Source organism: Burkholderia torrens (assembly GCF_984668525.1).
The window spans coordinates 1,354,125-1,466,511 of record NZ_OZ480211.1; the positions used below are offsets into that span (position 1 = coordinate 1,354,125).

Below are 112,387 nucleotides of genomic sequence, written 5' to 3' on the forward strand. Positions count from 1 at the left end.
CGGCTTCGAACGAGTAGCTCGACAACCCGGCCGACAGCATGCGCGTATCGACGTACAGCGGCACCGACGTCGCGACCGTGCGCCCGAGCGCGTCGCGCGTGATGACGGTCGCCTGGCCGGCGCCGGTGATGCCGGGCACGTCGTGGATGATGAACGGGCCGCTCGGCACGTTGCCGGTGTACTGCCGCACGTTGTTGATGTACAGGTCGACCGCCGACGGCACCGCCGCGGAGCCCGCGAGCGACGGAATCGGGAACGTCACGAGGTCTGGCCGCAGTGCGAAGTTGCTGCGCCACTGGAAGCCGCCGAAGCGCACCGAGCGCGTCCACGCGAGCGATCCCGAGATCGCGTCGCCGATCTGCGTCGTGCTCGGCCGCGCCGGGTCCGAGCGGCTCCACGACGTGTCGAAGCGCGTGTAGCGCCGCTGGCCGTTGTAGAAATACGCGGTGCCGGTGGTATTGAACACGCCGTTCGGATCGAAGTAGCGCACGTCGGTATAGAGCGAGAACTGCCGGTCGCCGATCATCTGCGCATAGGCCTCGTAGTTGATCGCGAGCCCGCGCGACGCGGTGGCCGCTTGCGTGGCCGGCAATGCGCGGCTGTCGAGCGCGTAAGGGCGGCGCAGCGCGTCGGTCATCTCCAGGTCGACGCTCTGGCGTGCGGCGTCGTAGCGGTAGTGCAGGCCGGGAAGCGAGTCGAGCTCGACCGTCGCCGCGTCGGCGATGCCGAGCCGGTCGGTCGCGACGCCGATCGTGCGCAGGTCGGCGCCGCTCGCGGACAGGTGGCCGTCGCGTTCGCGGAAGTGCGCGAGCAGCGCCGTGTTTTCGCCGTTGACGCTGACTTCGAGGATCACGTCGTGGGTGCTGTCGGTCATCACGAGCGCCGCCGGTTCGTCCGCGCGAGCGCCGCCGGGCACGAGCAGGCGGCCCGCCACGACGGCCGCGAGCACGATGCGCCGGGTGCGTCGCGACGTTCCGCGTCCGTTGGCCGGGCGCGTGCCGGCGCGTGGCGAGGGGGAAGAGGCCGGGCGGCGCACCGGCGATCTAGCCCGGCGGCTCTACCGCCACGACCGCGCTGGCCGGCTGGGAATTGACGGCCGCCCGGACCGTGACCTTGCCGCCGAGCGTGACGCCGGCCGGCAGCGGCACGCTCCACTGGCCCGTGCGGCCGGCGAGCGCATAGCCGAGCAGGCCGCGCGTGAGCGGGTACGCATGGCCGTCGCCGGTCACGAGCTCGACCGACGCCAGTTGCGCACGCCGCGCGCCGCCGTTGCGCACGCGCAGCACCCAGCCGCCGTTGCTGCGCGCGAGCGCCCAGTCGAGCTGCGGTGCGCCGTTGGTCGGCGGTTCGACGAATACCGGAATGGAATAGCGGAGCCGGATCGACACGCCGTTGGTCGGTGTCTCGCCGGGCGGCGGCAGTTCGTCGATCAGCAGCCGGTAGCTCTGCTCGATACCGGACGGCGCACGCGAGGCGCGGACGACGCGGATCAGCTGCTCGGACTGCGTGCCGACCTCGATCAGCGGCGGGCTCGCGACGAGATCCTGCGTGGGCGTCAGCGTGTCCTGGCCGTCGGCCTGGTCCCAGCGGAACACGCGCACCTGTCCGTAGACGGGCCGCTCGCCCGGATTGCGCAGCGTGATGCCGGTGGCCGTGTCGTCGGTGCCGAATTCGATCGTGACGGGGGAGATCTGCAGCGACGCGGCGTGCGCGGCGCCGGCCGCGCACAGCAGCGCGGCGAGCGTTCGACGTAATGCGGTCATGCGAGGCGGCGCCGGTCAGAAGTAGACGGTTGCGGTGACGGTCGTCTGATAGGTGTCCGGCTTCGGCGTTGCTTGCGCGGGCACCTGGCCGTAGACGGTCAGCGCCTGCGCGGCGCCAGTGCCGGTGCCGGCCACCGTGTTCGTGCCTTGCGTGTTGCCCCAGATCGTCGTGCGCCCGGCGTCCTGGTACAGCTGGAAGTCGATGGTCGTCGTCGTGTTGCCGGTCGACGTGCCGGCCATCAGGCGGCTGGCGACGCTCGATCCCGTGACCGAACCGGCATCGAGGCCGACGTTGTACGGTGTCGTGTTGGTACAAGTGACGCTGACGGTCGTCTGCTGGTTGATCGCGGTCGCCAGTACGCCGTTGGTGCCGAAGGCCAGCGGGTTCGCGGCGATCGTGCAGTTCGGCTGCAGGGTCAGCGTGACGTTGAAGGTGGCGGTCGCGGTGCCGTTCGTATAGACGGCTGCGTCGGCGGTGGGTGTCGAAAGGCCGATTGACAGCGCGAGCGACAATGTCGTGGATGCGATGGCGACTTTCACACTGATCCCCTCATCGAGCGGTTTTTCGTTGGATTTATGCCGCGTTCCGCATGCCACGGCGTAGTAAATGCTGATACGAATCGATGAGTCTTTCAATCTTAAAATCTGGTCAGTTTCATTTTGTTACAATTAATGGATTATTAATTGAATGAATCTGGAGAATATTGCGCTTTTTGATTTTATTCTTGTCCCGCTGGATGAAAGCTTTTTTCGCGACATGGAATCGGACGTGCAGGTCGGACAAGGCGGCACGCTTTTCGACCGACGCAGCGCGCGGTGTCGACTGTCGCTGGATTGAGAATTAATCTCAGTGCTGAAGCGAAGAACTGGATGCGAATCATTCGAATGGATCGAATCGATTTTTTTGCTTGTGAATCGATCCGATTTGAATGGCGCCATAAAAGGAAGGCTTCGGGATTTCTCCGGATTGAAAAGCGGAGAATCTCGACTAAGTGCTGAAAATAAAAGCGGCCGCATTGCGCGGCCGTAAAAATGCGTGCGGAACGGGCCCCCGCAGTCCGGGCCTTGCCCGCGCTTACGAGTTCGCGGCGGCCGGCGAGCGGCGGCGCTGCGTGACCTGCAGCATGACGAGCGCAAGTCCGGCCGCGGCGATCAGCCCGCCGACGAGCGGCACCGCCGCGTAGCCGAACCCGGCCGAGAGCGCCGCACCGCCGGCAGCCGCGCCCACTGCATTGCCGAGGTTGAACGCACCGATGTTGACGGCGGACGCGAGGCCCGGCGCTTCATGGGCGGCGCGCATCACGCGCATCTGCAGCGGCGGTACGACCGCGAACGTCGCGACACCCCAGACGAGCAGCGTGACGGCGGCGCCGACATGCGTGCTGGCGAGCAGCGGGAACGCAGCCATCGTCGCGATCAGCAACAGCAGGAAGCCGATCAGCGTGCCGTCGAGCGAACGGTCGGCGAGGCGGCCGCCCGCGATGTTGCCGATCGAGAAGCCGACGCCGATCAGCACGAGCATCGCGGTCACGAAGCCGGGCGTCGCGCCGGTCACGTGTGCGAGCGTCGGCGCGACATAGGTGTAGAGCGTGAACATCGCGCCGGCGCCGAGCACCGTCGTCGCGAGCGCGCCGAGCACGACAGGGCGCGTCAGCACCGAGAGTTCGGCACGCAGGTTGGGCATCTCGCCGGCTTCGCCCTTCGGCAGCGCGGCGAACAGGCCGGCGATCGCGATCAGGCCGAGGCCCGCGGTTGCCGCGAACGACATGCGCCAGCCGATGATCTGGCCGAGCCAGGTCGCGGCCGGCACGCCGCCGACGTTCGCGATCGTGAGGCCCATGAACATCGTCGCCACCGCGCTCGCCTGCTTCTCGCGCGGCACGAGGCTGGCCGCGACCACCGAGCCGAGCCCGAAGAACGCGCCGTGGTTGAGGCTCGTCACGAGGCGGGCGAGCAGCAGCGTCGTGTAGCCCGGCGCGACGGCCGACAGCAGGTTGCCGATCGTGAAGATCGACATCAGCGCGATCAGCGCCGAGCGGCGCGACCAGCGTGCGAGCAGCAGCGTCATCAGCGGCGCGCCGACCATCACGCCGATCGCATACGCGCTGATCAGCATGCCGGCCTGCGGAATCGACACGTGCACGCCGTCGGCGATCACGGGCAGCAAGCCCATCGGCGAGAATTCGGTCGTGCCGATGCCGAACGCACCGGCGGCGAGCGCCAGCAGCGGCAGCGCGGCGCTGCCGCCCGGGCGGGAAGGAGAAGATGTCGTGGCGTTCACGCGATGGGCTCCTGTAGTCGAGGGGCAACGGCACGGGACCGTTGCGGACAGGGCGAAGTGTGCCTGCATTACTTTTGCGGAAAAAGCCGCGCGCGGACGAAATTATCTTGATTTCATGTCAACAATGCGGACGGTGAGCCGTGCGCTCGAGAGGCCCGTGGGCGTTGTGCCGGCGCGGTTGGCGAGCGACGGTGTCTTTTGTGAAAGGCATTGGTAATGCGGGCGCCGGATCCGTCGGCCACGCGGTTGCGATTCGGAGGCGGTTTCCGGCCGGTGAAGGACCATCCGGCATGGCACGCCGGACGTTGCCCCGGCGACGTGCCGCCAGGCGGCCCGGGCCCGTCGCCCCGGCGCTTTCCATCACCTGGAGCCGGAATCGCGCGACGGCCGGAAACCCTTTTCAGGCAAGGCACCAAAGCAAAAAAGCCCCGACCACAGGGGGACCGTGACCGGGGCGGAAACGCATCCTCTCTTTGGCACGAGGGTTGGATGCGGGCGCAGTATATTTCGGCCCGTGGCAATTCGAATGGGCGTTAAACGACCGTTTTTGGTGTCAATTTGAATATTCCGGTGCCGCGGTATGGGTCGTCGGGCTTTTGCAAGATTTTTTGTCAGCACGGCAGGCTTGCCCGACCCGAAGCCGGGCGGATCCGGCATTCGGCTCATGGCTCACGATCAACCCGTCTCGCCGGCCGCGTCGCGCACGGCCGCGAGAAACCGCGCGACGATCGGCGACGGTGCCGCCGCCGCGCCGTCGAACACGAATTCGATATCGAAGCGGCTCGCCAGCTCGTCGAGCGCGACGAGCCGGACCGTGTGCGGGCAGGTCGGCGACGCGCTTTCCGGCACGAACGCGCAGCCCATCCCCGCCGCGACGAGGCCGATCAGCGTCGGGATGTCGCTGCCGACCTGCGCAATGCGCGGCGTGAAGCCGGCTTGTTGGCACTGCGCCATCAGGAACCGGTGGTGCGCGGCCGAGCGCTGCGCATCGAACCAGACGAACGGTTCGCCCGCGACGTCGGCCAGCGTGCGCGGCGCCTCGAAGCGCCCGCCCGGCGGCGCGGGCATCGCGAGCACGAAGCGGTCGCTCAGCAGCCGCACGCCCGACAGGTGCGGCGCCTCGTCGCGACGCCACGCCATGATCCCGGCGTCGAGCTGGCCGCGCATCAGCGCGCTCGCCTGTTCGGCAGACAGCATCGGCGCGATCGACAGCTTCACGTCCGGGCACGCGTCGCGAAACGCCTTGAGCACGTTCGCGACGATCGGTAGCGGCAGGCAGTTCGGCAGCGCGCCCAGCCGCAGTTCGCCGAGCTGGCCGGCCGCGCTGCGCAACGCGCGTTCGCGGCTGTCCTGCAGCGTCGCGAGCAGGCCGGTCGCGTCCTTCAGGAAGCTCGCGCCGGCGGCCGTGAGCGTGACGCCCGTCGCGCGGCGGACCAGCAGCGGCGTGCCGATCGCGTCCTCGAGTTCGCGGATCTGCCGCGACAGCGCGGGCTGGACGATGCCGGCCGCGCGGGCGCCGGCCATCACGCTGCCGGCTTGCGCGACGGCCACGAAGTAGCGCAAGTGACGCAGTTCGATCTGGCGCATGCGGTGTTCGCTCCGGTTTGTCGATATACCTGACAAGCATAGCAAACGCTATTGGATGGTATTGGAAAGCATGACTGGCCTACCGTACGATGATCGTCATTGCCGCACGCGCTTGCTCGCGAGTCGCGTGCGCTTCGTCCGTTCCCACTGCGCCCCGTCCCATGCCGCTTCATATCCCGACCCCTTATATCCGCTCGCAAATCGTGTCCCGCCGGCTCGGCCGGACCATCCGGCTGAAGCTCGATGCGCTGCAGCCGTCGGGCTCGTTCAAGCTGCGCGGCATCGGTGCCGTGTGCGAAGCGCGGCACGCGGCCGGCGCGCGGCGGTTCGTGTCGTCGTCGGGCGGTAACGCGGGTATCGCGGTCGCGTATTGCGGCCGCGAACTCGGCGTGCCGGTGCTCGTCGTCGTGCCGGAAAGCGCGTCCGCCCGTGCGCGCGAACGGATTCGCGTCGAAGGCGCGGAAGTGGTCGTGCATGGCGCGAGCTGGGCCGAGGCGAACGCGTTTGCGCAGTCGGCGCTCGGCGAGCACGACGCGTTCGTCCATCCGTTCGACGATCCCGTGCTGTGGCAGGGCCACGCGACGATGATCGACGAGATGGCGGCGGCCGGACCGAAGCCCGCTGCGGTTGTGGTCGCGGTCGGCGGCGGCGGGCTGCTGTGCGGCGTGCTCGAAGGGCTGGCGCGCAACGGCTGGCACGACGTGCCGGTCGTCGCGGCCGAAACGGACGGCGCCGACTGCTATGCGCGGTCGCTTGCGCAGGGGCGCCCGGTCGAACTGGCCGCGATCGCGAGCATCGCGACGTCGCTCGGCGCGAAGCGGCCGTGCGATGCGGCGGTCGAATGGGCGACACGGCACGAGATCCATCCCGTCGTCGTGTCCGATGCGGACGCGGTGGCCGCATCGCTGCGGTTTCTCGACGAACACGGGATCGTCGTCGAACCCGCATGCGGCGCCGCGCTGGCCGCGCTCGAGCTGCCGGTGCCCGTGCTCGAGAAGGCGTCGGACATCGCGGTGATCGTCTGCGGTGGCGTGACGGCGTCCGTCGAGCATCTGCAGACGCTGCGCGCGACGTTGCGGTAAAACGCCGCGCAAGCGAGCAGGGCGGTCGGGAAAGCGCGGGCGGTCAGTAACGCTCGGGTTGCGGCGGCCGCGGGCATCGGCTGCGCAGGGTATGTCGCGTTGCGTCGGCGTGATTGCGCCGTCGGCATCGCGCGGCCCGGCCGGAAGTGCGGAAATCGCGTTGGAGAATGGTGCGCAGGGAGCGCGTATCGTCGCGCTGCACCGCGTGCGGCCGGACGCGACGATACGGGACGGCGGAGCCGGTCAGTTCGCGGCCGGAGCGCTCGCGCCGGACGGTGCCGACGATGCGACCGGGTTGGCGGCGGCAGGCGCGGGCGATGTGCCCGACGGGGCAGACGCCGAGGCGGGTGCGGAGGTTGCGGACGCAGGCGCGGGCACGGACGAGGCCGGCTTGGCAGCGGTCGGTGCCGAAACGGCAGGCGTCGATGCCGCGGCGGCAGGCGCCGCCGTCGGGCTGGAAGCCGATGCAGGTGCGGAAGCAGAAGCAGGCGCGGACCCGGAAGCTGCAACCGGTGAAGCCGCCGACTGCGAACCGGACGCCGCTGCCGGTGCGACAGCACGCATTGCAGCCGGTACAGCGACAGCCGACGCCGCGGCCGGCACGGCATTCGCACCTGATTCGGGCGCCACGCCCGGCACGGAAAGCGGGACCGGCGCCGCGGGCGGCGTCGGCACGACCGGCGTCGTCATCTTCATCGGTTCGCCTTGCGGCGTCGGCGCGGGTTCGGGCAGCGGCGCGACGGGCTCCTTCTCGGCAGCCTTCACGGTGGCGCGATCGCGGCGCGCCGGGTCGATCTTCAGGAAATGGTCGACGAGATTGAAGAAGCGCTCGTAGAACACGCCGGCCGGAATCGTCTCGCTCGCGGTCTTGACGAGCGCATCGTCGCTCGACCCGATCGGCAGCGACAGCGAGCCGAACACGCTCAAGCCGACGCTGGCCGACGTATTCGACTTCTTCAGCGTGTAGCGGTCCTGCACCGCGTTCACGTACGCGATGCTCGACGTGCCGTCGGCATTCGCATCCGCGCACACGACGTGAAATTCGATCACGACGTGCATGTCGTTGCTCGGCTGGAAATTCTTGCTGCCGTCGACCGCGTCGTTGCGCGACGACGACACCACATAGCCCTGGCTCAGCAGCGCGCGCCGCGCGGCCTCGCAGGCCGCGTCGGATTTCGAGTGGAACGTATGCGCATACGGGCTGCTGGTCGCGTCGAACTGTTCCTGCTGGTAGATCGGCTTGGGCGGCGACGAGCACGCCGCCAGCACGGCCGCGGCCGCGAGCGCGCACGAAACGGAAAACAGGCGAAGTCGGTTGTGCATGGCGTCTTTCAGAAGGCTTGGCGAGAGGTCGCGCAATGGCGGTGCCCGCGATGATGCGCGTGCACATCTCGTAAGGCCGGGGCGCCATTATAGTTTCGTTTGATGTCGCGCTCGCTTCAGTCGGCCGGCGCAACGCGCGCCGCGGCCAGCAATTGCGACGTCAGCGGGTGATGTTCGCCGCGCCGCGAGCGGATCGCGTGGATCTCCTCGGTCACGTCGCCCGCGCGCCCGAGCCGCCGCAATCCGCGCAGCAGCGACGCATCGTTCGCGCCCAGTTCGCTCAGCGGAAACACGCCGAGGCCGCGCGCCGCGAACACGGCCATCAGCGCGCTGTCCTCGAATTCGCCGGCCACGCGCGGCACGATCCGTTCGCCTTCCAGCCACAGGTCGAGTCGGGCGCGCAGCGCCGAATGCGCGGTCGGCAGCAGCACGGGCAGGTCGGCCAGGCACTGCGGAAAGTGCTGCCGCGCGGCCGGCGTGACGAGCGCCGCGGGGCCGTACCAGTCGACCGGCGACGCGACGAGCCGCTCGCTCGTCACGCGTAGGTTCGACCCCGACGGCGCACCCTGGCCGGCGAGCACGAGATCGAGATGATGCAGCGCGAGTTCCGCGAGCAGCGCATCGTGTTCGCCCTCGTGGCACAACAGCCGCAGCGTGGGCGTGTCGAGCACGGGAGCCAGGATCGCGTGCGCGGCGAGCTTGGAGATGCCGTCCGCGAGCCCGACCGCGAGCCGCACGGTCGGCCGGCTGGCTGCCGCGCGCACTTCGTCGGGAATCAGCCGCCCCATCTCGAAGATGGCCTCCGCACGCGCAAACGCGGCCTGGCCCGCGTCCGTCATCGTGACGCCGCGCCCGGCCGGGCGCAGTAATTGGTGCCCGAGCGATTTCTCCAGCTCGCGCACCTGCGCGCTGATCGTCTGCACGGCCATGTCGAGCCGGCCGGCCGCGCGCGCGAAGCCGCCTTCCTTCACGACGACCCAAAAATAGTACAGATGTCGAAAATTGAGCATCGGATCGATATATCGTAAAAACCGAACCTAAAATCAGATTCTCTCTGATTTTTTCGAAGTTCGGGGCGGCCTATCATCAGGCTTTCCACTTTCGTATCGGCCCACTCCATGGACTACCTGCTGACGCTTGCCGTCGACCCCGCCGTCTGGGCTGCGCTCCTGACGCTCGTCGTGATGGAAGTCGTGCTCGGCATCGACAACCTGATCTTCATCTCGATCCTCAGCAACAAGCTGCCTGAAGCGCAGCGCGCCCGCACGCAGCGCCTCGGCATCGCGCTCGCGCTGGTGATGCGCCTTGCGCTGCTCGGCAGCGTCGCGTGGATCGCGAGCCTCACCGAACCCGTGTTCACGCTGTTCGACCATGCGTTCTCGTGGCGCGACATGATCCTGCTGTCCGGCGGCCTGTTCCTCGTGTGGAAGGCGACCACCGAGATCCATCACCACGTGTCGCACGACGGCGGCGGCGAGGGCGGGGCCGGCGGCGCGGCCGGCCTGACGGTGTGGGCAGCGATCGGCCAGATCGTGATGCTCGACATCGTGTTCTCGATCGACAGCATCGTGACCGCGATCGGCATGACCGAGCACATCCCGATCATGTTCGTCGCCGTGATCGTCGCGGTGACCGTGATGCTGTTCGCTGCGCAGCCGCTCGCACGCTTCATCGACCGCAACCCGACCATCGTGATGCTGGCGCTGTCGTTCCTGGTCGTGATCGGCATGACGCTGATCGCCGAAGGTTTCGGCTCGCACGTGCCGAAGGGTTACATCTACGCGGCCATGGCGTTCTCGGCATTCGTCGAGGGCATGAACATGCTGGCACGGCGCGCGAAGGCGAAGCGCGCGGCGCAAGTGGAACGCGACTGAGCCGGCTCGCGTGCCTCGTACGGAATCCAGATGAAATTCGCACCGAAAGGAGAAACGCGATGAAATGCCCTGTCTGCAAGACGCCCGACCTGCTGATGGCCGAGCGCCAGTCGATCGAGATCGACTACTGTCCGACGTGCCGCGGCGTGTGGCTCGATCGCGGCGAGCTCGATAAGCTGATCGCCAGCGAGACCGGCGATGCGCCGGCCCGCCGCGACGCCGCACCGACGCAGCACACGGCGCCGGCGCAGCGCGGCCGCGACGATGGCTGGGGGCGCGACGGCCGCGTGCACGACGAGCGTTACCGGCACGACGGGCAGCGTCGCAAGAAGTCGGTGTTCGACCTGTTCGATTTCGATTGAATCTGTAGCCCGCGTGTCTGAACGCGCGCGGCACAATGCAAAAAATCCCCGCCCGGCATCGCGCCGGGCGGGGATTTTTCATGTGCGTCGCGTTAGGACACGTGTCAACACTTACGCGTTGCCGGCCGTCACGTCGATGCGGCGCGGCCTTGTTTCCTCGCGGCGCGGAATCGTCAGCGTCAGCACGCCGTCGCGCAGGTTCGCGTCGATCCGCGACGTGTCGAGGTCGGGACTCAGCACGAACGTGCGTGCATAGCGTGTCGAGCGAACTTCGGCGTGTCGCACGCGCAGGTCTTCCGGCGTATCGATGTGCGTGCCGGCTTCGATCGTCAGCGTGTTGTCGTACACCTTCACGTCGAGGTTCTCGCGCGGCACGCCGGGCAGGTCGGCCCGCAGCGTGACGCCGCGATCGTTTTCGACGATGTCGACGGCCGGCGTGATCGCGGGCCGGCGCGCGGCCTCGGCGGCGACGGCAGGATGAACGGTGTTCGTTTGGCGCTCGGCCAGGGTCGGGTTCGTATTCATGTCGGTATCCTGAAGGTTACTGAACGGTGATCGCACGCGGCTTCGAGGCTTCGCGCCGGCCGACGCGAATCAGCAGGCAGCCGTTCTCGTAGCGCGCGCTGACCTGGTCGGGATCCGCGTCGCGCGGCAGTTCGACGACACGGCGGAACGCGCCGTGAAAGCGCTCCTGCGCATAGGTACGCACGTCTTCGCCTTCGGCACGCGGCGCCGGTTTGCGCTCGCCGCTGATCGTCAGCAGGTCCTTGTCGATCGACACGTCGAAGTCGCCCGCGGCCATGCCGGGTGCGAACGCAACGATCTCGATGGCTTCGTCGGTGGCGCCGACGTTGAGTGCGGGAAACGCGCCCGGACGCACCGCGCGGATGCCGGACGGGCGCTCGCCGAGCAGGTTCGCCACTTGCCGCTGCATGCGGGTGAATTCGTCGAACAGGTCGTAGCCGTGATGGATACCGCTCATGTTGGTCCTCCTGAACAGGGAACACGGGAGACGTGACGGCGCGACGCCTGCGGCGGGCGCGACGGGTGGCTCCACTGGATCGAAACGGGGGCCGTGCAAGCGATGAAGCACGGCCCGACGACGGTTAATTAGTGGCCGCTGCCGCGCATTTCAAGAGGGCATCCGCAATCTGCGTCAACACATGCGCAGAGGATTCGATGCGACAATCGCCGCGAGCGATCTGCAGACCAACCACACGGGACAATCATGGACATTCGACGTATCGCGATCGTCGGCGCCGGCGTGATCGGCGCGAGCTGGGCGGCTTTCTATCTGACGCAGGGTTTCGACGTCGTCGCGACCGATCCGGCGCCGCAAGCCGACGCGCGGCTGCGTGACGCGCTGGCCGCATTTCTCGGCGAGCGGGTCGCCGAACTTTCCGCGCGGCTGTCGTTCGACGCCGATCTCGTGCGCGCGCTCGACGGCGTCGACTTCGTGCAGGAAAACGGCCCGGAACGGCTCGACCTGAAGCGTGCGCTGTACCGGCAGATGGACGACGTGTTGCCCGCGCATGTGCCGATCGCGTCGAGTTCGTCGGGCCTGAAGATGTCGGACATCCAGTCCGCGTGCGCGAAGCATCCGGAGCGCTGCCTGATCGCGCATCCGTTCAATCCGCCGCACCTGATCCCGCTCGTCGAGCTGGTCGGCGGCGACGCGACCGGCCAGGACGTGATCGCGCGCGTGAAGCAGTTCTACGATGCGCTCGGCAAGCAGACGATCGTCCTCAACAAGGAGATGACCGGCCACGTCGCGAACCGGCTCGCGGCCGCGCTGTTCCGCGAGGTGTATCACCTCGTCGGCGAAGGCGTCGTGAGTGTCGCCGACGCGGACAAGGCCGTCGCGTGGGGGCCCGGCCTGCGCTGGGGGCTGATGGGGCAGTGCCTGACCTATCACCTCGGCGGCGGCGCGGGCGGGATCGCGCACTTCCTCGAACACCTGTCGGGGCCGATCACGAGCTGGTGGGACGATCTCGGTACGCCGTCGTTCGATCCGGAAGTCGACCGCAAGCTGACCGACGAACTGCGCGCGATCCAGGGCGAGCGTTCGATGCAGGAACTGGCGGCCGAGCGCGACCGCTTGCTCGTCGAGCTGATCGACGCACGGCGCCGCAGCTTCCTGCCCTGATCCTGATCCGGTCGTGCCGGCGCGGCGGCGCCGGTCATTGCTGCGACGTCGCCTGGCCGGCCGGCGGCACGTGAGCCAGCCAGGCCGGGCTCGCGGCCTGCACGAGTTCGCGATTGCGTGCGCGGGTCGCGGCGTTCGGCGGATAGTTGCTGTCGTTCGTCGGCAGTTCGCCGTCGAGATAGGCCTGCTTGAGCTGGTCGATGACTTCCGCGCGCGTCAAGCCCTGTTGTGCGGGCGCCGACGCGTCGGTCTGGGCAAAGGCGGGGGACAGCAGCGCGGCTGCAGCGGTCGCGACGGCGAATCGCAAAACGTTCATGGCGGGCTCCGATCAAGGGGACGGGGAACCGGACGTGCACGGCGACCTGCCGTGCGTTCCGATGGGTCCCATTGTCGCGAGCGGGTGCTGCGCGGACGATGACGCGTTCCGGGCAAAGCTGTCAGGTGCGGGCGCGGCCGTGCCCGCGTGCGGCGCGCCCGGCGCGGTTACAGCTCGGCCGCGGCGGTGATCAGCGTCGCTTCGAGCGCGAGCGTCGAACGCGACGCGGCCGCCGGCCGGTCGATCACGTATTCGAGTTCGCCGAGTTCGGGCAGCCCGGCGTCGAGCCGTGCGAGCCCGGCCGGGATCACGTAGCCGGCGAACGCGCTGACGCCGAGCCCCGCGCTCGCGGCCGCCCGCAACACCGCGACGCTGCTGCTGACCACCGCGATCCGGTACGGCCGCCCGACGGCCTCGAGCGATTCGAGCACGCGGCGGCGCGAGACGCTCGGCTCCGGGTGCATCGCGAGCGGCAGCACGGTTTCATGGCCGGTGAGTCGCGATTCGGGGCCGGTGCACCAGTACAGCGGTTCGCTGCGGATCACGCGGCCGCGCCGGCTGCCCGCGATGCGCTTCGCGAACACGAGATCGTGCCGGCCTTCGTCGAGCGCGTCGAAGAGGTCGCCCGACAGCCCGGTCGAGATCGCGAGCTCGACGTCCGGGTTGCGCTGCACGAAGCTCGCGAGCGCGGCCGTCAGGTGCGCCGACGCGAAATCCTCCGACATCGCGAGCCGCACCTTGCCCGACAGCGGCGGCCCGCAGACCGACGTGACGGCCTCGTCCATCAGCTCGAGAATGCGCACCGCGTAACGGAACAGCGCGTCGCCGTGCTGCGACAGGTGCACGTTGCGCGTGTCGCGCTCGAACAGCGGCCGGTCGAGCAGTTCCTCGAGGCGGCGGATGTGCTGGCTGACGGTCGATTGCGACAGGCTCACGCGCTCGGACGCGGCGGTGAAACTGCCGGACTGGGCGACGGCGACGAAGCTGCGCAGCAGCTCGGGCGGTAACGGACGCATTGCTAAATCCACTGAATCGGTTTCGACAACTTCATAAATGGCCGGATTTTGCGGCGCTAGTATCGGATCACGCGCCAGTGCGGCCTCCGCGAACGGGGCGTATCGGACGCGTAGCCCGTGTCGCGCCGCCGGCTGCTTCGGTCAGTCTAAGCCATCCGGCGTCCGGCCCGAAACCGCATCATCCCATCGACCCCGAGAACGTGCTCGCACGACGAGCCGCCGGGCCGCGGCGCCCCCGCCGCAGGAGACACAAGTCCGCGCCCGGGATCGGCGTGCGGGCCCGGTTCCTGCGTGCGTCCGGCGCCCGTCACGAAGAGACTGGAGACGACTCATGATCATCTACGGAACCGCGCTGCTGGCGTTCTGCCACCTGGCCGGACTGTTTCTCGGCGACCTGCTCGGCAGCGCGATCGGCGTGAAGACCAACGTCGGCGGCGTCGGCATCGCGATGCTGCTGCTGATCTACCTGCGCCTGTGGCTGCACCGGCGCGGCTGGCTGCCGAAGGAGACCGAGGCCGGCGTCGGCTTCTGGGGCGCGATGTACATCCCGGTCGTCGTCGCGATGGCCGCGAACCAGAACGTCGTCGCCGCGCTGAAGGGCGGCCCCGTCGCGCTGCTGGCCGCCGTCGGCGCGGTCGCGATCTGCGCATGCTGCATCGCGGTACTCGTGCGCACCGGGCGCGACGACACGGCCTTCGCGGGCGTGCCGCAATTCGAAGAACAGTAACGGAGGCCGCCATGCTGCAGATGCTCGAAAAAACCGTCGCCCACAACGGGCTCGTCGCGTCGTTCGCGCTGGTCGGCCTGATCATGTGGCTGTCGTCGATCGCGTCGCGCAAGCTCACATTCGGCCGCGTGCACGGCTCCGCGATCGCGATCGTGATCGGTCTCGTGCTCGCCTACGTCGGCGGCGCATTCACCGGCGGCGAGAAGGGGCTGGCCGACGTCAAGCTGTTCGCCGGCATCGGCCTGATGGGCGGCGCGATGCTGCGCGATTTCGCGATCGTCGCGACCGCGTTCGAAGTGCAGCCGACCGAGGCGCGCAAGGCCGGGCTCGTCGGCGTCGTGTCGCTGCTGCTCGGCACCGTGCTGCCGTTCATCGTCGGCGCGTGCATCGCGCGCGCGTTCGGCTATACCGACGCGGTCAGCATGACGACGATCGGCGCGGGTGCCGTCACTTACATCGTCGGGCCCGTTACCGGCGCGGCGATCGGCGCGAGTTCCGACGTGATCGCGCTCAGTATCGCGACCGGGCTCGTGAAGGCGATCATCGTGATGGTCGGCACGCCGGTCGCGGCCAACTTCATGGGGCTGAAGACGCCGCGTTCCGCGATGATCTTCGGCGGGCTGGCCGGCACCGTCAGCGGCGTGAGCGCGGGGCTCGCCGCGACCGACCGCCGGCTCGTCCCGTACGGTGCGCTGGTCGCGACGTTCCATACGGGCATCGGCTGCCTGCTCGGGCCGTCGCTGCTGTTCTTCACGACGCGCGCGCTGGTCGGCGCGTAGCGCGTTGCGGTGCGGCCCGCGCGCGGGCCGCACCCATCGCGGCGTCCTCTGAGTCGCATTCGTCAACATCATCAATCGGCGGCGGCGCGAGGCTTAGAATGCCGCTGAACCATCGAAGCGGGAGAACTGTTCATGACGGGATGGAATCACGCGCGGCAGGCGCGCGATGCACGGCTCGCGGCCGGCGCGGCTTACGCGCAGGGCAAGCGGGTCGATGCGCGCGACACCGTCGCGTTGCTCGAAGCGGTGCTGCGGCCCGGCGACCGCGTCTGCCTCGAAGGCGACAACCAGAAGCAGGCCGACCTGCTCGCGACGGCGCTCGCCGACGTCGACAGCGCGAAGATCCACGACCTGCACATGGTGCAGTCGGGCGTCGTGCTGCCCGAGCATCTCGACGTGTTCGAGCGCGGCATCGCGAAGCGTCTCGATTTCGCGTACTCGGGCCCGCAATCCCAGCGCATCGCGAAGCTGCTGTTCGGCGGCAAGATCGCGCTCGGCGCGGTGCATACCTATCTCGAGCTGTTCGCGCGCTACTTCATCGATCTCACGCCGCAGGTCGCGCTGATCGCAGCGGTCAGCGCCGATCGCGACGGCAACCTGTACACGGGCCCGAACACCGAGGACACGCCGACCGTCGTCGAGGCCACCGCCTTCAAGGACGGCATCGTGATCGCGCAGGTCGACCGCATCGTCGACAAGGTGCCGCGCGTCGACATTCCCGGCGACCGCGTGCATTTCGTCGTCGAGGCCGGCCGGCCGTTCTACGTCGAGCCGCTGTTCACGCGCGATCCGGCCGCGATCACCGAAACGCAGATCCTCACCGCGATGCTCGCGATCAAGGGCATCTACGAGCCGTACGGCATCAAGCGCCTGAACCACGGGATCGGCTTCAACACGGCCGCGATCGAGCTGTTGCTGCCGACCTACGGTGAAAAGCTCGGGCTGAAGGGCAAGGTCTGCACGCACTGGGCGCTCAATCCGCACCCGACATTGATTCCCGCGATCGAGTCGGGCTGGGTCGAGCAGATCCACTGCTTCGGCTCCGAGGTCGGGATGGATGACTACATCCGCGCGCGCTCCGACGTGTGGTTCACGGGCCCCGACGGGTCGCTGCGCTCGAACCGCGCGTTCTGCCAGACGGCCGGCCTCTATGCGTGCGACATGTTCATCGGCTCGACGCTGCAGATCGACCTGTCCGGCCATTCGTCGACGGTCACGGCCGAGCGCATCGCAGGCTTCGGCGGCGCGCCGAACATGGGCAGCGACGCGCGCGGCCGGCGCCATCCGAGCGAGCCGTGGCTGAAGGCCGGCGCGGAAGCCGATCCCGACACGCCGGCGGCGCTCAGGCGCGGCCGCAAGCTCGTCGTGCAGATCGGCGAGACGTTCGGCGACAAGAACGTGCCGATGTTCGTCGAGAAGCTCGATGCGCTGAAGCTTGCCGACAAGCTGCAGCTCGACCTCGCGCCGATCATGGTCTACGGCGACGACGTCACGCACATCGTCACCGAGGAAGGGATCGCGAACCTGCTGATGTGCCGCGACAAGGACGAACGCGAACACGCGATCCGCGGCGTTGCCGGCTATACGGAAATCGGCCGCGGCCGCGACCGGAAGATGGTCGAGCGGTTGCGCGAGCGCGGCGTGATCCGCCGCCCGGAGGATCTCGGCATCGATCCGCTCGACGCCGACCGCCGCTGGCTCGCCGCGCGTTCGATCAAGGATCTCGTGCACTGGTCGGGCGGGCTCTATGCGCCGCCGGCCCGGTTCCGCAACTGGTGAGGAAAAGGGCATGGAACAGTTGAACTATCGCTTCACCGCGCGTGAACGCGCGAAGGGCGAGCAGGCCGCGGTGCTGGTCGGCGTGGTCGCGTCCGGCAATCTCGAGGTGCTCGTCGAGCGTGTGCTGCCGGGCAACGAGTGCGAGATCGACATCCGCACCGCGGCGGTTGGCTTCGGCGCGGTATGGCAGGCCGTCGTGTCGGATTTCGTCGAACGGCGCACGCCGGGCGGCCTGAAGCTGTCGATCAACGACGGCGGCGCACGGCCCGACATGGTGTCGTTGCGGCTCGCGCAGGCCGTGCGCGCGATCGAGGGGGACGCATGATGAGCGACGCGATCCACGACGCACCGGCGTTCGTCGCGAACGGCGCGAGCTGGTACGAAGCCTCGGCGCGGCAGCGTATCGACGGGCTGCTCGACGCGGGCAGCTTCGACGAATTCCTCGGGCCGGCCGAACGCGTGACGAGCCCGCACCTGCCGCTGTTCGGCCTGCCGCAGCAGTTCGACGACGGGATGGTGGTCGGCCACGGCCGGCTCGACGGCCGGCCGGTGTTCGTCGCCGCGCAGGAGGGCCGCTTCATGGGCGGCGCGTTCGGCGAGGTGCACGGCGCGAAGCTCACGGGGCTGCTGCGCGCCGCGCGCGAAGTCGGCAAGCCGGTGCTGATCCTGTTCGATACGGGCGGCGTGCGGCTGCAGGAAGCGAACGCGGGCGAGCTCGCGATCGCCGAGATCATGCGGGCGCTCGTCGACGCGCGTGCGGCCGGCGTGCCGGTGATCGGGCTGATCGGCGGGCGCGCGGGCTGCTACGGCGGCGGCGGCTTGCTCGCCGCGTGCTGTTCGGCGCTCGCGGTTTCGGAGCAGGGGCGCATCAGCGTGTCGGGCCCCGAAGTGATCGAGACCAATCGCGGTGTCGAGGAATTCGATTCGAAGGATCGCGCGCTGATCTGGCGCACGATGGGCGGCAAGCACCGGCGGCTGATCGGCGGCGCCGATCGTTACGTGGCCGATACGCCGGACGCGTTCCGCGCGGCGGCACTCGACCTGATCGGCCGTGCGCCTGAATTCGATACGGCGATGCTGCGCGCGGAGCAGGCGCGTCTCGAAGCGCGTGTCGAACGGTTCGGCGCGTGCAAGGATGCGCTCGACGTGTGGCGCTCGCTCGGGGCCGACAAGCCGGAAGCGATTCCGGGGATGCCCGACGAAGCATTCGCCAAGCTCGCCGACCAGTTACAGGAGCCGCAGCATGACGCTCGATGAAGTTTTGTACTCGCTGTTTCCCCGAGGCCGTTCGATTGCGCGTAATGGCGGCCTGCTGACGGGCCACGCGGAACTGGCCGGCACGCGCGTCGACGTGATCGGCGTCACCGACCGCTTGCCGTTCGGCATCGACGAGGCGCTGACGCTTGCGTCGCATGTGCTCGACACGATCGCGCGCGGCGGCGACACGCCGATCGTCGTGCTCGTCGACAGCGACAGCCAGCGGATGAGCAAGCGCGACGAACTGCTCGGCCTGAACGAAGGGCTGTCGCATCTCGCGAAGTGCCTGATGCAGGCCGATCTCGCCGGGCACCGGACGATCGGCGTGCTGTATGGCCACACGGCCGCCGGCGCGTTCATCGCGACCGCGCTCGCGACGCGCACGCTGCTCGCGGTGCCGGGCGCCGAGCCGGAAGTGATGGACCTGCCGTCGATGTCGCGCGTGACCAAGCTGCCGATCGACGTGCTGAAGGAAATGTCGCGCTCGACGCCGGTGTTCGCGCCGGGGCTCGACAATCTCGTGAAGATGGGCGCCGTCGATGGCGTGCTCGATCCGTCTCGTGCGCTCGACGCACAGGTCGGCGAATGGCTCGGCAAGCCGACCGACCGTATCGACCGGCGGGCGTCGCGCGGCCGGCCGGTTGCGACCGACGTCGCGCTGCGCGTCGAGGCACTCGCGCGTGCCGCACGCTGAGCTGCCGCTGCGCCGCCACACGCTCGTCACGCTGACGGCGGCCGGGTGGAGTGCGGCCTTCGCGCGCGACCCTGCGCTCGCGGGCGAGCCGCTCGTGCGCGCATGGGCCGAGCGCGGCTGGCCGCTGATCGTGCGCCGTGCGTCGCCGGATGAAGCCGATGCCCGCCGCGTGCCGCTCGGCCTGCCGCTGCCGCCCGCGGCAGGCAAGCGGCGCATTGCACTGAACGTCGCCGCCGACGTGCTCGCGACGGTCGGCCCGCTGCCCGCGCTGGCCGACGTGCTCGCCGCCGCACCCGACGCATGGCACGTGCCGCTGCGCGAGCTCGACGCGCTCGGCGCGCGCTGCGGCGTGCAGGGTCGCGTGTTCGGCAGTCTTGCCTGGCAGGCGCTGACGGGCGAGCGGTACCTGACCGCATCGTCCGATCTCGATATCGTGTTTCCGCTGCCGGCGGCCGAGCCGCTCGCCGCGCTGCTCGACGGCCTCGCCGCAATCGACGCGCACGCGCCGATGCGCATCGACGGCGAACTGCTGCGCGCGGACGGCGCGGGCGTCAACTGGCGCGAACTGCACGCGCGGCGGCCCGAAATCGCGGTGAAGACCGCGATTGCCGTCGAATTGATGGCGGCCGACGCCTTCACCGGAGGCACGCGATGAGCGCCTGGGCTGCCTGCCGCGTACCGGCGTTGTCCGATGCCGAGCGCATCGCCGCGCTGGCCGAGCGCAGCCTCGTGCTGGAGATCGAGACCTATCCGAAGCCGGGTCTCGTCAGTCACGTCGACACCGGCAGTCACACCGACATGGATGCCGCGACGTTCGCGCGCAGCGCCGCCGTGCTGCGGCCTTACTTCGCGGAACTGGCCGCCGCGGGTGCGCGCGATGCGGATATGGCCGTGCTGCGCAAGATCGGCCTGCGCGCCGAGCACGCGATGCTGGCCGCGACCGGCGGCGTCAATACGCATCGCGGCGCAATTTTCGGGCTTGGGCTGCTGTGCGCGGCCGCGGGCCGGCGCGCGGTGCCGGGCGCCGTGCCGGACGGGACGACGCTCGGCGCGTTCGTCTCCGGCCGCTGGGGCGTCGATATCCTCGGCGGCCCGCGTTTGCCCGACAGTCACGGCGAACGTGCGAGCCGCCGCTACGGCGTCGGCGGCGCGCGTCGCGAAGCGGCCGACGGCTTCGCGACCGTGTACGCGGTCGGGTTGCCTGCGCTGCGCGCGGCGCAGCGCGATCTGCCCGGCGATCCGGAAGCCGCACGCGTCGACGCGTGCTTTGCGCTGATCGCCGCGCTCGACGACACGAATCTGTTGCACCGGGGCGGGCAGGGCGGCCTCGATTTCGCGCGGGCGACCGCCCGTGCATTCGTCGCACGCGGCGGCGTGCGGGCGCGCGACTGGCGGCTGCGCGCGGCCGCCGCGCACCGTGCGTTCGTCGCGCGCCGGCTGAGCCCCGGCGGCGCGGCCGACCTGCTTGCGATGAGCGTATTCGTCGATGCGCTCGAAGCCGACGGGGAGGCGCGATGACGCTGGCCATCCTCTGTTCGGGGCAAGGCGCGCAACGCGCCGACATGTTCGATCTGACAGGCGCGGCGCCGCAGGCCGATGCGTTGTTCGCGCACGCCGGCCGGCTCCTCGGCGACGATCCGCGCACCTGGGTCCGGCAGGCCGGCCCCGACGCGCTGCGCGAGAACCGTGCGGCGCAGATCCTCTGTACGCTCCAGGCGCTCGCAGCGACCGCGCTGCTCGACGCGGCGTGGCCGCGCCGGCGCTGCGTCGCCGGCTACAGCGTCGGCGAGGTCGGCTCGTGGAGCGTCGCGGGGATGATCGAGCCGCATGACGCGCTGGACCTCGCCGACGCTCGCGCCCGTGCGATGGATGCGGCGAGCGGCGGCGACGAGCGGATGGTGTTCGTGCGCGGCCTCACGCGCGCGCAGCTCGCGCGGCTGTGCGACGGCCGGGAGGCGGCCATCGCGATTGCGAATCCCGGCGACGCGTTCGTCGTCGCTGGGCGGCAGGCCGACGTCGATGCGGTGGCCGACGCCGCCGCTCGCGCCGGCGCATCGCGCGTCGCGCCCGTCTGCGTGCGCATCGCGTCGCACACGCGCCGGCTCGCGGCGGCCGTACCGGTGTTTCGCGCGTCGCTCGCCGCGCCGCGCGTGCGGCGGCCGTTGCCCGGCACGCGGCTGTTTTCGGGGATCGACGGCGCGTCGGTGCTCGACGTCGACACGGGCCTCGACAAGCTCGCGCGGCAGATCGCGGAGCCGGTCGAGTGGGCGGCCTGTCTCGCCGCCTGCGTGGAGGCCGGTGCAACGGCGTTTCTCGAACTCGGACCCGGGCGCGCGCTGGCCGAGATGGCCAGTGGCGCGTATCCGGCGCTGCCGGCGCGCAGCCTCACGGATTTCCGTTCCGTCGACGGCGTGACGAGCTGGCTCGCGCGCGTCGCGGCCGGTTGATCAATGGCCCCGAAAACGGCCTGAAACACAGCCGCGCGACACGCGTTCCACACTGTGTGTTGCGCCGGCGCAGCAGCGTCGCAGCCGGTGCTTGCCACGCGAATTGGCGTCGCTACAATGGCGCCCGCCATGAGACCAGCCGCCATTCTTCTCGCCGCGCTTTGCTGCGCGACGAGCGCCCACGCCAGCCTGATTCCGTCCGACGCCGCATCGGTCGGCACATACTTTTCGTATGACAATGCGGCGGCCGACGCGACCGTCGACCTGATCGAACAGGCACAGCGTCGCGTGCTGCTGGCCGGCTATGTGCACGTGCCGCCGGCCGTCGCGAGCGCGTTGCGCGCGGCCCGCGCGCGCGGAGTCGAGGTTCGTGTCGTGCTCGTGCGCTCGCCGCACGCGGGCCGGTACAGCGGCGCCGGTTACCTGAAGTCCGCGGGCATTGACGTCGCGATCGATTCGCGGCATGGCGGCTCGCCGCCGCGCTTCGTGATCGTCGACGACAGCGTCGCGCTGACGACGCTGTCCGACGGCGCGGCCGCGCATGCCGAAACGGTGAATGTGTTCCAGCGTGCGCCCGAGCTCGCGCAATCCTACGCGCAGTCGTTCTGGCGGCTGTACCGGCAGGCCGGCGGCCTCTGATCCTTTCCCCGGCGCCGCGCACGCCGGTGTGACCCCGCTTGCATCGGCGCGGCCGATGAACCATGCTCGTTGACAGGCGCCGGCGCGGGTTTCGCGCATCCGGCGCAACGGCAGGGAGCCGATCGTGACCGAGTGTTTTGCCGATCGCGCCGATGCAGGCCGCCAGCTGGCCGACGCATTGTGCGATTACGCGGGGCGGAGCGACGTCGTCGTGCTCGCGTTGCCGCGCGGCGGCGTGCCCGTCGCGCATCCGGTCGCCTGCGCGCTGCGCGCGCCGCTCGACGTGCTGGTCGTGCGCAAGCTCGGCGTCCCGTTCGATCCCGAACTTGCAATGGGGGCGATCGCCACCGGCGGCGCGATGCATCTGCAGCGTTCGGTGATCCGTTCGATGGACGTGTCGGACGTGCAGCTCGCCGACGTGATCGTGCGCGAGACGGCCGAGCTCCATCGCCGCGAAGCGCTGTATCGCGGCGCGATGCCGCCGCTGCCGGTCGACGGACTCACCGCGATCGTCGTCGACGACGGCGTCGCGACCGGCGCATCGATGCGCGTCGCGCTGCAGGCGTTGCGCGAGCGCCGCCCCGCGCGCATCGTCGCGGCGGCGCCGGTCGCGCCGGCTAATGCGCGGCATGTATTCGACGATCTGGCCGACGCATTCGTCACGGTATCGCAGCCGCTGCGGTTCTTCGGGATCAGCCAGTTCTACGCGCGCTTCGAGCAGACGAGCGACGACGAGGTGCGCAGGCTGCTCGAAGCAGCGCGGCCCTGACGCCGGATCACGGCCGCCGGGTGCGGCGCGTGCGCGGGCGCGCCGCTTCCGCCAGCGCGAACACGCGCTGCAGCGCCGGGTGGACGTTGCCGCGCCAGCGCGGCCCCGTGAACAGCCCGTAGTGATCGCAATCGTCGATATCGACGCGATGGCGTTCGCCGGCCGCGAGGCCGCGACAGAGGTCGAGCGCCGCATGCGTCTGGCCGGCGCCCGTGACGGCATCGCATGCGCCTTCGACCGTCAGCAGCGTGACGCCGCGCAGCGCGGCCGGCTCGACGCGCGTGCCGCCCACGTCCCACGTGCCGGTCGCGAGGCTCATGCGCTGGAACACGATGTCGACCGTATCGAGAAAATAGTCGGCCGGCATGTCGAGCAGCGCGGTGTATTCGAGCAGCGCACGCCGCGCGCCGGCGAGCCCGGCCATGTCGAAGCGCGACGCGGCCAGCGCGTAAGCCTCGATCAGCGTCAGGAACCGCTGCGGATACAGCAGCGCGATCTCGCCCTGCTGCAGATAGGTCGGGAACACATGGCGGCCGTGCCCCGCGAAGCCGGGCGGCACGATGTCGATCAGGTGGCGGCGGCACCAGTCGAGCGAGCGCGCGGCGGCGGCCGTGCCGAGCGCGCTCGGATTCAGGCGCGCGTCGAGCGGGCCGCCGATCAGCGTGACGCTCGCGGGCGGTGCGAGGCCGCGGGCGGCGCGCAGCGCCAGCGCGCCGAGCGCCGGCACGGTCGCCTGGCATACGGCGACGACGTGCAGCGGCCGGTCGTCGTGCGCGAGCCCGCCAACGAAGCCATCGAGCAGCGCGACGTATTCGTCGAGCCCGAAGCGGCCTGCTTCGAGTGGCACGTCGCGCGCATTGCGCCAGTCGGTCACGCAGACGTCGCCGTCGGCGAGCAGCGTCTCGACGGTTTCCCGCATCATCACGGCCGCGTGCCCGGCGAGCGGCGCGCACAGCAGCACCGTGCGCCGCGCGTCGGCACGCGCGAAGCGCCGCAGGTCGCAGAACGGCGTGCGGGCGGCGACCTGCTCGTCGACGGCCGGCCGCCCGATGTCGAAGCGCGGCGGCCCGGCCGACGGCCCGAGCAGCGGTTCGAACAGGTCGTCGTAGCATGACGACGCGGCGTGCGGCAGCGTGGCCGCGGGCCACGCATCGAACGCGTGCCGCGTCGCCGCGCGCCAGGCGCGCATCCATTCCCGCTGCTGCTCGACGAGGGCATACCACATGGCGAACCTTGGGGCGGAAGGGGCGTGAATCTGCATTATGGTCACTGTCGCCGCGCAGCGGGAGCCGGAAAGCACGACCGTCTGCTGCGCATCAAGCGCGCGGGTACGCTAGCCGATGCCGCGCGACGCTGCTACAGTCGTCGATCCCATCCCCAGAAGCGGAGCGTTTGCGATGAAGCTGATCGGCATGCTGGATTCCCCGTTCGTGCGCCGCGTCGCCATTTCGGCGAAGCTGCTCGACCTGCCGTTCGAACACGAGTCGATCTCGGTGTTTCGTCATTTCGAGCAGTTCAGTACGTTCAACCCGGTCGTCAAGGCGCCAACGCTCGTGACCGACGACGGCGCGACGCTGATCGATTCGTCGCTGATCGTCGACTATCTCGATCACCGCGTTGCGCCCGAGCGGCGCCTGCTGCCGGAGGCCGCCGATGCGCGGCTGCGCGTGCTCGTGCCGGTCGGCTTTGCGCTGGCGGCGGCCGAGAAGTCCGTGCAGGTCGTCTACGAACAGGCGCTGCGCCCGTCCGACAAGCAGCACGCGCCGTGGCTCGAGCGTGTACTGGGGCAGGTCGAGGCCGCGTACGGCCAGCTGGAGCCGCTCGTCGCGGCCGCCAACGGCTGGCTCGGCGGCGCGCGCCTGCTGCAATCCGACGTGACGGTCGCGGTCGCGTGGCGCTTCACGCAGTTCATGGCGGCCGACTACCCGGCGCTCGCGCGGATCGATCCGGCCCGTTACCCGGCGCTGGCCGCACATTCGGCGCGGGCGGAACAGCTTCCGGCATTCGTCGAAACGCCGCTCGTCTAGGCCGCGCGGGGCGGCGCGAGGCGGTGCCACGCCGCTGTCGGTTGCCCGCCCGGCCTTGCCCGGCAAGCCGCTGCCGATTGTTCTCTGCGGCTGACAAGTGACTTCGCATTCGCGCTGTTTATCCGGAAGCGGCCGGTCCCTAGAATCCACTCCATCGAATCACGCATTGCCAGATGGAGCAGATGATGAAAGCCCTGATCGAATCGAGCCTGTACCACCCGTCCGTCGTGTTGCCGCTTGCCGCGCTGACGCAGTTGATGGTCGAGCGCGATTTCAATCTCGGCCAGGTCGGGTTGATCATGGCCACGCGCGGTGCCCAGGCGGCCGTGTCGCGTTCGCGCGCACTGATCTTCTGCCGTCACTGCGAAGCGCGCGCGTGAAGGCGTCTGCATCGAGAGCATGAAAAAAAGCCCGGCCGACGCAAGCCGGTCGGGCGGATCGGGTTCGATCGGGCCCCGGCTTCGGCCGGGGCTTTTGCATTGTGCGACGCTTACGCGCGGGCAGGAGTCACAACGCCGTAGATCTCCGACTCGTCGTCCTCCTCGCGCAGCTGGCGCGCGAGCTGGTGCGCTTCGCGGCGCGTCGCGACGGCCGGCGGCGAGCCCTTCAGCGGCTGGCGCGCGGTTTCGGCGAGCGCGACCACCGACACGATGCCGATCACGGCGGCGCCCATCATGTAGTACGCGGGCATCATCAGGTTGTGCGTCACGTCGACGAGCCACGCGGTCACCAGCGGCGTCGTGCCGCCGAACAGCGATACCGACACGTTGAAGCCGATCGCGAGCGCGCCGTAGCGGATCTCGGTCGGGAACAGCGCCGGCAGTGCCGACGGCATCACACCGGTGAAGCACGACAGCAGCACGCCGAGGATCAGCAGGCCGCCGAACACCGACGCGGTGGTGCCGGCGTGAATCAGCATCATCGACGGGATCGACAGCACGAGCAGGCCGACACAGCCGGCAAGCATCACGGGCTTGCGGCCGACCTTGTCCGACAGGCGGCCGGCGTACAGCGTCATCGGCATCATCAGCACCATCACGATCAGCACGAGCACGAGGCTGTGCGATTCGTCGAAGTGCAGCGTCGACGACATGAAGCTCGGCAGGTACGACAGCACCATGTAGTCGGTCACGTTGAAGATCAGCACGAGGCCGACGCACAGCAGCAGCGCACGCCAGTTGCGCATCAGCGTTTCGCGGAAACGCGCCTTCGGCACGGCCTTGTCCTGCGCTTCGCGCTCTTCCGCCTGGCGCTTGAACGCGGGTGTTTCCTCGAGCTTCATCCGGATGTAGAGACCGATCAGGCCGAGCGGGCCGGCGATCAGGAACGGCACGCGCCAGCCCCACGACAGCAGCGCTTCATGCGACAGCGACGCGGTGAGCAGCGCGACGACGCCGGCGCCCATCACGTAGCCGATCAGCGTGCCGAACTCGAGGAAGCTGCCCATGAAGCCGCGGCGCTTGTCGGTCGAGAATTCGGCGATGAAGGTGGCGGCGCCGCCGTATTCGCCGCCGGTCGAGAAGCCCTGCACGAGACGCGCGACGAGCAGCAGCACGGGCGCCATGATGCCGATCGACGCGTAGCTCGGGATCAGGCCGATCGCGAACGTGCCGACGGCCATCATGATCATCGTCGCGGCGAGCACGCGCTGGCGGCCGATGCGGTCGCCGAGCGGGCCGAACACCATGCCGCCGAGCGGACGCACGAGGAACGCGGCCGCGAACGTGCCGAAGGTCGCGAGCAGCTGCGCGGACGGGCTGCTGGACGGGAAGAACACCTTGCCGAGCGTGACGGCGATGTAGCTGTAGACGCCGAAGTCGAACCATTCCATCGCATTGCCGATGGCCATCGCGCTGACGGCGCGCTTGAGCAGGCTCTGATCGACGACGGTGATGTCGTCCGCGGCGAGCGGGGCCTCGCCGGACGGCGAAGCGGTGGAAGAAGCAGCGGTCGGGCTGACGTGTGTTGCGGTCAAGGTCATGCACTCCTTTGACTGCGCCGGAACGGGCGGGCCGTCCGACACGGTTTGCCGGCGAGCGCGGTGTCGGATGCGGCGCGTCGGGGCAGGCCATTAAGCACTTACTGCACACAAGGCGGCAAGAAGCCATAAGGGGCTGCTTCGACGCGGGCCCGATGGGCCGTCGCGACAGTGCGCTCATGAAGAATGGGCCGCGTGATGCTGGCGGCAGATGCCGGTGCGGACGATGTGTCCGGCGTTCCGGCAATGCCCCGAAGGGGCAACGAAACGAGAAAAGCGGGCCTGTCGGGCGGGCTTTCCTGTGGGTGCAATTTCGGTCGAAAGGCCGGCCCGCCATGCGCGGACGGACTTCTCTCGAAATTGAATAGACAGAGATTGAATGTCGAAACAGGCGACATGATAGCACGATGACGGATGATCGTGCAAATTGCCGGGCGACGCCCGCCCGGCGGGGCATTCGGCGCGGCCTGCTCGGGTATGATCGGCGGCGCGCGGCGGGGCCGTGCGGCACCCGGCGACGGGGCCGAATTCACGAGGAACCGGATGACCGAACTGATCAGGATCGCGGCGCTGTTCGCCGCTACCGCGCTCGCCGAAATCGTCGGCTGCTACCTGCCGTGGCTCGTGCTGAAGGGCGGGCGCCCGGGCTGGCTGCTGGTGCCGGCTGCACTGTCGCTCGCGCTGTTCGCGTGGCTGCTGACGCTGCACCCGAGCGCGGCCGGGCGTACCTATGCCGCGTACGGCGGCGTCTACATCGCGGTGGCGCTGGTCTGGTTGCGGGTGGTCGACGGCGTCGCGCTGACCCGCTGGGACGTGGCCGGCGCGGTGCTCGCGCTCGGCGGGATGGCCGTCATCGCGCTGCAGCCGCGCGTGTAGGCGCGGCCGCAGCGCGTGCCGTGGGCGTCAGGCCGCTTCCGCGCCGACCGCGTCGCCTGACGCGCGCCACACGCAGGTGCCCTTGACCGACTTGTCGAGCTCGTCGAGCTGCGCCTGGTGCGCGGCAAGCTCGTCGTCGCTCGCGGCCAGCACGGCCAGGTCGAGCGCGGCGAGCGACACGCGCTGGCCGTTCGCCGCGCCGCCGTCGGCGCCCCCGTCGTCGAGCATGTCGATCACGAGGCTGTCCTGGCCGCGCGTCATCGCGAGATACACCTCGGCGAGCAGTTCCGAGTCGAGCAGTGCGCCGTGCAGCGTCCGGTGCGCGTTGCTGATGCCGAAGCGGTCGCACAGCGCGTCGAGCGAATTGCGCTTGCCGGGGAACATCTGCTTGGCCTGCACGAGCGTGTCGATCACGCCGCCGCAATGTTCGGTGAACGGCGGCAGGCCGAGCCGCGCGAATTCGGCGTCGAGGAAGCCCAGGTCGAACGGCGCGTTGTGGATGATCAGCTCGGCTTCTTTCACGAAGTCGAGGATCTGGTGGGCGACTTCCGCGAATTTCGGCTTGTCGCTGAGGAATTCGGTCGTGAGGCCGTGCACCGCCAGCGCGCCCGGATCGCTGTCGCGCTCGGGGTTCACGTAGAAGTGCAGGTTGTTGCCGGTGAGCCGCCGGTTCAGCAGCTCGACGCAGCCGATTTCGATGAGGCGGTCGCCCGTGCGGGCGTTCAGGCCGGTGGTTTCGGTATCGAGAATGATCTGGCGCATGTCGGGAAAAACGAAGAAAACAGGGGAGCGGCCGGTGTTCAGGCCGTGAGCGATTCGACGCCGCGATTCGCGAGCGCGTCCGCGCGCTCGTTTTCGGGATGGCCCGCGTGCCCCTTGACCCAGCGCCACTCGACTTCATGCTGCGCGACGAGCGCGTCGAGCCGCTTCCAGAGGTCGGCGTTCTTCACGGGGGTCTTCGCCGCGGTGACCCAGCCTTTCTTCTTCCAGCCGTGGATCCACTCGCTGATGCCTTTCTGCACGTATTGCGAATCGGTATGCACGACCACCTGGCACGGCCGCTTCAGCGCTTCGAGCGCGGCAATCACGCCCATCAGCTCCATGCGGTTGTTGGTCGTGTTCGGCTCGCCGCCGAACAGCTCCTTCTCCTTGTCGCCGTAGCGCATCAGTGCGCCCCAGCCGCCGGGGCCGGGGTTGCCCTTGCAGGCGCCGTCGGTATAGATGTCGATCGTATCGATTGTCATGAATGTTCTTGATGGGTAGTCGGGGAGGCCGCCGGCGTCAGGCCCGGTGCGAGCACGGGCTTCTTCATCTTGATCTGGCCGACGAGACGCATGCCGCGCACGCGCTTGACGGCCGTCACCATGTAGACGGCGCCGAAGATCGGCCACCAGCGGTCGCCGGCGGCCTCCATGAAGCCGTAGCGCGCCAGCCACTTGTCGGTGGCAAGCGGCGGCCGGTAGCAGCCGAAGCGGCCGCGTTCGAGGTCGAAGCCGAGCAGCTTGATCCAGTCCTTGAGCCGGATGAACGCGATCTGGTCGCGCGTGGCCGGCACGAACGGGTGGTTCGCCATGCGCCCGAACGACTGGCGCATGCCCCACAGGCTGAGCGAATTGAAGCCGGTGATCACGAGCTGGCCTTCCGGCATCAGCACGCGCTCGGCCTCGCGCAGCAGGCGGTGCGGGTCGGACGTGAATTCGAGCGTGTGCGGCATCACGATCAGGTCGACGCTCTGCGACTCGAACGGCAGGTCGAGCAGGTCGCACCAGGTCGTGCTGCGATCGGCGGGCGCGTGCGCCGGCGCATGCGCTTCGCGTGCCCACGGGTACTGGTACGGCGCGCTCGCGCCGCTCGCCGGGTCGAGCACGAGGCCGCGATACGGCATGCGGTTCTCGCGCAGCGCGTCGAGCTGCGGCAGGCCGAGCTGCAGCGCGTGGAACCCGAAGACGTCGGACACGATCCGGTCGAGCTGCGCCTGCTCCCAGCCCAGCACGTAGCGGCCGGGAGGCGAGTCGGTCCAGGCGGGCCAGTCTATAATTTGACGGTCAGACATAACGATGATTGCGCGCCCATGAACGAGCTGGAATACGTGCCGGTTCCGGCATTCGAAGACAACTATATCTGGCTCGTCTCGGACGGCCGCGATGCAATCGCCGTCGATCCGGGTGAAGCCGCGCCCGTACGCCGGGTTCTTGCCGAACGAGGCTGGCGGTTGACCGCTATTTTACTCACGCACCACCACGCCGACCACGTCGGCGGTGTCGAGGCGCTGCGTAATGGCCAACCGGCCGATGCTCCGCTGACCGTTTACGGCCCGGCGGCCGAAGCGATCGGCGTGGTCACGCGGCCGCTGGCGGGCGGCGATCGCGTGACGCTCGACGCGCCGGCCGCCGCGTTCGACGTGCTCGACGTGCCCGGTCACACGCGCGGCCACATCGCCTATTTCCAGGCGGCCGGGCAGCGCAACGCCGCGCCCCACGTGTTCTGCGGCGACACGCTGTTCTCGTGCGGCTGCGGCCGCCTGTTCGAAGGCACGCCCGCGCAGATGCTTGCATCGCTCGACGCGCTCGCGGCGCTTCCGGGCGACACGCGCGTGCATTGTGCACACGAATACACGCTGTCCAATATCCGCTTCGCGCTCGCGTGCGAGCCCGGCAATGCGGCGCTCGCCGCGTGGCGCGACGAAGCGCAGGCGCTGCGCGCGCGGGGCGTGCCGACGCTGCCCACTACGATTGCTCACGAGCGTGCCGTAAACCCGTTCATGCGGGCGGACAGCGCGGCGATTCATGCCACGCTCGAGGCCGAGCTGCACGAAACAGTGCCGGATCGTCTGGCGGCATTCACGCTGATGCGCGAGTGGAAAAACCGGTTCCGATGATGATTTCCGGAGGACTCCAAAGCTCAAGCGGTGTCTGTAAAAATTGCTCCAAATGTAGGATTTCGCTGAGTTTTCGGTGTTTTTATTGACGTGAAGCACGCACTTCCGTAGTATCGCCTGCAATTTCCAGCCGTCGGAAGCCGAGATTTTCATGCGACTTATATTGAGTGCGATGGTGGTGCTGCTACTCGCCGCTTGTGCGAGCCAGCCCCCTGTCGCCAACAACGCCGCCGATTCGCAGGCGACGTCCAACTACCTCCGTAAATCAGCCACCGCCAAAGAAACTGTCGACGTCGACAAGCAATCCGTCGGCGACCTGACCAGTGCCGACTCCGATCTGTGGGGGCGCATTCGCCGCGGCTTCCAGATGCCCGACCTGCAGAGCGACCTCGTCGACATGCAGACGACCTGGTACACGCAGCGTCCCGATTACGTGCAGCGCATGACCGAGCGCTCGCAGAAGTACCTGTACCACATCGTCGAGGAGCTCGAGGCGCGTCACATGCCGACCGAGCTTGCGCTGCTGCCGTTCATCGAGTCCGCGTACAACCCGCAGGCGCTGTCGGTCGCGAAGGCGGCCGGCATGTGGCAGTTCATGCCGGGTACGGGCCGCACGTACAACCTGAAGCGCAACATGTGGCAGGACGAGCGTCGCGACGTGCTCGCGTCGACGAGCGCCGCGCTCGACTACCTGTCGCGCCTGCATGACATGTTCGGCGACTGGTACCTGGCGCTGGCTGCGTACAACTGGGGCGAGGGCAACGTGCAGCGCGCGATCGCGCGCAACCAGGCGGCCGGCCTGCCGACCGACTACCAGAGCCTGCGGATGCCGAACGAGACGCGCAACTACGTGCCGAAGCTGCAGGCGGTGAAGAACATCATCGCGAGCCCGCAGCAATATGGCCTGGCGCTGCCGGACATCCCGAACCACCCGTATTTCGTGACGGTCACGACGTCGCGCGACATCGACGTGGCAGTGGCCGCGAAGCTCGCGAACCTGCCGCTCGACGAGTTCCGCTCGCTGAACCCGTCGTTCTCGAAGCCGGTGATCCTCGGTGCGACCGAGCCGCAGATCCTGCTGCCGTTCGACAACGCGTCGGCGTTCGAGAAGAACCTGAAGGCCTACAGCGGCCAGCTGTCGACGTGGACCACCTATACGGTGAGCGAGCGGGCGCGGCCGGCCGCGATCGCCGAGAAGATCGGCGTCGACGCCGATACGCTGATGTCGGTCAACAAGATTCCGGCCGGCATGCGCCTGAAGCCGGGTTCGACGATCGTCGTGCCGCGCGGCGACGACGACGACGAGGACATCAGCGCCGACGTCGCCGAGAACGGCGCGCTCGCGATGGAACCGGACGTACCCGACACGCGCAAGATGCTGATCCGCGTGCGCCGCAAGCAGTCGATGGCGGCGATCGCCGGCCGCTACGGCGTGTCGGTCGGCCAGCTGAAGGCGTGGAACCGCACGCACCGCGATCTCGCGATGCCGGGCCAGGCGCTCGTGCTGCACGTGCCGGTCGGCCGTTCGGTGCCGGCGGAACCCGGCCCGGAACGGATCGCGACGTCGGTCGGCGGTGCGCACATCGAGCGTGCCAGCCTCGCGGTGGGCGGCAAGTCGCACGGCGCGAAGCGCGGTGCGGCAAAGCCGGCCGCCAAGTCGGCGAAGGCGGCGCCCGCCAAGGCTGCGCCGGCCAAGGCCGCTGCGCACAAGGGCAAGAAGAAGTAACGCAGCCGCCCCGCGCAGCGCGCGCCGATCCGCGCGATTGCGCTATCATCCGACGAAATGCGACGAAACGCCGTCACCGAGGTGACGGCGTTTTCGTTTGTGCGCGGCGCGGGGGCGCTGCTTCGGGTGTCTTCATGTGACAAGGGGAAGCAATGTCGTCGGTGCAGGTGAGGGTGCTCGCGCTGTTCTCGGTCGGGTATTTCGTGTCGTATGTATTTCGCGGCGTCAATCTGGGCTTCGCGCCGTTCGTCACGCACGAACTCGGGTTGTCGGCCGCTGATCTCGGCCTGCTGACCAGCCTCTATTTCCTCGGTTTCGCGGGTGCGCAGATCCCGGCCGGCGTGATGCTCGACCATTTCGGCCCGCGTCGCGTGACGGCCGGCATGCTGCTGTTCGCGGCGGCCGGTGCGGCCGTGTTCGGCGCCGCCCACAGCCTGGGCACGATGATGGCCGGCCGGCTGCTGATCGGCGTCGGCGTGTCGGTATGTCTCGGCGCGGCGTTCAAGGCGCTCGCGCAGCATTTCCCGGTCGGCCGGCTGCCGCTCGTCAACGGCCTCGTGATGGCCGTCGGCGGCCTCGGCGGCGTGATGGTCGGCTCGCCGCTGACCTGGCTGCTCGGCTGGGCGAGCTGGCGTGCGATCTGTTTCGGTCTCGCGGTATTGACGGTGGCCGTCGCGGCGTCGATCGGCTTCGGTGCGCCCGAAGCGACGCAGGCGCGCCACCAGGGCGGGCTCGTCAGCCAGTTCAAGGGCACGTGGCACATCCTGAGCAGCCGTGCGTTCTGGAAGATATCGTCGTTCTCCGTCGTCACGCAGGGCGTGTTCTATGCAATGCAGTCGCTGTGGGTCGGGCCTTACCTGCGCGATGTCGCCGGATTCGATGCACCGCGTGCCGCGCGCCTCGTGTCGGTGCTCGGCTTCGCGATGATGGCCGGCTGCGTCGGCTTCGGCGCGGCGGCGCGCGTGCTCGAGCGGCGCGGCGTATCCGTCTATGCGTTCTGCGGTGTCGGGATGGCGCTGTTCGTCGCGACGCAGGTCGCGATCGTCGCGGGCGTGCCGCTGCCGCCGGCCGTGCTGTGGGCGGCATACGGGATGTTCGGCGGCGTCGGCATCCTGACCTACGCGGTGATGGCCGGGCACTTTCCCGCCCACCTGATCGGCCGCGCGAACACGACGCTCACGCTCGTGATCTTCCTGTTGATCTTCGCGTTCCAGATCGGCGTCGGCGCGGTGCTGTCGCACTGGCCCGCGGTCGACGGCCGTTATCCGGCTGCCGCGCACTTCACCGCATGGGGTGTGCTGCTCGCGCTGCAGCTCGCGAGCGCGGTCTGGTACGTGTGGCCTGCGCGCAGCACTGGCCAAGCGCACTGATCCGGCGGTACGCTGAAGGGTAGGGCGGCTGCGGAAACAGGGCCGCAGCACGCTGCGCCGCGCTTCCGGGTGCGGCGCGCGTACGATCGGACGGCCATATCGATTGAAGATAGGGCCATTTTCAGGCTATAATTTGAAAGTTTGTGCTGATCAACCTCGCACCCTAGCGCCTACCTCTTTCATCCCGTTCATCCGCCGCACGCCGCCTGCCGGGCGATGCCGCGAAGCCTCGTGCGCCACGCGCCGGGTTCGCGACTCGACAACGCAGGCCGCGTCCAGCAAGCGACCGCGCGCGCCCACGCAGCGCGGCGCGCGCGCGGCAGGGTAAACAGGTCGGCAGCAGGGTGTTCCCCAAGGAGCCTCCCGTGTTGCCGTCTTTTTCTCCCGCCTTGCTTGCACTCGCCGACGGCACGGTCTTTCGTGGTTATTCGATCGGGGCCGAAGGCCACACGATCGGCGAAGTCGTGTTCAATACCGCGATCACCGGCTATCAGGAAATCCTGACTGACCCGAGCTACTCGCGCCAGATCGTCACGCTCACCTATCCGCATATCGGCAACGTCGGCGTCAATGCCGAAGACGTCGAAGCCACGAAAGTCCATGCCGCCGGCCTGATCATCCGTGATCTGCCCACGCTCGCGTCGAATTTCCGTATGGAGCGCACGCTCGGCGACTACCTGCGCGACGAAGGCGTCGTCGCGATCGCCGGCATCGATACCCGCAAGCTGACCCGCATCCTGCGCGACAAGGGCGCGCAGAGCGGCTGCATCCTGGCCGGCTCGGACGACGAGGCGAAGGCGATCGAGCTCGCGCGCTCGTTCGCGGGCCTCGCGGGCATGGATCTCGCGAAGGTCGTGTCGACCACCAAGCCGTTCGAGTGGAAGCAGACCGAATGGCGCCTCGAAGGCGGCTACGGCATGCAGGAAGCGCCGAAGTACCGCGTCGTCGCGTACGATTTCGGCGTCAAGTACAACATCCTGCGCATGCTCGCGGAGCGTGGCTGCCACGTGACGGTGTTGCCGGCACAGGCGAGCGCGGAAGATGCGCTCGCGCTGAATCCGGACGGCATCTTCCTGTCGAACGGCCCTGGCGATCCGGAGCCGTGCGACTACGCGATCGCGGCCACGAAGCAGTTCATCGAGCGTGGCGTGCCGACCTTCGGCATCTGCCTCGGTCACCAGATCATGGGCCTCGCGGTCGGCGCGAAGACGCTGAAGATGAAGACGGGCCACCACGGCGCGAACCATCCGGTGAAGGATCTCGGCGACGGTCGCGTGGTGATCACGTCACAGAACCACGGCTTCGCGGTCGACGCCGATTCGCTGCCGGCCAACGCGCGCGTGACGCACGTGTCGCTGTTCGACGGCACGCTGCAGGGCTTCGAGCTGACCGACAAGCCGGCATTCTGCTTCCAGGGCCACCCGGAGGCGTCGCCCGGCCCGCACGACATCGGCTACCTGTTCGACCGTTTCACCGCGCTGATGGACGCGGCGAAGCAGCGCAACGCCTAAGTCACTGACGCAACCGAAGGACGGGAGATTCACATCATGTTCGGCCACGCACTCGGCATCACGGATATCTGGACCTACGTGTTCGGCGTGATCTTCATCATCCTGCTGCCGGGGCCGAACTCGATGTACGTGCTGTCGCTTGCGGCGCAGCGCGGCGTGAAGGCCGGCTATCGCGCGGCCTGCGGCGTGTTCGTCGGCGATACGGTGCTGATGGTGCTGTCCGCCGCGGGCGTCGCGTCGCTGCTGAAGGCGAACCCGCTGCTGTTCTCCGTCGTCAAGTACGGCGGCGCCGCGTACCTGCTGTACATCGGCACCGGGATGCTGCGCAGCGCGTGGAGCAAGCTGCGCGCGCGCGGTGATGCGCCGGTCGATGCCCCGCAGGCGGTCGACGGCGAGCGGCCGTTCCGCAAGGCGCTGATCGTGAGCCTGCTGAATCCGAAGGCGATCCTGTTCTTCATCTCGTTCTTCATCCAGTTCGTCGACCCGGCATTTCCGCATCCCGCGCTGTCGTTCGTCGTGCTCGGGGCAATCGCGCAATGCGCGAGCTTCCTGTACCTGAGCACGCTGATCTTCGCGGGCGCGCGGCTCGCCGAGCATTTCCGCCGCCGCCGCAAGCTTGCGGCAGGCGCGGCGAGCAGCGTGGGCGGCCTGTTCATCGGTTTCTCGGTGAAGCTGGCGCTCGCGACCATGAGCTGAGCGCTGCCGGCCGACCCACGACAACGATTACTTATTGAATTCACAAGCCATGCCAAAACGCACAGACATCAAGAGCATCCTCATCATCGGCGCCGGCCCGATCATCATCGGCCAGGCGTGCGAGTTCGACTATTCGGGCGCGCAGGCTTGCAAGGCGTTGCGTGAGGAGGGCTACAAGGTCATTCTCGTCAACAGCAACCCGGCGACGATCATGACCGACCCGAACACGGCCGACGTGACCTACATCGAGCCGATCACGTGGGAAGTCGTCGCGCGCATCATCGAGAAGGAGCGCCCGGACGCGATCCTGCCGACGATGGGCGGCCAGACCGCGCTGAACTGCGCGCTCGACCTGCACCACCACGGCGTGCTCGAGAAGTTCGGCGTCGAACTGATCGGCGCGTCGCCGGAGGCGATCGACAAGGCGGAAGACCGCCAGAAGTTCAAGGACGCGATGACCAAGATCGGTCTCGGTTCCGCGAAGTCGGGCGTCGCGCACTCAATGGAAGAGGCGACCCAGGTGCACGCCGAGATCATGGCGCTCACCGGCGGCAGCGGCTACCCGGTCGTGATCCGTCCGTCGTTCACGCTCGGCGGCTCGGGCGGCGGTATCGCGTACAACCGCGAAGAGTTCGAAGAGATCTGCAAGCGCGGTCTCGACCTGTCGCCCACGCGCGAACTGCTGATCGAAGAATCGCTGCTCGGCTGGAAGGAATACGAGATGGAAGTCGTGCGCGACCGCGCCGACAACTGCATCATCGTCTGCTCGATCGAAAACCTCGACCCGATGGGCGTGCACACCGGCGACTCGATCACGGTCGCGCCGGCGCAGACGCTCACCGACAAGGAATACCAGATCCTGCGTAACGCATCGCTCGCGGTGCTGCGCGAGATCGGCGTCGACACGGGCGGCTCGAACGTGCAGTTCTCGATCAACCCGAAGGACGGCCGCATGGTCGTCATCGAGATGAACCCGCGCGTGTCGCGTTCGTCGGCGCTCGCGTCGAAGGCGACGGGCTTCCCGATCGCGAAGGTCGCCGCGAAGCTGGCGGTCGGCTATACGCTCGACGAGCTGAAGAACGAAATCACGGGCGGCCAGACGCCGGCATCGTTCGAGCCGACGATCGACTACGTCGTCACGAAGATCCCGCGTTTCGCGTTCGAGAAGTTCCGTGAAGCCGATTCGCGCCTGACGACGCAGATGAAGTCGGTCGGCGAAGTGATGGCGATCGGCCGCACGTTCCAGGAATCGTTCCAGAAGGCGCTGCGCGGCCTCGAAGTCGGTGTCGACGGTCTCGACGAGAAGTCGACCAACCGCGACGAGATCGCGATCGAGATCCACGAGCCGGGCCCGGATCGCATCTGGTACGTCGGCGATGCATTCCGCATCGGCATGACGGCCGAGGAAATCTTCGCGGAAACCGCGATCGACCCGTGGTTCCTCGAGCAGATCGAGCAGATCATCCTGAAGGAAAAGGCGCTTGCGGGCCGCACGCTCGCGTCGCTGACGTTCGACGAGCTGCGCTACCTGAAGCAGAGCGGTTTCTCCGACCGCCGCCTCGCGAAGCTGCTCGGCGCGACGGCGGAAGACGTCCGCCGCCGCCGCGTGGAACTGAACGTGCGCCCGGTCTACAAGCGTGTCGACACCTGCGCGGCCGAGTTCGCGACGAAAACGGCCTACATGTACTCGACCTACGAGGAAGAGTGCGAGGCGCAGCCGACCACCAACAAGAAGATCATGGTGCTGGGCGGCGGCCCGAACCGGATCGGCCAGGGCATCGAGTTCGACTACTGCTGCGTGCACGCGGCGCTCGCGATGCGCGAGGACGGCTACGAAACGATCATGGTCAACTGCAACCCGGAAACGGTGTCGACCGACTATGACACGTCCGACCGCCTGTACTTCGAGCCGCTGACGCTCGAAGACGTGCTCGAGATCGTCGACAAGGAAAAGCCGGTCGGCGTGATCGTCCAGTACGGCGGCCAGACGCCGCTGAAGCTCGCGCTCGACCTCGAGGCGCACGGTGTGCCGATCGTCGGCACGTCGCCGGACATGATCGACGCGGCCGAAGACCGCGAACGCTTCCAGAAGCTGCTGCAGGACCTCGGCCTGCGCCAGCCGCCGAACCGCACCGCACGCGCCGAAGACGAAGCGCTCGCGCTCGCCGACGAAATCGGCTACCCGCTCGTCGTGCGCCCGTCGTACGTGCTGGGCGGCCGCGCGATGGAAATCGTCCACGAGCCGCGCGACCTCGAGCGCTACATGCGCGAGGCCGTGAAGGTGTCGAACGATTCGCCGGTGCTGCTCGACCGCTTCCTGAACGACGCGATCGAATGCGACGTCGACTGCATCTGCGACGGCGAAGCCGTGTTCATCGGCGGCGTGATGGAGCACATCGAACAGGCCGGCGTCCACTCGGGCGACTCGGCATGCTCGCTGCCGCCGTACTCGCTGTCGAAGGAAACCGTGGCCGAGCTGAAGCGCCAGACGGGCGCGATGGCGAAGGCGCTGAACGTGGTCGGCCTGATGAACGTGCAGTTCGCGATCCAGCAGGTGCCGCAGGCGGACGGTTCGAAGCAGGACATCATCTACGTGCTGGAAGTGAACCCGCGTGCGTCGCGCACGGTGCCGTACGTGTCGAAGGCGACCAGCCTGCCGCTCGCGAAGATCGCGGCGCGCGCGATGGTCGGCCAGAAGCTCGCGCAGCAGGGCGTGACGAAGGAAGTCGAGCCGCCGTACTTCAGCGTGAAGGAAGCCGTGTTCCCGTTCGTCAAGTTCCCGACCGTCGATCCGGTCCTCGGGCCTGAAATGCGTTCGACCGGCGAAGTGATGGGTGTCGGCCAGACGTTCGGCGAAGCGCTGTTCAAGTCGCAGCTCGCGGCCGGCTCGCGCCTGCCGGAGTCGGGCACGGTGCTGCTGACCGTGATGGACGCAGATAAGCCGAAGGCCGTCGAAGTCGCGCGCATGCTGCACGACCTCGGCTACCCGATCGTCGCGACCAAGGGCACGGCTGCCGCGATCGAAGCGGCCGGCGTGCCGGTGAAGGTTGTGAACAAGGTGAAGGACGGCCGTCCGCACATCGTCGACATGATCAAGAACGGCGAGATCGCCCTCGTGTTCACGACGGTCGACGAGACGCGCCAGGCGATCGCCGATTCGCGTTCGATCCGCATGAGCGCGCAGGCGCACAAGGTCACGTACTACACGACGATGTCGGGCGCGCGCGCGGCCGTCGAAGGCTTGCGCTACCTGAAGGATCTGGAAGTCTATGATTTACAAGGTCTTCACGCTCGCCTAAACTAAGCAGTCAGTTACCTGTCGAAGCAACACGTGCCGCGATTAGGCGGTGTTTCCAGTGCATCGGAAGCGCGCTTAATCGCGGTGATTTTTTTTATAGCCGTTTTTAGCGATTGAGCCGTTTATGAGCACCATTCCGTTGACAAAGCGTGGCGCAGAGCAACTGCGCGATGAATTGCAGCGCCTCAAGTCCGTCGAGCGGCCGGCCGTGATCAACGCGATCGCGGAGGCCCGCGCACAGGGCGACCTGTCCGAAAACGCCGAATACGATGCCGCGAAGGAAAAGCAGGGCTTCATCGAGGGTCGTATCGCGGAAATCGAATCGAAGCTGTCGGCCGCGCAGGTCATCGATCCGACCGTGCTCGATGCCGAGGGCCGCGTGGTCTTCGCATCGACGGTCGAACTCGAGGATCTCGAGTCGGGCGATACCGTCAAGTACCAGATCGTCGGCGACGACGAAGCCGATATCGATCACGGCCTGATCTCGGTCAGCTCGCCGATCGCGCGCGCACTGATCGGCAAGTCCGAAGGCGACGTCGCGGCCGTGCAGGCGCCGAGCGGCGTGCGCGAGTACGAAATCATCTCGGTCAGCTACATCTGAAGCGGGGCGACGTGATGCCGCATCGCGTGTTCCGTCTGCTGTCGGCCGTGTGGGTCGGCAGCCTGCTGACGATCGGGTATGCGGTCGCGCCCGTGTTGTTCAAGACGCTGGAGCGGATGACGGCCGGTTCGGTCGCCGCCCAGCTGTTCCGTATCGAGGCGATCCTCGGTGTCGTGTGCGGCGTGCTGCTGCTCGCGTTGTCGAACCAGCAGGTGCGGCGCGGCAGCAGCGAATATCGCCGCGTGCGCTGGGTCGTGGCCGCGATGGTCGTGTGCGTGCTGGTCGGGTATTTCGCGCTGCAGCCGTTCATGAACGCGCTGCGGGTAGCCGCGATGGATGCGGGCACCGATATCGCGAACTCGCCGTATGCAAGCCGCTTCGGGATGCTGCACGGCGTCTCGAGCGTGTTCTACCTCGTCGAGAGCGTGCTGGGGCTGATGCTGATCTGGCGTCTGCCGGCACGCGACGCCTGAGCGCCGCGCGGGCAGGGCGGCACGGGATGCTCCGTGCCGCATGCGTGCTTACTTGTCCTGGAACGGCCGCTTGGTGCTGGCCTGGCGCTTTTTCGCACGCTTCACGTTGCCGCCGGCCGTCACGCGCTCGTTGCCGCGCACCGTGACCTTGACCGGCTTCGGGCGGCGCACGGGGCTCGCGTTCGGCGACACCTTGACGACCTTGACGGTGCGCGGCGCACGGCCTTTCTTGTCGTCGACGGCTTCGGCCGCGCTCGGCAGCGTGCCGGCACGACGGCCGCGGGTCGGGGCCGCCACGGCGGCTTCGGGCTTCCAGATCACCAGCAGCTTGCCGATGTGCTGGATCGGCGCCGCGCTCAGGCGGTCGCAGATCTCGTCGTAGATCGCGATGCGCTCGTCACGCTCGTCGCCGAACACGCGGATCTTGATCAGCTGGTGCGCGTCGAGGTGCACCTTGATTTCTTTCAGCACGGCGTCGGTCAGCCCTTCGGCGCCGATCAGCACGACGGGCTTGAGCGCATGGGCCTGGGAGCGCAGCGCGGAGCGCTCGGCGGGAGAAAGCGAAAGGGCGGGCATGGAAATGTCGAAATCTAAATAAGGGCGCGCTGACTGAATGGCGATCGCGGAAGTTACCGCGTCAGCCGTGCGCCGAAACCACGTAAAATCGCGGCTTGGGCCTGAAAAGGGGCCGCAGCCGCGCGAAGAAGACGCGTATTATCCGCTAAAAGCGCGGCTTCACGAAGCAATTGGCAGCAATCTCTCTCTCGAATGGCAAAAAACCGCTTCAACCAGCACTGGCTGCACGACCACATCAACGACCCGTACGTCAAAATGGCGCAGCGGGAGGGCTATCGCGCGCGTGCCGCGTACAAGCTGAAGGAAATCGACGAACAGGACAAGCTGATTCGTCCGGGCCAGGTGATCGTCGACCTCGGCGCGACGCCGGGCAGCTGGAGCCAGTATGCCCGCAACAAGCTCGCGCAGGGCAAGAAGCGTGACGCGGAGCGCGAAGGCGGCATCGACGGCACGATCGTGGCGCTCGACATCCTGCCGATGGAGCCGATCGCCGACGTCCACTTCCTCCAGGGCGACTTCCGCGAGGACAGCGTCCTTCACCAGCTCGAAGAAGTGCTCGAAGGGCGCTCGGTGGACCTTGTTATTTCCGACATGGCCCCCAACCTCTCCGGCGTGGCCTCGGCGGACGCGGCGCGCATCGAGCATCTGTGCGATCTGGCGCTCGAATTCGCGCAGAATCATCTGAAGCCTGACGGTGCGCTGCTCGTGAAGTGCTTTCACGGCAGCGGCTACAGCCAGATCGTCGAGAAATTCAAACAGCAGTTTAAGACCGTCGCGCCGCGCAAGCCGAAGGCGTCCCGCGACAAATCGTCCGAAACGTTCATTTTGGGTCGGCATCTGAAGCATCCGCGGTGACGCGGAGCGGGATGCCGCAAACGGGCTCCGGCCCTTGCCAGACAAGCGAAGCGCTATCGCGGCGGTTGTCAATGCTTATGGCGGGGGTGGTCGGACTGGATTAGAATGACCGAGGGGCGCCGCAAGGAAAATGTAGGCGCTCGTCTACGAGTGAAGGAGTGGTGCTTTGAACAACAATATGTTTTCGAAGGCAGCGGTGTGGCTGGTGATCGCACTGGTGCTGTTTACGGTGTTCAAGCAGTTCGACAAGCCCCGCGTCCAGGAAGGCGTGTCCTATTCGCAGTTCATGGACGACGCCAAGAACGGCAAGGTCAAGAACGTCATCGTTCAGGGGCGGAACCTCACCGTCACTCCGGCTGATGGCCAGAAATACCAGATCGTGTCGCCCGGCGACATCTGGATGGTCGGCGACCTGATGAAGTATGGCGTGCAGGTCAGCGGCAAGGCCGACGACGAGCCGAACGCGCTGATGTCCGCGCTGTACTACCTCGGGCCGACGATCCTGATCATCGTGTTCTGGTTCTACATGATGAGGCAGATGCAGGGGGGCGGCAAAGGCGGCGCGTTCTCGTTCGGCAAGTCGCGCGCGCGGCTGATCGACGAGAACAACAACGCGGTGAACTTCTCCGACGTCGCGGGCTGCGACGAAGCGAAGGAAGAAGTGTCCGAGCTCGTCGACTTCCTGCGCGATCCGCAGAAATTCCAGAAGCTGGGCGGTCGCATTCCGCGCGGCGTGCTGCTCGTCGGCCCTCCGGGTACCGGCAAGACGCTGCTGGCCCGCGCGATCGCGGGTGAAGCGAAGGTGCCGTTCTTCAGCATCTCGGGTTCGGACTTCGTCGAAATGTTCGTCGGTGTCGGTGCGGCCCGTGTGCGCGACATGTTCGAGCAGGCGAAGAAGCACGCACCGTGCATCGTGTTCATCGACGAAATCGACGCGGTCGGTCGCCATCGCGGCGCCGGCATGGGCGGCGGCAACGACGAGCGCGAACAGACGCTGAACCAGATGCTCGTCGAGATGGACGGCTTCGAGGCGAACTCGGGCGTGATCGTGATCGCTGCAACCAACCGTTCCGACGTGCTCGACAAGGCGCTGCTGCGTCCGGGCCGTTTCGACCGCCAGGTCTATGTCGGCCTGCCGGACATCCGCGGTCGCGAGCAGATCATGCGCGTGCACCTGCGCAAGGTGCCGATCGCGAACGACGTCGATGCGGCAGTCATCGCACGCGGCACGCCGGGCTTCTCGGGCGCCGATCTCGCGAACCTCGTGAACGAAGCTGCGCTGTTCGCGGCCCGTCGCGGCAAGCGCATCGTCGAGATGCAGGATTTCGAGGACGCGAAGGACAAGATCTTCATGGGTCCGGAGCGCAAGTCGGCCGTGATCCGCGAGGAAGCGAAGCGCGCGACCGCGTATCACGAATCGGGCCACGCGGTGATCGCGAAGCTGCTGCCGAAGGCCGACCCCGTGCACAAGGTCACGATCATTCCGCGCGGCCGTGCGTTGGGTGTCACGTGGCAGCTGCCGGAGCATGACAACGAGACGTACTCGAAGGACTACCTGATGGACCGCCTCGCGATCCTGTTCGGTGGCCGCGTCGCGGAAGAGTTGTTCATGAACCTCGTCAGCACCGGCGCATCGGACGACTTCAACAAGGCAACGCAGACGGCACGTGCGATGGTCGCGCGTTTCGGCATGACCGATGCACTCGGACCGATGGTCTACGTCGACGACGAGAACGATGCATCGCCGTTCGGCCGTGGCTTCACGCGCACGATCTCGGAAGCGACGCAGCAGAAGGTCGACTCGGAAATCCGCCGCGTGCTTGACGAGCAGTACAGCCTTGCGCGCCGTCTGCTCGAAGAGAACCGCGACAAGGTCGAAGCGATGACCGCCGCACTGATGGAGTGGGAGACGATCGACGCCGATCAGATCAACGACATCATGGAAGGCCGTCCGCCGCGCTCGCCGAAGAGCTCGCCGGCTGTCGGCGGCGATTCGTCGGGCGGCGGCAGCAGCGCGGAGGTCAAGCCCGCTACCGCGCCGGCACCGGCTTCGCCGGCGGCATAACCTCCGCTGTAGCACCGTTCACGGGCTGGTGTGGCTTCACACCGGCCCGTTTTGCATTCATCCACGCCAGTCGCTCGTGTCCGATTCCGCAGTTTCCCCGTTCATTCCCGCGCCACTCCAGTGCGGCCGTTTCGAGCTGACGTTCGAACGCCCGCTCGTGATGGGCATCCTCAACGCCACGCCCGATTCGTTCTCCGACGGCGGCCGCTTCCTCGCGCGCGACGATGCGCTGCGCCAGGCCGAGCGGATGATTGCCGAGGGCGTGGACCTCCTCGACATCGGCGGTGAGTCGACGCGCCCCGGCGCGCCGCCCGTGCCGCTCGACGAGGAGCTCGCGCGTGTGATCCCGCTCGTCGAGGCCCTGCGGCCGCTGAACGTGCCGCTGTCGATCGACACCTACAAGCCAGCCGTGATGCGCGCGGCGCTGGCCGCCGGCGCGGACCTGATCAACGACATCTGGGGGTTTCGCCAGCCGGGTGCGATCGACGCGGTGCGCGAGGGCAACAGCGGGCTATGCGCGATGCACATGCTCGGCGAGCCGCAGACGATGCAGCTCGGCGAACCCGATTACGGCGACGTCGTGACCGACGTGCGCGACTTTCTCGCCGCGCGTGCACAGGCGCTGCGCGACGCGGGCATTGCACCGGAGCGGATTTGCGTCGATCCCGGCTTCGGGTTCGGCAAGGCGGTCGTCGACGACAACTATGCGCTGCTGGCCGCGTTGCCGGACACGGCGCCGGCGCGGCCCGACGGGCGTGCCTATCCGATACTCGCGGGCATGTCGCGCAAGTCGATGCTCGGCGCGGTGATCGGCGGCAAGCCGCCGATGGAGCGCGTCGCGGCGAGCGTGGCGGCCGCGTTGTGTGCGGTCGCGCGCGGTGCCGCGATCGTGCGTGTGCACGACGTCGCGGCGACGGTCGATGCGCTGAAAATATGGAATGCCGTGCGCGAAGCCGCGCGGCAACGATAAGTCAGAAGACGAAGGAGGAAGGACCCCATGGGACGTCGATATTTCGGCACGGACGGCATTCGCGGCACGGTGGGCGAGGCACCCATCACACCGGATTTCGTATTGCGTCTCGGCTACGCGGCCGGCAAGGTGCTGGCTGGTTCGGCCGGCGTCGCGGCGGGCTCGCGTCCGACCGTGCTGATCGGCAAGGACACGCGCGTGTCGGGCTACATGCTCGAGGCCGCGCTCGAGGCCGGCTTCTCGGCGGCGGGCGTCGACGTGATGCTGGCCGGCCCGATGCCGACGCCGGGCGTCGCGTACCTGACGCGCGCGCTGCGCCTGTCGGCCGGCGTTGTGATCAGTGCGTCGCACAACCCGTATCACGACAACGGGATCAAGTTTTTCTCGGCTGACGGCAACAAGCTGCCCGACGACACCGAAGCCGCGATCGAAGCGTGGCTCGACAAGCCGCTCGAATGCGCATCGTCCGACGGCCTCGGCAAGGCGCGCCGCCTCGATGACGCGGCAGGGCGCTACATCGAGTTCTGCAAGAGCACGTTCCCGGCGGCGTTCGACCTGCGCGGGCTGAAGCTCGTGATCGATTGCGCGCACGGTGCCGCGTACCAGATCGCACCGCACGTATTCCACGAACTCGGCGCGGACGTGATCCCGATCGGCGTCGCGCCGAACGGCTTCAACATCAACGACGGCGTCGGTGCGACCGCGCCGGACGCGCTGGTGCGCGCCGTGCGGGCAAACCACGCCGATCTCGGCATTGCGCTCGACGGCGATGCGGACCGCCTGCAGGTCGTCGATTCGACCGGGCGCCTGTACAACGGCGACGAACTCCTCTACGTGCTCGTGAAGGACCGGATCGCGACCGACGGCAAGGTCGACGGCGCGGTGGGCACGCTGATGACGAACCTCGCGGTCGAAGTCGCGTTGCAGCGCGAGGGCGTGAAGTTCGTCCGGGCGGCGGTCGGCGACCGCTACGTGCTCGAGCAGTTGCGCGAAAACGGCTGGCAGCTCGGCGCGGAAGGTTCAGGTCACATCCTGTCGCTCGACCGGCATTCGACCGGCGACGGCATCGTGTCGGCGCTGCTCGTGCTGGCCGCGCTGAAGCGCAGCGGCCGCACGCTCGCGCAGATGCTCGACGGCGTCACGCTGTTCCCGCAGAAGCTGATCAACGTGCGGATGAAGCCGGGCGCCGACTGGAAGGGCAGCGCATCGATTCGCGCGGCGATCGACGCGGCGGAAGCCGCGCTCGCCGGCAGTGGCCGCGTACTGATCCGAGCATCGGGCACCGAGCCGGTGCTGCGCGTGATGGTCGAGGCGCAGCAGGCGGCAGATGCGGTGCGCCATGCGGAGACGATCGCCGACGCGGTGCGCGCGGCGACAACCTGACCCGGATAGGCGCGTGCGCGGCGGCCCGGCCGGCCGCGCGCCGGCTCCCGACGAATGTGCGTGCGGCGCCCTCGGGCGCCGCAGTTTTTGTCAGACGCAAAGGTTTGCCCTACCTAATAACAGCGACCTTCGGCAAACGCATTCTTACGATCGAATCAGGCATCCGACCCCCGAATCGTGCCTGCTGCCGGGCCGGGCTTCCCGTCCCGCCGACGCTGCGCTACGATGCGCCGCATGCCCTCGAAAGCGGGCGTCCATCCCGCCCTCCGAGCCAGGCAATTCTTGCCGCCCGCGCCGCTCGCGCGCCCCCGACGCGCCACCCGATACTCCCTTTCAACCAGTCATGTTACTGTCACGCCAGTTTCATCGATTGTCACATTACCGTCATGAGGAGCCCCTAACCTTCGCGGTGCCGTAGTCATCCGCTCACACACTGGAGGTCTCATGAAATTGATGCAAACCGCGATTGCCGGCCTGGCTGGCGCGCTTTTCGCCGTCGCCGCCCACGCTGCCGACATCACGGGCGCAGGCAGCACGTTTGCGATGCCGATCTATACGAAATGGGCTGCCGACTACCAGCAGTCCGGCGGTTCGAAGGTCAACTACCAAGGTATCGGCTCGTCGGGCGGCCTGAAGCAGATCGTCGCGAAGACGGTCGATTTTGCCGGTTCGGACGCTCCGCTGAAGGATGAAGAGCTCGCGAAGGAAGGCCTGTTCCAGTTCCCGACGGTGGTCGGCGGCGTGGTGCCGGTCGTCAACGTACCGGGCGTGAAGGCCGGTGAACTGACGCTGTCGGGCCCGGTGCTCGGCGATATCTACCTCGGCAAGATCAAGAAGTGGAACGACCCGGCGATCGCCGCGCTGAACCCGAAGGTCAAGCTGCCGGATACGGACATCGCCGTGGTTCGCCGCGCTGACGGTTCGGGCACCAGCTTCATCTGGACGAACTACCTGTCGAAGGTCAACGACGAGTGGAAGTCGAAGATCGGCGAAGGCACGACGGTCAACTGGCCGACGGGTACGGGCGGCAAGGGCAACGACGGCGTCGCAGCCTTCGTGCAGCGCCTGCCGGGCGCGATCGGCTACGTCGAATGGGCGTACGCGAAGAAGAACAACATGGTCTACACGGCCCTGAAGAACTCGACGGGCACGGTGGTCGAGCCGAAGACGGAAACGTTCAAGGCCGCTGCTGCAGGCGCGAACTGGTCGAAGTCGTTCTACCAGATCCTGACGAACCAGCCGGGCAAGGAAGCATGGCCGGTCGTCGGCGCGACGTTCGTGCTGCTGCACGCCAAGCAGGAAAAGCCGGAGCAGGGCGCCGAAACGCTGAAGTTCTTCAGCTGGGCGTTCAAGAACGGCGAGAAGGCTGCTGACAGCCTCGACTACATCTCGCTGCCGCCGGCTGTCGAGACGGAAATCCGCAAGCAGTGGAAGACCAAGGTGACGGACGCGTCGGGCAAGCCGGTCGCCGCCGAGTAAGCAGTGCAGCGGTTCGCTGCCCGGCCGCGCCGGTCGGGCAGTGTGTGCGGTGAAGCCGGGCGTCATGGCGCCCGGCAATCAAAAGCAGGCACCCATGTCTGATATTTCCTACACGTCCTCCCGATCGCCCGACGGTGCGCAGCGCGCGCCTGGCCGTCTCGGGGATGTCCTGTTCGGCGGCCTCGCTCGGCTCGCCGCGATCGTGACCCTGCTGCTGCTGGGCGGGATCATCGTCTCCCTGATCATTGCGTCGCTGCCGACCATCCAGAAGTTCGGCCTCGGCTTCCTGTGGCAATCCGAGTGGGATCCCAACTCGGACATCTACGGCGCACTCGTGCCGATCTACGGCACGATCGTGACGTCGGTCATCGCGCTCGTCATCGCGGTGCCCGTCAGTTTCGGCATCGCCCTGTTCCTCACCGAATTGTCGCCCGTCTGGCTGCGCCGCCCGCTCGGCATCGCGATCGAGCTGCTCGCCGCGATTCCGTCGATCGTGTACGGCATGTGGGGCCTGCTCGTGTTCGCGCCGATCTTCGCCGAATACTTCCAGAAGCCGATCGGCCGCCTGTTCAAGGACGTCTGGGTGCTCGGTCCGCTGACGGCCGGCCCGCCGATCGGCATCGGCATCCTCGCGGCCGGCGTGATCCTCGCGATCATGATCATCCCGTACATCGCGTCGGTGATGCGCGACGTGTTCGAAGTCACGCCCGTGCTGCTGAAGGAATCGGCGTACGGGATCGGCTGCACGACCTGGGAAGTGATGTGGAAGGTCGTGCTGCCCTATACGAAGACCGGCGTGATCGGCGGCGTGATGCTCGGCCTCGGCCGCGCGCTCGGCGAGACGATGGCCGTGACTTTCGTGATCGGCAACACCAACCTGCTCGACAGCGTGTCGCTGTTCGCGCCGGGCAACAGCATCACGTCGGCGCTGGCGAACGAATTCGCGGAAGCGCAGCCGGGCCTGCATACGTCCGCGCTGATGGAACTGGGCCTGATCCTGTTCGTGATCACGTTCATCGTGCTGTCCATCTCCAAACTGCTGCTGCTTCGTCTCGAGAAGGGAGAGGGCAAGAAATGAGCGAGCCCATCATGAATTTCCCGGGGGCGGACGGCGCCGTGCTCGAAGCGATGCGCAACCGCCTGCAGCGCAAGCGCAAGGCGATCAATGCGATCGCGCTCACCGCGTCGCTCGGCGCGATGGCATTCGGCCTGCTGTGGCTCGTGTGGATTCTCTACACGACGATCCACCTCGGTGTCGGCGGCCTGTCGCTGCAACTGTTCACCGAATCGACGCCGGCGCCGAACACGGAAGGCGGCGGCCTGGCGAACGCGATCGTCGGCAGCCTGCTGCTGTGCGGTTTCGGCACGCTGGTCGGCACGCCGATCGGCATCCTCGCGGGCGTCTATCTCGCCGAATACGGCCAGAAGAACCTGCTGGCGAGCACGATCCGTTTCATCAACGACATCCTGCTGTCGGCGCCGTCGATCGTCATCGGCCTGTTTGTGTACGCGATCGTCGTGGCGAAGTCGGGGCGCTTCTCGGGTTGGGCCGGCGTGATCGCGCTCGCGCTGCTGCAGATTCCGATCGTGATCCGCACGACCGAGAACATGCTCAAGCTCGTGCCGAATGCGCTGCGCGAAGCGGCGTTCGCGCTCGGTACGCCGAAGTGGCGAATGGTGCTGAAGATCACGCTGCGCGCGTCGGTCGGCGGGATCGTGACGGGCGTGCTGCTCGCGGTCGCACGGATTGCCGGCGAAACGGCGCCGCTGCTGTTCACCGCGCTGTCGAACCAGTTCTTCTCGGTCGACATGGGCCAGCCGATGGCGAACCTGCCCGTCACGATCTACAAGTTCGCGATGAGCCCGTTCGCGGAATGGCAGTCGCTCGCATGGGCGGGCGTGTTCCTGATTACGCTCGGGGTGCTCGGACTCAACGTCCTGGCGCGCTCGATCTTCTCGAAAAAGTAACGGCGGAGCAATCCGATGAATATGGCAGAGAGCCACCTGAATCCTGTCGAGCGCACCGCTGCGCCGGCCGGCACCCATGACGCGGCGAACGATCGCCCGCTCGCGCCGCTGAACGCGAAGATCGAGGTCAACAACCTCAACTTCTTCTACAACAAGTTCCATGCGCTGAAGAACATCAACCTGCGCATTCCGGACGGCAAGGTGACCGCGTTCATCGGCCCGTCGGGTTGCGGCAAGTCGACGCTGCTGCGCACGTTCAACAAGATGTTCGCGCTCTATCCGGAGCAGCGCGCCGAAGGCGAAATCCTGATGGACGGCGAGAACCTGTTGACGACGAAGCGCGACATCTCGCTGCTGCGCGCGCGGATCGGCATGGTGTTCCAGAAGCCGACCCCGTTCCCGATGTCGATCTACGACAACATCGCGTTCGGCGTGAAGATGTTCGAAAAGCTCACGCGCTCGGAAATGGACGACCGCGTCGAGTGGGCGCTCACGAAGGCCGCGCTGTGGAACGAAGTGAAGGACAAGCTGGGCCAGAGCGGCTACGGCCTGTCGGGCGGCCAGCAGCAGCGTTTGTGCATCGCGCGCGGCATTGCCATCCGTCCGGAAGTGCTGCTGCTCGACGAGCCGTGCTCGGCGCTCGACCCGATCTCGACGGGCCGCATCGAAGAGCTGATCGCGGAGCTGAAGAGCGACTACACGGTCGTGATCGTCACGCACAACATGCAGCAGGCCGCACGCTGCTCGGATTACACGGCCTACATGTACCTGGGCGAGCTGATCGAGTTCGGCGAGACCGAAAGGATCTTCATCAAGCCGGTGCGCAAGGAAACGGAAGACTACATCACCGGCCGTTTCGGTTGATGACGGAGAACAACAGCCATGTCGGATAAACATCTGTCGAGCCAGTTCGACGCGGACCTGAATGCCGTGTCGTCGAAAGTGCTGGAAATGGGCGGACTCGTCGAGTCGCAGATCGTCGGCGCGATGCGCGCGCTGAACGAATTCGATCGCGATACGGCCGAGAAGGTGATCGCGGCCGAGGAAACGCTGAACGCGATGGAAGTCGACATCGACCAGGAGTGCGGCAACATCATCGCGCGGAGGCAGCCTGCCGCGCGCGACCTGCGTCTTTTGATGTCGATTTCGAAAACGATTACGAACCTCGAACGCGCCGGCGACGAGGCCGAGAAGATCGCCAAGCGCGTGCGCCGCCTGGTCGACGAGCCGGCCGCGCGTGCGGTCAACATCGCCGAGATCAAGGTGTCGGGCGAGATGGCCGTGACGATCCTGCGCCGCGCGCTCGACGCGTTTGCGCGTCTCGATACGGTCGCGGCCGCGCAGATCGTCAAGGACGACAAGGAAATCGACATGGAATTCCGTGCGTTCGTGCGCAAGCTCGTGTCGTACATGCAGGAAGATCCGCGCACGATCTCGGTCGGCCTCGATTACCTGTTCATCGCGAAGGCGATCGAACGGATCGGCGACCACGCGAAGAACATCGCCGAATTCATCATCTACATCGTGAAGGGCACTGACGTGCGGCACCAGCCGCGCGACACGCTCGATCGCGAAGCCAACAGTTAACACGACCCAGCACAGGAAGAACAGAGGTGCCGATGCCCAGCAACATTCTCGTCGTTGAAGATGAGCCCGCGATTTCCGAACTGATCTCGGTGAATCTCCAGCACGCCGGTCACTGCCCGATCCGTGCGTACAACGCCGAACAGGCGCAGAACCTGATCAGCGATGTGCTGCCCGATCTGGTGCTGCTCGACTGGATGCTGCCGGGCAAGTCCGGTATCGCGTTCGCGCGCGACCTGCGCAACAACGAACGGACCAAGCACATCCCGATCATCATGCTCACCGCCCGCGGCGACGAGCAGGACAAGGTGCTCGGCCTCGAAATCGGCGCGGACGACTATGTGACGAAGCCGTTCTCGCCGAAGGAACTGATGGCGCGGATCAAGGCCGTGCTGCGCCGCCGTGCGCCGCAGCTGACCGAGGACGTCGTGTCGATCAACGGGCTGCGCCTCGATCCGGCCACGCATCGCGTCGCCGCGCACGGCGACGGCAGCGAGATCAAGCTCGATCTCGGCCCGACCGAGTTCCGCCTGCTGCATTTCTTCATGACGCATCCGGAACGCGTGCACAGCCGCACGCAACTGCTCGACCAGGTGTGGGGCGACCACGTATTCGTCGAGGAGCGTACCGTCGACGTGCATATCAAACGATTGCGCGCGGCCTTGAAACCGGCCGGTTGCGATGCGATGATCGAGACCGTGCGCGGCAGCGGCTACCGGCTCGCCAAGCACGCGTAACGTATCCGGACATGCCGTGTGCCGCGGCATGCCGTTCATTCTTTCGGACGCTGAATCATGAACATCATCTGGGCGCGCTTTCTGGTGTCGCTCGTGCTGCTCGTGCTGATCGGCGTATTGGTCGGCGTCTTCGCCGGCCCGACCGCGGGCCTCGTGTTCGTGGTCGTGATGCTGGTCGCGCAGGGCTTTTTCAGCACCTTCCATACGCAGCGTCTGTGGCGCCTGCTCGATGCGCCCGTCTACGGCGAGGTGCCGAGCGCGCCGGGCATCTGGGGCGAGATCTACTATCGGCTGCACAAGCTCGCGAAGCAGTGGCATGCGCAGGTACGGCAGGTCGAACAGCAGCATTCGCGCTTCATCCAGGCGATCCAGGCGTCGCCGAACGGCGTCGCGATGCTCGACGACCACGACCAGATCGAGTGGTGCAACGCGATCGCCGAGGTTCATTTCGGCCTCGATGCGAAACGCGACCTGCGCCAGCACATCACGAACCTGGTGCGCCATCCCGATTTCGTCCGCTACCTGAATGCGCAGCATTACGAAGAGACGCTCGTGATGCGCGGCATGGGCGATTCGCGGCAGAACGTGCTGGCCGTGCAGGTGTTTCCGTACGGCGAGAACCGCAAGCTGCTGCTCACGCAGGACATCACCGAACTCGAGCGGACCGACGCGATGCGGCGCGACTTCGTCGCGAACGTGTCGCATGAGCTGAAGACGCCGCTCACCGTGCTGTCGGGTTTCCTCGAGACGATGCGCGAGCTGCCGCTGAACGAGGAAGACCGCGCGCGCTACCTCGACATGATGGAGCAGCAGGCATCGCGGATGCGGCACATCGTGACCGACCTGCTGGTGCTCGCGAAGCTGGAAGGCGAGAGCCGCCCGCCGCTCGATCGCGCGATCGACATGCGTGCCGTGTTCGACCATCTGAAGGAGGACGCGCAGACGCTGTCGAACGGGCATCACGACATCGCGTTTGCGATCGACGAGACGCTCGGCGTCACGGGTGCGCAGACGGAGCTGTTCAGCGCCTTCGCGAATCTCGTCACGAACGCGATCCGCTATACACCGGAAGGCGGCAAGATCGTCGTCACGTGGCGGCGCGAGGGTGCGCAGGGCGTGTTTTCCGTCACGGACAGCGGCTTCGGCATTCCGGCCGCCGACCTGCCGCGGCTCACCGAGCGCTTCTACCGCGTCGACCGCAGCCGGTCGCGCGACACGGGCGGCACGGGGCTCGGGCTCGCGATCGTCAAGCACGTGCTGCAGCGGCACGACGCGCACCTGTACGTGCAGAGTGAGGAGGGGCGCGGCAGCACGTTTACCGCGCGGTTCCCGGGTTCGCGCATCATCGCGATCCGGCCGGCCGCGTACGAGGCTTGATCGCGTAGCGTTCCGGCGTAAAAAAAAGCAGCCCGCGGGCTGCTTTTCTCATGGCGATGCGGCGCGCGACCCGCATCGCGCCGACGGCTCACGAGCAGAACTTCGCGAGCAGTCCGAGTTGCGCGTTGCGGACCGTCTTGCCGGCGCGGCGGCGGCGGTAGTGACCGTCGCTTTGCATCTGCCACGCGGACTGGTTGTCTCCGAGACACACCGACAGGCCTTCGGCGATCACGCGCCGCTTGAGCTTGCGCTCGCGGATCGGGAACGCGACTTCGACGCGGCGGAACAGGTTGCGGTCCATCCAGTCGGCGCTCGACAGATAGACGTCCTCGGCGCCGTCCGCATGGAAGTAGTAGATCCGGTGGTGCTCGAGGAAGCGGCCGACGATCGAGCGCACCGTGATGTTTTCCGACAGCCCCGGCACGCCGGGCTTCAGCGCGCAGACGCCGCGCACGATCAGGTCGACCTTGACGCCGGCCTGCGACGCTTCGTACAGCGCGGCGATCACCGACGGCTCCAGCAGCGCGTTCATTTTCGCGACGATGCGCGCGCGCTTGCCTGCCTGTGCATTGTCGATCTCCGCACGGATCGAATCGATGATGCGCGGATGCAGCGTGAAAGGCGACTGCCACAGCTCGTGCAGCGTCAGTTCGCCGCCGATCCCCGTCAGTTGCTGGAACACGTGATGGACGTCCTCGCAGATCTTCTGGTCGGCCGTCATCAGCCCGAAGTCGGTGTAGAGGCGCGCCGTGCGCGGGTGGTAGTTGCCGGTGCCGAGGTGCACGTAGCGGCGCAGCGACGCCTTGCCGGCCTGCACGACGCGCCGAACGATCAGCATCATCTTCGCGTGGCACTTGTGGCCGACCACGCCGTACACGACATGCGCGCCGACGGCTTCGAGCTGCGACGCCCAGTTGATGTTGGTTTCCTCGTCGAAGCGCGCGAGCAGCTCGACGACGACGGTCACTTCCTTGCCGTTGCGCGCGGCTTCCATCAGCGCGTCCATCAGCGGCGAATCGGTGCCGGTGCGGTAGATCGTCTGCTTGATCGCGACGACGCTCGGGTCCTTCGCGGCCTGCTGCAGCAGTTCGAGCACAGGCTGGAAGCTTTCGTACGGGTGGTGCAGCAGGATGTCGCCGTTGTCGATCGCGTCGAACATCGTCGGCGCGTTCGTGATCGCGGCCGGAATCGACGCGGTGAACGGCGCGAACTTCAGGTCGGGGCGGTCGACGAGATCGGGAATCTGCATCAGGCGCACGAGGTTCACGGAGCCGGCCACGCGATAGCAGTCCTTGTCGCCGAGTTCGCTCTCCTCGAGCAGGCGCCGCACGATGTGCAGCGGCGTGTCGGCCGACACTTCGAGGCGGACCGCGTTGCCGAGGTGGCGTGCGGGCAGTTCGCCCTGCAGCGCGACGCGCAGGTTCGTGATTTCGTCTTCGTCGACGAACAGTTCACTGTTGCGCGTGATGCGGAACTGGTTGCAGCTTTTCACGACGAGCTGCGGGAAGAGTTCGCCGACGAAACGCTGCATGAACGAGCTCAGCAGCACGAAGCCGTGTTCGAAACCCGACAGCGCGTGCGGCATCCGCACGACGCGCGGCAGCGCGCGCGGCGCCTGCACGATGCCCATCACGGCCTGGCGGCCGAACGCGTCGCGGCCTTCGAGCTCGACGACGAAGTTCAGGCTCTTGTTCAGCACGCGCGGGAACGGGTGGGCCGGATCGAGGCCGATCGGCGTCAGCACCGGCAGCAGTTCGTCGAGGAAGTAACCCCGCGCCCATTCGAGCTGCTCGTCGTTCCACGTGTCGCTCGCGTGGAAATAGATGCCTTCCTGTTCGAGCGCGGGCAGCACGGTTTCGTGCAGCATCGTGTACTGTCGATGGACGAGCCGCTGCGCGCGTTCGACGACGAGATCGTAAGCGTGCTGTAACGACATGCCGTCGGGTGTCAGCGCGCCGGGGTTGTCGCGGATCTGCTCCTGAAGGCCGGCCATGCGGACTTCGAAGAATTCGTCGAGGTTGCTGCTGGTGATGCAGATGAAACGGAGGCGCTCGAGCAACGGGACTTGAGGATCGGCCGCCTGGGCCAGCACGCGCTCGTTGAAACCGAGGATGCCGAGTTCACGATTGAGAAGCGGGTAACGGACGGACATCGGCAGAGTAGGGGGTGATTCAGGCGATGATTCGAAAGGACGCTCGGAAACTCTCACGGTACGATGACGTGCTGATGACACGATTGTATTTATATCGGCAAATTCTACGCTGGAACCCTTTCGTCTCATAAATGTTTCGGCTATATGGAATCAAGCAGTGTGCATGCCCGTGAAGCGTGGCAACGCCAAGCGTTCCACGCTTAAAATGTCGCCTTTGATTGATCGCCCTGGGCTGCCGGTCCGGCTGCCGCGGGCGAACGCGCACGGAGCCCCCTTCTGATGGTTACAACTCCCCACTTGCTGGCTGCCGTGGATCTCGGCTCGAACAGCTTCCGGCTGATCGTCGGTCGCGTCGAGGAAACGCCGGCGGGCAGCCAGATCTATCCCGTCGACGCGCTGCGCGAGCCCGTTCGGCTGGCCGCGGGCCTGTCGAGCGACAAGATGCTCGATCGTGCGTCGCAGGAGCGTGGCTGGGAGGCGCTCAAGCGGTTCGGCGAGCGCCTGCGCGATTTCCATCCCGATCACGTGCGCGCGGTGGCCACCAACACGCTGCGCGTCGCGAAGAACGCCGGCGAATTTCTCGGCGAGGCCGAAGCGGCGCTCGGTTTCCCGATCGAAGTGATCGCGGGCCGCGAAGAAGCGCGGCTGATCTATGCGGGCGCCGCGCACTCGGTGCCGGCGAGCGCCGGCAAGCGGCTCGTCGTCGACATCGGCGGCGGCTCGACCGAATTCATCATCGGCTCGCACTACACGCCGATCGTGATGGAGAGCCTGTATATCGGCTGCGTGAGCCACAGCCGTACGTTCTTTCCGGCCGGCAACGTCGACGAATACACGATGCGCCAGGCCGAACTCGCGGCCAAGCGCGAGATCCAGATCATTTCGAGCGAGTACAAGAAGGCCGGCTGGGACCAGGCGATCGGTTCGTCCGGCACCGCGCGTGCGCTCGCGGAACTCGTCGAGGCGAACGGCTTCAACGATCCGGGCATCACACACGGCATTTCGCGCGGCGGCCTCGAGCGGCTCAAGCGTGCGCTGATCAAGTCGGAGAACGTCAACCGGCTGAAGCTGATCGCGCTGAAGCCCGACCGCGTGCCGGTGCTCGCCGGCGGTCTGGCGATCATGCTCGCGGTGTTCGAGGAGCTCGGCGTCGATTACGTCGACACGACCGACGGCGCGCTGCGCCTCGGCGTGCTGTACGACCTGCTCGGCCGGACGCAGCACGAGGACATGCGCGCGGTGACCGTCGAGGGCTTCACGCGCCGCTACGGCGTCGATCGTGCGCAGGCCGAGCGGATCGGCGCGCTCGCGGGGCGTTTCTACGACGAACTCGAGGAAGACGACGAAGAGGCGCGCGAGGAAGGGCGGATGTTCCTCGGCTGGGCGGCCGCGTTGCACGAGATCGGCCTGTCGATCTCGCACAGCGCGTATCACAAGCATTCGGCCTATATCGCGAGCAACGCGGACATGCCGGGTTTCTCGCGCACCGACCAGGCGCGGCTCGCCGCGCTCGTGCTTGGTCACGCAGGCAAGCTGGGCAAGCTGTCGCAGGCGCGCGAGGTCGAGTGGCCGCTGCTGTTCTGCCTGCGGCTCGCGGCGCTGCTGTGCCGGCGCCGGACCGATGCGGGGCTGCCCGACATTTCCGTGTCGCAGATGAAGAAAGGCGGGTATGAAGTGCGCCTGCCGAGCGCATGGGTCGAGCAGAACCCGTTGACCGACTACAGCCTCAGCCAGGAGGCGGCCGAGTGGGAGAAGGTCGGTATTCCATATCGCGTGGTGTACACCGGCGCTTAACGGGCCGATAGCGGGGCCGTAGCGATGTCCGGAAGCCGCTGGGCGGGAAGGTGGCTGCGGTGCCCTCGAGCGTGCCGTGCGACCGCCCTGACGGCCCGCTCAATCCGACGAGCAGACGATCGCGGTCAGGAACGGGAACGCCTGCTTGACGGTTGCGTCGCTGCCGGCCTTGCGCACGGCTTCCTCCACCGAACTCTTCGTGCCGCGCACGACGACACCGTAGGCCCAATCACCGATCGGCGTGCCGTCGCCCGGACGGAAGATCGGGTCGTTCGCCTGATAGCCGAGCACGACGTAGACGCCGAAGCCGTACGCCGTCAGCGCGTGGTTCGTGCGGAACGCGTTGACCGAGTTCGATTCGACATGCATGGGCTCCGACTGGATGTCGCCGGCGGCGAGCAGCGGCGCGACGAACTTGTGGCCGGTCGAATGGCAGTCGAGCGCATCGTCGAGCGCCTTGGCCGACGCGGTGCCGGCGGTCGCCAGCGCGAGCAGAGACGCGCAGAAGGCGGTCTTGAGAATGTTGTTTTTCATGCGCGGGTGCAGGTTGTTCACGCGCATTATCGCGTGTTCCTGGAAGTGTCGCGCGGGGGTTGGCGGGCAGAGGCTCGTGCGGTGTCGCGTCGGTGCCCCAATGAATTTCTACAATGAATTGAAGTGCGCGAGCAGGGGCATGTGCGGGCGATACATGGGCCCAGAAACGGAAAAGGGGCTACGGTGTTTAACCGTAACCCCTTGATTCCTTGGTCGGAGCGATAGGATTCGAACCTACGACCCTCTGATCCCAAATCAGATGCGCTACCAGGCTGCGCTACGCTCCGACGAGCCAAAGATTATATCGGTTCATGATCGATCAGGTCAATCACGATATGCGGGTAAATGCCGCGGCGGCGAACCGGCCGCGATTTGCGACAATTCGCATGGTAATCGGCCGTAACCGTGCGCATGGGCGCGCACCGCTCGCCGACGCAAGGAGAACATCATGATGAACCTGATCCTGTGGCGCCATGCCGAAGCCGAAGACTACGCGTCGAGCGATCTCGCGCGCCAGCTGACCGTCCGTGGCCGCAAGGACGCGCAGGCAATGGCCAAATGGCTGCGCGGCAGGCTCGAGACGAACAGCGTGATCCTCGCGAGCCCGGCGGCCCGAACCGTGCAGACGGTCGAGGCGCTGACCGACCAGTACCGGACCGTCGATGCACTCGCGCCGGGCGGCAGCGTCGACGACGTGCTGGAAGCGGCCGGATGGCCGGAAGGCATCGCGCCGACGGTCGTGATCGTCGGACACCAGCCGACGCTCGGCAGCGTCGCCGCGCAACTGATCGCCGGCAGCGACGACAGCTGGAGCGTCAAGAAGGGCGGAATCGTGTGGCTGGCGAGCCGCACGCGCGACGGCAGCCGGCAGGCCGTATTGCGGGCGGTATTGACGCCGGACCTGGTGTGAAGCCCGGCTGAATTGGTTTGAAGGGATTGATCATACGGTTTCGCAAGCTTTCTGCTAAAGTCAATTCGGCGACACGTCATTGAAAGGACACAGTCGTGCCACATAACGGTCACGGCCGATTACTACATTGGCGGGCATGTCGTCCTATTCCTTACGACCAGGAAAGCCTAATGCGAGAACTGCCGACGCCTACGCTCCCTTTTGCCTCGCTGCCCCTCGACACGTCGCGGCGCCACCTGCCGCGCGCCAGTGAAACCGTCACATCGGAGTATCGCCTGCGCGCCGCATGGGCGCGTACGGAAGACGAATTGCGCGAAGCCCAGCGCCTGCGCTACAGCGTGTTCGCCGAAGAGATGGGTGCGCAGGTCAGCGGCCCGTCCGGTCTCGACGTCGATCCGTTCGACGCGTACTGCGACCACCTGCTGGTGCGCGATCTCGACACGCTGAAAGTCGTCGGCACGTACCGCGTGCTGCCGCCGCATCAGGCGGCGCGTGTCGGCCGCCTGTACGCCGAAGGCGAATTCGACCTGTCGCGCCTCACGCACCTGCGCGGCAAGATGGTGGAGGTCGGCCGCTCGTGCGTGCACAGCGACTACCGCAGCGGCGCCGTCATCATGGCGCTGTGGGGCGGCCTCGGCGCGTACATGATGCAGAACGGCTACGAGACGATGCTCGGCTGCGCGAGCGTGTCGATGGCCGACGGCGGTCACTATGCGGCGAACCTGTACCAGTCGCTGTCGGCAGGGTCGCTGACGGCGCCCGAATACCGCGCGTTCCCGCACACGGCACTGCCGGTCGACGAACTGCAGACGGGCACCGTCGTCGCGCCGCCGCCGCTGATCAAGGGCTACCTGCGTCTCGGCGCGAAGATTTGCGGCGCACCGGCTTGGGATCCCGACTTCAACTGCGCGGATTTCCTGACGCTGTTCCGCCTGTCGGACATCAACGCGCGCTACGCCCGCCACTTCCTGGGCTGAGCCGTCTGAACCGCGCCGCGCCCGTGCCGGGTGCGCGCAAGCGAACGCCGTCGCGCGGCAATGGCCACGCGACGGCGTTCATTCATTCGACCCTGATAATTTCCGCGGTACGCGGTTCCAAGCACGCCACTGGAATGGCGCGTTTCAGGACGGCCCGGGTTCGATCCGGACCGGACTGCGGGGTAGCTCGCTCAGTGCTTGCGCCGCCAGTCGAGCAGGTGATGTTCCGCCATCCAGTGGTGGATCATCCCTTCGCCGCCGTGGCTGCGCTTGTATTCGCGCGACTCGAAGTACGACAGCGCGACCAGCACCATCAGGCCAATGAACAGGCCGATCAGGCCCGCAATTTCCTCAGTCGACATGGCAGCCTCCTTTCCGCGGCACCGCGCCATGCGTACATAGTAGGACATGCGCGGCGCGACCCTGAAACCGGATTTCCGTTAGACTCGGCGCGGTCCCGGCGCGCGATGGGCGCACCGTTTTCCGGAGCCATACCCGATGACCCGTTTCATGCTGGCCGTGCTGGCCGCATCCTTCCTCGCCGGCTGCGGCAGCGATCCTCGTCAGGCCCGTCGCGGCCACCCGCCGGAAGATCCGGCCGACTATCACGGTGTGCCGACCGACATGACGCCGCCGTCGATGCTCGACGCGCCGTCGCCGAAACCGACGCAATGACGGCTCGGCCAGGCCGACGTCACGCGCGGCCGGTGGACGCGGCGTGCGCGTCGGCGCCGATGCGCCGCAGCAGCCCGGGCAGGTAGCGCGCGAGTGTCGCGCCGCGTGCGGCCATGAACAGCAGCAGCGCGAACCAGAGGCCGTGATTGCCGAACGTGCCGACGGCCGCGAGCGTGGCCGCGACGAAAATCGAGAACGACACGACCATCGCGCGCATCAGCGATTGCGTCTGCGTGGCGCCGATGAAGACGCCATCGAGCAGGAAGCCCCAGACCGACACGATCGGCGAGATCGCCGCCCACGGCAGGTAGCGCAGCGCGACGGCGCGGATCTCGGCCTGATCGGTCAGGCGCGCGACGATCCAGCCGCCGGCTGCCCAGTAGACGAGCGTGAACAGCAGCGCGCCAAGCGCCGACCAGAGCAGCGTGACGTGCACGGCCTGCCGGAATGCGCGGCGGTCGCGCGCGCCGGCCGCCGCGCCGACGAGCGCCTCGGCCGCATGAGCGAAGCCGTCGAGGCCATAGGCCATGAAGGTCTGGAAATTCAGCAGCAGCGCATTTGCCGCGAGCGTCGCGTCGCCCTGTTTGGCGCCGAGGTGCGCGAACCAGCCGAACGCGCCGAGCAGGCACAGCGTGCGCAGGAAGATGTCGCGATTGAGCGCGATCAGCCGCTTGAGCGCGGCGCGGTCGGCGAGCGCACGTACCGCGATCGGCGCAAGGCCGCGCGGGCGCAGCCGCCACAGCATCCATGCACCGAGCGCGAAACCGCAGGCATCCGCGGTGGCCGTTGCGGCGCCGATGCCGGCGATGCCCCAGCCGAAGCCGTACACATAGAGCAGAACGGCGCCGATGTTCACCGCGTTGATGAACACCTGCGCGACGAGCGCGAGCCGCACGCGCTGCATGCCGAGCAGGTAACCGAGCACGACGTAGTTCGCGAGCGCGAAGGGCGCGCTCCAGATTCGCGCTTGGCTGTACGCGAGCGCCGTCGCGCGCACGGCATCGCTGCCGCCGAGCGCGGACAGCGCGAACGACAGCAGCGGCACCTGCAGTGCGAGCACGGCGCTGCCGAGCGCGAACGCGACAATCAGCGCGCGCAACAGGTTCAGGCGAATACCGGCGGTGTCTCCGGCGCCATGCGCCTGCGCGACGAGGCCGGTCGTTCCCATCCGCAGGAAGCCGAACCCCCAGAACACGAAATTGAAGAACAGCCCGCCGAGCGCGACGCCGCCGAGATACTGCGCGCCGTCGAGGTGACCGGCGACGGCCGTGTCGACGGCGCCGAGGATCGGCTGGGTCAGGTTCGCGAGGACGATCGGGAAGGCGAGCGCGAGGACGCGCCGGTGCGTGACGGTAACCGAGCCGGCACCGGCCCCCTGCGGTAACGCGGATTTGGACATGGCGAACGCGTCAGGCGCGTTCCTGCACGCAGACCCACGGCGAAACGACGACCGCCCACAGCTCCGGGTTGCGCGCCGCGAAGTCGGCGGCCGTTTCGGCCGGCATGCGGGCGACGAGGCCGGCCGACAGCCAGCGCGTGACCTGTTCGGCATCGTCGCTGGCGACCGCTTCCGCGACGCTGACGAGATCGAGGTCGCGCGCGACGGAGAGCAGCTTGCCCTGCGCGAAGAAGCGTTCGAGATCGCACCAGTCGATCTTGGCGGTTTCGCCGAGGAGTTTGGCGTAGAGCGGGCTGTGCGACGCGCCCGCGGCGGATGGCTGATCAGAGGACATCGGTTTCTTGGAAAGACTGCGTGGCGCCACTATAAACCATCCGGCCGCACGGGCCGAGCCGCCGGCGGATGGCTCACGCGTCGCGCAGCGCACGGCGCACGATCTTGCCGGTCGCGGTCATCGGCAGGCTGTCGACGAACGCGATCGCGCGCGGATACTCGTGCGCGGCGAGCCGTGTGCGCACGTGTGCCTGCAGCGCGAGCACGAGTGCGTCGTCGCCGACGTGGCCGGAGTTCAGTACGACGAACGCCTTGACGATCTCGGTGCGCGTCGCGTCGGGCACGCCGACGACGGCCGCCATCCGCACCGCCGGATGCGTGAGCAGACAGTCCTCGATCGGGCCCGGGCCGATCCGGTAGCCGGCGCTCGTGATCACGTCGTCGTCGCGGCCGACGAAGCGCACGAAGCCGTCGGCGTCGATCGTGCCCGTATCGCCGGTGAGCAGGTAGTCGCCCGCGAACTTGTCGCGCGTCGCAGCCGGGTTGCGCCAGTATTCGAGGAACATCACCGGATCGGGGCGGCGCACCGCGATGCGGCCTTCGACGCCGGGCGGCAGCGGCGTGCCGTCCGCATCGACGATCGCGACCGCATGACCGGGCACCGCCTTGCCGATCGCACCGGGCTGCGCGTCGAACAGTGCCGCGCACGACGACAGCACCATGTTGCACTCGGTTTGCCCGTAGAACTCGTTGATCGTCACGCCGAGCGCATCGCGGCCCCACGCCGTCAGCTCGGTGCCGAGCGATTCGCCGCCGCTCGCGACCGATTTCAGCGACAGCGCGTAGCGTTCGCGCGGCGCCGTAACGGCGCGCATCAGCTTCAGCGCGGTGGGCGGCAGGAATGCGTGCGTGACGCCGTGACGCGCCATCAGCGCGAACGCGGCGTCGCCGTCGAACTTCTCGAAGCGGCGCGCGAGCACCGGCACGCCGTGATGCCATGACGGCAGCAGCACGTCGAGCAGGCCGCCGATCCATGCCCAGTCGGCCGGCGTCCAGAACAGGCGTGCATCGCGCGGGAAGCATTGCTGCGACATCTCGACGCCCGGCAGGTGGCCGAGCAGCACGCGATGGGCGTGCAGCGCGCCTTTCGGTTTGCCCGTGGTACCGGACGTGTAGATGATCACCGCCGGATCGTCGGCGGCCGTGTCGGCCGGTACGAAATCCGGCGTTTCGGCGGCAAGCGCCGCGTCGTAGCGCAGCACGCCCGGCGCATCGGGTGTATCGTCGCCGACGCAGTACATGGTGTGCAGCGACGGCAGCTGCGCGCGCAGCGGTGCGATTTTCGCGTAGCCGGCCGCGTCGGTGACGAGCGCGGCGGCCTCGCTGTTCGCGAGCCGGTATTCGAGCGCATCGACGCCGAACAGCGTGAAGAGCGGCACCGCGATCGCACCGAGCTTGTATGCGGCGAGGTGCGCAACGGCCGTTTCGGGGCCTTGCGCGAGAAAGATGCCGATCCGGTCGCCGCGTCGCAGGCCGGCGCGCGCAAAGCTGTTCGCGAGCCGGTTAGAAGCATTCTTCAGGTCGTCGAACGTGAGGCGGAACACGTCGCCGTGCGCCGTTTCGTAGATCAATGCGAGGCGTCCGCTGCCGTCGGCCCATTTGTCGCAGACGTCCACGCCGATGTTGTAGCGGGCCTGAATGTCCCACCGGAAGCGGGAGAGCAGGTCGTCGTAGCGGTCGGCGGCGGGCAGCATCGCATTGTCTCCTGGGTGTCGATCGTGGCGCCGGGCGTATCGCTTACATCAGGTTTTCACGCAGGCGAATCCACAATGGTGTCTGCTGATAGGGAATGTTCGGACTCGTCCAATAGCCACGGCTCAGTGCACGATTCCACAATGACGCATAAGATCAAGTCAAAACAGTGATGTGACCATGGATTTGCTTCTGATAGCTGCGGGGTTCAGCCTGATCGGAATCGGTGTGCTGGTGGCGTTTGCTCGTCACGTCGATCCGTTGTCCGGCCGTTTCACCGGACGTCTGCGCAAGCGCTGACTCAACCATTTCCCGTTTTCGCCGCGACGGCACGCGATGCGCGCCGGCATCGCGTGTCGTCCGTCGTGCGCTCAACGCGCCGGCAGGTAGCGTGACGGGTCGATCGACCGGCCGCCGTAGCGCAGCTCGAAATGCAGCGCGACGCGATCGCTGTCGCTGTTGCCCATCTCCGCGATCGACTGTCCCTGCGTAACCGACTGGCCTTCCTTCACCAGCAGCGCGCGGTTATGCGCGTAGGCGGTCAGGTAGTCGGCGTTGTGCTTGAGGATGATCAGGTTGCCGTAGCCGCGCAGCCCGTTCCCGGCATAGACCACGACACCCGGTGCGGCCGCGACCACCGGCGTGCCCGGTGAGTTCGCGATGTCGATCCCCTTCGATTTCGAGCCGTCGAACGTCCGGACCACGTTGCCGGCCGCCGGCCAGATCAGCCCGATGCTCGTGGCCGGCTTGACGGCCGATTCGACCGGCGCGGAAGGTGCCGGACGCGCGCGGCCGGCGCTGCCGGTGCCGGTGGTCGACGGCGTCGATGCGGTGGTCGTGCCGGGCGGCGGCGCGACGCGCAGCACCTGGCCGACTTCGATCGCGTCGGGGTTCGTCATCTGGTTCCAGCGCACGACGTTCTGCACCGACGTGCGGTTGTCGCGCGCGATCTTGTAGAGCGTGTCGCCACGCTCGACGCGATAGAACCCGGGGCCGACGGGCGCGGAGCCGCACGCGGCGAGCAGGGCGGCGCAGGCGGCTGCGAAGAGTCGCTTCGTTGTTGTTCCGAACATTGAACCTCGCAAAACCCTGCCGCGGGTGACGCGGCAGGCAACACAAAACGTCCGATTTTAACGGGTTCGACCCGCGCACCGCAGTTTGGGCCGTTGTCGGGGCCGTCGCGTGCCGGTTTGGCGGCCCGCGTATCAGCCGGCGAGCGGATGCACGCGAATGCGCAGCGCGGCCGTTTCGGTTGCGCCCGGCGCGAGCATGCGCAGCCCGAGGCCGTTGTGGATGGCGTCCGGCAGGCCGAGCCACGGCTCGACGCAATAGAAGTCGGAATCCGGCTTTTCGGTCCAGGTCGTGACCGCGTACCACGGGATCGAGCCCGGCACGTCGAGCGCGATCTCGATCGTGCGGCGGCGGCCCGGCATCACGATGCGCACCGGTGAAGACGGTTCGCCGTCGAGGCAGTGGAAGCGGTCGACGATGTCCGGATCGTCGAGGCGGTAATGCGCTTCACCGGGTTCGAGCGGGCTGATCGAGCCGTCCGCGTGCTGCTGGCAGGTGCGGGTCGGCGGCAGTTCGAGCGTGGTTTCGGCGCGTTCGCCATGCGGCAGCGCGAAATAGAAGTGGTGGCCGGCGTAGTAGGGCAGCGGCGTGTCGCCGCGATTGGTCGTCGTCAGCGCGACGTCCAGCGTGTGCGCGTCGGCCAGCCGGTAGGTCGTCTCGAACCGGAAGTCGAACGGGTAGCTCGCGCGCAGCGCGTCGCTTGCGTCGAGCGTCATCGACAGCGCGGCGCCGTCGGCCGACGGGTGCGCGTCGAACGGCAGGTCGCGCGCGAAGCCGTGCATCGGCAGGTCGCGGACCACGCCGGCGGCGTCGCGCCAGCGGCCGAGTTCGCCGTCGACGCGGTGACGACCGAGGAACGGGAACAGCAGCGGATTGCCGCCGCGCACGCGGGCGAGGTTGCTCCAGTCGGCCGTTTCCGGCCAGAAGATGACCGGTTCGCCGTCGACGTGCCAGGACAGCAGGCGGCCGCCGAATTGCGGAGCGACCCGGACGAGCGACGGGCCGGCGTGAAGTTCGTGGATATCGTGTTGCTGGAAGATCGGCATGGCGAATCGGATTGGACGGGTGGACGGAGCAACGCGCGTTCCATTATCGGGCCGCGGCCGCTCGGGGAAAACCCTTCTCGGGAAATTGCGAGTTTTTAAGACTGTCAACGGTCTGGATAATGCATCTAAACCGGTGATGTTGCCGGGTCATGACACTTCGTGGAGGGGGCCATGGATCTGGCAATGGCAATGGGAATCGCACTGTTCGGCATGTTCACCGGCAGCACGGTATTATTTTTCTATCAGCTCGGCCGCTGACGGCAATTCCTGCCGAAGTCGACAGGCCCGCCATGCAAATGGCGGGCTTTTTGCTTTCTGCGTGCTTACAAATTGCAAGCGTTTGTGTGCATTGCCGCAATAAGCTGCCAAATGCCTTGGCGCAGTAATCCTGGCTCGGCATAATCAGGGCGCGTTTTTTCGGACGCGCATCGCGTCGTCCGTCTTTCTTCCCGCTCAATCTCGACTAAAAGGACCGACGCGTGAGTCTCTGGTTTCTGGTATTCCTGAGCGTCCTGCAGGGCGTCACCGAACTCTTCCCTGTCAGCAGCCTGGGCCATACGCTGCTCGTGCCGGCGCTGTTCGGCATGCATATCGACAAGCACGCGCCGCAACTGCTGCCCTTCCTCGTTGCGCTGCACCTCGGCACCGCGCTCGCGCTGCTGTGGTACTTCCGCGCGCGCTGGATCGCGCTGATCAGCGGCTTCTTCGCGCAGCTCGGCGGCCGCAAGAACGACGACGGCCACCTGATGTGGGCGCTGATCATCGGGACGATCCCGACCGGCATCGTCGGGCTGCTGCTCGAGAAGCGTATCGAACGCGTGTTCCACGACCTGCGGATCGTCGCGATCGCGCTGATCGTGAACGGCGTGCTGCTGTGGCTCGGCGATCGCATCCAGCGCAGCCGCGCGCACCAGGCGCCCGAGAAGATGACGTTCAAGCAGGCGTTCTTCGTGGGTCTCGCGCAGATCGGCGCACTGATTCCGGGGTTCTCGCGCAGCGGGCTGACGATGATTGCCGGCAATGCGGCTGGGCTGACGGCGGAGAAGGCAGCGGAATTCTCGTTCCTGCTCGGCACGCCGATCATCTTCGCGGCGGGTGTGCTCGAACTGCCGAAGCTGTTTCATGCACGCGACCAGCTTGCCGACGCGCTGCTCGGCGGCGTGCTGACGGCGATCGCCGCGTACCTGAGCGTGCGGTTCCTGATGCGCTATTTCGAAGGGCGCGGGCGGCTCGCGTCGTTCGGCGTGTACTGCGTGATCGCCGGGGTGTTCTGTCTCGGCTGGTTCATGCTGCATCCGCAGCCGGTTTGAGGTTGCGATGGCTCGCGTCGCGTGATGTGACGCGATGATCGGGTATAATTTCGGGCTCGGTTCCATACCGGGCCCGTTTTGTTTCGGAGCGTTGAGTTCGGCGGTGCGGTTGTTGCCGTGCGTGACTCGAAAGCCCGATGCCGAATGCGGTCCGCGAAAGGCCGTGTCTTTTCTCCGCGACCGCCCTTAGCTCAGTTGGATAGAGCAACGGCCTTCTAAGCCGTAGGTCACACGTTCGAATCGTGTAGGGCGGGCCAGTTTGATTGCTTGACGACCTTCACGGGCCTGCCCGCCCGGGCAACGCAGCCTCATCACTCCACCGTCACCGATTTCGCCAGATTCCTCGGCTTGTCGATATCCGCGCCGCGCAGGCACGCCGCGTGATACGCGAGCAATTGCAACGGCACGACGTGCAGAATCGGCGACAACAGCCCGTAGTAATCCGGCATCCGCAATACCGACACGCCTTCGCTGTTGTCGATCCGCGTATCGGCATCGGCGAACACGTAAAGCTGCCCGCCACGCGCCCGCACTTCCTGCATGTTCGACTTGAGCTTCTCCAGCAGTGCATCGTTCGGTGCGATTGTCGCGACCGGCATCGTGTGCGTTACGAGCGCGAGCGGCCCGTGTTTCAGCTCACCGGCCGGATACGCTTCCGCGTGGATATACGAAATCTCCTTCAGCTTCAGCGCACCTTCGAGCGCGATCGGGTAGTGCAGCCCGCGCCCGAGAAACAGCGCGTTTTCGTGCTGCGAGAATTCCGCCGCCCAGCGCTCGATCTGCGGTTCCAGCCCGAGCACGTCCTCGAGCGCGCCAGGCAATCGCCGCAGCTGCATCGTGTAGCGCGCGAGTTGCGCGTCGTCGACGTAGCCGCGCAGCCGTCCGAGCGTGACGGCAAGAATGAACAGCGCGACGAGCTGCGTCGTGAACGCCTTGGTCGACGCAACGCCGATTTCCGGGCCTGCCCGCGTCAGGAAGCGCAGGCCGGTCTGGCGCATCATCGCGCTGGTCGGCACGTTGCAGATCGCCAGCGTGTCGATATGGCCGAGCGCCTGCGCGTACTTGAGCGCGGCGAGCGTGTCGGCGGTCTCGCCGGATTGCGACACGCTGACCACCAGCGTGTTCGGCATCGCGAGCGCATCGCTGTAACGGTATTCGCTCGCGATCTCGACCTGCGCGGGGATGCGCGCGATCGTTTCGAGCCAGCGGCGCGCGGTCAGGCCGGAATAATGGCTCGTGCCGCACGCGAGAATCAGCACGTTGTCGATCTGGTCGAACGCCCGCGCGGCATCCGGGCCGAATACGGCCGGATCGAACAGCCCCGCGTCCGGGATGGTCGCGGCCACGGCCTGCGGCTGCTCGAAAATTTCCTTCTGCATGAAGTGCCGGTACGGCCCGAGCTCGACCACACCCTGCGCGGATGAAACGGTCTGGATCGCGCGTTCGATCGGTGTACCGGTGCGATCGAGCACCCGTACGCCGCCGGGCGTCAACTCGACGATGTCGCCTTCCTCGAGAAAGATGAAGCGGTCGGTAATGCCGGCCAGAGCGAGCGCGTCGGACGCGAGAAAGCATTCGCCGTCCTTCACGCCGACGACGAGCGGCGAGCCGGCGCGCGCACCGATCAGCCGTTGCGGCTCGTGTTTGCTGAACACCGCGATCGCGTAAGCGCCGTGAAGCTGGGACGTCGCATCGCGCACGGCGGCGAGGAGGTCGCCGCGATACTTGCTGTGGATCAGGTGAGCGACGACTTCGGTGTCGGTCTGGCCGTCGAATTCGTAGTGCTCGTCTGACAGTTGCTTGCGCAACGTTTCATGGTTCTCGATGATGCCGTTGTGCACGAGCGCGATCTCGTCGCGAGAGAAGATCGGGTGTGCATTGCAGGTTGCCGGCGCGCCATGAGTCGCCCAGCGCGTGTGCGCGATACCTGTGCTACCGGTCAGGCCGGCGCTGCGCACGTGGGCGTCGAGATCGGCGACGCGCGACATGCTGCGCTCCCGGCGCGCCTGGCCGTCGACGACCGTCGCGACGCCGCATGAATCGTAGCCGCGATATTCAAGGCGGCGCAAACCTTCAATCAGAATCGGGACGATGTCCCGTTGCGCGACCGCGCCGACGATGCCACACATGACACGTCTCCTTCCCTGTCAATTTTTCTGGATCGCATGCACGCTGTGTCAGCGCGACGCAGTCTCCGTTGCCTCGGCCGTCGTGAAGCCGCACTGAGCGGGCGCGACGGGGTCGGCCATCCTGCTTTCGAATGCGAGATAAAGCGATTCCTCCAGTACGTTCCAGTGCGCACCATGCCGGTACGGGCCCGATCGCGCATGCCAGCAGGCGACCGTGTTCCAGTCGTTCATCTTGAGTGCGACCAGCGCAATCAAGCCCCACGGATAATCGCTGCCGGCCAGTTGCAGCCAGGTCTTGCCGTATTTCTGCATCCACTGCGCATAGATCGCCTCGTTCGATTGATCGGGAACCTGGATCCCCGACAGGAGCGGGAAGATCTGCGCGACTTTCGCCGGATAGAAGGTCGTGTCGCTGATGCGCTGCGTGCTCGCTCGAAAGCCGGATTGCGTGCCGCGCCAGAACACCTTCAGGATCGCGGACGAGAGCCGGTCGGCGCGCTGGCGCCACGGGCTCGCGTGCGTGTTGTCGGCATGCCGGACGTAGTACGCGGCGAGCGCCTGGAACGCGCTGTGGACCTCGACGTTGTCCATGAGCAGCGCGACGTGCAGCGTGGACGAGATCTGATAGACGCCGGTTGGCTTGCTGAGCAGCGTGTCCAGGTGCGCGCCCGCGTGGTTCAGGCTGAGTTCCCATGCGGCGGGCATGCCGTCGGGCGGCGCGAAGCGGGAGAGCAGTTCGATCCAGGTGGCCATCATCGCGTCGTCGGCGTCGGCTTCCGCGCATGCGCTGTACTGGCCGCTCTTCAAGCAGTAGCGATCGAAGCCGCCGTCGGGGCGCTGACGCGGCAACAGCCACGCGATCCACGCGAGTGCGGCCTGGTGGGTGTCGAGCCCGGCGTCGGCGGCGGCGAGCAGCGCCTTCGCCGCGAAATACGGATCGACGCCTGCGCCGTTCAGGCGCACGGTGATCGCGCCGTCGGGGCGCTGGTAGAGTCCGTTGAGCTGGAGCTCGGCGGCGCCCGCGTGCAGCGCGAAGCCGAATGCCGACACACAGCAGGCAACGCACCACAGGCGGCATAGCCGGGCGGTGGCCGCCACGCGTGCGCGTGCGGCCGGGAACAGCGCGGGCCGGTTCATGATCGGGGGCTCCTGCGCGGTGGTCCTGCGCAAATGCCGCCGGGCGCGACGTTGGCCGCGTCGCGCGCCGGCGGGTGGGTCGAGTTGCGGCTCAGTGCACCTTGGCGCTGGTGAACTTGATGCTGGTGCCGCTGTTCGCGGTCACGAGCCAGTACGTCGAGTCGGTGATGACGACGCTGCCCAGGCCTTGCGTGATGACCGGCAGTGCGTAGGCCTTCTTCGGCAGCAACCACGTCATGTTCGCGAGGCTCGTCGGGTGGCTGGCGGCGAATGACCAGCTGCTGCCCGTGTCGGTGGCCGACCATGTGACGTTCAGGCGTGCGCGATCGAAGATCGTGATGTCGCTCATCGTGTACCACTTGAACTGGCCGAGCAGCTTCAGCGTATTCGCTTGCGAGAAGATCGCATTCAACGTCGACGTATAGGACGACGCGCCGAGCGGGTGCGCATAGATCAGCCGGCTGGTACGGTTCGCGACGACGAAGTTCATCAGGGATGCATACCAGTTGTTCACGTCGGACGTCGGCACCGCGTATTGCTGGAACTCCTCGAACGTCGCGTACTTGCCGAACGGCATCACCGGGTAAGCCCACAGGCCCGGGTTCAGCAGCGCGCCGTTGCGGTATGCGCGGGTCGGCGCCGAGCCGGTGTGACCGGTGAAGTAATAGCCGTTGAAGCCGTTGCTTTCGAGCCAGTTGACCGACCAGGTCGGCGTGTTGCCTTCCGGTGCCGCGTACTCGACGTCCGGTTGGCCCGTCGCTGCCTGGACGGCCTGATGGTTCATCACCAGGTACTGCGTGAACGTGCTCGCGTTCGTTTCGCTGGCATTGGCTCCCCAGTAGTCGTGAATCCAGCCGCCGTGGCTACCGACGTGATGGCCCTTGCTCAGGAAATACTTCACGAGATTCTGTGCGGTGGCATTGTTCGCGAGATTGACGCCGTCACCGTCGCCGAACGTCGCTTCATCGGGGCCGGCCGTGATCACGAGCGAGAAGGGCCCGTTGTTCCACACGCCGAGGTTCTTCAGCTGGAGCGCCGGCTGGATCTGGTCGCCCGCGCAGAAGTGCCAGTTGAACACCAGCCCGGCCATCGCCTTTGGCAGCGGCGACAGCGACGGCAGGTTCAGCATCTGCGTGCCGAAATAGTGCAGGTAGCCGTGGATCAGCATGCCGTCGGTCTGGCCGTCGAGGTAGGCGAGCGGCAGGTTGACGAACAAGACGCCGCCGTTGCCGTATGTGTTGTAGCCGGACACCAGCCCGAACGTCGGTGAGGTCAGGATCGTCGTGCCGGTGTAGGTCCCCTGCGTGACGAAACTCGGATAGGTCAGGAATCCGTACACATAGCCGGAGATGCCTTCGAGCGTGTCGGTGGTGGTCGCCAGCGTCGACGCGAGCGTATTGGCCGTCTTGCCGGTCGACGTGCTCAAGAGCGAATTTGCGCTATACGTCGTGTTCTTCTTCAGCTTGCCGGTCACGGTGCCGGTCAGTTTCGGGAGCGTCTGGCTCAATACGCCGCTGCCTGTCGGCGACGTCTCGTACTGGAACCATGCCTGGTGATTGTAATTGGAGAGGCCACCGGGGTTGGACGGGCTCGCGGCCAGGAACAGCGCGTTGCCTGACGTCGATGTCGTCGACGTGCCCGACGTGCTGGTCGACGCGAGCGCACTCGCGGTCGTGGTGGTCGACGAAGTCGTGGTCCACGCCATCGACTTGCCGGGAGGCACCTGGAGCGTGCGCAGCCAGCTGCTCATGCCGGTTACGTTTCCGAGACCGATCATGTTGCCGCCGTATTGGTCATACAACACATAGTCCACACCCACCATGCTGCTGAAGCGGGATTTCGGGCTCACGTAGAAGCCGGCTGAATTCAGCACGCCGAAATCGTAGACGAGCATCACCTTGCCGCCGTTCAGCGCATAGTTCTGGATCGCCGTGACGAGCGTGTCGTCGGCCGTCGTATGCACCTGATCGGGCAGGATCAGGCCGGGATACTGCGACAGCGACGCGCCGGCCGCCATGAACTGGCTGTCGGTCATCACCGTGATCTGCAGTCCTTCCTCTTGTGCGGTGTCGAGCCATGCGGACACGCGCGGATCGGGCAACGTCAGCGTATTCGGCACCAGCAGGATGAGCTGGTTGGTGGCCGCCTGAACGCCGCCCGGACTGAATGCGAACGCGAGCGCGAACAACGCGAACAGGATCCGCAAGAACTTGCCTGACTTTGCCAACATGGTGTACTCCTCGCTCAAGGAAAGGGGGGCGTGCGGCAGCCGTGATGCGCGTGCCGCCGGGTCGACCAATCCTGCCCCGCAGGTGTGTGCGGCTGTCCGGTGTGTCGGGCATCGAGCGGCACCTGCCGACGGCAGCCGGACCAACGGGATACGTCGGTACGTCGCGCTGTCGGCGTTGACGAAAGGACTCGATGCGACGCATTGAGTGAAGCGAACAACGTGCCATTTGCGCCGGAGGCCCGGTCCTGCTGGCTTCATGTAACGCGAGTCGCGCGGCGCGGCAGCAAACGCAATGGATTCGTTTCATCGCTGATACGGCACGTTTGCGTGCGAAATCAGCAGACGGAATCGGCGTCGCGCGTCAGCGCGCCGGGCCAGCTCGCGCAGTAGGTGTAGAGCGTGACCAGCAGGCCGATCAACAGCGGTCCGCCGAGCAGGAAATAGCAGAACGGCAGGAACAGCAGCGTGCCGTGATGGATGATCATCGTGTGCAGCAGCATCACGAACGGCAGCGCGAAGACGAAGTAGCCGAGCACCAGTACCGACGCGAACGCCTTCTGCAGCAGCGAGAAATCGAGCGGGTAGTACAACGCCGCCATCACCAGAGGGATCATCGCGATCGCCGCACCGAGCAGCACGAACATGTCGCGCAGATGCAGCAATGGGACATACGGAAACGTGCCGGGCGCGAGCCAGAAATACACGCAAATCAGTAGCTGGGTGAAGCTCGCGATACGTAACAGATATGCAACGGGCAGCCAGCTCCGGTGCCGCATGAAGGACGCGCCGAAGCCGATCGCGCAGAGCGCCGCGGTGAGGGCCAGCAGCACGTCGCCCGGCATGCGCGCGGCGACGTCGATCGACAGCAGCGGCACGCGCGGCGCATCGGGCGGATAGCCGATCACGATCACGTGCAGTGCCGGATCGATCTGGTATGCGCCCCAGACCATCACCGCGCGCCAGTAGCGCCAGGCGATCGGCAAGCCGACCCACAGCGATGCATACAGCGCAGGCGTCAGCAGCGCAATCGACGACAGCCAGCGCTGCGGATGGGCATGAATCCGCAGCGAACGGTCGGCGGGAGGACGGACGGGATGCGTCTGCATGGCGCCCGCCCGGCTACCAGCGATAGAACACGCTCAGCTCGCCGCCGATCCGCGAGTAGTACGGGTTGTGGTAGTAGTCGAACTCGAGCTGCGTTCCCCACTTGCGCGTGAACCAGTAGCGCCATTTCGCGTCGATCTCGTGGCTGCGGAAATCCGCGATCTGCGAGCCGGAGCCGGTGACCTGGTAGGCCTCGCGGCCGAACCCGCCGCGCAGCACGATCACGCTCTTGCCGACTTCGCCGTAGGTGACGGCACCATAGTAGGCGGGCGCCTTCACCGAACCGGGCGAATCGACCGTGTAGTTCGTGCCCGCCTCGAAGATCCATTTCGGCAGTGCATACCAGATCACGCCGGCGTGATAGAGCTGATCGCGGTGGCCGCTGCGGTTCCATGCGTGGCCCGCGCCCAGCGACACGACCAGCGAACGATCCGGCAATAGCTTGCGATTGATCGACAGGTCGACGCGTGCGCTCGGCAGGATCGTCCCTGACGTGGTGCCGGCAAAGCCGATTCCGCCGAACCAGTCGGGGCCGATATCCTGCACGTAGGTCAGCGAGCCGAGCTGCGTGTTCTCGCCAAAGCGGTGCAGTTGCGCGAGTTCGCCGAGCACGGTGCGTCCGCCATCCTGGTAGACGCCGCGTAGATGCACGCCGTACCAGTCGCCGTAGCCGTGTGTCAGATGCGCGCTCGAATAGCCGAGCGACAGTTCGGCGTGCTTTTCTTGCGGTGCCTGGACATGTGTGACGATTGCGTCGGGCAGCGGCGGCCGGTTCGTATCGTCAGGCGTGAACTCGGCGAGCGACACGCCGTCCGGCAGGCCGTCGGCACTGACGCGCATGAACGTGGATTCGTCGCGCGGCCGTGGCGTGATGACGGTCGGGACGTCGGGTGGCTGCACGGGCGGCGCGGCGGCGCTGTCGTCCGGCAGTGCCGCCAGCACCGATGGCGTACCGAAGGCGACGCCGCACAGCACCGCGAGGGTGGCAACCGGCACGCGCGGGCCGCGATGGCAGGGGCGATCGGACATGGGGCGCTCCTTAACGGGATGCGTGGAACCAGCCGCTGCGCCACGCGACGAGGTCGCCATGCACGCATGCATGACCGACGACCGAGACATCGCGCGCACACGCGCTGACAGGATGGCCGGCGACGCCGATGCGCGCACCGGTCAGCCGCAGCAGGCCGCCGGCCGACACGACGCCGTCGATGCAGCTCGCATTGGCGAGCAGCACGTCGTCGCGCGCAAACACGGCGCCGTGCAGCAATGCGTGACGTTCGAGCTCGACGCGATGTGCCTTGACGCTGCCGCGCAGCACGCAGCCTTCGCCGAGCACGAGCGTGCCGTCGACGATGAGGTTGCCTTGCACGACCGTGTTCGCGGGCAGGCGCACGTCGCAATGCACCAGGTAGCGGCCGTGCAGGTAGCGATGCGGCAGCGACGCGAAGTGGCGGGTGAGCGAGATCGCGCGGCGTGGTGCGGCAGGCATGTCGGCTGCGCGTGTGCCCGGCGCAGCGCCGAAGACGATCGGTTCGCCGTACAGGCACGCGAATCCGCCGGCGCCGTGCAGGTGCACCGTGCCGCCGACCACGACGCCGCGCAGCACCGCGCCGTCGACGTCGATCTGCGGCGCGTGCGCCAGCGCGCCGATCGTCGCTCCTGCGTGAATGTCGATGCGTTCGCCGGCGAACGCATACGCCGCGCGGGCGCCGCCGTCGAGCGTGATCGCGCGATCGGCATGGAGCACGTCGTCGCGATGCTCGTCGTGTGCAACGTGAATCATGTCGGCATGCTGTACGGCCAGCCCGAGTGTTTGCCAGGGCGGTGCGGCGGACGGATCGGCCGGCGGTTCGCCGGCCGCGTCCGCCCGCAACGCGTCGTGCCATCGCGTGGCGAGCAATGCCTGATCGACGAACGGACCGTCGCCGATCGGCAGCGCCGCGACGTCGCTGCGCCGGATCAGTTCATGCAGCATCGGCAGGAACGGGAGGCTGAGCACACCGGCCACCGGCACCATTACGTTGAAGGTTGTCATCGATCATCGCTCCGGTTTCAGCTGCCGGCGGAAACGCTCGGTCTTGTCCCATTTCAGTTCGCGGCGGAATGCGGCGTCGAGCGTGAGCCCCCATAGCGCGGAGACGACGGCCGCGATCGTCACGCAGAAGCCGACGACGTTGACCGGCACGAGCCGCAGCCGCGTCGCGCGGCCGTCGAGCCGGGCCGCGACGACGATCTCGAAGAACACACCGAAGTTGCCGAAGGTGCTGAACGAAAACAGCGCGAACAGCGACACGATCAGGCCGAGCGCGGTCGAGTTGACGCCGTTGAACAGGTAGAGCGCGAGCGCCGCGCCCCATGCGACGGCGAGGAGCGCGGGCATCACGAACACGCCGAGCAGCAGCGCGCCGTCGAGACGGCAGCGCCGCGAGATCAGCGGATTGCGCAGCACTGGGAGCAGATAGCGCAGCAGCGTCTGGTTGTGTCCTTTCGCCCAGCGCGTCAATTGTCGGGCACGCACGGCCCAGCGCTCGGGCACTTCCTCATAGCATTCGGCGTGATTCAGGTAGACCGTGCGCCAGTCGCTCAGCAGCAGGCGATAGGTCATGTCGGTGTCCTCGGCGAGGGTGTCGTCGCGCCAGCCGCCCACTGCGTCGAGCGCGCCCTTGCGGATACCGCCGACCGTGCCGCCGTACTGCGGCACCAGGTTGAGGTTGTTGCGGGCTTGCTGGTTGACCTGGTAGCCGCCGGCGCGCTCGAGGTCGAGCAGCCGCGCGAGCAGGTTGCTGTCGGCATTCTGCGGCACGACGCGGCCCATCACCGCGCCGACTTCCGGATCGAAGAACGGTGCGACGAGTTCCTTCAGCAGCCCCGGGCGCGGCAGGTAGTCGGCGTCGAACACCACCATGATGTCGCCGCGAATGAAGCGCAGCGCATCCTTCAGCGCGGCCGCCTTGCCGGGCTTGCCAGTCTCGCGGTGAAACGGCTGGATGAGCTCGGGCGCGAGTGCATGAACCTTGTCGATCAGCGCGCGGGTGTTGTCGGTCGAGCGGTCGTTGACCGGAATGATCGTCAGCCTGTCGCGCGGGTAGGTCGTCGCCAGCAGCGCCATCAGGCAATCGACGACGACGGCTTCTTCGTTATGGGCGGCGACGAACACCGTGAGCCGCGGCCATTCGCCGTGCGTGATCGTCCGGTAGGGCGCGCATTGCGGCTTGAACAGGCGGTCGAGGCTGAACACGTAATGCCGTCCGGCGTAGACGCACGTCAACAGCATGAACAGCCACAGGTACGCGACGCAGGGCATCAGCAGCAGGTCGCGGTCGAACGTGAAACCCGGCGTGCCGGCGGGCGGTGGCTCGAGCGACACGTCCGCATCGTGCGATGCCGGTACGGCGATCGCGAACGGCGCGCTGTCGAGGGCCGTGCGCTCGACGACGACTGCGACGTTTGCGGCAGGCAGGGTGATCCGCGCCGGTTCGGCGATCGCCTGCGATGCGGTGTCGCGCACGGTCAGCGAGAAGGCAAGCAGGATCAGCAGCAGAATGCCTTGCTCGCAGAGCGACGCCATCCGCGCTTTCTTCATGTCCTGGTCCCCGGTGTCCGCGACGACGACCGATGAGAGCTGAAGGCGCCCGTGGATCGCGCGGATGTCAATGGGACGCGGCCGCACGTTCGTCGCGCGAGGGCGGATGTCGTTCGCCCCGGCGGACGCGTCGCGTCGCCTCCCGGCTTCGTTGCTTTTGCGTCCCCGTCTGTCTGCTGCTGCCGTGCGAGTGCTTCGGGACGCACCTGTCCGACATTAAGCAAGGCGTGAGCCATGGGTCGCAATGCCCCGTGCAGCAAGGGGCCGGGCGCGAGGCGCGCGCGTCGTCGCGGCCGCGGCGACGTGTTTTGATTCACTGACGAATCAGCGTAGGCGCATGCCAGTCGGCCCCAGGCAGTCTGCGGCCTGTCCCGCGTACGTCGCACGGCAGGCGGTTGGTGTGACGAGTCGCATTCTCCATGCTCGATGCGGCTTCGCGAGAGGCACTGTCGTGCATCGTTCGCCGCCCGCGGGGTGCCCCGGAGATCGAAACGGCGATCGCCGCAGTCCGCGCAGAATGGACCGGACTCCGATGTATCTGCCTGCGCCGGATCCGCGTTACACATTCGCAACGTTTCCCGCGCGTCCATTCGTGCGACGCAAGCGACACCGCATGTCCGGGAAATCGTGCGCACGCGACCTTGGCTGGCGGCCGTGTGCACGCCGGGCGCTGCACAGACAAAAGTGCCGAATCGAGACGACGTAAAGCGTTTCCAAAGATGCAGACGGTTCGATGCGTGATGGGTGTCCGACATGCATTCGCGATTCATCGGACGACGCCGTCAGACGGATCGCGCGGTCGGCCGGCTGTTTATCGTTGTCGTGCCTATCCGTAGACGAGACGTCCCGTAGCAGTTGTGAAACATTCCGTTACGCACCGCGCGCGCGCGGTGCGCGTCGCGCGAACCGGACCCGGCTGCAGTGCGGCTGGTTTGAATATTGCTGGTGTGGAAGCGACGTGACGGACAGGCGTGACGCTCGACACAGCGAGGAACGGCTCATGACGTGACTGATCAGTGCAACGGGACGCCGGTAGTACGACGATTCGCGCGGCCAGGACCGCACGGACAAGACGGCGCGCTCGCTCCTCGACGCCGCCGCGTGCTGACCGCGTGCGAGTGCGGGAAGCGCCGCCTGAATACATGCTTCGCGCCACGTGCAGGTCATCCGCGCGAAGTGGCTAAACGAGGATAACGATGAAGAAGATCTTGCTTGTGTTCGGGACTCGGCCGGAGGCCATCAAGATGGCACCGCTGGTGCGCGCGCTGAAGGCGCAAGCGGATGTCGACGCCCGGGTGTGCGTGACCGCGCAGCATCGTGAAATGCTCGACCAGGTGCTGACGCTGTTCGACATCAAGCCCGACTACGATCTCAATCTGATGCGGCAAAGCCAGACGCTGACCGACGTGACGACCGGGATTCTTCAATCGATCGGCATGGTCTTCGACGACCTGCGTCCGGACATCGTGCTGGTGCACGGCGATACGACGACCACGCTCGCGGTCAGCCTCGCGGCGTTCTACCGCTATCTGCCGGTCGGGCACGTGGAGGCCGGGCTGCGCAGCGGCGACATCTGGTCGCCGTGGCCGGAGGAACTGAATCGCCGCGTGACCGACGCGGTGTCGTCGTGGCATTTCGCGCCGACCGGGCAGGCGCGCGACAACCTGCTCAGCGAGGGCGTGCCGGGTAGCGGCGTCTCGCTGACCGGCAATACCGTGATCGATGCGTTGCACGAGGTCAAGCGCATGCTGGAGCGCACGTCCGCGCTGTCGGACAAGGTCGCCGCGTATTTCCCGTTTCTCGAGCCGTCGCGGCGCGTCGTGCTGATCACCGGCCATCGCCGCGAGAGTTTCGGCGAACCGTTCAAGCAATTCTGCGAAGCGCTCTGTACGCTCGCGGGCCGCTATCGCGACGCGCAGTTCGTCTATCCGCTGCACCTGAACCCGAACGTGCGTGAACCGGCGCGTGCGCGGCTCGGCGGTGTGCCGAACATCTACCTGATCGAGCCGCAGGAATACCTGTCGTTCGTATTCCTGATGTCACGCGCGCACTTCATCATCACCGATTCGGGCGGCATTCAGGAAGAAGGGCCGGCGCTCGGCAAGCCGGTGCTCGTCACGCGCGAGACGACCGAGCGGCCTGAAGCGATCCAGGCGGGCACCGCACGGCTCGTCGGCACCGACCAGGAACGGATCATCTGGGAGGCATCGCGCTTGTTCGACAGCGAGAGCGCCTACGAGGAAATGTCGCGGGCGAGCAATCCGTATGGCGACGGTCACGCGAGCGAGCGGATCGTTCACGCGCTGATGCGCACGCCGGGCGTGACCACCAAGACGACGAGCTTTTCGCTGGGGGCCGCGGAGATGCCGTTCAACGCCCTCACGCTGGGGTTGCAGGCGTTGCGGTCGCCGTGAGCGGGAGCACGCGATAGCGTCTTCCGTATCGTTCGCCGCAGTCGCACAAGGATCCGGTCCGGCCGCCAGGCCCGCCGGATCCTTGCATTTGTGCGACCCGGAACGAATTTTCCCACCGGGTTCAAAACGCGGCAGTTCCCGGTCAACCCGCTGGTGCTCGTCGGATAGCGGAAGCGATCGACGCGCGCGAAGCGCTGCATCGGGCGCGCCGGCGCAAAACCGTCGCACTTCGGTTAAAGTCGGAACTCGGCCCAATCCCCATACGAATCCGCCCGCCCGGGCAATGTCGACGCCGTTCGGGCCGAACGTCGCGCGCGGGTGACGACGATCGGGCGCGCCCATTCTGGCAGCCTGGACAGGATCGCGTTGCCGGCGTGACGGTTTGCGTGGGGCAAAATCGGGACCCACGGGTGCCCGCCTTCGAGCGGAGTCGTACGTGCGGCAGCCCTCGGCAGTCCGCGGCACCGGTAAACACATCGACCGCCGGTTCTTCCGGCGAAGCAGTCCACCAGGCGGTGCCGGGCCGGCACCGTTCGAATCCCCACACGGCACCCGTGGTGCGTCGCGGGCGCCTCGACCATGAGGTGAACGATGATCACGCTGACCATCAACGGTAGCGAGCAGCACTTCGACGGCAATCCCGACATGCCGTTGCTCTGGTATCTGCGCGACGTCCTCGGCCAAACCGGCACCAAGTTCGGCTGCGGCATGGCGCTGTGCGGCGCATGTACCGTGCACCTCGACGGCGTCGCGATCCGGTCGTGCATCACGCCCGTTGCGGCGGCGTCTGGTAAGCGCGTGACGACGATCGAGGGACTGTCGACCGACCTGACCCATCCGCTGCAGCAGGCGTGGCAGGAACTGAACGTCGCGCAATGCGGCTACTGCCAGTCCGGGCAGATCATGCAGGCCGCGTCGCTGCTGAAGACGAACCCCCGTCCCACTGACGCCGACATCGACGATGCGATGTCCGGCAACATCTGCCGCTGCGGCACGTACACGCGCATTCGCGCGGCGATCCGGCTGGCCGTGCGCCGCGGAGGTGCCGCATGAGCGCGCCCGAACTCTCCGTCCACAACGAAAGCCGTCGTGCGCTGCTGCTCGGCTTCGCGTCCGGCGGGCTGCTGCTCGCATTCGGCGTGCCGTCGCTCGTGCATGCAGCCGCGCCGGTGCAGCCGCCTGTCAGCGCGAATCCGCAGTACGGCGGTGCCGGGATGCCGCACGGGTTGCGTGACGATCCGCACCTGTTCGTTGCGATCGCACCGGACGGCGCCGTGACCGTGACCTGCATCCGCTCCGAGATGGGGCAGGGCGTGCGCACGAGTGTCGCGCTCGTGGTCGCCGACGAACTGGGCGCGGACTGGACACGCGTGAAGGTCGCGCAGGCCGTCGGCGACGAGCCGCGCTACGGCAACCAGAACACCGACGGCTCGCGCAGCCTGCGCCAGAGTTTCGCCGCATTGCGCCGCGCGGGCGCGGCCGCGCGCACGATGCTCGAGCAGGCTGCCGCCGCCGCGTGGGGCGTCGACGTGGGTCAGGTCAAGGCGACGGTGCACGAGGTCGTCGACACGAAGAGCGGGCGCAAACTCGGCTTCGGCGAGCTCGCGGCGAAGGCGGCCGCGTTGCCGGTGCCCGATACGACGACACTCGCATTGAAGGCGCCGGCCGAATTCCGCTATATCGGCAAGGGCAAGACCGCGCTGATCGACGGGCGCGACATCGTCGGCGGCCGCGCGCACTACGGGATCGACACGCGGCTCGACGGCATGCTGTATGCGGTCGTCGCGCGACCGCCGGCCTACGGCGACACGGTCGCGTCATACGATGCATCGGCGGCCGAGAAGCTGCCGGGCGTCGTCAAGGTCGTGCAGCTCGCGTCGGCGCCGTTGCCGTCCGGCTTCCAGCCGCTGGGCGGCGTGGCCGTCGTCGCGCGCGACACGTGGACGGCCACCCAGGCGCGCGCGCAGCTGAAGATCGACTGGAAGCACGGGCCCAACGCGGGCTACGACTCGGCCGTGTACCGCAAGACGCTCGAAGCGGCCGCCGCGCAACCGGGAGACGTGATCCGCAACGACGGCGATGCAGCCGCGGCGCTCGCCGGCGCCGCGAAACGCGTGCGCGCGACCTACTACATTCCGCATCTCGCGCACGCGACGATGGAGCCGCCCGCGGCCGTCGCGCGCGTCGCCGACGGCCGCTGCGAAGTATGGACCTGCACGCAGGCGCCGCAGACCACGCGCGACGAGATCGCGAAGGCGCTCGCGTTGCCGACCGAGCGCGTGACGGTCAACGTGACGTTGCTCGGCGGCGGATTCGGCCGCAAGTCGAAGCCCGATTACGTGGTGGAAGCCGCGCTGCTGTCGAAGGCGGTCGGCGCGCCCGTGAAGCTGACGTTCACGCGCGAGGACGACATCGCGCACGACTATTTCCACGCGGTGTCGCTCGAAGCGTTCGACGGCGGGATCGATGCAGCGGGGACGGTCGTCGCGTGGCAGCATCGCACGGTCGCGCCGTCGATCCAGTCGACCTTCAGGCCGGGCATCGTGCACGAGCAGCCGGGCGAACTCGCGCAAGGGATCGCGGACCTGCCGTTCTCGATTCCGAACGTGCGGATCGAGAATCCGGCTGCCGAAGGGCACACGCGGATCGGCTGGTTCCGCTCGGTCTACAACATTCCGCATGCGTTCGGCATCCAGAGCTTCGTGTCGGAGCTCGCGCACGCGGCCGGCCGCGACCCGAAGGATTTCCTGCTCGAACTGATCGGGCCCGCGCGGCGTTTCGAGCCGCACATCACGGTGAAGAACGTGAATTACGGCGAGGATCCCGCGTTGTATCCGGTCGATACGGGGCGGCTGCGGCGCGTGGTCGAGACGGTCGCGCGTGAAGCCCGCTGGGGGCGCAAGCTGCCGAAGGGGCACGGGCTCGGGATCGCCGCGCATCGCAGCTTCGTGTCGTACACGGCGGCCGTATGCGAGGTGCAGGTCGGCGCGGATGGCAAGATCGCGGTGCCGCGCGTCGACATTGCGATCGACTGCGGGCCGCAGGTCAATCCGGAGCGTGTACGCTCTCAGCTCGAGGGCGCGGTGGTGATGGGGCTCGGTATCGCGCTGCACGGCGAGATCACGTTCAAGGACGGTCATCCGGAACAGAGCAATTTCAACGGTTTCCAGGTGCTGAGAATGAACGAGGCCCCGCGCGAAATCCGCGTGCATCTCGTCGCGCCCGACGACTTCACGGTGCCGCTCGGCGGCGTCGGCGAGCCGGGCCTGCCGCCCGTCGCGCCGGCGCTGACCAACGCGATCTTCGCGGCGACCGGCACGCGCATCCGCAGCCTGCCGGTCGCCGATCAGCTGGCGAAGCCGCAGGCGGGTTGACGCACAATCCTCCCGCGCGGGTCCGCATTGTGCGGCCCGGTCCGCATCAACCCCTGAACAAGGAGTGTGACGTGGCCTCATCCGATGTCAGTGTGAAGCAGGCGGTTTCTCCCGCCGAGTGGGAGGCGCGAGTCAACCTCGCGGCGGCCTATCGTCTTACGGCGCTGTTCGGCTGGGACGATCTCGTGTTCACCCATATCTCGGCGCGCGTGCCGGGCCCGGAACACCATTTCCTGATCAACCCGTACGGGATGATGTTCGACGAGATCACGGCGTCGTCGCTGGTCAAGATCGATCTCGACGGACGCAAGGTGTCCGAATCGCCATACGAGATCAACCCGGCCGGCTTCACGATTCACAGCGCGGTGCATGCGGCCCGCGACGACGCGCTGTGCGTGATGCACACGCATTCGATCAACGGCGTCGCCGTGTCGGCGCAGGAAGCGGGCTTGCTGCCGCTGTCGCAGCAGTCGCTCGGCGTGCTGGCGTCGCTCGGGTATCACGACTACGAGGGTATCGCGCTCAACGAGGGCGAGAAGGCGCGCCTCGTGCACGACCTCGGCAGCAACACGAACCTGATGCTGCGCAATCACGGGCTGTTGACGGTCGGCGCGACGCCGGCCGACGCGTTCGTCGCGATGTACTTCTTCGAGGCGGCCTGCATGATCCAGGTCCGCGCGCAGGCCGGCGGCTCGGCGCTGCTGCCGATCGCGCAACCGATTCTCGACGGCATCAAGCAGCAGATCGCCGCGGTCACGCGCGGGATGGGCGCCGGCGCGCTCGTCTGGCCCGGCTTACTGCGCCGGCTCGATCGACGCAATCCCGGGTACGCGGACTAGCTCGGCCGTCGTTGTCGTTTACGAACGACCGTGCTAAATTCCTGCCAGCACTTGCAGTCACGGAACCCTTCATTCGGCTGACAAAGCCGGCCCCCCGGGAGGCAGCACGATGAGCCTGTTGATGTCGCGACGCGATCTCGCGTTCCTGCTGTATGACTGGCTCGACGCGGAAGCGCTCGTCGCGTTGCCGCGCTACGCGGAGCACAGTCGCGAGACCTTCGACGCGGTGCTCGACACCAGCGAGCGGATTGCCGGCGATCTGTTCGCGCCGCATGCGGCGCGCGGCGATCGCGAAGAACCGCATTTCGACGGCGAGCGCGTGACGCTGATCCCCGAAGTCGAACCGGCCGTGCGCGCGTTCGCGGACGCCGGGCTGATCGCTGCAGGCCATGACGACGCGCTCGGCGGCATGCGGTTGCCGAAGCTGGTCGAAGCCGCGTCGTTCCTGTTCTTCCAGGCCGCGAACATCGCGACGGCCGCCTATCCGTTCCTGACCGTCGCCAACGCGAACCTGCTCGTCGCGCACGGCAGCCCCGCGCAGATCGACGCGTTCGCACGCCCGGAACTGGTAGGGCGCTTCCTCGGCACGATGTGCCTGTCCGAACCGCAAGCCGGCTCGTCGCTGTCCGACATCGCGACGCGCGCGGATTTCGACGGCGACTCGCCGCTCGGCCCGCGCTACCGGCTGACCGGCAACAAGATGTGGATTTCCGGTGGCGAGCACGAGCTGGCGGAGAACATCGTCCACCTCGTGCTCGCGAAGATTCCCGACGAACACGGCCGGCTGCAACCCGGCACGCGCGGCATCTCGCTGTTCGTCGTGCCGAAGTTCCTGACGGGGGCCGACGGCAGCGTGCAGGGCGAACACAACGATGTCGTGCTCGCCGGGCTGAACCACAAGATGGGCTATCGCGGCACGACCAACTGCCTGCTGAATTTCGGCGAAGGCACGCGCTATCGCCCGGAAGGGCGCGCAGGCGCGATCGGCTATCTGGTCGGCAAGCCGAATCAGGGTCTCGCCTACATGTTCCACATGATGAACGAGGCGCGCATCGGCGTCGGCGCGGGCGCGGTGGCGCTCGGCTACACCGGCTATCTGCACGCGCTCGACTATGCGCGCAACCGGCCGCAGGGGCGTCCGCTCGGGCCTGCCGGCAAGGATGCGGCCGCGCCGCAGGCGCCGATCGTCGAACATCCGGACGTGCGGCGCATGCTGCTCGCGCAGAAGGCCTATGTCGAAGGCGGTCTCGCGTTGATCCTGTACTGCGCGAAGCTGGTCGACGAAGCACGCGCGCATGACGACGAGGCAGTACGCGTGCATGCCGAGCGCCTGCTCGACATCCTCACGCCGATCGCGAAGAGCTGGCCGTCGCAGTGGTGTCTCGCCGCGAACGACCTCGCGATCCAGGTGCACGGCGGCTACGGCTACACGCGCGACTACGCGGTCGAGCGGCTCTACCGCGACAATCGCTTGAATCCGATTCACGAAGGCACGCACGGGATCCAGGCGCTCGACCTGCTGGGCCGCAAGGTCGCGCAGGACGACGGCGCACTGCTGCGTGCGCTCGACGCACGGATCGGCGCGACGGTCGAACGTGCGCGATCGCTGGATGCCGGTACGCGCGAGCAGGCCGATGCATTGGCGCAGCGCTGGGCGCGACTGTGCGACGTCACGCGGCAGTTGGGCGCGATCGGCGACCAGCAGAAGCGGCTGGCGAACGCGAGCGTCTATCTCGAAGCGTTCGGCCATCTCGTCGTCGCATGGCTGTGGCTCGACGTGACGCTCGCCGCGCACGGGCATGACGGCGATTTCCACGACGGCAAGCGTGCGGCAGCCCGGTACTTCTTCCGCTGGGAATTACCGAAGGTGGATGCGCAGCTCGACCTGCTGTCGAGCGTCGACACGACGACGCTCGACATGCACGACGCGTGGTTCTGAACGTTGCGTCACCGACATTCCGGAATGCAGATGATATCGCGGGTGCCGGCTCCGCCGGCCGTCGCGTACTCGTCGTGAACCGGCCGGGCGGGGTCATCCCGCCGACCGCACCGATGCGCGGCCGCGCCGCGCAAGGAGAAAGAAGCGCATGAAAGCCCTGTTGTGTACCGCATTCGGCCCGATCGACAGTTTGCGCATCGAGGACGTGGCGATTCCCGAACCGGCCGCCGGCCAGGTGCGGATCCTTGTGAAAGCCGCGTCGCTCAATTTCCCAGATGCGCTGATCGTCCAGGGGTTGTATCAGGTGAAGCCGGCGCTGCCGTTCTCGCCGGGCGCCGAATTCGCCGGCGTGATCGACGCGGTCGGCGCCGGCGTGACCGCGTGGCGGCCGGGCGATTCCGTGGTCGCGTTCACCGGGCACGGCGGGTTCGCGCAACAGTGCGTGGCCGACGTGCACCAGGTCGCCGCGCTGCCGCCGGGGATGTCGTTCGAGCAGGGCGCGGCGCTCGTGCTCGCCTACGGCACGTCGCTGCACGCGTTGCAGCAGCGTGCGCGGCTGCAGGCGGGCGAGACGCTGCTCGTGCTGGGCGCGGCGGGCGGAGTCGGGATCGCCGCGATCGAGATCGCGAAGGCGCTCGGCGCGCGCGTGATCGCGGCCGCGTCGAGCGCGGACAAGCTCGCACTGTGCCGCGAGGCGGGCGCCGACGAGACGATCGACTATGCGACCGACGACCTGCGCCGCCGCGTCGACGAGCTGACCGGCGGGCGCGGTGCCGATGTCGTCTACGATCCGGTGGGCGGCGCGTACAGCGAAGCGGCGCTGCGCGCGACGGCGTGGCGTGGCCGGTTCCTCGTCGTCGGTTTCGCGGCCGGCGAGATTCCGAAGATCGCGCTGAACCTCGCGCTGCTCAAGGAGCGCGACATTCTCGGCGTGTTCTGGGGCGACGCGGTGCGCCGCGACCCGGCGCAGCATGCCGCGAACATGCGGCTGCTCGCCGAATGGTTCGCGGCCGGCAAGGTGCGGCCGGCGATTACCGAGCGCGTGTCGCTGGCCGGCGCGGCCGACGCGATCGCTCGGATGGCGAACCGGCAGGTGAAGGGCAAGGTGGTCATTTTTCCGGACGCATGATCCGGTTTGCCGCGCGACGAGATGAAGGCTGCGCGCGCCTCGTCAGCGCGTCAATCCTTCGGCAGACGCAGCGTGTCGAGCGCATCCTGCGAAAACTCCACCCAGAACCGCTCGTTCGCGATGCCGGCCTGCAGCACCAGGTGCTGCAGGCGTTTCGCGCGCGAGTCGGCACCTTCCGCAAAATCGCGCGCCTCGATCTTCAGATACAGGTCGAGCTTTTCCTGGTGAAGCGCGATGCGCCGCCTGATTTCGTCTTCGAGGCCGGACGGGCCGAGCACCGCCTCGGCGCGCAGGCGCACCATCAACGCTTCGCGCAGCGGCGTCGGATCTTCCTGTTCGGCGATCCAGCGGCGCAGTTCCTTCTTGCCGGCCGGCAGGATCCGGTACGCGCGCTTGCGGCCACGCCCCGATTCGGCGGGCAGCGATTCGATCCAGCCGGTTTCCTCGAGGCGCCCCAGTTCGCGATAGATCTGCTGATGCGTCGCTTGCCAGAAATAGCCGATCGAGCGATCGAAGCGGTCGGCGAGTTCGGACCCCGAACCGGGGCGTTCGGCAAGCGCGGTGAGGAGTGCGTGAGGCAGGGACATGTCGGATCGGAGGAGGGCACGAATGAATCGCATCTTGCCATATCGGGGCCACAGTACAAGCCGATGGCTCCGTTTATGCAACATGTTGCATAAACGGGACCGGTGAACTACCATCTGTGCAACTTGTTGCATAAAAATGGAGACACCGATGACATCCCGCTATCCGCATTTGACGACGCCGCTCGACCTGGGCTTCACGTCGCTCAGGAACCGCGTGTTGATGGGGTCGATGCACGTCGGCCTCGAGGAAGCGCCGAACGGTTTCGGGCGGATGGCGGCGTTCTACGCGGAGCGCGCGCGAGGCGAGGCCGGCCTGATCGTCACGGGCGGATTCGCGCCGAACGAGCGCGGCCGTCCGGCGCCCGGCGGCGCGCTGCTGACGACCGAGGCGGAAGCCGAACGCCATCGCGCCGTGACGCGCGCTGTGCAGGCGGAAGGCGGCAAGATCGCGCTGCAGATCCTGCATTTCGGACGCTACGCGTATCACCCGGCGCTGGCGGCGCCCAGCGCACTGAAGGCGCCGATCAACCCGTTCACGCCGCATGCGTTGAGCAGCGACGAAGTCGACGAGACGATTGCCGATTTCGTGCGCTGCGCGGCGCTCGCGCAGCATGCGGGCTACGACGGCGTCGAGATCATGGGGTCAGAAGGATACCTGATCAACGAATTCATCGCCGCGCGCACGAACCATCGCGACGACGCGTGGGGCGGCGCGTACGAGAACCGCATCCGCTTCGCGGTCGAGATCGTGCGGCGCGTGCGCGAGCGCGTCGGCACGCGCTTCATCGTCATCTACCGGCTGTCGATGCTCGATCTCGTCGAAGGCGGCTCGACGCTGGACGAAGTGATCCGCCTCGCGCAGGCGATCGAGGCGGCCGGCGCGACGATCATCAATACCGGCATCGGCTGGCACGAGGCACGCATTCCGACCATCGCGACCAAGGTGCCGCGCGCCGCGTACGCGTGGGTGACGCGGCAGCTGATGGGCAAGGTCGGGGTCCCGCTCGTCGCGACCAACCGGATCAACACGCCGGAAGTGGCCGAGCAGCTGCTCGCCGACGGCTATTGCGACATGGTGTCGATGGCACGGCCGTTCCTCGCCGATGCCGAGTTCGTGCGCAAGGCGCGGGAAGGGCGCGCGGACGAAATCAACACGTGCATCGGCTGCAACCAGGCGTGCCTCGATCATACGTTCAGCGGCAGGATCACGTCCTGTCTCGTGAATCCGCGCGCCTGCCATGAGACCGAGCTCGTGATCCGCCCCGCGCAGCAGCGCAAGCGCATCGCGGTGGTTGGCGCGGGGCCCGCGGGCCTCGGCTTCGCGGTCACGGCGGCCGAACGCGGCCATGCTGTGACGCTGTACGAAGCCGCTGCCGAGATCGGCGGCCAGTTCAATCTCGCGAAGAAGGTGCCCGGCAAGGAAGAGTTCAACGAAACGCTGCGCTATTTCCGCCGGCAGATCGAGCTGCGCGGCGTGACGCTGCACGTCAATACGCGTGCGACCGCCGAGATGCTGCTGCAGGGCGAATTCGACGAAGTGGTGATCGCGACGGGCATCGTGCCGCGCACGCCGCCGATCGACGGCATCGGGCATCCGAAGGCGCTCGGCTATCTCGACGTGCTGCGCGACGGCAAGGCCGTGGGCCGTAGCGTGGCGATCGTCGGTGCCGGCGGCATCGGTTTCGACGTCGCGGAATATCTCGTGCATCGCGGCGACGGCGAGCACGTCGCCGCGGACCGGTTCTTCGCCGAGTGGGGTGTCGACCGGACGTATGCGAATGCCGGCGGTGTCGGCCGTGCCCGGCCCGAACCGGCGGCGCGCCACGTCCATCTGCTGCAGCGCAAGGCGTCGAAGGTCGGCGACGGGCTCGGCAAGACCACCGGCTGGATTCACCGCACGGGGCTGAAGGCGCGCGGCGTCGGGATGTCGTCGGCGGTGACGTACCGGCGCATCGATGACGAAGGATTCCACGTGACGATCGACGGCGTCGAACAGACGCTGCCGGTGGACAACGTGATCATCTGCGCGGGGCAGGAGCCGTTGCGCGAGCTGGCCGTGCAACTGGAGGCGGCCGGATGCAAGGTTCACGTGATAGGCGGCGCATACGAAGCCGCCGAGCTCGACGCGAAGCGCGCGATTCACCAGGGCACGACGCTGGCCGCGACGCTTTGAGGCCGCTTCGTTTTCTTTCCGTTCGATGTTTCAGGAGTCTACGATGATGCATGCACCGACACAGGTTCATCCCGCTGTCGCGAAGTCGCTCGATGCGTGGCACGTGATGGTTGCAAACAAGGACTTTGGCGCGCTGGAGTCGATCGTCCACCCGGACGCCGTGTTTCGTTCGCCGATGGCGTTCAAGCCGTACGGGCCCGCGCCCGCGTTGTCGCTGGCGCTGCGCACGGTGATCGCGATCCTCCAGGATTTCGCGTATCACCGCGAGTTCGTCACCGACGACGGCAAGAGCGTCGTGCTCGAGTTCAGCGCAGCCGTCGACGACAAGGCGTTGAAAGGGATCGACATGATCCGCTTCGACGACGACGGGCTGATCGTCGAGTTCGAGGTCATGATCCGGCCGTTCAACGCGCTGCAGGCGCTCGGCGCGGAAATGGGCGCGCGGCTCGGGCAGCAATTGCCGACGTTCAAGATCGGCGGCTGAGCGGGGCGGCGGCTACCGGGTAGCCGTTCCGCCGCCGCGTGTCGTCACGCCCGCGTCAGCCGCTCGACGAACCAGTCGCACACGAACGCGGTGTGCTCGGACGCGTGGTTGTAGATCGTGTGCTCGCCATCGGGCCAGACTGCGGCTCAGCGCGCGGTCGACCCCGGCAGGCTGCCGTCGAAGGCATCCTGCAGCAGCGCGCGCAGGCCGTCCCGTTCGATCGGGCGCGGGTTCCAGTACGGATTGGCCGCCGCGATATCGGCTGCGCGATCGAGATCGGCCTCCTGCATGCCGATCGCCTTCAACGAGACCGGTGCGCCGTTGTCGAGTGCCAGCGCGTAGACGCCGCGTGCGGCGTCGTTCGTCCCGAGCGCGCGGGCGATCCGCTGCATCGCGTCCGGCGCATGCGCCGCGTTGTACGCGAGCGCATGCGGCAGCACGACCGTGTGGGTCGGCGCGTGCGGCAGATTGAAGCTGCCGCCGAGCGTGTGACAGAGCTTGTGATGCAGCGCCATGCCGACGTTGCCGAGCACCATCCCGCACAGCCACGCGCCGTAGAGTGCGTCGCCGCGCGCGTCGAGATCGGCCGCGTTGCGGCGTACGCCGGGCAGGCCGCGCGCCAGCGCGCGAATGCCTTCTTCGGCGACGAGGCTCATGACCGGATTCGTATTGTTTGCGTACAGGCCTTCCGCCGCGTGCGCGATCGCATTGAGGCCGCTCGTCACCGACAGCTCGACCGGCAGCGTCACGGTGAGTTCGGGATCGTAGATCACCGTTTTCGGCAACACGCGCGCATCGGTGCCCGTGCGCTTGAGACCGCCTTCGGTCAGGCCGTAGATCGGCGTCATTTCGCTGCCGGCATACGTCGTCGGTATCGCGAGGATCGGCAGGCTGCTTTCGAGCGCGATCGCCTTGCCGAGGCCGATCGTCGAACCGCCGCCGATCGCGATCGCGCAATCGGCGTTGGATGACCGCGCAAACGCCTGCGCATCGCGGGCGATTTCGATCGGCACGTGCATCGTCGCGCGATCGTACAGCCCGGCGGCACGTGCGCCGAGCCGGTCGACGATGCGTTGCGCGAGGTCGCGCTGCCCAGGTGTGCAGAGCACGATCGCGCGCTGTGCGCCGAGTTCCAGTACTTCGCGTTCGAGATGTTGCAGGCTGCCAGCGCCGAAGACGACGCGTGCCGGACGCGCCTGATGGATGAAGTTCATGTTGTGGTTACTCCGCACCGACCTCGAGGTGCATCATGCCGGGAATCCGGCCGCGCAGGCTTTCAAAGGCCGTCTTGACGCTGGCGCGTGCTGCCGCGCGCTCGTGGTCGGTTGCGCCGGCAACGTTCCACATCACGACGTGCCGGATCATGCGGCACGCTCCGCGCGATTCAGCACGAAGTCGTAGTCGAGCGTGTAGAACGGCGTGTCCATCCGCGATCCGTCGGGCGCGAGGCCCGGCGCATGCCGCACCCAGTCGGCGACGAGCGTCGAGCGCACGCCGAATACCGCGTCGGAGTCGAGATAGCGATCGCCGTCGCGGAACACGTGCGTGATCAGCGTTTCGTAGCCGCGCGCTTCGATCATGAAGTGCAGGTGCGCGGGGCGCCACGGGTGGCGGCCGAGCGCATCGAGCATCGCGCCGACGGGGCCGTCGTGCGGAATCGGATACGGCTCGGCGAGGATCGAGCGGAACGCGTAACGACCGTCGGCGCCGCTGCGCAGCCGCCCGCGCGCGCGATGCGTGACGGACCCGTCGTCGTCCGGCTGCTGCACGTCGTAATGGCCGTCCTCGTCGGCTTGCCAGACTTCCAGCGACGCGTTCGCGACGGCCATACCGTCGATGCCGCGCACCTGGCCGGACACGAAGCAGGGCTCGCCGCATGCGCCGTTCGCGATGTCGTCGAACATCGCGAACTCGCGACTGCCGTCGACGTAGAACGGGCCGAACACGGTCGCCTGGGTGCAGCCGGCCGGTTTCGCATGGTTCTGCGCGGTGACGAGCGTCGATAGCCCGAGCACGTCGGACAGCAGGATGAACTCCTGGCGCTTGTCGTCGGTGATATGGCCGACCGCCGTCAGGAAGCCGATCGCGGCTTGCCATTCGGCCTCGGTGAGCTTCGTCTCGCGGGCGAACGAATGCAGGTGCTGGACGAGGCTCGTCATCACCGTGCGCAGCCGCTCGTCGCGACAGCCGGAGAGCGACGCGATCACGGCCTGCGTGATGGTGTCTTCGTTGAGATTGCGCATAGGGGGTGTCTCCTGATGTCGTTCGATAGCGCGTTGACGTAACCTTAATTCCTCCCGGAAACGTAAAAAAGAGGGTTTGGAGGAGTTTTGTTCTCCGCCAGGTGGAAGAATCGAACGCATGGACAAGTGGACGCAGATCGAATTTTTCGTGCAGGTGGCTGAACTGGGCAGCCTGTCGAAGGCCGCCGAACGGCTCGGCATGTCGAGCGCGGCGGCGAGCCGCTGCCTGAATGCGCTGGAAGAGCGGCTGGGCGCGCGGCTCGTCGAGCGCACCACGCGCCGCCTGTGGCTCACCGATGCGGGGCACGAGTACCACCGGCGTTGCGTCGTGATCCTGACGGAGCTGTCGGAGGCCGATGCGGCCGTCAACGAGGCGAGCGTCAACCCGGCCGGCACGCTGCGCGTGACTGCGTCGGTGTCGTTCGCGTCGATCTATATCGCACCCGCGCTGCCGGAGTTTCACCGGCGCTACCCGAACCTGAACGTGCAGATCATCGCGGCGAACCGCTACCCGGATTTCATCGAGGCCGGCATCGACGTGGCGATCCGCACGCGCGAGCACGAGGCCGATTCGGGCATCACCGTGCGCAAGCTCGCCGAGACGCGGCGCGTGCTGGCCGCGTCGCCCGGATATCTGGCGAAGCACGGCACGCCGGCGACGCCCGACGCACTGCGCGACCACCGGCTGCTGGTCTACAACCTCGCGAACGATCCGTACGTGCTGCATTTCCGTCACGGCGCGAAGACGCAGTCGGTCACGATCAAGAGCGTGCTCGATGCGAACGAAGGGCAGGTGATCCGCGCGGCCGCGCTCGCCGGGCTCGGCATCCTGATCCAGCCGCTCTACATCATCCATGACGACATCGTCGCGGGGAAGCTGATGCCGGTGCTCACCGACTGGCAACTGCCGGCGCTCACCGTCAACATCGCGTACCAGAGCCGTCGTCACCAGCCGGCGAAGATCCGCGTCTTCACCGAGTTCCTGATCGAGCGATTCGAACGCCTCGGGTTCGCGCGCAAATGGAAGGAAGTCGGCCGCTGATCGCAGGCCGGCGACAAGCTGTGGGTGCAGTTCAGTTTCCCGCCGTAGCCGCTTGGTACGGCGGCGGAAAGCTGACAAATTCCTGACGAATCAAGTTGATATAATGTATCATCCGAGGTTTTCGTCGCCGGCGCGCGGCGACGGCACCCAACCAAGATCGATACGACGTGAAGAAATCCGGAAACCATCCGGCGCGCGGGGAGCGGCACCATGCCGCGCCGCGCCGCAACTCGGGCGCCTGGCGCGCACGCGCGGCGCGCAGCTGCACGGCGCTGCTCGGCTGCGCGATGGCCACGTCGGGCGCGCTGGCCGCCGAAGCCGCGGCACCCGTGACGGACGACCGGCACGCGCTGCCGGCCATCAAGGTCACAGCGTCATCCGCGCCGGCGGATCCGCTGACGCAGCCGCTCGAAACGGGCTCGCGGCTCGGGCTGGCCAGCCTCGATACACCCGCGAGCGTGGAAACCGTCACGGCCGCCACGATCGAGGCCCGAGGCGATCGCACGGTGCTCGACGCGGTGACGCGCACGGCCGGCTTTTCGAGTGCGATGGCGCCGGGCAATGGTGGCACCGCATTGAGCGTGCGCGGTTTCAGCGGACAGGAATCGGTGGCGACGCTGCTCGACGGCGTGCGGCTGATGCCGGCGGCCGGCACGATCACGTTTCCGTTCGATACGTGGTCGGTCGAGCGTATCGAGGTGCTGCGCGGCCCCGCGTCGGTGCTGTACGGCGAAGGCGCGATCGGCGGCGTCGTGAACGTGGTGCCGAAGCGGCCGCAGCGCACGCGCGAGACGACGCTGCAGGCAGGCGTTGGCCCCGACGGTGCGAAGCGCTTTGCGTTCGATACGACGGGCGCACTCGGCCCGCGGGCGTCATACCGTTTCTACGCAAGCGATGCGCGCGCGAACGGCCTCGCCGAACGGGCCGATACGCACACGACGGCCATCGGCGGCGCGTTGAAATTCGACGTGAGCCCGCAGCTCACGCTGACGCTCGACTACGACTACGGCCGCCAGATGCCGGCCACGTACTACGGTGTGCCGGCACCGAACGGCGTGCTCGATCCGTCGCTGCGCAAGCTCAACTACAACGTCGGCGACGCGACGATGGCGTACTACGACCAGTGGACGCGCCTGTCGGCGAGCTATCGGCCCGCGGCCGGCGTGACGATCGACAACCAGCTCTACTACCTGACGTCGAACCGCCACTGGCGCAATGCGGAATCGTACGCGCTCGATCGCGCGACGGGCCTGGTCACGCGCAGCGACTATCTCGACATCGGCCACCACCAGCGGCAGATCGGCGACCGGCTGAGCGCGCGCTTCGACGGCACGCTGTTCGGTCGTGCGAACCGCTTCGTCGTCGGCACGGAGTTCAGCCAGATCACGTTCAGCGGCATCAACAACTCGCCATACGGCGGCGAATCGACGGTGCCCGCGCACGGCTTCGATCCCGGTACATTCACGAGCCCCGACCCGACGGTGCCGCAGTTCAGCACGCGCGCAAGGCAGGCCGCGGTGTTCGCGGAGAACCGGCTCGAAGTGCTGGCGCGGCTCGCGTGGGTGAGCGGCCTGCGCTACGACCACATCGCATTCAGCCGCGAGCAGGCGGCGACCGGCGCGGGCTTCGACAAGCGCTTCGCGAACGTCGGCTGGCGCACCGGTTTCGTGTTCGAAGTCGCACCGACCCTCAGCGCGTACGCGCAGTACACGACGGGCGCGGAGGGTGTCGGCTCGCTCGTGACGCTGTCCGCGTCGCAGGCGAACTACCGGCTCGCGACCGGCGAACAATGGGAGGCCGGACTCAAGCAGACGCTGCTCGACGGCCGCGCGTACTGGACGTTCGCCGTGTACGACATCACGAAGCGCAACCTGCTCAGCGCCGATCCGTTCAATCCGGCGCTGCGTCGGCAGGTCGGCCGGCAATCGTCGCGCGGCGTCGAGCTGACGGGCGGTGCGCGGCTGCCGTACGGCTGGACGATCGATGCGAACGTCGCGCTGCTGCGCGCTCGCTACGACGAATTCAACCAGGCTGCCGGCGGTGCGACGGTATCGCAGGCCGGCAACGTGCCGTCCAACGTGCCGCAGCAGACCGCGAACCTGTGGCTCGGCTGGGCGTTCGCCGAGCGCTGGCAGGCGAATGCGGGCGTGCGCTACGTCGGCGCGACCTACGGCGACGATGCGAACCGCCTGCAGGTACCGTCCTACACGGTGTTCGATGCGTCGCTGCGCTGGCAGCCGACGTCGCGCACCGAGCTCGCGCTGTATCTGCGCAATCTCGCGAACCGCACGTACGCGGTGACGACGTCGAACGGCGGCGAGCAATGGCTGCTCGGCCCGTCGCGCTCGGCGGAGCTCGTCGCGACGATGCGCTTCTAGTGCGGCGCGACGTGCATCCCGTCACCCACATGCTCGACATCGAACGCGTGAGCTGGTCTCCCGGCGGCGCGATCGACGTGCTCGATTCGGTGACGCTGACGGTTGCCGAAGGCGAGTTCGTCGGGCTGGTCGGCCCGAACGGCAGCGGCAAGACGAGCCTGCTGCGCTGCATATTCCGCTACGCGCGGCCCGACGCGGGCAGTGTTGCGCTCGATGCGCAGGACGTATGGCGCATGCGGCCGCGCGCGGTCGCGCAGCGCATCGCGGTGCTGCAGCAGGAGACGCCGGACGATTTCGGGCTGACGGTCGACGAGCTGGTCGGCATGGGCCGCACGCCGCACAAGCGGCCGTTCGATGCGGAGTCGGCCGACGATCGCCGGATCGTCGACGCCGCGCTGCACGACGTCGGCCTCGTCGAGCGCCGCGCGCAACGCTTCGCGTCGCTGTCGGGCGGCGAGAAGCAGCGTGCGCTGCTGGCCCGCGCGCTTGCTCAGCAGCCCGAACTGCTGCTGCTCGACGAACCGACCAACCATCTCGACCTGCGTCACCAGCTCGAACTGCTTGCACGCGTGCGCCGCCTCCGCATCGCGACGCTCGCGACGATTCACGACCTCAATCTCGCGGCCGCATACTGCGATCGGCTCCACGTGCTCGCGCACGGCCGGGTCGTCGCGTCAGGCGCGCCCGGCGACGTGCTGACCGAAGCGCTGCTGCGCGACGTGTTCGGCGTTGCCGTGCTCGTCGACCGGCATCCCGTCTCGGGCCGGCCGCGCATCACGCCGCTCCATCCGGAATGATCGCCATGCCGTTTCCAGTGTCCTTTGTCGCACGCCGGCTGCTTGCCGCCGCCGTGCTCGGCTGCGCCGCCGCTCACGCCGGCGCCTATCCCGTCACCGTGCGCAGTTGCGACCGCGACGTGACGTTCGAGCGCGCGCCGACGCGCGCGGTCAGCAACGACGTCAACCTGACCGAGATGATGCTCGTGCTCGGCCTGAAGGACCGGCTCGTCGGCTATACGGGCATCGGCGGCTGGAAGACGGGCACCGCGCGCGTACGCGACGCATTGCGCGGGGTCCCCGAACTGGCGAGCCAGTATCCGTCGCTCGAGGTGCTGGCCGCCGCGCGCGCCGACTTCTATCTCGCGGGCTGGAACTACGGCATGCATGTCGGCGGCCCCGTGACGCCCGCGACGCTCGCGCCGTTCGGCATTCGTACCTATGAGCTGACCGAATCGTGCTCGCACGTGATGAAGCAGTCGGCCGCGTCGTTCGACGACGTGTTCCGCGACCTGAACAATCTCGGCCGGATCTTCGGCATCGATGCGCGCGCCGCGCAGGTCGTCGCCGCGATGCGTGCGCGGCTCGCGGCGGTGTCGCGCGCGATCGGGCAGCCGGCGCCGCTGCGGGTGTTCGTCTACGACAGCGGCACCGACAAGCCGATGACCGCGGGCGGCCTTGCGATGCCGACCGCGTTGCTGGCGGCGGCCGGCGCGCGCAACGTGATGGACGACCTGCCGCGCAGCTGGACGCAGGTGAGCTGGGAGAGCGTGGTCGCGCGCGATCCGCAGGCGATCGTGATCGTCGACTATTCGGCGGTGACGGCCGCGCAGAAGCAGCAGTTCCTGCTGAGCCAGCCGGCGCTCGCGCGCATGGCCGCGATCCGCGACCGGCGCTTCGTCGTGATTCCGTACGATGCGGCGACGCCGGGGCCCGAGAACGTCGCGGCCGTCGAGACGCTCGCGCGTGCGCTGCATCCGGCCGCGTTCACCGGGCCGGCGCGATGAGCGTGCGCGGACGGGCGTCGCGACCCGGCATGCGCGTCGTGCTGCCGGCGCTGGCAGTGCTGCTGATCGTGTCGATCGTCGTATCGGCCGCGTTCGGTCCGGCGCCGATCGCGATGCCGGCCGCGGTGCGGATCGTCGCCGCGCACATCGCGTCGGCGTTCGGCGGGGCCGGCGCGTTCGCGGCGGGCGCGGGCGACGACAGCATCGTGTGGCTGATCCGGATGCCGCGCGCGCTGCTGGCCGCGATCGTCGGCGCGACGCTGGCGGCGGTCGGCGTCGCGTTGCAGGCGGCCACTGCGAATCGCCTGGCCGATCCGCACCTGCTCGGCGTGAGCGCGGGCGCGATGCTCGGCGCCGTCGCGGTCACGGTGATGGTCGGCGCGGCGTTCGGCCCGTTCACGCTGTCGGCCGCCGCGTTCGCGGGTGCGCTCGCGGCAACCGCGTGCGTCGTCGCGCTCGCTCACCGCGGCGGCCGGCTCGAATCGGACCGGCTGCTGCTCGCGGGCGTGTCGGTGTCGTTCATGATGGCCGCGTTCGGCAACCTGCTGCTGTATCTCGGCGACCAGCGTGCCGCGTCATCGGTGCTGTTCTGGATGCTCGGCGGCGTCGGGCTCGCACGCTGGGACTTGCTGCCGGTGCCGGCCGTGTGTGCGGTGCTCGCCGGCGGCGCACTGTACGCGCGACGGCGCGAACTGAATGCGCTGATGTCGGGCGATGTCGCCGCGGCGTCGCTCGGCGTGCCGAGCGCGCGGATGCGGCGCGAGGTGTTCGTCGTCGCATCGTTCGCGACGGGCGCGATGGTCGCGGTGAGCGGTGCGATCGGCTTCGTCGGGCTCGTGACGCCGCATCTGTGCCGGCGCGTCGTCGGCGCCGAGCATGGCCGGCTGCTGCCGGTTGCCGCGCTGACGGGCGCGATCCTGCTCGTATGGGCCGATGTCGCGGCCCGCACGCTCGCGGCGCCGGAGGATTTGCCGATCGGCATCGTCACCGCGCTGTTCGGCAGCCTGTTCTTCGTCGCGCTGCTGCGCCGCCGCTGAGCGGTGCATTCCCGTCACGTCCGGTCAGGCGGGGACGGGGAGGCTGCCTGCCGCGCCTGTCATCGCAACGGCGTGGCCGCGCGCTTGCCTTCGGCGGGCGTGGTGGCACGTGAGTCGGTGCCCGTGACGTCGAAGAGACTGTCCGGCAGTGTCAGCGCGGGCAGCGTGATGACGAAGCGTGCGCCGCCGAGCGGCGAATCCTCGAGCCGCACGTCGCCGCCGTGCACCTGCGCGACGCGCCGCACGATCGCGAGCCCGAGCCCGAAGCCGCCGGTCTGCCGGTCGCGGCTGGAGTCGAGCCGCTGGAACGGTTCGAACACGCGCGCGCGTTCGGCGGCCGGAATGCCGGGGCCGTCGTCGTCGACGCTGAGCACGAGCGCGCCGGTCGCGTCGCTGGCGGCGGCCAGCAGGACCTTGTGCGACGCATAGCGTGCGCCGTTGCGGATCAGGTTCAGCAGCGCGCGGGCGACGAGCTTCGGATCGCACACGTGGGTCGCGGGCGCACCGAGCGCCGACACGTCGAGTGTGATCCCGCGATCGGCGACATCGTTCGCGACGTTGCCGGCGACGCTGTCGATCAGCGCATCGACGACGATTTCCATCGGCGCGAGTTCGCTCGCACCTTGTTCGAGCCGGCCGATCGTCAGCAGCTCGGTGACGAGTTCGTCGAGTTCGCGCACGTCGCGCCGCAGCGCGTCGCGGCGTTCGCGCATCCGTCCCGTTTCGTCGGGCTCGGCGAGCAGCGCGAGCCCGAACTCGAGCCGGGCGAGCGGCGTCTTCAGTTCATGCGAGATGCCGTGCATCATTTCGCGCTGCTGCTTGATCGACGCCTCGATGCGCTCCGCCATGTCGTTGAACTGCTTCGACAGCTCGTAGATGTTCGACTTGCCCGACAGCTTCATGCGCGTCGACAGCGTGCCGGCGCCGAATGCGCGCGCGGCATCCTGCAGCCTGCGAATGTCGCGCCAGTGATAGTGAATCCACAGCGCTACCGCAAACAGCGCCGCGAGCGCGAGCAACAGGTACGCATAGATCCGGATGTCGAGGTCCGGCGGCTCGATCGGGCGCGCATGCAGCACGGAGCCGTCCGCGAGCGGCATGTAGTAATCCTTGCCGTTGTAGCTGATCGCGATCCTGCCGGCATCGAGATCGCGCAGCGGCGCGCCGCTGAGTTGTGCGCGCGCGTCGGCCATCGACATGAAGCCGAATCCTTCGTTGCCGTGCAGTGCGAGTTCGCGCAGCGCGAGCTCGCGCTGCGCGCCCGGATGGCGCTCGAGGTAGTCGTTCAGCACGAACGAATAGGTCGTCAGCGAGTCGCGCTGCGCCTGCGCGACGCGTTCATAGAAGATCCGGTCGAACGCCAGCTGGATGAACATGATCGACGCGGCGACGCATACGATCACGATGAGGTACAGCCTGAGCAACGGGCGCAGCATTTATTCGTCCCACGCGGAAGGGCTGAACAGATAGCCGCGACCCCAGATCGTCTTGATCTTGTGCGGCTCCGATGATGCATCCTCGAACCGGCGGCGCAGCTTCGAGATGCCCGAGTCGACCGAGCGGTCGAGTCCGTCGAATTCGATCCCGCGCAACTGCTTCAGGATGTCGTCGCGGCTCAGCACGGTGCCGGCCGCGCGCGCGAGGATCAGCAGCAGGTTGAATTCGGCCGTCTTCAGGTCGACCGGCTCGCCGCGCCACGTGACGGTGCGGTTCGGCGGCGAGATCGTCAGTTCGCCGAACACGAGTGCCTCCGGCGCGGCGACGGGCGCTTCGGCGGCAGCCGGCTGCGCGCGGCGCAACAGCGCACGGGCGCGCGCGACGAGCACGCGCGGCTCGATCGGCTTCGTCACGTAGTCGTCGGCGCCGGTCTCGAGGCCGGCAACCTGGTCGTAGACATCCGCGCGCGCGGTCAGGATCAGCACGGGGACGTTGGTGAACGCGCGGATGCGCCGGCAGACTTCCATCCCGTCGAGGTTCGGCAGCATCAGGTCGAGGATCACGAGGGCCGGCTGGTGCTCGCGCACGGCCGCGACGGCGAGGTCGCCGCGCCGCACGACCGTCACCGCGAATTCGTAGCCGTCGAGATATTCGCGGACGAGCTGCGCGAGACGGTCGTCGTCCTCGATCAGCAGCACACGGTATTTGAGCGGGTTTTCGTTCATGGTCTCCTCTGGATGCACGCGCCATCTCGCACCTGGCAGGCTGATGGGGCGGCGCGGCACGCGAATTCTATCCGGCGTACCGAAGGGCTGGGGAGCAGGACGACAATCTCGAACAATCAAACACAATTGAGCACAGATTCTCCGCAGATTCAGGACAGTCTCGGCGCAAGGCGGCACCTAGACTGCTGGCTCCGTCACTCTTATCTCAATATTGTGCGCCCATTACTCCGCCGCTCTCGCTATTGCATGCCGCTCGCCGGCCTGACCCTTGCCGCCGCCGCCCACGCGGAAAACCAGTATTCGTTGTCGTTCGGCGGTGGAGTCGCACCGCGCTACCAGGGCAGCAAACAGTATCGCGGCGTCGTTGCGCCGTCGTTCTCCGCGACGTTCGGCAACGGCTTCTTCGTCGACAGCACGCAGGGCGCCGGCTACCGGCTGGACCTGCCGCATGGCGTGTTCGTGTCGGCGGCCGTGAACTACGACGCTGGCCGCGCGGACGAGAACCGCTTCGACCTGCCGGGCTCCGACTACCTGAAGGGCATGGGCCGGATTCCGGGCTCGGTGCTCGTCGGCGTGCGCGCGGGCGTGACGCTTTTCAATGCGGCGGAACTGAGCGTCACGATCGATACGCCGGTGACGCACACGTCGCGCGGCGTGTCGGGGCACATGGATCTCGCGGTGCCGGTGTTCAAGACGTCGCAGCACGAGATCATCGTGACGGGCACCGTGCACGCGGGATCGGGGCGCTATACGCAGACGTTCTACGGCGTGACCGACGCGCAGTCGATGACGAGCCGGTTCCGGCCGTATTCGGTGAGCGGCGGGATCGACAGCGCGTCGATGGCGGTCGCATGGAACTGGACGCTGTCGCAGCACTGGTCGGTACTTGCGACGGGCGGCGTGACGCGGCTGCTCGGCCGCTCCGGCGACAGCCCGATCGTCCAGTCGCGCAGCAACTATTACGGGATTGCGGGCGTGACGTACAAGTTCTGAGCGGGGTGCCGCGACATGCGCGACCGGGCGCGCATCCTTGATGCACAAGCCGGCACGCCTGTCAGCGTGCGGTAACATGCTGGCGGGTTCGGCGTCATGCCGGGCCTGCGACTCAGAGGCACCGAGGCGGCTCGGCCGGGTCGCGAAAGGCCGCCAATCGCTGGCTGGCTCCATCAGGAAACGGCCGGCCGCGTGCGGTACCGATCACGCATGCGATGCCCGGTCGTGCATGAATGCCGCACATGGACCGCCGGGCCGCGACACGGAGAAAACGATGAAGAACACGATCGCGATGCTCGTTGCACTCGTTGCTGGTGCAACTTTGTCAGGATGTGCCGACATGAACACGAAGCACCCCAACGCCACCGCCGGCGGCGCGGCTCCGATCCCCGCGCAGGTGTGCAAGGCCGACGCCACACCGGACGACGCGCTGATCGGCAAGACCGAGGCCGATGCGGCCGCGCTGCTCGACGGTTGCCTGTGGCGCGTGCTCGAGCGCGACGGCAAGTCGTTGCCGGGCACGATGGATTATCGGCAGGAGCGCCGCGACCTCGGTATTCGCGACGGGAAAGTGATCTGGGTGCGGCGCGGGTGACGGTCGGCGCCGCGTTATCTGCGCGTGTACTTCAGGAAGAACGGCACGGCCGAACTGCAATGGGTGGGCGACATGAACGCGCCCGAACTGCGGCCGACCGCGGACCAGTGAGCGCCGCGCCGCGCGTGCGATCGGACGCGCGTTACTTCGAGATGTACCACAGCGCGTCCGCGCTGGCGCGCGACGGCTGAGCGGCCGCAGCCGGTGCTTGAGCCGGCGCGGGCGGCGGCGTGTTCGACGTGATGGCTGTCGGCAGTGTGGCGGGAACGTTCGCGGTCGAAGGCGAGGCCGCCGCCGTTCCCGACGTCGACGGCGTATTCAGGTACCACAGCGCATCGGCCGACGCCGTGCGTTTCGCTGCCGTATCAGGTGCCGTGTTCTTCGCCGCATTCGCGGCCGTACTGGCCGACTTCTTCGATGCCGAGGTCGATGCCGTACCTGTCGTGCCGCCCTGCGCGGTCATGCCCGCGGCCGCCGCACCCCGCTGCGCACGCGCCTCGAACGGCCCGAGCTGAAAGATCAACGTTTGCGCGGGACGCGTCAGGACGGCATACGGAAACTGCAGCTCCCACGACATCAGCACGCGCCCGCTCGACGTCTCGGTGAAGATCGCCGGCACGTGCTTCATGTCGCTGAACTGCACGTAGACTCGCGCGCCGTCGTCGAATACCTGGGTCGGCTTCGCCTGGTCCGCACCCGTGACCGTCCAGCCGAAGTTGTACGAGCCGGCCGGGCCGGCGGGGCCGCCCTGCGGCGGAGGCGGCGGAGCCGACGATATCGTGCGCGGACGCGTGACCGGCGGCGCGGACACGCTCAGGCTCGCGAACGGGTTGTACGCCTCGGCCTGTTGCGGCGGCGTAAAAGAGGGGGGCAGGATAGGCATGGGAGTATCGGGCGAATCCGGCATGGTCCGGATTGCATCATAGACCTTGCGCGCATACGCGAGGCGCTTGTCTGGCGAGGCGGAGTTATATGCGCCGATCGCGTTCCAGTTCGGGCCGAGCTGGCGGATGTTCTGCGACAGGATCCACGCACCGACATACGCGTTCGTGCACGCATCGAACAGGCTTTCCCGCGTGATGCCCTCGCGCGCGAGCGTCGGCAGCCACGTGCTGTTGATCTGCATGAGCCCGATGTCGACCGTGCCGTTCGTATTCGTGTTGACGGCGCGCGGATTCATCCCCGATTCGACCTGCGCGATGCCGCGCATCAGGCTGACGCTCACGTGCTGGAACGCGGCCGCGTCGTCGAGGCAATCGGCCCGCGCGACGCCGTGCAGCGCGCACGACATCGCGATCGTCGAGGCGATTTTCAGCGTTTCGCGGCTGATCGAACGGGTGGTATGACGCGGCATGGCAGGTTGGGGCGGAATCCGGCCGCCCGGTGCAAGGAAATTACGCAGACGCGAAGTGTGCCATAGCGGGGAGGCAAATGGCTCGCGTCAAACTTTCCTTTGCATTTGTGCACGCGTTCGCCACGCATTTTTATCGCGTCGGATCACGCGGCCTGACGACGCCTGATCGGTAAAAATGGCTGGATTTTCGATGAATATCAGGACGATGACGGTGATCGGAACCTGACGCATTGCGTCAGCCGTGCCGTAAGCACGGGATTGAATGCCGTGAACGGGATTTCACCGGGCAATCCTTGCCCGGCTCGAATAAAAGCGGCAAAGAACGACGGCGGCCGAAGCCGCCGCGTGCGCAATGCGGATGCGACCGGCCTGCGCCGCGCGAAGCCGGCCGTTTTACATCAGAAGCGGTGACGCAGCCCGAGGTTGACCATCGTCTGCGAACTCGTCCCCGCATAACCGTACGAACCGATCGACGCCTGCGCGGCCATCGAGCCGCCCTTGCCGTCGCCGGTCTGGCCGCTCGCATGCTGGTACGCCGCGGTCAGGTAGACGTCGGTGCGCTTCGACAGGTTGTAGTCGGCGCCTGCCGAGACCTGGTGATAGGTGGCCGACGTGTCGCCGCCCGAGCGCGTATAGCTGTAGCCGACACCGACCAGCAGCCCATTCGTCGCCTGGTAGTTCACGAAGCCTTGCCCCGTGTTGTAGTGCTCGTTCGAGCCGAACGCCGAACTCGCGTCGCGGCGGTACTGCGCGTTGCTGTAGCCGAGGCCGAACGTGAACGGGCCGGCGACGTACTGGCCCGCGACGCGCGCGATGCCGATCGAGTGGGCGCTCGCATAGCCATTGTTGATCGGGCCGTCGAACGTGCCGTCCGACGAGCTGGTCCAGCCGGTGCGCAGGCCGTTCGATGCGGGACTGTTGGTCGCATGGAAGTAGCCGCCCGCGACGCTGAACGGCCCGTTGTTGTACGACACGGCGGCCGAGTACGACTGCGCGGCGCCCGTGCTGCCGGCAATGCCGCCGAACGAGTACATCGTCGAGAACTGCAGGCCCGAATAGACGGCCGACGTGTACTTCACCGCGTTGTCGACACGGAAGCTGTTGTCGTAGTTGTCGACGTCGCCCGGCGTCGCGAACACGCTGCCCAGGTAGTTGTCGGCGGTGATGCCCTGCACGAGATCGACGAGCGGATCGTACTGGCGGCCGAACGTGAGCGTGCCGTAGCGCTCGCTCGTCAGGCCGACGAACGCCTGACGGCCGAACATGCGGCCGCCCTGGCCCAGCCGGCCGTTGCTCGGGTCGAAGCCGTCCTCGAGCTGGAACAGCGCCTTCAGCCCGCCGCCGAGATCCTCGGTGCCTTTCACGCCCCAGCGGCTGCCGGCCAGGTTGCCCGCGCTGCTGTTGCCGAGCATCCACGCATTGTCCTTGCCCTGCGCATGGTTCACGTAGGTGATCGACGTGTCGATCACGCCGTACAGCGTGACGCTCGATTGCGCATGTGCGACCGGAATCGCCGCGAATGACGCGATCGAAATCAGCGAGAGGGTCGTGCGTTTCATTTCATCTCCTTGCGCATTGCGCTCGTGTTCGTGATCCGGAATGGCAGGAGACTACAGAGCCGGAATAAAACGGCAAAAATGAAATTCTCTTTTGTGGTCTGACGCAGACAGAGGCGTCCTCCGAAATGAACTATTGAGGGATTTGAATTATTGATGGTCGCGTATCAATGGGTTGTCATTTCGCGATTTGTTCATTGCGTCTTGCATATCCCGTGACAATCGCGCGCAATCGATGGGGGAATGGCGACGGTCCGAATATTGTCATTGATCCATCAAATAATTATTGAATGAATTGAAATTGGCCGCGATGTGACGGGTGTGTTAGGGACGTATCGTCCGCGGCCGGCGCCGGCATCGCGGCGCCACCATCACGCCGCGACCTGATCGCGGCTGCGCGCACCGGCGCGCATCGAAACCGGGGGCGCAGGCTTACTTTTGTATATAATAATCATTCTCATTTACAGAATCGTTGACGCCTGCGCACCCGGAACCCGGCCATGTCCGCTGACAAGCTGTCCCTCCATCGAGAAATCGACGCCCTCTATGCCGGCCACCACGCGTGGCTGCGCGGCTGGCTGAGCCGGAAGCTCGGCTGCGCGCACCGCGCGGCCGATCTCGCGCACGACACCTTCATGCGCCTGCTTGCACGCGACGAGCCGATCGGCGCCGACGAGCCGCGCGCGTTCCTGACGACGGTCGCGCAGCGCGTGCTGAGCAATCACTGGCGGCGCGAGCAGATCGAGCGGGCGTATCTCGATGTGCTGGCACAGCGCCCCGAAGCGTATGCGCCGTCGCCGGAAGAGCGGGCCGTCGTGCTCGAGACGCTGCTCGAAATCGATCGACTGCTCGACGGCCTGCCGCTCGCGGCGAAGCGTGCGTTCCTGCTCGCGCAGCTCGACGGGCTCACGCAGGCCGAGATCGCGCGTGAACTCGGCGTGTCGCTCGCGACGGTGAAGCGTTATCTCGTGAAGGCCGGCACGCAGTGCTTCTTCGCGATGGCGGCCTGACGATGGCCGCTCCACACGCACCGTCGGTGCCACCGCACGTTGCACGCCGCGCAGTCGAATGGTGGGTCGACCGGCAGTCGGGCCGCACCGACGACGCGTTCGCCGCCGCGCTCGCGCGCTGGCGTGCGGAGGATCCGTCGCACGATGCAGCATGGCGTCATATCGAAACGATGCAGGGCCGCTTCGGCCGGCTCGCGGCCGGGCTCGACCCGCAGGCCGCGCACGCGGCGCTGCTGCCGCCGCGGGCGGGCCGCCGTCGCGCGGCCGTCAAGGCGCTGGCCGTGCTGCTGTTCGCGGGCGGTGCCGCATGGATGGCCGAGCCCGCGCGGCGCGCGGCGATCTGGCCGGCCGACCTGCGCACGGCAGTGGGCGAGCAGCGCACGGTGACGCTCGCGGATCGTACGGTCGTCGTGCTCGATACCGACACGGCGCTCGACGTGCATTTCGACGACGCGGCGCGCCGCCTGCGCCTGCTGCGCGGCACGATCATGGTGACGAGCGGACATGACGATCGCGTCCCCGCGCGGCCGCTCGTCGTCGCGACCGCGCAAGGCGAGTTGCAGCCGCTCGGCACGCGCTTCGCGGTGCGGCAACGCGACGGCGCGACGCGCGTCGAAGTGTTCGCCGGCGCGGTGCGCGTGCAGCCGGTCGACGCGACGGCCGGCACGCGCGTGATCGCGGCGGGAGAGGGCGCGGACTTCACGCGCGATGCGATCGGCGTGCCCGCGCCGCTCGATCCGAATGCGTCCGCGTGGACGGGCGGCATGCTCGTCGCGTCGCGCATGCGGCTGGCCGACCTCGTCGCCGAGCTCGACCGTTATCGGCGCGGCAGCCTGCGCTGCGATGCGGCCGTGGCCGACCTGCGTGTGTCGGGCACCTATCCGCTCGACGATCCGGCACGCGTGCTCGACACGTTGAAGGCGACGCTGCCGATCGATGTCCACTACCTGACGCGCTACTGGGCGACGGTCGTGCCGGCCCGTTCGTGAGCCCACCGAAAAAAATCTTCGCCGACCTGAGCTGTTTCTCGATGTTCGCGTGACATGGGTATTGAAAGCAGCACTGGCCCATCGTCCACCGACTCTCCGATCATGGTTTCCATCCGTCTCACGTATCGGCGCCGTCCGGCGCCCGCCCGTCATCTGCCGCGCGCGGCCGCGACGGGCCGTCTTGCCTGCCGCCTGGCCGGCGCCGTCCTGTTGTCGGCGCTGCTGCCGCTGCCCGCGCTGGCCGACACCGATGCCGATGCGGCACCCGCCGCGCAGCGTGCGTCGCGCCGCGCGTTCGACATTCCAGCCGGCCCGCTCGAGGCGGCGCTGAACCGGTTCGGGCGCGAGGCGGGCATCCTGCTCGCGTTTCCGGCCGACATGACGACGGGCCTGACGAGCGGCGGCGTGCGCGGCCGGTTCGACGTCGACGGCGCATTCGATCGCCTGCTGGCCGGCACGGGGCTCGTCGCGCTGCGCCAGCCGGGCGGCGGCTACACGCTGATGCGCGCGGACGGCTCGGTCGCGCGGTCCGTGGCGGCCGGCATCGCACCGGCCGCCGAGCTGCCGGCGATCAACGTGCGCTCCAGCGCATTGCGTGCCGAAAGCTATCGCGCGCCGAAGGAAGCCGGCGTGCTGCGCTCGGAGATTCCGTTGCTCGACACCGCGCAGGCCGTCAACATCGTGCCCGCGCAAGTGTTGCGCGACCAGCGTCCGCGCAATCTCGACGACGCGCTCGGCAACGTGAGCGGCATCACGCAGGGCAACACGCTCGCGGGTACGCAGGACACGATCATGAAGCGCGGCTTCGGCGGCAACCGCGACGGCTCGATCATGCAGAACGGTATGCCGCTCGTGCAGGGCCGTGCGTTCAACGCGGCGGTCGACAGCGTCGAGGTGCTGAAGGGGCCGACCTCGCTGCTGTACGGGCTGATGGACCCGGGCGGCATGATCAACGTCGTCACCAAGCAGCCGCAGCTCGTGCGCTACAACGCGATTTCGCTCGGCGCATCGACGTTCGGGCACGGCAAGAACGGCGGCAGCGCGACGTTCGATTCGACGGGGCCGATCGGCGATTCGCGGCTCGCGTACCGGCTGATCGTCGACCAGTCGAACGAGCAGTACTGGCGCAATTTCGGCGAGAACCGGCAGACCTTCGTCGCGCCGTCGCTCGCGTGGTACGGGCGCGATACGCAAGTCGCGGTGTCCTACCAGTACCGCAAGTTCCACTCGCCGTTCGATCGCGGCACCGCGCTCGATCCGCGCACCAATGCGCCGCTCGACATTCCCGCGCGGAGGCGGATCGACGAGCCGTTCAACAACATGGACGGCGAATCGCATCTCGCGCAACTGACCGTCGATCACCAGTTCAATGCGGACTGGAGCGCGCATTTCGGCTACAGCTACAACCGCGAGACCTACGACGCGAACCAGCTGCGCACGACCGGCGTCGATCCTGTGAAGGGCACGATGACGCGCAGCAACGATGCGACGCACGGTTCGCTCAGCACCGACAGCTACGCGGTTGGCTACGTGAACGGCAAGCTGACGCTCGCGGGAATGCGCCACGACGTGCAGGTGGGTTTCGATACCGAATACCGCCGCATCTATCGCAAGGACATGCTGCGCCAGGCCGTGAAGACGCCGTTCAACTACGTCGATCCGGTGTACGGGCTGCTGCCGCCGTCGAGCACGGTATCCGCGAGCGACAGCGACCAGACCGACACGCTGCACGATGCGTCCGCGTTCTTCCAGGACACCATTCACCTGACCGACAAGTGGATCGTGTCGGGCGGCCTTCGCTACATCACGTACAACCAGGTCGCGGGGCGCGGCCGGCCGTTCAAGGCGAACACCGACCTGAGCGGCTCGAAGTGGCTGCCGCGCGCGGGCGTCGTCTACAAGTGGACCGATGCGTTCTCGCTGTACGGCAGCTATTCGCAGTCGCTGAAGCCGTCGTCGTCGATCGCGCCGATGACGGGCTACATCATTGATGGCGCGACGCCGCCCGAGGAAGCGATCGCGTGGGAAGTGGGCGGCAAGCTCGACCTGCCGGGCGGGCTGACGGGCACGCTCGCGCTGTTCAACATCGACAAGAAGAACGTGCTCGTGTCGCAGTACAACGACGCGACGAAGCTGACCGACTGGCGCACGTCGGGCAAGGCGCGCTCGCGCGGTGTCGAGCTCGACGTGTCGGGCAAGATCGGCGAACACGTGAACGTGATCGCGAGCTACGCGTACATCGACGCGAAGACGACCGAGGATCCGCTGTATGCAGGCAACCAGCTGTGGAACGTTGCGCGCCACACGGCGTCGCTCGCGGCCGTCTACGACTTCGGCACGGTGATCGGCGGCGACGACCTGCGCATCGGCGCGGCTGCGCGCTATGTCGGCGCGCGGCCCGGCGATTCGGCGAACAGCTTCACGCTGCCGTCGTACGTGCTCGCCGACGCGTTCGCGACCTACGACACGCGGATCGGCAAGCAGCAGCTGTCGTTCCAGCTCAACGTGAAGAACCTGTTCAACCGCACGTACTACCCGTCGAGCGCGAATCGCTACTTCGTCGCGATCGGCGATGCGCGACAGGTATCGTTGCTGACCACGCTGCAGTTCTGACCACGCAATCGCCGCGCAGCCGGTGCGCCGGCGCGTGGTTTTTGGAGAAGACCCGGATGAACCTGAAGATGAAGACCGGTGCCGCGCGGCGCCGCGCATTGCGCGCGATCGCGGGCTCGGTGCTCGCACTGTCCGCGGGCGTCGGCGTTGGCGCCGGCGTATCGACGCCTGCGTTCGCCGCCGATGCACCGCCGGCCGTCACGCGCGTCGCGATGCTCGTGCAGTTGCGCGGCCCGAACCTGAAGGTCGACGAACGTATCGGCCAGCACCTCGGCGAACGCGGCTACGCGGTGCGCCTGATCGACGAGTCGGCCACGCCCGATGCGGCGCGCGACGCCGACCTGGTCGTGATCTCGTCGACGGTGTCGTCGAAGAACGTGCGACCCGGCTGGCGCACGCTCGACAAGCCGCTCGTCACATGGGAAAACGATCTGCTCGACGATCTCGCGATAACGGGCAAGCGGCACGACGTCGATTTCGGCGAAACGGGCAAGGAGCGCTACCTGTGGCTCGTCAACGCGCCGCATCCGATCGCGGCCGGCTTGCCGGCCGGCGCAACCAACGTGTACGGCAAGCAGGCGCCGATGAGCTGGGGCAAGCCGGGGCTCGGCGCGATCACGATCGCGACCGTGTACGGACAGCCCGACAAGGCCGCTGTCTTCGCGTACGAGAAGGGCGCGACGATGGACTACGAGGCGCTCGCACCGGCACGCCGCGTGATGTTCTTCCTCGACAACGACACGTTCACGAACCTGTCGCCGGCCGGCGTTGCGCTGTTCGACGCGGCCGTCGACTGGGCAGCCGGGCGGCGTTGAGCGCTCACGCGCCGCTCAGGCGGGACGCGACGGCACGCCGATCCGCGCCGCTGTTTCGATCAGCTGCGCGAGCTGTTGTGCCGGTTCCGGCATCGTGTGCCGTGCGCGATGCACGAGCCCGATGTCGCGGTGGAACGTGTGCGGTCCGAGGTCGATCGCGCGCACGCCGGCCGGCCAGCGGCGATACACGGCCGTCTGCGGCACGATCGCGATGCCGACGCCGTTTTCGACCAGCTTGACGATCGCATCGAGCTCGTCGAGTTCGCAGGTGTCGCGCACCGCGATGTGCATCTTGCGCAGGAAGCGATCGACCTGGCGGCCGCCGAACGACGCGCGGTCGTAGCGGACGAACGGTTCGCTCGCGAGCAGTTCGGCCCAGTCCTTGCCCTTCACGCCGCGCGGCACGATCAGCCGGAACGGCTCCTGCGCGAGCGTCGTCCAGTGCAGGTCGCTCTGCAGCGAAAACGGCGGGCGGATGATCGCGGCCATGTCGATCTCGCCCGAATCGACCCGGTTCACCAGCTCGATCGACAGCCCGGGGATCACGCGCGTCCGGCACGCGGGATGCCGGCGATGGAACTCGGCCAGCGCGGCCGGCAGCAGCGCGCCCTGCACCGACGCGATCGCGCCGATCGTCACGCGCACGGCGGCCGGCGAGCCGGGCGCCGTCGAGCTCAGGTTCTCGTACAGGCCGATCAGCGCCTGCGCCTGGTCGAGCACGTGATGACCCATGTCGTTGAGCCGCGCCGCTCGCCCTTGCCGGTCGAACAGCGCGAAGCCGAGCTCGGCTTCGAGACGCTGAATTTGCGCGCTGACGGCGGCCTGCGTGAGCCCGATACGGTTGCCGGCGGCGGCGAACGTGCCTTCCCGGGCGACGGCGACGAGGGTTTTCAGCTCGCGGATCATTCATTAATTCCGTTTGTGAATCGCGAAAGTATATATTGATTTAATTTTTGCTCGACCTTGTCTACCATGGTGCCGTCCTCGCGCCACGCGAGCGTTTCTTCACGAGGCAACCATGAGTCTTTCCCCGTTTCACCTGGCGATTCCGGTCTACGACCTGCCGGCCGCGCGCGATTTCTACGGCCGCGTGTTCGGGCTGGCGGAAGGGCGCTCGAGCGCGCAGTGGGTCGACTTCGACTTCTACGGGCACCAGCTCGTGATCCACGAACATCCGAAGACCGCGTCGCAGGAAGGCGCGCACACGAATGCCGTGGACGGTCATGACGTGCCGGTGCCGCATTTCGGGATCGTGCTCGACTGGCCGAGCTGGGAAGCGCTGGCCGAGCGGCTGCGTTCGTTCGGCGTGACCTTCGTCATCGAGCCGTACGTGCGGTTCCAGGGGCAGGTCGGCGAACAGGCGACGATGTTCCTGTTCGACCCGTGCGGCAATGCACTCGAATTCAAGGCGTTCCGCGATATCGGCCAGCTGTTCGCGAAGTGACCGGCGGCAGCGCCAGCGCCGCTTGAAATTGGGTGCGAGAATGCGGCCTCCGGGCCGGGCGCGCGCAGCTGCGCCGGCCGGCGCCGCGC

104 protein-coding genes and 2 tRNA genes (1 of these 106 running past the window's edge) are annotated in these 112,387 nt (G+C 67.5%); 64 read left to right on the forward strand and 42 right to left on the reverse strand.

Features of this window, described 5'->3' with window-relative positions; all coding sequences use genetic code 11:
* The 3 genes from AC5LXX_RS06270 to AC5LXX_RS06280 form a co-directional block, all read right to left on the reverse strand.
* Positions 1 to 949, reverse strand: partial view of a fimbria/pilus outer membrane usher protein gene (locus AC5LXX_RS06270; protein ID WP_493410830.1) — the 5' portion only. The gene continues 1,349 nt to the left of window position 1, outside the view; only the first 949 of its 2,298 coding nucleotides appear in the window; its start codon is at positions 947 to 949; the stop codon falls past the left edge of the window.
* Between the two features lie 94 nt (positions 950 to 1,043).
* Positions 1,044 to 1,763 (reverse strand): fimbrial biogenesis chaperone, encoded by a 720-nt coding sequence (locus AC5LXX_RS06275; protein ID WP_493410831.1) that lies wholly within the window; start codon positions 1,761 to 1,763, stop codon positions 1,044 to 1,046.
* A gap of 15 nt (positions 1,764 to 1,778) precedes the next feature.
* Entirely contained in the window at positions 1,779 to 2,276 is a 498-nt protein-coding gene (locus AC5LXX_RS06280) for a Csu type fimbrial protein (protein WP_493411093.1), read from the reverse strand.
* A 175-nt stretch (positions 2,277 to 2,451) separates the two neighbouring features.
* Here AC5LXX_RS06280 and AC5LXX_RS06285 point away from each other — a divergent pair, with 175 nt between their 5' ends.
* A complete protein-coding gene (locus AC5LXX_RS06285) occupies positions 2,452 to 2,601 on the forward strand; it encodes a hypothetical protein (protein ID WP_493410832.1) in 150 nt (49 codons plus the stop codon).
* Between the two features lie 237 nt (positions 2,602 to 2,838).
* Here AC5LXX_RS06285 and AC5LXX_RS06290 read toward each other — a convergent pair whose 3' ends face one another.
* Both AC5LXX_RS06290 and AC5LXX_RS06295 read right to left on the reverse strand, forming a co-directional pair.
* Positions 2,839 to 4,044, reverse strand: coding sequence for an MFS transporter (locus AC5LXX_RS06290; RefSeq protein ID WP_493410833.1), 1,206 nt, complete (start codon positions 4,042 to 4,044; stop codon positions 2,839 to 2,841).
* A gap of 675 nt (positions 4,045 to 4,719) precedes the next feature.
* Positions 4,720 to 5,631, reverse strand: coding sequence for a LysR family transcriptional regulator (locus tag AC5LXX_RS06295; protein WP_493410834.1), 912 nt, complete (start codon positions 5,629 to 5,631; stop codon positions 4,720 to 4,722).
* A 161-nt stretch (positions 5,632 to 5,792) separates the two neighbouring features.
* Here AC5LXX_RS06295 and AC5LXX_RS06300 point away from each other — a divergent pair, with 161 nt between their 5' ends.
* The gene (locus AC5LXX_RS06300) at positions 5,793 to 6,713 is read left to right on the forward strand and encodes a pyridoxal-phosphate dependent enzyme (protein WP_493410835.1); all 921 of its coding nucleotides are present in this window, start codon (positions 5,793 to 5,795) and stop codon (positions 6,711 to 6,713) included.
* Positions 6,714 to 6,956: 243 nt separating this feature from the next.
* On the opposite strand, the gene AC5LXX_RS06305 is transcribed toward AC5LXX_RS06300, so the two are convergent.
* On the reverse strand, positions 6,957 to 8,036 hold the full coding sequence (locus AC5LXX_RS06305) for a DUF2242 domain-containing protein (RefSeq protein ID WP_493410836.1): 1,080 nt from the start codon (positions 8,034 to 8,036) through the stop codon (positions 6,957 to 6,959).
* A 116-nt stretch (positions 8,037 to 8,152) separates the two neighbouring features.
* A complete protein-coding gene (locus AC5LXX_RS06310) occupies positions 8,153 to 9,046 on the reverse strand; it encodes a LysR family transcriptional regulator (protein ID WP_493410837.1) in 894 nt (297 codons plus the stop codon).
* A gap of 108 nt (positions 9,047 to 9,154) precedes the next feature.
* Between AC5LXX_RS06310 and AC5LXX_RS06315 the strand changes: the two genes are divergently transcribed.
* Together AC5LXX_RS06315 and AC5LXX_RS06320 are read left to right on the forward strand one after the other, a co-directional pair.
* Entirely contained in the window at positions 9,155 to 9,910 is a 756-nt protein-coding gene (locus AC5LXX_RS06315) for a TerC family protein (protein ID WP_493410838.1), read from the forward strand.
* A gap of 59 nt (positions 9,911 to 9,969) precedes the next feature.
* Positions 9,970 to 10,272: a TFIIB-type zinc ribbon-containing protein gene (locus tag AC5LXX_RS06320; protein ID WP_493410839.1), complete on the forward strand. Its 303-nt coding sequence runs from the start codon at positions 9,970 to 9,972 to the stop codon at positions 10,270 to 10,272.
* A gap of 111 nt (positions 10,273 to 10,383) precedes the next feature.
* Here AC5LXX_RS06320 and AC5LXX_RS06325 read toward each other — a convergent pair whose 3' ends face one another.
* Together AC5LXX_RS06325 and AC5LXX_RS06330 are read right to left on the reverse strand one after the other, a co-directional pair.
* Positions 10,384 to 10,797 carry an Hsp20/alpha crystallin family protein gene (locus tag AC5LXX_RS06325; protein WP_493410840.1) on the reverse strand — a complete coding sequence of 138 codons (414 nt, stop codon included), beginning with the start codon at positions 10,795 to 10,797 and terminating at the stop codon, positions 10,384 to 10,386.
* 16 nt (positions 10,798 to 10,813) lie between these two features.
* Complete coding sequence (locus AC5LXX_RS06330; RefSeq protein WP_493410841.1) at positions 10,814 to 11,254, reverse strand: Hsp20/alpha crystallin family protein; 441 nt, start codon at positions 11,252 to 11,254, stop codon at positions 10,814 to 10,816.
* Between the two features lie 246 nt (positions 11,255 to 11,500).
* Between AC5LXX_RS06330 and AC5LXX_RS06335 the strand changes: the two genes are divergently transcribed.
* On the forward strand, positions 11,501 to 12,418 hold the full coding sequence (locus tag AC5LXX_RS06335; RefSeq protein ID WP_493410842.1) for a 3-hydroxyacyl-CoA dehydrogenase NAD-binding domain-containing protein: 918 nt from the start codon (positions 11,501 to 11,503) through the stop codon (positions 12,416 to 12,418).
* A 34-nt stretch (positions 12,419 to 12,452) separates the two neighbouring features.
* On the opposite strand, the gene AC5LXX_RS06340 is transcribed toward AC5LXX_RS06335, so the two are convergent.
* Together AC5LXX_RS06340 and AC5LXX_RS06345 are read right to left on the reverse strand one after the other, a co-directional pair.
* Positions 12,453 to 12,734: a DUF4148 domain-containing protein gene (locus tag AC5LXX_RS06340; protein ID WP_493410843.1), complete on the reverse strand. Its 282-nt coding sequence runs from the start codon at positions 12,732 to 12,734 to the stop codon at positions 12,453 to 12,455.
* Between the two features lie 167 nt (positions 12,735 to 12,901).
* Positions 12,902 to 13,750 (reverse strand): LysR substrate-binding domain-containing protein, encoded by an 849-nt coding sequence (locus tag AC5LXX_RS06345; RefSeq protein WP_124453986.1) that lies wholly within the window; start codon positions 13,748 to 13,750, stop codon positions 12,902 to 12,904.
* Between the two features lie 331 nt (positions 13,751 to 14,081).
* Here AC5LXX_RS06345 and madL point away from each other — a divergent pair, with 331 nt between their 5' ends.
* The 11 genes from madL to AC5LXX_RS06400 all read left to right on the forward strand — a co-directional run bounded on the left by madL (position 14,082) and on the right by AC5LXX_RS06400 (position 22,841).
* Positions 14,082 to 14,477 (forward strand): malonate transporter subunit MadL, encoded by a 396-nt coding sequence (madL, locus tag AC5LXX_RS06350; RefSeq protein WP_493410844.1) that lies wholly within the window; start codon positions 14,082 to 14,084, stop codon positions 14,475 to 14,477.
* 11 nt (positions 14,478 to 14,488) lie between these two features.
* Entirely contained in the window at positions 14,489 to 15,256 is a 768-nt protein-coding gene (madM, locus tag AC5LXX_RS06355; protein ID WP_124453984.1) for a malonate transporter subunit MadM, read from the forward strand.
* Between the two features lie 132 nt (positions 15,257 to 15,388).
* Positions 15,389 to 17,035, forward strand: coding sequence for a malonate decarboxylase subunit alpha (gene mdcA, locus AC5LXX_RS06360; protein WP_493410845.1), 1,647 nt, complete (start codon positions 15,389 to 15,391; stop codon positions 17,033 to 17,035).
* Positions 17,036 to 17,045: 10 nt separating this feature from the next.
* A complete protein-coding gene (mdcC, locus tag AC5LXX_RS06365; RefSeq protein WP_226107894.1) occupies positions 17,046 to 17,360 on the forward strand; it encodes a malonate decarboxylase acyl carrier protein in 315 nt (104 codons plus the stop codon).
* Positions 17,357 to 18,292: a biotin-independent malonate decarboxylase subunit beta gene (locus AC5LXX_RS06370; RefSeq protein ID WP_493410846.1), complete on the forward strand. Its 936-nt coding sequence runs from the start codon at positions 17,357 to 17,359 to the stop codon at positions 18,290 to 18,292. The genes mdcC and AC5LXX_RS06370 overlap by 4 nt, the downstream gene beginning before the upstream one ends.
* The gene (gene mdcE, locus AC5LXX_RS06375; RefSeq protein WP_493410847.1) at positions 18,279 to 18,986 is read left to right on the forward strand and encodes a biotin-independent malonate decarboxylase subunit gamma; all 708 of its coding nucleotides are present in this window, start codon (positions 18,279 to 18,281) and stop codon (positions 18,984 to 18,986) included. Before AC5LXX_RS06370 ends, mdcE begins: the two co-directional genes overlap by 14 nt.
* On the forward strand, positions 18,973 to 19,641 hold the full coding sequence (mdcG, locus tag AC5LXX_RS06380; protein ID WP_493410848.1) for a malonate decarboxylase holo-[acyl-carrier-protein] synthase: 669 nt from the start codon (positions 18,973 to 18,975) through the stop codon (positions 19,639 to 19,641). Before mdcE ends, mdcG begins: the two co-directional genes overlap by 14 nt.
* The gene (gene mdcB / locus AC5LXX_RS06385) at positions 19,638 to 20,504 is read left to right on the forward strand and encodes a triphosphoribosyl-dephospho-CoA synthase MdcB (protein ID WP_493410849.1); all 867 of its coding nucleotides are present in this window, start codon (positions 19,638 to 19,640) and stop codon (positions 20,502 to 20,504) included. The genes mdcG and mdcB overlap by 4 nt, the downstream gene beginning before the upstream one ends.
* Complete coding sequence (gene mdcH, locus AC5LXX_RS06390; RefSeq protein WP_493410850.1) at positions 20,501 to 21,433, forward strand: malonate decarboxylase subunit epsilon; 933 nt, start codon at positions 20,501 to 20,503, stop codon at positions 21,431 to 21,433. The genes mdcB and mdcH overlap by 4 nt, the downstream gene beginning before the upstream one ends.
* Positions 21,434 to 21,550: 117 nt before the next feature.
* Positions 21,551 to 22,072, forward strand: coding sequence for a phospholipase D-like domain-containing protein (locus tag AC5LXX_RS06395; RefSeq protein ID WP_493410851.1), 522 nt, complete (start codon positions 21,551 to 21,553; stop codon positions 22,070 to 22,072).
* 124 nt (positions 22,073 to 22,196) lie between these two features.
* Positions 22,197 to 22,841 carry a phosphoribosyltransferase gene (locus AC5LXX_RS06400; RefSeq protein WP_493410852.1) on the forward strand — a complete coding sequence of 215 codons (645 nt, stop codon included), beginning with the start codon at positions 22,197 to 22,199 and terminating at the stop codon, positions 22,839 to 22,841.
* Between the two features lie 7 nt (positions 22,842 to 22,848).
* On the opposite strand, the gene AC5LXX_RS06405 is transcribed toward AC5LXX_RS06400, so the two are convergent.
* On the reverse strand, positions 22,849 to 24,066 hold the full coding sequence (locus AC5LXX_RS06405; protein WP_493410853.1) for a polyhydroxyalkanoate depolymerase: 1,218 nt from the start codon (positions 24,064 to 24,066) through the stop codon (positions 22,849 to 22,851).
* Positions 24,067 to 24,238: 172 nt separating this feature from the next.
* Here AC5LXX_RS06405 and AC5LXX_RS06410 point away from each other — a divergent pair, with 172 nt between their 5' ends.
* Positions 24,239 to 24,868, forward strand: a complete 630-nt coding sequence (locus AC5LXX_RS06410; protein ID WP_493410854.1) for a glutathione S-transferase family protein — start codon at positions 24,239 to 24,241, stop codon at positions 24,866 to 24,868.
* Between the two features lie 173 nt (positions 24,869 to 25,041).
* A complete protein-coding gene (locus tag AC5LXX_RS06415; RefSeq protein WP_124453959.1) occupies positions 25,042 to 25,248 on the forward strand; it encodes a hypothetical protein in 207 nt (68 codons plus the stop codon).
* Positions 25,249 to 25,358: 110 nt separating this feature from the next.
* Here AC5LXX_RS06415 and proP read toward each other — a convergent pair whose 3' ends face one another.
* Positions 25,359 to 26,849 carry a glycine betaine/L-proline transporter ProP gene (gene proP / locus AC5LXX_RS06420; protein WP_493410855.1) on the reverse strand — a complete coding sequence of 497 codons (1,491 nt, stop codon included), beginning with the start codon at positions 26,847 to 26,849 and terminating at the stop codon, positions 25,359 to 25,361.
* A gap of 540 nt (positions 26,850 to 27,389) precedes the next feature.
* On the opposite strand from proP, the gene AC5LXX_RS06425 reads away from it, so the two are divergent.
* A complete protein-coding gene (locus tag AC5LXX_RS06425) occupies positions 27,390 to 27,722 on the forward strand; it encodes a YnfA family protein (protein WP_493402771.1) in 333 nt (110 codons plus the stop codon).
* Positions 27,723 to 27,749: 27 nt separating this feature from the next.
* On the opposite strand, the gene dnaQ is transcribed toward AC5LXX_RS06425, so the two are convergent.
* From dnaQ to AC5LXX_RS06440, 3 genes are read right to left on the reverse strand one after another with little or no spacing between them, the layout of a single operon-like run.
* Positions 27,750 to 28,484 carry a DNA polymerase III subunit epsilon gene (gene dnaQ, locus AC5LXX_RS06430; protein ID WP_493410856.1) on the reverse strand — a complete coding sequence of 245 codons (735 nt, stop codon included), beginning with the start codon at positions 28,482 to 28,484 and terminating at the stop codon, positions 27,750 to 27,752.
* A gap of 38 nt (positions 28,485 to 28,522) precedes the next feature.
* Complete coding sequence (rnhA, locus tag AC5LXX_RS06435; RefSeq protein WP_069256291.1) at positions 28,523 to 28,966, reverse strand: ribonuclease HI; 444 nt, start codon at positions 28,964 to 28,966, stop codon at positions 28,523 to 28,525.
* Entirely contained in the window at positions 28,963 to 29,775 is an 813-nt protein-coding gene (locus tag AC5LXX_RS06440; protein WP_124453950.1) for a class I SAM-dependent methyltransferase, read from the reverse strand. The genes rnhA and AC5LXX_RS06440 overlap by 4 nt, the downstream gene beginning before the upstream one ends.
* Positions 29,776 to 29,793: 18 nt before the next feature.
* Between AC5LXX_RS06440 and gloB the strand changes: the two genes are divergently transcribed.
* The 8 genes from gloB (at position 29,794) to AC5LXX_RS06480 (ending at position 40,275) form a co-directional block, all read left to right on the forward strand.
* A complete protein-coding gene (gene gloB, locus AC5LXX_RS06445) occupies positions 29,794 to 30,600 on the forward strand; it encodes a hydroxyacylglutathione hydrolase (protein WP_493410857.1) in 807 nt (268 codons plus the stop codon).
* 151 nt (positions 30,601 to 30,751) lie between these two features.
* Positions 30,752 to 32,326: a transglycosylase SLT domain-containing protein gene (locus tag AC5LXX_RS06450; protein WP_493410858.1), complete on the forward strand. Its 1,575-nt coding sequence runs from the start codon at positions 30,752 to 30,754 to the stop codon at positions 32,324 to 32,326.
* Between the two features lie 152 nt (positions 32,327 to 32,478).
* Positions 32,479 to 33,696, forward strand: coding sequence for an MFS transporter (locus AC5LXX_RS06455; RefSeq protein ID WP_493410859.1), 1,218 nt, complete (start codon positions 32,479 to 32,481; stop codon positions 33,694 to 33,696).
* A 365-nt stretch (positions 33,697 to 34,061) separates the two neighbouring features.
* A complete protein-coding gene (carA, locus tag AC5LXX_RS06460) occupies positions 34,062 to 35,207 on the forward strand; it encodes a glutamine-hydrolyzing carbamoyl-phosphate synthase small subunit (RefSeq protein ID WP_493410860.1) in 1,146 nt (381 codons plus the stop codon).
* Between the two features lie 36 nt (positions 35,208 to 35,243).
* On the forward strand, positions 35,244 to 35,903 hold the full coding sequence (gene leuE, locus AC5LXX_RS06465; protein WP_006490589.1) for a leucine efflux protein LeuE: 660 nt from the start codon (positions 35,244 to 35,246) through the stop codon (positions 35,901 to 35,903).
* 49 nt (positions 35,904 to 35,952) lie between these two features.
* Positions 35,953 to 39,207, forward strand: a complete 3,255-nt coding sequence (carB, locus tag AC5LXX_RS06470) for a carbamoyl-phosphate synthase large subunit (protein WP_493410861.1) — start codon at positions 35,953 to 35,955, stop codon at positions 39,205 to 39,207.
* 118 nt (positions 39,208 to 39,325) lie between these two features.
* Entirely contained in the window at positions 39,326 to 39,802 is a 477-nt protein-coding gene (gene greA, locus AC5LXX_RS06475; RefSeq protein WP_021163362.1) for a transcription elongation factor GreA, read from the forward strand.
* Between the two features lie 14 nt (positions 39,803 to 39,816).
* The gene (locus AC5LXX_RS06480; protein ID WP_021163361.1) at positions 39,817 to 40,275 is read left to right on the forward strand and encodes a DUF4149 domain-containing protein; all 459 of its coding nucleotides are present in this window, start codon (positions 39,817 to 39,819) and stop codon (positions 40,273 to 40,275) included.
* Positions 40,276 to 40,323: 48 nt separating this feature from the next.
* Here the strand turns inward: AC5LXX_RS06480 and AC5LXX_RS06485 are convergent, their stop codons facing one another.
* Complete coding sequence (locus AC5LXX_RS06485) at positions 40,324 to 40,851, reverse strand: YhbY family RNA-binding protein (RefSeq protein WP_493410862.1); 528 nt, start codon at positions 40,849 to 40,851, stop codon at positions 40,324 to 40,326.
* A 192-nt stretch (positions 40,852 to 41,043) separates the two neighbouring features.
* On the opposite strand from AC5LXX_RS06485, the gene AC5LXX_RS06490 reads away from it, so the two are divergent.
* From AC5LXX_RS06490 to phoR, 11 genes are all read left to right on the forward strand, one after another.
* Positions 41,044 to 41,706 carry an RlmE family RNA methyltransferase gene (locus AC5LXX_RS06490; RefSeq protein WP_124453935.1) on the forward strand — a complete coding sequence of 221 codons (663 nt, stop codon included), beginning with the start codon at positions 41,044 to 41,046 and terminating at the stop codon, positions 41,704 to 41,706.
* Positions 41,707 to 41,872: 166 nt separating this feature from the next.
* The gene (gene ftsH / locus AC5LXX_RS06495) at positions 41,873 to 43,771 is read left to right on the forward strand and encodes an ATP-dependent zinc metalloprotease FtsH (protein WP_493410863.1); all 1,899 of its coding nucleotides are present in this window, start codon (positions 41,873 to 41,875) and stop codon (positions 43,769 to 43,771) included.
* A gap of 76 nt (positions 43,772 to 43,847) precedes the next feature.
* Positions 43,848 to 44,741 (forward strand): dihydropteroate synthase, encoded by an 894-nt coding sequence (gene folP / locus AC5LXX_RS06500; protein ID WP_493410864.1) that lies wholly within the window; start codon positions 43,848 to 43,850, stop codon positions 44,739 to 44,741.
* Positions 44,742 to 44,768: 27 nt separating this feature from the next.
* Positions 44,769 to 46,124 carry a phosphoglucosamine mutase gene (gene glmM, locus AC5LXX_RS06505; RefSeq protein WP_493410865.1) on the forward strand — a complete coding sequence of 452 codons (1,356 nt, stop codon included), beginning with the start codon at positions 44,769 to 44,771 and terminating at the stop codon, positions 46,122 to 46,124.
* Between the two features lie 444 nt (positions 46,125 to 46,568).
* A complete protein-coding gene (pstS, locus tag AC5LXX_RS06510; RefSeq protein ID WP_493410866.1) occupies positions 46,569 to 47,603 on the forward strand; it encodes a phosphate ABC transporter substrate-binding protein PstS in 1,035 nt (344 codons plus the stop codon).
* Positions 47,604 to 47,697: 94 nt separating this feature from the next.
* Positions 47,698 to 48,681, forward strand: coding sequence for a phosphate ABC transporter permease PstC (pstC, locus tag AC5LXX_RS06515; protein WP_493410867.1), 984 nt, complete (start codon positions 47,698 to 47,700; stop codon positions 48,679 to 48,681).
* The gene (gene pstA / locus AC5LXX_RS06520) at positions 48,678 to 49,571 is read left to right on the forward strand and encodes a phosphate ABC transporter permease PstA (RefSeq protein WP_124453925.1); all 894 of its coding nucleotides are present in this window, start codon (positions 48,678 to 48,680) and stop codon (positions 49,569 to 49,571) included. Before pstC ends, pstA begins: the two co-directional genes overlap by 4 nt.
* A gap of 15 nt (positions 49,572 to 49,586) precedes the next feature.
* Complete coding sequence (gene pstB / locus AC5LXX_RS06525; RefSeq protein ID WP_493402788.1) at positions 49,587 to 50,435, forward strand: phosphate ABC transporter ATP-binding protein PstB; 849 nt, start codon at positions 49,587 to 49,589, stop codon at positions 50,433 to 50,435.
* A gap of 18 nt (positions 50,436 to 50,453) precedes the next feature.
* On the forward strand, positions 50,454 to 51,158 hold the full coding sequence (gene phoU, locus AC5LXX_RS06530; protein WP_006476334.1) for a phosphate signaling complex protein PhoU: 705 nt from the start codon (positions 50,454 to 50,456) through the stop codon (positions 51,156 to 51,158).
* Between the two features lie 32 nt (positions 51,159 to 51,190).
* Positions 51,191 to 51,892, forward strand: a complete 702-nt coding sequence (gene phoB / locus AC5LXX_RS06535; RefSeq protein WP_006750313.1) for a phosphate regulon transcriptional regulator PhoB — start codon at positions 51,191 to 51,193, stop codon at positions 51,890 to 51,892.
* Positions 51,893 to 51,949: 57 nt separating this feature from the next.
* Positions 51,950 to 53,269: a phosphate regulon sensor histidine kinase PhoR gene (gene phoR / locus AC5LXX_RS06540; RefSeq protein WP_322083059.1), complete on the forward strand. Its 1,320-nt coding sequence runs from the start codon at positions 51,950 to 51,952 to the stop codon at positions 53,267 to 53,269.
* Between the two features lie 88 nt (positions 53,270 to 53,357).
* Here the strand turns inward: phoR and ppk1 are convergent, their stop codons facing one another.
* Positions 53,358 to 55,421, reverse strand: coding sequence for a polyphosphate kinase 1 (gene ppk1 / locus AC5LXX_RS06545; RefSeq protein WP_493410868.1), 2,064 nt, complete (start codon positions 55,419 to 55,421; stop codon positions 53,358 to 53,360).
* Between the two features lie 279 nt (positions 55,422 to 55,700).
* Here ppk1 and ppx point away from each other — a divergent pair, with 279 nt between their 5' ends.
* On the forward strand, positions 55,701 to 57,215 hold the full coding sequence (ppx, locus tag AC5LXX_RS06550) for an exopolyphosphatase (protein WP_124453919.1): 1,515 nt from the start codon (positions 55,701 to 55,703) through the stop codon (positions 57,213 to 57,215).
* A gap of 99 nt (positions 57,216 to 57,314) precedes the next feature.
* Here ppx and AC5LXX_RS06555 read toward each other — a convergent pair whose 3' ends face one another.
* Positions 57,315 to 57,749, reverse strand: coding sequence for a hypothetical protein (locus tag AC5LXX_RS06555; protein ID WP_493410869.1), 435 nt, complete (start codon positions 57,747 to 57,749; stop codon positions 57,315 to 57,317).
* A gap of 210 nt (positions 57,750 to 57,959) precedes the next feature.
* Positions 57,960 to 58,036: transfer RNA gene (locus tag AC5LXX_RS06560), tRNA-Pro, on the reverse strand.
* 161 nt (positions 58,037 to 58,197) lie between these two features.
* Here AC5LXX_RS06560 and sixA point away from each other — a divergent pair.
* Both sixA and AC5LXX_RS06570 read left to right on the forward strand, forming a co-directional pair.
* Complete coding sequence (sixA, locus tag AC5LXX_RS06565) at positions 58,198 to 58,659, forward strand: phosphohistidine phosphatase SixA (RefSeq protein WP_124453915.1); 462 nt, start codon at positions 58,198 to 58,200, stop codon at positions 58,657 to 58,659.
* Between the two features lie 170 nt (positions 58,660 to 58,829).
* Entirely contained in the window at positions 58,830 to 59,636 is an 807-nt protein-coding gene (locus AC5LXX_RS06570) for a GNAT family N-acetyltransferase (RefSeq protein ID WP_034206968.1), read from the forward strand.
* A gap of 191 nt (positions 59,637 to 59,827) precedes the next feature.
* On the opposite strand, the gene AC5LXX_RS06575 is transcribed toward AC5LXX_RS06570, so the two are convergent.
* Complete coding sequence (locus AC5LXX_RS06575) at positions 59,828 to 59,998, reverse strand: hypothetical protein (RefSeq protein WP_179948935.1); 171 nt, start codon at positions 59,996 to 59,998, stop codon at positions 59,828 to 59,830.
* A gap of 136 nt (positions 59,999 to 60,134) precedes the next feature.
* Here AC5LXX_RS06575 and AC5LXX_RS06580 point away from each other — a divergent pair, with 136 nt between their 5' ends.
* Entirely contained in the window at positions 60,135 to 60,311 is a 177-nt protein-coding gene (locus AC5LXX_RS06580) for a hypothetical protein (RefSeq protein WP_493410870.1), read from the forward strand.
* Positions 60,312 to 60,330: 19 nt separating this feature from the next.
* Here the strand turns inward: AC5LXX_RS06580 and AC5LXX_RS06585 are convergent, their stop codons facing one another.
* From AC5LXX_RS06585 to AC5LXX_RS06605, 5 genes are all read right to left on the reverse strand, one after another.
* The gene (locus AC5LXX_RS06585) at positions 60,331 to 61,710 is read right to left on the reverse strand and encodes an MATE family efflux transporter (protein WP_493410871.1); all 1,380 of its coding nucleotides are present in this window, start codon (positions 61,708 to 61,710) and stop codon (positions 60,331 to 60,333) included.
* A 10-nt stretch (positions 61,711 to 61,720) separates the two neighbouring features.
* Positions 61,721 to 62,044: a DUF2288 domain-containing protein gene (locus AC5LXX_RS06590; RefSeq protein WP_309287269.1), complete on the reverse strand. Its 324-nt coding sequence runs from the start codon at positions 62,042 to 62,044 to the stop codon at positions 61,721 to 61,723.
* Positions 62,045 to 62,117: 73 nt separating this feature from the next.
* Positions 62,118 to 63,737 (reverse strand): acyl-CoA synthetase, encoded by a 1,620-nt coding sequence (locus AC5LXX_RS06595; RefSeq protein ID WP_493410872.1) that lies wholly within the window; start codon positions 63,735 to 63,737, stop codon positions 62,118 to 62,120.
* Positions 63,738 to 64,106: 369 nt separating this feature from the next.
* Positions 64,107 to 64,808, reverse strand: coding sequence for a peptidoglycan DD-metalloendopeptidase family protein (locus tag AC5LXX_RS06600; protein WP_124453906.1), 702 nt, complete (start codon positions 64,806 to 64,808; stop codon positions 64,107 to 64,109).
* A 132-nt stretch (positions 64,809 to 64,940) separates the two neighbouring features.
* A complete protein-coding gene (locus AC5LXX_RS06605) occupies positions 64,941 to 65,852 on the reverse strand; it encodes an aldose epimerase family protein (protein ID WP_493410873.1) in 912 nt (303 codons plus the stop codon).
* A 479-nt stretch (positions 65,853 to 66,331) separates the two neighbouring features.
* On the opposite strand from AC5LXX_RS06605, the gene AC5LXX_RS06610 reads away from it, so the two are divergent.
* Positions 66,332 to 67,162: an undecaprenyl-diphosphate phosphatase gene (locus tag AC5LXX_RS06610; protein ID WP_059649338.1), complete on the forward strand. Its 831-nt coding sequence runs from the start codon at positions 66,332 to 66,334 to the stop codon at positions 67,160 to 67,162.
* Positions 67,163 to 67,342: 180 nt separating this feature from the next.
* Positions 67,343 to 67,419, forward strand: a tRNA-Arg gene (locus tag AC5LXX_RS06615).
* A 54-nt stretch (positions 67,420 to 67,473) separates the two neighbouring features.
* Here the strand turns inward: AC5LXX_RS06615 and glmS are convergent.
* The 7 genes from glmS to AC5LXX_RS06650 all read right to left on the reverse strand — a co-directional run bounded on the left by glmS (position 67,474) and on the right by AC5LXX_RS06650 (position 77,345).
* Positions 67,474 to 69,291, reverse strand: a complete 1,818-nt coding sequence (glmS, locus tag AC5LXX_RS06620) for a glutamine--fructose-6-phosphate transaminase (isomerizing) (RefSeq protein WP_493410874.1) — start codon at positions 69,289 to 69,291, stop codon at positions 67,474 to 67,476.
* Positions 69,292 to 69,339: 48 nt separating this feature from the next.
* Entirely contained in the window at positions 69,340 to 70,428 is a 1,089-nt protein-coding gene (locus AC5LXX_RS06625; protein ID WP_493410875.1) for a hypothetical protein, read from the reverse strand.
* 91 nt (positions 70,429 to 70,519) lie between these two features.
* Positions 70,520 to 72,658: a polysaccharide deacetylase family protein gene (locus AC5LXX_RS06630; protein WP_493410876.1), complete on the reverse strand. Its 2,139-nt coding sequence runs from the start codon at positions 72,656 to 72,658 to the stop codon at positions 70,520 to 70,522.
* Positions 72,659 to 72,993: 335 nt separating this feature from the next.
* Complete coding sequence (locus tag AC5LXX_RS06635) at positions 72,994 to 73,764, reverse strand: hypothetical protein (protein ID WP_493410877.1); 771 nt, start codon at positions 73,762 to 73,764, stop codon at positions 72,994 to 72,996.
* 13 nt (positions 73,765 to 73,777) lie between these two features.
* Entirely contained in the window at positions 73,778 to 74,791 is a 1,014-nt protein-coding gene (locus AC5LXX_RS06640; RefSeq protein WP_493410878.1) for a YaiO family outer membrane beta-barrel protein, read from the reverse strand.
* Between the two features lie 10 nt (positions 74,792 to 74,801).
* The gene (locus tag AC5LXX_RS06645) at positions 74,802 to 75,797 is read right to left on the reverse strand and encodes a bactofilin family protein (RefSeq protein ID WP_493410879.1); all 996 of its coding nucleotides are present in this window, start codon (positions 75,795 to 75,797) and stop codon (positions 74,802 to 74,804) included.
* A 3-nt stretch (positions 75,798 to 75,800) separates the two neighbouring features.
* A complete protein-coding gene (locus AC5LXX_RS06650) occupies positions 75,801 to 77,345 on the reverse strand; it encodes a glycosyltransferase family 2 protein (RefSeq protein WP_493410880.1) in 1,545 nt (514 codons plus the stop codon).
* A 1,196-nt stretch (positions 77,346 to 78,541) separates the two neighbouring features.
* Between AC5LXX_RS06650 and wecB the strand changes: the two genes are divergently transcribed.
* From wecB to AC5LXX_RS06680, 6 genes are all read left to right on the forward strand, one after another.
* Complete coding sequence (gene wecB, locus AC5LXX_RS06655) at positions 78,542 to 79,759, forward strand: non-hydrolyzing UDP-N-acetylglucosamine 2-epimerase (protein WP_493410881.1); 1,218 nt, start codon at positions 78,542 to 78,544, stop codon at positions 79,757 to 79,759.
* Between the two features lie 591 nt (positions 79,760 to 80,350).
* Complete coding sequence (locus AC5LXX_RS06660) at positions 80,351 to 80,812, forward strand: (2Fe-2S)-binding protein (protein WP_124453878.1); 462 nt, start codon at positions 80,351 to 80,353, stop codon at positions 80,810 to 80,812.
* Positions 80,809 to 83,133: a xanthine dehydrogenase family protein molybdopterin-binding subunit gene (locus AC5LXX_RS06665; RefSeq protein WP_493410882.1), complete on the forward strand. Its 2,325-nt coding sequence runs from the start codon at positions 80,809 to 80,811 to the stop codon at positions 83,131 to 83,133. The genes AC5LXX_RS06660 and AC5LXX_RS06665 overlap by 4 nt, the downstream gene beginning before the upstream one ends.
* A gap of 71 nt (positions 83,134 to 83,204) precedes the next feature.
* Positions 83,205 to 83,972: a class II aldolase/adducin family protein gene (locus tag AC5LXX_RS06670; protein WP_124453874.1), complete on the forward strand. Its 768-nt coding sequence runs from the start codon at positions 83,205 to 83,207 to the stop codon at positions 83,970 to 83,972.
* Between the two features lie 109 nt (positions 83,973 to 84,081).
* On the forward strand, positions 84,082 to 85,911 hold the full coding sequence (locus AC5LXX_RS06675) for an acyl-CoA dehydrogenase (protein WP_493410883.1): 1,830 nt from the start codon (positions 84,082 to 84,084) through the stop codon (positions 85,909 to 85,911).
* A gap of 148 nt (positions 85,912 to 86,059) precedes the next feature.
* The gene (locus AC5LXX_RS06680; protein WP_493410884.1) at positions 86,060 to 87,040 is read left to right on the forward strand and encodes an NADPH:quinone oxidoreductase family protein; all 981 of its coding nucleotides are present in this window, start codon (positions 86,060 to 86,062) and stop codon (positions 87,038 to 87,040) included.
* 50 nt (positions 87,041 to 87,090) lie between these two features.
* On the opposite strand, the gene AC5LXX_RS06685 is transcribed toward AC5LXX_RS06680, so the two are convergent.
* Positions 87,091 to 87,627 carry a PadR family transcriptional regulator gene (locus tag AC5LXX_RS06685; RefSeq protein ID WP_124453868.1) on the reverse strand — a complete coding sequence of 179 codons (537 nt, stop codon included), beginning with the start codon at positions 87,625 to 87,627 and terminating at the stop codon, positions 87,091 to 87,093.
* Positions 87,628 to 87,775: 148 nt separating this feature from the next.
* Between AC5LXX_RS06685 and AC5LXX_RS06690 the strand changes: the two genes are divergently transcribed.
* Together AC5LXX_RS06690 and AC5LXX_RS06695 are read left to right on the forward strand one after the other, a co-directional pair.
* Complete coding sequence (locus tag AC5LXX_RS06690; protein ID WP_493410885.1) at positions 87,776 to 89,800, forward strand: oxidoreductase; 2,025 nt, start codon at positions 87,776 to 87,778, stop codon at positions 89,798 to 89,800.
* A 43-nt stretch (positions 89,801 to 89,843) separates the two neighbouring features.
* Positions 89,844 to 90,284, forward strand: coding sequence for a nuclear transport factor 2 family protein (locus AC5LXX_RS06695; protein ID WP_493410886.1), 441 nt, complete (start codon positions 89,844 to 89,846; stop codon positions 90,282 to 90,284).
* Between the two features lie 146 nt (positions 90,285 to 90,430).
* Here the strand turns inward: AC5LXX_RS06695 and AC5LXX_RS06700 are convergent, their stop codons facing one another.
* The 3 genes from AC5LXX_RS06700 to AC5LXX_RS06710 are packed head-to-tail and all read right to left on the reverse strand — an operon-like array spanning position 90,431 to position 92,527.
* The gene (locus tag AC5LXX_RS06700) at positions 90,431 to 91,498 is read right to left on the reverse strand and encodes a maleylacetate reductase (protein WP_493410887.1); all 1,068 of its coding nucleotides are present in this window, start codon (positions 91,496 to 91,498) and stop codon (positions 90,431 to 90,433) included.
* Between the two features lie 7 nt (positions 91,499 to 91,505).
* Positions 91,506 to 91,649 (reverse strand): Dabb family protein, encoded by a 144-nt coding sequence (locus tag AC5LXX_RS06705; protein ID WP_493410888.1) that lies wholly within the window; start codon positions 91,647 to 91,649, stop codon positions 91,506 to 91,508.
* Entirely contained in the window at positions 91,646 to 92,527 is an 882-nt protein-coding gene (locus tag AC5LXX_RS06710; RefSeq protein ID WP_493410889.1) for an intradiol ring-cleavage dioxygenase, read from the reverse strand. The genes AC5LXX_RS06705 and AC5LXX_RS06710 overlap by 4 nt, the downstream gene beginning before the upstream one ends.
* A 118-nt stretch (positions 92,528 to 92,645) precedes the next feature.
* Here AC5LXX_RS06710 and AC5LXX_RS06715 point away from each other — a divergent pair, with 118 nt between their 5' ends.
* The 5 genes from AC5LXX_RS06715 (at position 92,646) to AC5LXX_RS06735 (ending at position 98,767) form a co-directional block, all read left to right on the forward strand.
* Positions 92,646 to 93,569, forward strand: a complete 924-nt coding sequence (locus AC5LXX_RS06715) for a LysR family transcriptional regulator (protein ID WP_493410890.1) — start codon at positions 92,646 to 92,648, stop codon at positions 93,567 to 93,569.
* A gap of 287 nt (positions 93,570 to 93,856) precedes the next feature.
* Positions 93,857 to 95,947 carry a TonB-dependent receptor gene (locus AC5LXX_RS06720; protein ID WP_493411094.1) on the forward strand — a complete coding sequence of 697 codons (2,091 nt, stop codon included), beginning with the start codon at positions 93,857 to 93,859 and terminating at the stop codon, positions 95,945 to 95,947.
* Positions 95,948 to 95,976: 29 nt separating this feature from the next.
* Entirely contained in the window at positions 95,977 to 96,744 is a 768-nt protein-coding gene (locus AC5LXX_RS06725; RefSeq protein WP_493411095.1) for an ABC transporter ATP-binding protein, read from the forward strand.
* Complete coding sequence (locus AC5LXX_RS06730; protein WP_493410891.1) at positions 96,741 to 97,730, forward strand: ABC transporter substrate-binding protein; 990 nt, start codon at positions 96,741 to 96,743, stop codon at positions 97,728 to 97,730. Before AC5LXX_RS06725 ends, AC5LXX_RS06730 begins: the two co-directional genes overlap by 4 nt.
* Positions 97,727 to 98,767, forward strand: a complete 1,041-nt coding sequence (locus AC5LXX_RS06735; protein ID WP_493410892.1) for a FecCD family ABC transporter permease — start codon at positions 97,727 to 97,729, stop codon at positions 98,765 to 98,767. The genes AC5LXX_RS06730 and AC5LXX_RS06735 overlap by 4 nt, the downstream gene beginning before the upstream one ends.
* 59 nt (positions 98,768 to 98,826) lie before the next feature.
* Here the strand turns inward: AC5LXX_RS06735 and AC5LXX_RS06740 are convergent, their stop codons facing one another.
* Both AC5LXX_RS06740 and AC5LXX_RS06745 read right to left on the reverse strand, forming a co-directional pair.
* Positions 98,827 to 100,203 carry an ATP-binding protein gene (locus AC5LXX_RS06740; protein ID WP_493410893.1) on the reverse strand — a complete coding sequence of 459 codons (1,377 nt, stop codon included), beginning with the start codon at positions 100,201 to 100,203 and terminating at the stop codon, positions 98,827 to 98,829.
* Complete coding sequence (locus AC5LXX_RS06745; protein WP_124453857.1) at positions 100,204 to 100,929, reverse strand: response regulator; 726 nt, start codon at positions 100,927 to 100,929, stop codon at positions 100,204 to 100,206.
* 246 nt (positions 100,930 to 101,175) lie between these two features.
* On the opposite strand from AC5LXX_RS06745, the gene AC5LXX_RS06750 reads away from it, so the two are divergent.
* Both AC5LXX_RS06750 and AC5LXX_RS06755 read left to right on the forward strand, forming a co-directional pair.
* Positions 101,176 to 101,922, forward strand: a complete 747-nt coding sequence (locus AC5LXX_RS06750) for a MipA/OmpV family protein (protein ID WP_493410894.1) — start codon at positions 101,176 to 101,178, stop codon at positions 101,920 to 101,922.
* Positions 101,923 to 102,196: 274 nt separating this feature from the next.
* Entirely contained in the window at positions 102,197 to 102,517 is a 321-nt protein-coding gene (locus AC5LXX_RS06755) for a hypothetical protein (RefSeq protein WP_493402828.1), read from the forward strand.
* Between the two features lie 142 nt (positions 102,518 to 102,659).
* On the opposite strand, the gene AC5LXX_RS06760 is transcribed toward AC5LXX_RS06755, so the two are convergent.
* A complete protein-coding gene (locus tag AC5LXX_RS06760; RefSeq protein ID WP_493410895.1) occupies positions 102,660 to 103,871 on the reverse strand; it encodes a transglycosylase SLT domain-containing protein in 1,212 nt (403 codons plus the stop codon).
* A gap of 398 nt (positions 103,872 to 104,269) precedes the next feature.
* The gene (locus AC5LXX_RS06765; RefSeq protein WP_493410896.1) at positions 104,270 to 105,430 is read right to left on the reverse strand and encodes a porin; all 1,161 of its coding nucleotides are present in this window, start codon (positions 105,428 to 105,430) and stop codon (positions 104,270 to 104,272) included.
* A gap of 497 nt (positions 105,431 to 105,927) precedes the next feature.
* On the opposite strand from AC5LXX_RS06765, the gene AC5LXX_RS06770 reads away from it, so the two are divergent.
* Genes AC5LXX_RS06770 through AC5LXX_RS06785 form a run of 4 tightly spaced genes read left to right on the forward strand, consistent with a single transcriptional unit; the run spans position 105,928 to position 110,854 of the window.
* Positions 105,928 to 106,437, forward strand: coding sequence for a sigma-70 family RNA polymerase sigma factor (locus AC5LXX_RS06770; protein WP_493410897.1), 510 nt, complete (start codon positions 105,928 to 105,930; stop codon positions 106,435 to 106,437).
* A gap of 2 nt (positions 106,438 to 106,439) precedes the next feature.
* The gene (locus tag AC5LXX_RS06775; protein ID WP_493410898.1) at positions 106,440 to 107,426 is read left to right on the forward strand and encodes a FecR domain-containing protein; all 987 of its coding nucleotides are present in this window, start codon (positions 106,440 to 106,442) and stop codon (positions 107,424 to 107,426) included.
* 54 nt (positions 107,427 to 107,480) lie between these two features.
* Positions 107,481 to 110,039, forward strand: a complete 2,559-nt coding sequence (locus AC5LXX_RS06780) for a TonB-dependent siderophore receptor (protein ID WP_493410899.1) — start codon at positions 107,481 to 107,483, stop codon at positions 110,037 to 110,039.
* Positions 110,040 to 110,095: 56 nt separating this feature from the next.
* Positions 110,096 to 110,854, forward strand: a complete 759-nt coding sequence (locus AC5LXX_RS06785; RefSeq protein ID WP_493410900.1) for a hypothetical protein — start codon at positions 110,096 to 110,098, stop codon at positions 110,852 to 110,854.
* 15 nt (positions 110,855 to 110,869) lie between these two features.
* On the opposite strand, the gene AC5LXX_RS06790 is transcribed toward AC5LXX_RS06785, so the two are convergent.
* Complete coding sequence (locus AC5LXX_RS06790) at positions 110,870 to 111,760, reverse strand: LysR family transcriptional regulator (protein WP_493410901.1); 891 nt, start codon at positions 111,758 to 111,760, stop codon at positions 110,870 to 110,872.
* 112 nt (positions 111,761 to 111,872) lie between these two features.
* Between AC5LXX_RS06790 and AC5LXX_RS06795 the strand changes: the two genes are divergently transcribed.
* Positions 111,873 to 112,298, forward strand: a complete 426-nt coding sequence (locus tag AC5LXX_RS06795) for a VOC family protein (RefSeq protein ID WP_043182401.1) — start codon at positions 111,873 to 111,875, stop codon at positions 112,296 to 112,298.
* Positions 112,299 to 112,387: the final 89 nt, after the last annotated feature.

Coding starts and splice junctions, on each gene's coding strand:
- mdcC (WP_226107894.1), top strand. CDS start 17,046: ATGGAACAGTTGAACTATCGCTTCACCGCGCGTGAACGCGCGAAGGGC.
- AC5LXX_RS06590 (WP_309287269.1), bottom strand. CDS start 62,044: ATGTCCTCTGATCAGCCATCCGCCGCGGGCGCGTCGCACAGCCCGCTC.
- AC5LXX_RS06650 (WP_493410880.1), bottom strand. CDS start 77,345: ATGAAGAAAGCGCGGATGGCGTCGCTCTGCGAGCAAGGCATTCTGCTG.
- AC5LXX_RS06480 (WP_021163361.1), top strand. CDS start 39,817: ATGCCGCATCGCGTGTTCCGTCTGCTGTCGGCCGTGTGGGTCGGCAGC.
- AC5LXX_RS06310 (WP_493410837.1), bottom strand. CDS start 9,046: ATGCTCAATTTTCGACATCTGTACTATTTTTGGGTCGTCGTGAAGGAA.
- glmS (WP_493410874.1), bottom strand. CDS start 69,291: ATGTGTGGCATCGTCGGCGCGGTCGCGCAACGGGACATCGTCCCGATT.
- ppk1 (WP_493410868.1), bottom strand. CDS start 55,421: ATGTCCGTCCGTTACCCGCTTCTCAATCGTGAACTCGGCATCCTCGGT.
- mdcH (WP_493410850.1), top strand. CDS start 20,501: ATGACGCTGGCCATCCTCTGTTCGGGGCAAGGCGCGCAACGCGCCGAC.
- AC5LXX_RS06340 (WP_493410843.1), bottom strand. CDS start 12,734: ATGAACGTTTTGCGATTCGCCGTCGCGACCGCTGCAGCCGCGCTGCTG.
- AC5LXX_RS06370 (WP_493410846.1), top strand. CDS start 17,357: ATGATGAGCGACGCGATCCACGACGCACCGGCGTTCGTCGCGAACGGC.
- mdcB (WP_493410849.1), top strand. CDS start 19,638: ATGAGCGCCTGGGCTGCCTGCCGCGTACCGGCGTTGTCCGATGCCGAG.
- AC5LXX_RS06555 (WP_493410869.1), bottom strand. CDS start 57,749: ATGAAAAACAACATTCTCAAGACCGCCTTCTGCGCGTCTCTGCTCGCG.
- AC5LXX_RS06320 (WP_493410839.1), top strand. CDS start 9,970: ATGAAATGCCCTGTCTGCAAGACGCCCGACCTGCTGATGGCCGAGCGC.
- AC5LXX_RS06685 (WP_124453868.1), bottom strand. CDS start 87,627: ATGTCCCTGCCTCACGCACTCCTCACCGCGCTTGCCGAACGCCCCGGT.
- AC5LXX_RS06710 (WP_493410889.1), bottom strand. CDS start 92,527: ATGCGCAATCTCAACGAAGACACCATCACGCAGGCCGTGATCGCGTCG.
- AC5LXX_RS06285 (WP_493410832.1), top strand. CDS start 2,452: ATGAATCTGGAGAATATTGCGCTTTTTGATTTTATTCTTGTCCCGCTG.
- AC5LXX_RS06635 (WP_493410877.1), bottom strand. CDS start 73,764: ATGCAGACGCATCCCGTCCGTCCTCCCGCCGACCGTTCGCTGCGGATT.
- AC5LXX_RS06690 (WP_493410885.1), top strand. CDS start 87,776: ATGACATCCCGCTATCCGCATTTGACGACGCCGCTCGACCTGGGCTTC.
- AC5LXX_RS06680 (WP_493410884.1), top strand. CDS start 86,060: ATGAAAGCCCTGTTGTGTACCGCATTCGGCCCGATCGACAGTTTGCGC.
- AC5LXX_RS06715 (WP_493410890.1), top strand. CDS start 92,646: ATGGACAAGTGGACGCAGATCGAATTTTTCGTGCAGGTGGCTGAACTG.
- madL (WP_493410844.1), top strand. CDS start 14,082: ATGATCATCTACGGAACCGCGCTGCTGGCGTTCTGCCACCTGGCCGGA.
- AC5LXX_RS06765 (WP_493410896.1), bottom strand. CDS start 105,430: ATGAAACGCACGACCCTCTCGCTGATTTCGATCGCGTCATTCGCGGCG.
- carB (WP_493410861.1), top strand. CDS start 35,953: ATGCCAAAACGCACAGACATCAAGAGCATCCTCATCATCGGCGCCGGC.
- AC5LXX_RS06705 (WP_493410888.1), bottom strand. CDS start 91,649: ATGATCCGGCACGTCGTGATGTGGAACGTTGCCGGCGCAACCGACCAC.
- AC5LXX_RS06785 (WP_493410900.1), top strand. CDS start 110,096: ATGAACCTGAAGATGAAGACCGGTGCCGCGCGGCGCCGCGCATTGCGC.
- AC5LXX_RS06395 (WP_493410851.1), top strand. CDS start 21,551: ATGGCGCCCGCCATGAGACCAGCCGCCATTCTTCTCGCCGCGCTTTGC.
- AC5LXX_RS06450 (WP_493410858.1), top strand. CDS start 30,752: ATGCGACTTATATTGAGTGCGATGGTGGTGCTGCTACTCGCCGCTTGT.
- AC5LXX_RS06730 (WP_493410891.1), top strand. CDS start 96,741: ATGATCGCCATGCCGTTTCCAGTGTCCTTTGTCGCACGCCGGCTGCTT.
- mdcA (WP_493410845.1), top strand. CDS start 15,389: ATGACGGGATGGAATCACGCGCGGCAGGCGCGCGATGCACGGCTCGCG.
- AC5LXX_RS06700 (WP_493410887.1), bottom strand. CDS start 91,498: ATGAACTTCATCCATCAGGCGCGTCCGGCACGCGTCGTCTTCGGCGCT.
- AC5LXX_RS06770 (WP_493410897.1), top strand. CDS start 105,928: ATGTCCGCTGACAAGCTGTCCCTCCATCGAGAAATCGACGCCCTCTAT.
- pstC (WP_493410867.1), top strand. CDS start 47,698: ATGTCTGATATTTCCTACACGTCCTCCCGATCGCCCGACGGTGCGCAG.
- AC5LXX_RS06780 (WP_493410899.1), top strand. CDS start 107,481: ATGGGTATTGAAAGCAGCACTGGCCCATCGTCCACCGACTCTCCGATC.
- AC5LXX_RS06750 (WP_493410894.1), top strand. CDS start 101,176: ATGCCGCTCGCCGGCCTGACCCTTGCCGCCGCCGCCCACGCGGAAAAC.
- AC5LXX_RS06490 (WP_124453935.1), top strand. CDS start 41,044: ATGGCAAAAAACCGCTTCAACCAGCACTGGCTGCACGACCACATCAAC.
- AC5LXX_RS06665 (WP_493410882.1), top strand. CDS start 80,809: ATGAGCGCGCCCGAACTCTCCGTCCACAACGAAAGCCGTCGTGCGCTG.
- AC5LXX_RS06725 (WP_493411095.1), top strand. CDS start 95,977: ATGCTCGACATCGAACGCGTGAGCTGGTCTCCCGGCGGCGCGATCGAC.
- rnhA (WP_069256291.1), bottom strand. CDS start 28,966: ATGACAATCGATACGATCGACATCTATACCGACGGCGCCTGCAAGGGC.
- AC5LXX_RS06305 (WP_493410836.1), bottom strand. CDS start 8,036: ATGCACAACCGACTTCGCCTGTTTTCCGTTTCGTGCGCGCTCGCGGCC.
- AC5LXX_RS06660 (WP_124453878.1), top strand. CDS start 80,351: ATGATCACGCTGACCATCAACGGTAGCGAGCAGCACTTCGACGGCAAT.
- AC5LXX_RS06570 (WP_034206968.1), top strand. CDS start 58,830: ATGCGAGAACTGCCGACGCCTACGCTCCCTTTTGCCTCGCTGCCCCTC.
- AC5LXX_RS06425 (WP_493402771.1), top strand. CDS start 27,390: ATGACCGAACTGATCAGGATCGCGGCGCTGTTCGCCGCTACCGCGCTC.
- AC5LXX_RS06585 (WP_493410871.1), bottom strand. CDS start 61,710: ATGTCCAAATCCGCGTTACCGCAGGGGGCCGGTGCCGGCTCGGTTACC.
- phoU (WP_006476334.1), top strand. CDS start 50,454: ATGTCGGATAAACATCTGTCGAGCCAGTTCGACGCGGACCTGAATGCC.
- AC5LXX_RS06795 (WP_043182401.1), top strand. CDS start 111,873: ATGAGTCTTTCCCCGTTTCACCTGGCGATTCCGGTCTACGACCTGCCG.
- AC5LXX_RS06720 (WP_493411094.1), top strand. CDS start 93,857: ATGGCCACGTCGGGCGCGCTGGCCGCCGAAGCCGCGGCACCCGTGACG.
- AC5LXX_RS06745 (WP_124453857.1), bottom strand. CDS start 100,929: ATGAACGAAAACCCGCTCAAATACCGTGTGCTGCTGATCGAGGACGAC.
- phoB (WP_006750313.1), top strand. CDS start 51,191: ATGCCCAGCAACATTCTCGTCGTTGAAGATGAGCCCGCGATTTCCGAA.
- AC5LXX_RS06300 (WP_493410835.1), top strand. CDS start 5,793: ATGCCGCTTCATATCCCGACCCCTTATATCCGCTCGCAAATCGTGTCC.
- AC5LXX_RS06330 (WP_493410841.1), bottom strand. CDS start 11,254: ATGAGCGGTATCCATCACGGCTACGACCTGTTCGACGAATTCACCCGC.
- AC5LXX_RS06595 (WP_493410872.1), bottom strand. CDS start 63,737: ATGCTGCCCGCCGCCGACCGCTACGACGACCTGCTCTCCCGCTTCCGG.
- leuE (WP_006490589.1), top strand. CDS start 35,244: ATGTTCGGCCACGCACTCGGCATCACGGATATCTGGACCTACGTGTTC.
- AC5LXX_RS06315 (WP_493410838.1), top strand. CDS start 9,155: ATGGACTACCTGCTGACGCTTGCCGTCGACCCCGCCGTCTGGGCTGCG.
- AC5LXX_RS06580 (WP_493410870.1), top strand. CDS start 60,135: ATGACCCGTTTCATGCTGGCCGTGCTGGCCGCATCCTTCCTCGCCGGC.
- AC5LXX_RS06410 (WP_493410854.1), top strand. CDS start 24,239: ATGAAGCTGATCGGCATGCTGGATTCCCCGTTCGTGCGCCGCGTCGCC.
- dnaQ (WP_493410856.1), bottom strand. CDS start 28,484: ATGCGCCAGATCATTCTCGATACCGAAACCACCGGCCTGAACGCCCGC.
- AC5LXX_RS06345 (WP_124453986.1), bottom strand. CDS start 13,750: ATGCGTCCGTTACCGCCCGAGCTGCTGCGCAGCTTCGTCGCCGTCGCC.
- wecB (WP_493410881.1), top strand. CDS start 78,542: ATGAAGAAGATCTTGCTTGTGTTCGGGACTCGGCCGGAGGCCATCAAG.
- proP (WP_493410855.1), bottom strand. CDS start 26,849: ATGACCTTGACCGCAACACACGTCAGCCCGACCGCTGCTTCTTCCACC.
- mdcE (WP_493410847.1), top strand. CDS start 18,279: ATGACGCTCGATGAAGTTTTGTACTCGCTGTTTCCCCGAGGCCGTTCG.
- AC5LXX_RS06605 (WP_493410873.1), bottom strand. CDS start 65,852: ATGCCGATCTTCCAGCAACACGATATCCACGAACTTCACGCCGGCCCG.
- pstA (WP_124453925.1), top strand. CDS start 48,678: ATGAGCGAGCCCATCATGAATTTCCCGGGGGCGGACGGCGCCGTGCTC.
- glmM (WP_493410865.1), top strand. CDS start 44,769: ATGGGACGTCGATATTTCGGCACGGACGGCATTCGCGGCACGGTGGGC.
- AC5LXX_RS06325 (WP_493410840.1), bottom strand. CDS start 10,797: ATGAATACGAACCCGACCCTGGCCGAGCGCCAAACGAACACCGTTCAT.
- pstS (WP_493410866.1), top strand. CDS start 46,569: ATGAAATTGATGCAAACCGCGATTGCCGGCCTGGCTGGCGCGCTTTTC.
- pstB (WP_493402788.1), top strand. CDS start 49,587: ATGAATATGGCAGAGAGCCACCTGAATCCTGTCGAGCGCACCGCTGCG.
- AC5LXX_RS06295 (WP_493410834.1), bottom strand. CDS start 5,631: ATGCGCCAGATCGAACTGCGTCACTTGCGCTACTTCGTGGCCGTCGCG.
- AC5LXX_RS06760 (WP_493410895.1), bottom strand. CDS start 103,871: ATGCCGCGTCATACCACCCGTTCGATCAGCCGCGAAACGCTGAAAATC.
- AC5LXX_RS06675 (WP_493410883.1), top strand. CDS start 84,082: ATGAGCCTGTTGATGTCGCGACGCGATCTCGCGTTCCTGCTGTATGAC.
- madM (WP_124453984.1), top strand. CDS start 14,489: ATGCTGCAGATGCTCGAAAAAACCGTCGCCCACAACGGGCTCGTCGCG.
- AC5LXX_RS06275 (WP_493410831.1), bottom strand. CDS start 1,763: ATGACCGCATTACGTCGAACGCTCGCCGCGCTGCTGTGCGCGGCCGGC.
- greA (WP_021163362.1), top strand. CDS start 39,326: ATGAGCACCATTCCGTTGACAAAGCGTGGCGCAGAGCAACTGCGCGAT.
- AC5LXX_RS06485 (WP_493410862.1), bottom strand. CDS start 40,851: ATGCCCGCCCTTTCGCTTTCTCCCGCCGAGCGCTCCGCGCTGCGCTCC.
- AC5LXX_RS06695 (WP_493410886.1), top strand. CDS start 89,844: ATGATGCATGCACCGACACAGGTTCATCCCGCTGTCGCGAAGTCGCTC.
- gloB (WP_493410857.1), top strand. CDS start 29,794: ATGAACGAGCTGGAATACGTGCCGGTTCCGGCATTCGAAGACAACTAT.
- AC5LXX_RS06735 (WP_493410892.1), top strand. CDS start 97,727: ATGAGCGTGCGCGGACGGGCGTCGCGACCCGGCATGCGCGTCGTGCTG.
- AC5LXX_RS06740 (WP_493410893.1), bottom strand. CDS start 100,203: ATGCTGCGCCCGTTGCTCAGGCTGTACCTCATCGTGATCGTATGCGTC.
- AC5LXX_RS06415 (WP_124453959.1), top strand. CDS start 25,042: ATGGAGCAGATGATGAAAGCCCTGATCGAATCGAGCCTGTACCACCCG.
- AC5LXX_RS06625 (WP_493410875.1), bottom strand. CDS start 70,428: ATGAACCGGCCCGCGCTGTTCCCGGCCGCACGCGCACGCGTGGCGGCC.
- AC5LXX_RS06775 (WP_493410898.1), top strand. CDS start 106,440: ATGGCCGCTCCACACGCACCGTCGGTGCCACCGCACGTTGCACGCCGC.
- AC5LXX_RS06575 (WP_179948935.1), bottom strand. CDS start 59,998: ATGTCGACTGAGGAAATTGCGGGCCTGATCGGCCTGTTCATTGGCCTG.
- AC5LXX_RS06440 (WP_124453950.1), bottom strand. CDS start 29,775: ATGTCTGACCGTCAAATTATAGACTGGCCCGCCTGGACCGACTCGCCT.
- AC5LXX_RS06335 (WP_493410842.1), top strand. CDS start 11,501: ATGGACATTCGACGTATCGCGATCGTCGGCGCCGGCGTGATCGGCGCG.
- AC5LXX_RS06630 (WP_493410876.1), bottom strand. CDS start 72,658: ATGTTGGCAAAGTCAGGCAAGTTCTTGCGGATCCTGTTCGCGTTGTTC.
- AC5LXX_RS06755 (WP_493402828.1), top strand. CDS start 102,197: ATGAAGAACACGATCGCGATGCTCGTTGCACTCGTTGCTGGTGCAACT.
- phoR (WP_322083059.1), top strand. CDS start 51,950: ATGAACATCATCTGGGCGCGCTTTCTGGTGTCGCTCGTGCTGCTCGTG.
- ppx (WP_124453919.1), top strand. CDS start 55,701: ATGGTTACAACTCCCCACTTGCTGGCTGCCGTGGATCTCGGCTCGAAC.
- AC5LXX_RS06790 (WP_493410901.1), bottom strand. CDS start 111,760: ATGATCCGCGAGCTGAAAACCCTCGTCGCCGTCGCCCGGGAAGGCACG.
- sixA (WP_124453915.1), top strand. CDS start 58,198: ATGATGAACCTGATCCTGTGGCGCCATGCCGAAGCCGAAGACTACGCG.
- AC5LXX_RS06600 (WP_124453906.1), bottom strand. CDS start 64,808: ATGTTCGGAACAACAACGAAGCGACTCTTCGCAGCCGCCTGCGCCGCC.
- AC5LXX_RS06405 (WP_493410853.1), bottom strand. CDS start 24,066: ATGTGGTATGCCCTCGTCGAGCAGCAGCGGGAATGGATGCGCGCCTGG.
- AC5LXX_RS06645 (WP_493410879.1), bottom strand. CDS start 75,797: ATGACAACCTTCAACGTAATGGTGCCGGTGGCCGGTGTGCTCAGCCTC.
- AC5LXX_RS06640 (WP_493410878.1), bottom strand. CDS start 74,791: ATGTCCGATCGCCCCTGCCATCGCGGCCCGCGCGTGCCGGTTGCCACC.
- AC5LXX_RS06455 (WP_493410859.1), top strand. CDS start 32,479: ATGTCGTCGGTGCAGGTGAGGGTGCTCGCGCTGTTCTCGGTCGGGTAT.